Origin of the sequence: Vreelandella sp. F11 (assembly GCF_042466685.1) — a bacterium.
In the GTDB taxonomy this organism is placed as follows: Bacteria; Pseudomonadota; Gammaproteobacteria; order Pseudomonadales; family Halomonadaceae; genus Vreelandella.
Genome location: NZ_CP170448.1, coordinates 3,999,636 through 4,114,978 on the forward strand (window position 1 = coordinate 3,999,636; position 115,343 = coordinate 4,114,978).

103 protein-coding genes and 1 pseudogene (2 of these 104 cut by a window edge) are annotated in these 115,343 nt (G+C 56.2%); 59 read left to right on the forward strand and 45 right to left on the reverse strand.

Annotated elements, in window-relative coordinates; genetic code table 11:
- Positions 1 to 780, reverse strand: the start of a protein-coding gene (locus ACFIOZ_RS18320) for an IlvD/Edd family dehydratase (protein WP_386080240.1). It extends 1,023 nt beyond the left edge of the window; the window shows 780 of its 1,803 coding nt (coding positions 1-780); it begins with the start codon at positions 778 to 780; the stop codon falls past the left edge of the window.
- 294 nt (positions 781 to 1,074) lie between these two features.
- Here ACFIOZ_RS18320 and ACFIOZ_RS18325 point away from each other — a divergent pair, with 294 nt between their 5' ends.
- From ACFIOZ_RS18325 to ACFIOZ_RS18335, 3 genes are all read left to right on the forward strand, one after another.
- Entirely contained in the window at positions 1,075 to 2,151 is a 1,077-nt protein-coding gene (locus ACFIOZ_RS18325; RefSeq protein ID WP_386080241.1) for a TRAP transporter substrate-binding protein, read from the forward strand.
- A gap of 289 nt (positions 2,152 to 2,440) precedes the next feature.
- Entirely contained in the window at positions 2,441 to 3,190 is a 750-nt protein-coding gene (locus tag ACFIOZ_RS18330; RefSeq protein ID WP_386080243.1) for an SDR family oxidoreductase, read from the forward strand.
- A gap of 24 nt (positions 3,191 to 3,214) precedes the next feature.
- Positions 3,215 to 4,066 carry a fumarylacetoacetate hydrolase family protein gene (locus ACFIOZ_RS18335; protein ID WP_386080245.1) on the forward strand — a complete coding sequence of 284 codons (852 nt, stop codon included), beginning with the start codon at positions 3,215 to 3,217 and terminating at the stop codon, positions 4,064 to 4,066.
- Between the two features lie 172 nt (positions 4,067 to 4,238).
- On the opposite strand, the gene nanR is transcribed toward ACFIOZ_RS18335, so the two are convergent.
- The 8 genes from nanR to ACFIOZ_RS18375 all read right to left on the reverse strand — a co-directional run bounded on the left by nanR (position 4,239) and on the right by ACFIOZ_RS18375 (position 12,344).
- Entirely contained in the window at positions 4,239 to 4,958 is a 720-nt protein-coding gene (gene nanR / locus ACFIOZ_RS18340) for a transcriptional regulator NanR (RefSeq protein ID WP_035580639.1), read from the reverse strand.
- Between the two features lie 75 nt (positions 4,959 to 5,033).
- The gene (locus ACFIOZ_RS18345; protein WP_386080247.1) at positions 5,034 to 6,110 is read right to left on the reverse strand and encodes an Ldh family oxidoreductase; all 1,077 of its coding nucleotides are present in this window, start codon (positions 6,108 to 6,110) and stop codon (positions 5,034 to 5,036) included.
- A 46-nt stretch (positions 6,111 to 6,156) separates the two neighbouring features.
- Complete coding sequence (locus ACFIOZ_RS18350) at positions 6,157 to 7,536, reverse strand: TRAP transporter large permease (RefSeq protein ID WP_386080248.1); 1,380 nt, start codon at positions 7,534 to 7,536, stop codon at positions 6,157 to 6,159.
- A gap of 41 nt (positions 7,537 to 7,577) precedes the next feature.
- A complete protein-coding gene (locus ACFIOZ_RS18355) occupies positions 7,578 to 8,120 on the reverse strand; it encodes a TRAP transporter small permease (RefSeq protein WP_386080250.1) in 543 nt (180 codons plus the stop codon).
- Positions 8,121 to 8,176: 56 nt separating this feature from the next.
- Positions 8,177 to 9,178 (reverse strand): sialic acid TRAP transporter substrate-binding protein SiaP, encoded by a 1,002-nt coding sequence (locus ACFIOZ_RS18360; protein WP_386080251.1) that lies wholly within the window; start codon positions 9,176 to 9,178, stop codon positions 8,177 to 8,179.
- Between the two features lie 198 nt (positions 9,179 to 9,376).
- Positions 9,377 to 10,567, reverse strand: coding sequence for a four-carbon acid sugar kinase family protein (locus ACFIOZ_RS18365; protein ID WP_386080253.1), 1,191 nt, complete (start codon positions 10,565 to 10,567; stop codon positions 9,377 to 9,379).
- A complete protein-coding gene (gene pdxA, locus ACFIOZ_RS18370) occupies positions 10,564 to 11,583 on the reverse strand; it encodes a 4-hydroxythreonine-4-phosphate dehydrogenase PdxA (protein ID WP_386080255.1) in 1,020 nt (339 codons plus the stop codon). Before pdxA ends, ACFIOZ_RS18365 begins: the two co-directional genes overlap by 4 nt.
- On the reverse strand, positions 11,580 to 12,344 hold the full coding sequence (locus ACFIOZ_RS18375) for an SDR family NAD(P)-dependent oxidoreductase (RefSeq protein WP_386080256.1): 765 nt from the start codon (positions 12,342 to 12,344) through the stop codon (positions 11,580 to 11,582). Before ACFIOZ_RS18375 ends, pdxA begins: the two co-directional genes overlap by 4 nt.
- Before the next feature lie 260 nt (positions 12,345 to 12,604).
- Between ACFIOZ_RS18375 and ACFIOZ_RS18380 the strand changes: the two genes are divergently transcribed.
- From ACFIOZ_RS18380 to ACFIOZ_RS18390, 3 genes are read left to right on the forward strand one after another with little or no spacing between them, the layout of a single operon-like run.
- Positions 12,605 to 13,768, forward strand: coding sequence for a fumarylacetoacetate hydrolase family protein (locus ACFIOZ_RS18380; RefSeq protein ID WP_386080258.1), 1,164 nt, complete (start codon positions 12,605 to 12,607; stop codon positions 13,766 to 13,768).
- 52 nt (positions 13,769 to 13,820) lie between these two features.
- The gene (locus ACFIOZ_RS18385; protein WP_386080259.1) at positions 13,821 to 15,122 is read left to right on the forward strand and encodes an L-fuconate dehydratase; all 1,302 of its coding nucleotides are present in this window, start codon (positions 13,821 to 13,823) and stop codon (positions 15,120 to 15,122) included.
- A complete protein-coding gene (locus tag ACFIOZ_RS18390; protein WP_386080261.1) occupies positions 15,122 to 16,549 on the forward strand; it encodes an FAD-binding oxidoreductase in 1,428 nt (475 codons plus the stop codon). Before ACFIOZ_RS18385 ends, ACFIOZ_RS18390 begins: the two co-directional genes overlap by 1 nt.
- Positions 16,550 to 16,607: 58 nt before the next feature.
- On the opposite strand, the gene ACFIOZ_RS18395 is transcribed toward ACFIOZ_RS18390, so the two are convergent.
- The 4 genes from ACFIOZ_RS18395 to ACFIOZ_RS18410 form a co-directional block, all read right to left on the reverse strand.
- Positions 16,608 to 17,903, reverse strand: coding sequence for a TRAP transporter large permease (locus ACFIOZ_RS18395; protein ID WP_386080262.1), 1,296 nt, complete (start codon positions 17,901 to 17,903; stop codon positions 16,608 to 16,610).
- Complete coding sequence (locus ACFIOZ_RS18400) at positions 17,900 to 18,442, reverse strand: TRAP transporter small permease (RefSeq protein WP_386080264.1); 543 nt, start codon at positions 18,440 to 18,442, stop codon at positions 17,900 to 17,902. Before ACFIOZ_RS18400 ends, ACFIOZ_RS18395 begins: the two co-directional genes overlap by 4 nt.
- 105 nt (positions 18,443 to 18,547) lie before the next feature.
- The gene (locus tag ACFIOZ_RS18405; protein ID WP_386080266.1) at positions 18,548 to 19,528 is read right to left on the reverse strand and encodes a TRAP transporter substrate-binding protein; all 981 of its coding nucleotides are present in this window, start codon (positions 19,526 to 19,528) and stop codon (positions 18,548 to 18,550) included.
- 121 nt (positions 19,529 to 19,649) lie between these two features.
- On the reverse strand, positions 19,650 to 20,558 hold the full coding sequence (locus tag ACFIOZ_RS18410) for a LysR family transcriptional regulator (RefSeq protein WP_386080267.1): 909 nt from the start codon (positions 20,556 to 20,558) through the stop codon (positions 19,650 to 19,652).
- 149 nt (positions 20,559 to 20,707) lie between these two features.
- Here ACFIOZ_RS18410 and ACFIOZ_RS18415 point away from each other — a divergent pair, with 149 nt between their 5' ends.
- The 5 genes from ACFIOZ_RS18415 to ACFIOZ_RS18435 all read left to right on the forward strand — a co-directional run bounded on the left by ACFIOZ_RS18415 (position 20,708) and on the right by ACFIOZ_RS18435 (position 25,009).
- Complete coding sequence (locus ACFIOZ_RS18415) at positions 20,708 to 21,913, forward strand: CaiB/BaiF CoA transferase family protein (RefSeq protein ID WP_386080269.1); 1,206 nt, start codon at positions 20,708 to 20,710, stop codon at positions 21,911 to 21,913.
- Positions 21,914 to 21,923: 10 nt separating this feature from the next.
- A complete protein-coding gene (locus tag ACFIOZ_RS18420; RefSeq protein ID WP_386080270.1) occupies positions 21,924 to 22,868 on the forward strand; it encodes a hydroxymethylglutaryl-CoA lyase in 945 nt (314 codons plus the stop codon).
- Between the two features lie 173 nt (positions 22,869 to 23,041).
- Positions 23,042 to 23,527, forward strand: coding sequence for a PAAR domain-containing protein (locus ACFIOZ_RS18425; RefSeq protein ID WP_386080272.1), 486 nt, complete (start codon positions 23,042 to 23,044; stop codon positions 23,525 to 23,527).
- A 1-nt stretch (position 23,528) separates the two neighbouring features.
- Positions 23,529 to 24,410 (forward strand): polymorphic toxin type 44 domain-containing protein, encoded by an 882-nt coding sequence (locus ACFIOZ_RS18430; protein ID WP_386080273.1) that lies wholly within the window; start codon positions 23,529 to 23,531, stop codon positions 24,408 to 24,410.
- On the forward strand, positions 24,410 to 25,009 hold the full coding sequence (locus ACFIOZ_RS18435) for a hypothetical protein (protein WP_386080275.1): 600 nt from the start codon (positions 24,410 to 24,412) through the stop codon (positions 25,007 to 25,009). The genes ACFIOZ_RS18430 and ACFIOZ_RS18435 overlap by 1 nt, the downstream gene beginning before the upstream one ends.
- 161 nt (positions 25,010 to 25,170) lie before the next feature.
- Here the strand turns inward: ACFIOZ_RS18435 and ACFIOZ_RS18440 are convergent, their stop codons facing one another.
- The 4 genes from ACFIOZ_RS18440 to speB all read right to left on the reverse strand — a co-directional run bounded on the left by ACFIOZ_RS18440 (position 25,171) and on the right by speB (position 30,700).
- Positions 25,171 to 26,631 (reverse strand): aldehyde dehydrogenase family protein, encoded by a 1,461-nt coding sequence (locus ACFIOZ_RS18440; protein WP_386080277.1) that lies wholly within the window; start codon positions 26,629 to 26,631, stop codon positions 25,171 to 25,173.
- Positions 26,632 to 26,640: 9 nt separating this feature from the next.
- Positions 26,641 to 28,251 (reverse strand): 5-guanidino-2-oxopentanoate decarboxylase, encoded by a 1,611-nt coding sequence (locus tag ACFIOZ_RS18445; RefSeq protein ID WP_386080279.1) that lies wholly within the window; start codon positions 28,249 to 28,251, stop codon positions 26,641 to 26,643.
- A 10-nt stretch (positions 28,252 to 28,261) separates the two neighbouring features.
- Positions 28,262 to 29,644: a YjiH family protein gene (locus tag ACFIOZ_RS18450; protein WP_386080281.1), complete on the reverse strand. Its 1,383-nt coding sequence runs from the start codon at positions 29,642 to 29,644 to the stop codon at positions 28,262 to 28,264.
- A 105-nt stretch (positions 29,645 to 29,749) separates the two neighbouring features.
- Positions 29,750 to 30,700 (reverse strand): agmatinase, encoded by a 951-nt coding sequence (speB, locus tag ACFIOZ_RS18455; RefSeq protein WP_386080283.1) that lies wholly within the window; start codon positions 30,698 to 30,700, stop codon positions 29,750 to 29,752.
- Between the two features lie 256 nt (positions 30,701 to 30,956).
- On the opposite strand from speB, the gene ACFIOZ_RS18460 reads away from it, so the two are divergent.
- The 8 genes and pseudogenes from ACFIOZ_RS18460 (at position 30,957) to recQ (ending at position 40,009) form a co-directional block, all read left to right on the forward strand.
- On the forward strand, positions 30,957 to 32,387 hold the full coding sequence (locus ACFIOZ_RS18460) for a sigma-54 interaction domain-containing protein (RefSeq protein ID WP_386080285.1): 1,431 nt from the start codon (positions 30,957 to 30,959) through the stop codon (positions 32,385 to 32,387).
- 169 nt (positions 32,388 to 32,556) lie between these two features.
- Positions 32,557 to 33,318, forward strand: a complete 762-nt coding sequence (locus ACFIOZ_RS18465) for a Bro-N domain-containing protein (RefSeq protein WP_386080287.1) — start codon at positions 32,557 to 32,559, stop codon at positions 33,316 to 33,318.
- Positions 33,297 to 33,455, forward strand: a pseudogene (locus tag ACFIOZ_RS18470) (TyrR/PhhR family helix-turn-helix DNA-binding protein); the annotation flags it as partial. The gene ACFIOZ_RS18465 and the pseudogene ACFIOZ_RS18470, both read left to right, overlap by 22 nt.
- 113 nt (positions 33,456 to 33,568) lie before the next feature.
- Positions 33,569 to 34,699 carry an ABC transporter ATP-binding protein gene (locus ACFIOZ_RS18475; protein WP_386080289.1) on the forward strand — a complete coding sequence of 377 codons (1,131 nt, stop codon included), beginning with the start codon at positions 33,569 to 33,571 and terminating at the stop codon, positions 34,697 to 34,699.
- A 45-nt stretch (positions 34,700 to 34,744) separates the two neighbouring features.
- On the forward strand, positions 34,745 to 36,025 hold the full coding sequence (locus tag ACFIOZ_RS18480) for an ABC transporter substrate-binding protein (RefSeq protein ID WP_386080291.1): 1,281 nt from the start codon (positions 34,745 to 34,747) through the stop codon (positions 36,023 to 36,025).
- 63 nt (positions 36,026 to 36,088) lie between these two features.
- The gene (locus ACFIOZ_RS18485) at positions 36,089 to 36,973 is read left to right on the forward strand and encodes a carbohydrate ABC transporter permease (protein ID WP_386080293.1); all 885 of its coding nucleotides are present in this window, start codon (positions 36,089 to 36,091) and stop codon (positions 36,971 to 36,973) included.
- Positions 36,970 to 37,812, forward strand: coding sequence for a carbohydrate ABC transporter permease (locus ACFIOZ_RS18490; protein ID WP_386080294.1), 843 nt, complete (start codon positions 36,970 to 36,972; stop codon positions 37,810 to 37,812). The genes ACFIOZ_RS18485 and ACFIOZ_RS18490 overlap by 4 nt, the downstream gene beginning before the upstream one ends.
- 64 nt (positions 37,813 to 37,876) lie before the next feature.
- Positions 37,877 to 40,009 (forward strand): DNA helicase RecQ, encoded by a 2,133-nt coding sequence (gene recQ / locus ACFIOZ_RS18495; protein ID WP_386080296.1) that lies wholly within the window; start codon positions 37,877 to 37,879, stop codon positions 40,007 to 40,009.
- Here the strand turns inward: recQ and mtnA are convergent.
- Complete coding sequence (mtnA, locus tag ACFIOZ_RS18500) at positions 40,006 to 41,025, reverse strand: S-methyl-5-thioribose-1-phosphate isomerase (RefSeq protein WP_386080298.1); 1,020 nt, start codon at positions 41,023 to 41,025, stop codon at positions 40,006 to 40,008. The two genes, recQ and mtnA, sit on opposite strands and share 4 nt — an antisense overlap.
- A gap of 102 nt (positions 41,026 to 41,127) precedes the next feature.
- Here mtnA and mtnB point away from each other — a divergent pair, with 102 nt between their 5' ends.
- From mtnB to ACFIOZ_RS18515, 3 genes are read left to right on the forward strand one after another with little or no spacing between them, the layout of a single operon-like run.
- Entirely contained in the window at positions 41,128 to 41,715 is a 588-nt protein-coding gene (gene mtnB / locus ACFIOZ_RS18505) for a methylthioribulose 1-phosphate dehydratase (protein WP_386080300.1), read from the forward strand.
- Positions 41,716 to 41,731: 16 nt separating this feature from the next.
- Positions 41,732 to 42,418, forward strand: coding sequence for an acireductone synthase (gene mtnC, locus ACFIOZ_RS18510; RefSeq protein ID WP_386080302.1), 687 nt, complete (start codon positions 41,732 to 41,734; stop codon positions 42,416 to 42,418).
- An 11-nt stretch (positions 42,419 to 42,429) separates the two neighbouring features.
- On the forward strand, positions 42,430 to 42,978 hold the full coding sequence (locus tag ACFIOZ_RS18515) for a 1,2-dihydroxy-3-keto-5-methylthiopentene dioxygenase (RefSeq protein WP_386080304.1): 549 nt from the start codon (positions 42,430 to 42,432) through the stop codon (positions 42,976 to 42,978).
- A gap of 344 nt (positions 42,979 to 43,322) precedes the next feature.
- Here ACFIOZ_RS18515 and mtnK read toward each other — a convergent pair whose 3' ends face one another.
- Together mtnK and ACFIOZ_RS18525 are read right to left on the reverse strand one after the other, a co-directional pair.
- The gene (gene mtnK / locus ACFIOZ_RS18520) at positions 43,323 to 44,585 is read right to left on the reverse strand and encodes an S-methyl-5-thioribose kinase (RefSeq protein WP_386080305.1); all 1,263 of its coding nucleotides are present in this window, start codon (positions 44,583 to 44,585) and stop codon (positions 43,323 to 43,325) included.
- Between the two features lie 40 nt (positions 44,586 to 44,625).
- The gene (locus ACFIOZ_RS18525; protein ID WP_386080307.1) at positions 44,626 to 45,873 is read right to left on the reverse strand and encodes a diguanylate cyclase; all 1,248 of its coding nucleotides are present in this window, start codon (positions 45,871 to 45,873) and stop codon (positions 44,626 to 44,628) included.
- A 256-nt stretch (positions 45,874 to 46,129) separates the two neighbouring features.
- Between ACFIOZ_RS18525 and ACFIOZ_RS18530 the strand changes: the two genes are divergently transcribed.
- Positions 46,130 to 46,414 (forward strand): YrhK family protein, encoded by a 285-nt coding sequence (locus tag ACFIOZ_RS18530; protein WP_386080308.1) that lies wholly within the window; start codon positions 46,130 to 46,132, stop codon positions 46,412 to 46,414.
- 10 nt (positions 46,415 to 46,424) lie between these two features.
- On the opposite strand, the gene ACFIOZ_RS18535 is transcribed toward ACFIOZ_RS18530, so the two are convergent.
- Together ACFIOZ_RS18535 and ACFIOZ_RS18540 are read right to left on the reverse strand one after the other, a co-directional pair.
- Positions 46,425 to 46,691, reverse strand: a complete 267-nt coding sequence (locus ACFIOZ_RS18535; RefSeq protein WP_386080310.1) for a DksA/TraR family C4-type zinc finger protein — start codon at positions 46,689 to 46,691, stop codon at positions 46,425 to 46,427.
- A gap of 64 nt (positions 46,692 to 46,755) precedes the next feature.
- Positions 46,756 to 47,508 (reverse strand): DeoR/GlpR family DNA-binding transcription regulator, encoded by a 753-nt coding sequence (locus tag ACFIOZ_RS18540; RefSeq protein ID WP_386080312.1) that lies wholly within the window; start codon positions 47,506 to 47,508, stop codon positions 46,756 to 46,758.
- Between the two features lie 134 nt (positions 47,509 to 47,642).
- Here ACFIOZ_RS18540 and ACFIOZ_RS18545 point away from each other — a divergent pair, with 134 nt between their 5' ends.
- From ACFIOZ_RS18545 to ACFIOZ_RS18565, 5 genes are read left to right on the forward strand one after another with little or no spacing between them, the layout of a single operon-like run.
- Positions 47,643 to 48,647 (forward strand): ABC transporter substrate-binding protein, encoded by a 1,005-nt coding sequence (locus ACFIOZ_RS18545; protein WP_386080314.1) that lies wholly within the window; start codon positions 47,643 to 47,645, stop codon positions 48,645 to 48,647.
- 2 nt (positions 48,648 to 48,649) lie between these two features.
- Positions 48,650 to 50,377, forward strand: coding sequence for an ABC transporter permease (locus ACFIOZ_RS18550; RefSeq protein ID WP_386080315.1), 1,728 nt, complete (start codon positions 48,650 to 48,652; stop codon positions 50,375 to 50,377).
- The gene (locus tag ACFIOZ_RS18555; protein ID WP_386080316.1) at positions 50,365 to 51,471 is read left to right on the forward strand and encodes an ABC transporter ATP-binding protein; all 1,107 of its coding nucleotides are present in this window, start codon (positions 50,365 to 50,367) and stop codon (positions 51,469 to 51,471) included. The genes ACFIOZ_RS18550 and ACFIOZ_RS18555 overlap by 13 nt, the downstream gene beginning before the upstream one ends.
- Positions 51,468 to 52,535 carry an MBL fold metallo-hydrolase gene (locus ACFIOZ_RS18560; protein ID WP_386080317.1) on the forward strand — a complete coding sequence of 356 codons (1,068 nt, stop codon included), beginning with the start codon at positions 51,468 to 51,470 and terminating at the stop codon, positions 52,533 to 52,535. The genes ACFIOZ_RS18555 and ACFIOZ_RS18560 overlap by 4 nt, the downstream gene beginning before the upstream one ends.
- A 10-nt stretch (positions 52,536 to 52,545) precedes the next feature.
- Complete coding sequence (locus tag ACFIOZ_RS18565) at positions 52,546 to 52,992, forward strand: HAD family acid phosphatase (RefSeq protein ID WP_386080318.1); 447 nt, start codon at positions 52,546 to 52,548, stop codon at positions 52,990 to 52,992.
- Here ACFIOZ_RS18565 and ACFIOZ_RS18570 read toward each other — a convergent pair.
- From ACFIOZ_RS18570 to ACFIOZ_RS18580, 3 genes are all read right to left on the reverse strand, one after another.
- A complete protein-coding gene (locus ACFIOZ_RS18570; RefSeq protein ID WP_386080319.1) occupies positions 52,989 to 54,152 on the reverse strand; it encodes an MFS transporter in 1,164 nt (387 codons plus the stop codon). The genes ACFIOZ_RS18565 and ACFIOZ_RS18570 overlap by 4 nt on opposite strands.
- Positions 54,143 to 55,147, reverse strand: a complete 1,005-nt coding sequence (locus ACFIOZ_RS18575; protein WP_386080320.1) for a GlxA family transcriptional regulator — start codon at positions 55,145 to 55,147, stop codon at positions 54,143 to 54,145. Before ACFIOZ_RS18575 ends, ACFIOZ_RS18570 begins: the two co-directional genes overlap by 10 nt.
- A gap of 141 nt (positions 55,148 to 55,288) precedes the next feature.
- On the reverse strand, positions 55,289 to 55,972 hold the full coding sequence (locus ACFIOZ_RS18580) for a GntR family transcriptional regulator (protein ID WP_386080321.1): 684 nt from the start codon (positions 55,970 to 55,972) through the stop codon (positions 55,289 to 55,291).
- Positions 55,973 to 56,127: 155 nt separating this feature from the next.
- Here ACFIOZ_RS18580 and dctP point away from each other — a divergent pair, with 155 nt between their 5' ends.
- The 19 genes from dctP to ACFIOZ_RS18675 all read left to right on the forward strand — a co-directional run bounded on the left by dctP (position 56,128) and on the right by ACFIOZ_RS18675 (position 76,369).
- Positions 56,128 to 57,123: a TRAP transporter substrate-binding protein DctP gene (gene dctP / locus ACFIOZ_RS18585; protein ID WP_386080322.1), complete on the forward strand. Its 996-nt coding sequence runs from the start codon at positions 56,128 to 56,130 to the stop codon at positions 57,121 to 57,123.
- Between the two features lie 102 nt (positions 57,124 to 57,225).
- Positions 57,226 to 57,747 (forward strand): TRAP transporter small permease subunit, encoded by a 522-nt coding sequence (locus ACFIOZ_RS18590; RefSeq protein ID WP_386080324.1) that lies wholly within the window; start codon positions 57,226 to 57,228, stop codon positions 57,745 to 57,747.
- Positions 57,748 to 57,749: 2 nt separating this feature from the next.
- Complete coding sequence (locus ACFIOZ_RS18595) at positions 57,750 to 59,084, forward strand: TRAP transporter large permease (protein ID WP_088701857.1); 1,335 nt, start codon at positions 57,750 to 57,752, stop codon at positions 59,082 to 59,084.
- Between the two features lie 11 nt (positions 59,085 to 59,095).
- Positions 59,096 to 60,463 carry a malonyl-CoA decarboxylase gene (locus ACFIOZ_RS18600; RefSeq protein ID WP_386080326.1) on the forward strand — a complete coding sequence of 456 codons (1,368 nt, stop codon included), beginning with the start codon at positions 59,096 to 59,098 and terminating at the stop codon, positions 60,461 to 60,463.
- Positions 60,460 to 61,983: a malonate--CoA ligase gene (locus tag ACFIOZ_RS18605; protein WP_386080328.1), complete on the forward strand. Its 1,524-nt coding sequence runs from the start codon at positions 60,460 to 60,462 to the stop codon at positions 61,981 to 61,983. The genes ACFIOZ_RS18600 and ACFIOZ_RS18605 overlap by 4 nt, the downstream gene beginning before the upstream one ends.
- A gap of 135 nt (positions 61,984 to 62,118) precedes the next feature.
- The gene (locus tag ACFIOZ_RS18610; protein ID WP_386080329.1) at positions 62,119 to 62,577 is read left to right on the forward strand and encodes a DUF2170 family protein; all 459 of its coding nucleotides are present in this window, start codon (positions 62,119 to 62,121) and stop codon (positions 62,575 to 62,577) included.
- Positions 62,578 to 62,644: 67 nt separating this feature from the next.
- Positions 62,645 to 63,340, forward strand: coding sequence for a PspA/IM30 family protein (locus ACFIOZ_RS18615; RefSeq protein ID WP_386080331.1), 696 nt, complete (start codon positions 62,645 to 62,647; stop codon positions 63,338 to 63,340).
- 45 nt (positions 63,341 to 63,385) lie between these two features.
- A complete protein-coding gene (locus ACFIOZ_RS18620) occupies positions 63,386 to 64,108 on the forward strand; it encodes a DUF2491 family protein (protein ID WP_386080333.1) in 723 nt (240 codons plus the stop codon).
- Positions 64,109 to 64,173: 65 nt separating this feature from the next.
- Entirely contained in the window at positions 64,174 to 64,587 is a 414-nt protein-coding gene (locus ACFIOZ_RS18625) for a DUF350 domain-containing protein (RefSeq protein WP_308335751.1), read from the forward strand.
- A 26-nt stretch (positions 64,588 to 64,613) separates the two neighbouring features.
- Positions 64,614 to 65,237, forward strand: coding sequence for a DUF1190 domain-containing protein (locus ACFIOZ_RS18630; protein ID WP_386080335.1), 624 nt, complete (start codon positions 64,614 to 64,616; stop codon positions 65,235 to 65,237).
- A 19-nt stretch (positions 65,238 to 65,256) separates the two neighbouring features.
- Entirely contained in the window at positions 65,257 to 66,423 is a 1,167-nt protein-coding gene (locus tag ACFIOZ_RS18635; RefSeq protein ID WP_386080337.1) for a glutathionylspermidine synthase family protein, read from the forward strand.
- Positions 66,424 to 66,588: 165 nt separating this feature from the next.
- Positions 66,589 to 68,631 (forward strand): methyl-accepting chemotaxis protein, encoded by a 2,043-nt coding sequence (locus ACFIOZ_RS18640; RefSeq protein ID WP_386080338.1) that lies wholly within the window; start codon positions 66,589 to 66,591, stop codon positions 68,629 to 68,631.
- A gap of 12 nt (positions 68,632 to 68,643) precedes the next feature.
- A complete protein-coding gene (cheB, locus tag ACFIOZ_RS18645; protein ID WP_386080340.1) occupies positions 68,644 to 69,711 on the forward strand; it encodes a chemotaxis-specific protein-glutamate methyltransferase CheB in 1,068 nt (355 codons plus the stop codon).
- Positions 69,708 to 71,120 carry a CheR family methyltransferase gene (locus ACFIOZ_RS18650; protein WP_386080342.1) on the forward strand — a complete coding sequence of 471 codons (1,413 nt, stop codon included), beginning with the start codon at positions 69,708 to 69,710 and terminating at the stop codon, positions 71,118 to 71,120. Before cheB ends, ACFIOZ_RS18650 begins: the two co-directional genes overlap by 4 nt.
- Before the next feature lies 1 nt (position 71,121).
- Positions 71,122 to 73,236 carry a hybrid sensor histidine kinase/response regulator gene (locus tag ACFIOZ_RS18655; RefSeq protein ID WP_386080344.1) on the forward strand — a complete coding sequence of 705 codons (2,115 nt, stop codon included), beginning with the start codon at positions 71,122 to 71,124 and terminating at the stop codon, positions 73,234 to 73,236.
- Between the two features lie 54 nt (positions 73,237 to 73,290).
- Positions 73,291 to 73,653 carry a response regulator gene (locus tag ACFIOZ_RS18660; RefSeq protein ID WP_386080346.1) on the forward strand — a complete coding sequence of 121 codons (363 nt, stop codon included), beginning with the start codon at positions 73,291 to 73,293 and terminating at the stop codon, positions 73,651 to 73,653.
- A 74-nt stretch (positions 73,654 to 73,727) separates the two neighbouring features.
- A complete protein-coding gene (locus ACFIOZ_RS18665) occupies positions 73,728 to 75,407 on the forward strand; it encodes a diguanylate cyclase (protein ID WP_386080348.1) in 1,680 nt (559 codons plus the stop codon).
- Positions 75,397 to 75,957, forward strand: coding sequence for a chemotaxis protein CheW (locus tag ACFIOZ_RS18670; protein WP_386080350.1), 561 nt, complete (start codon positions 75,397 to 75,399; stop codon positions 75,955 to 75,957). Before ACFIOZ_RS18665 ends, ACFIOZ_RS18670 begins: the two co-directional genes overlap by 11 nt.
- A gap of 1 nt (position 75,958) precedes the next feature.
- Positions 75,959 to 76,369, forward strand: a complete 411-nt coding sequence (locus ACFIOZ_RS18675; protein WP_386080352.1) for a hypothetical protein — start codon at positions 75,959 to 75,961, stop codon at positions 76,367 to 76,369.
- Positions 76,370 to 76,388: 19 nt separating this feature from the next.
- On the opposite strand, the gene glp (ACFIOZ_RS18680) is transcribed toward ACFIOZ_RS18675, so the two are convergent.
- From glp (ACFIOZ_RS18680) to ACFIOZ_RS18730, 11 genes are all read right to left on the reverse strand, one after another.
- The gene (gene glp / locus ACFIOZ_RS18680; protein WP_386080354.1) at positions 76,389 to 77,594 is read right to left on the reverse strand and encodes a gephyrin-like molybdotransferase Glp; all 1,206 of its coding nucleotides are present in this window, start codon (positions 77,592 to 77,594) and stop codon (positions 76,389 to 76,391) included.
- Positions 77,587 to 78,108: a molybdenum cofactor biosynthesis protein B gene (gene moaB / locus ACFIOZ_RS18685; RefSeq protein ID WP_035580813.1), complete on the reverse strand. Its 522-nt coding sequence runs from the start codon at positions 78,106 to 78,108 to the stop codon at positions 77,587 to 77,589. The genes glp (ACFIOZ_RS18680) and moaB overlap by 8 nt, the downstream gene beginning before the upstream one ends.
- A gap of 5 nt (positions 78,109 to 78,113) precedes the next feature.
- Entirely contained in the window at positions 78,114 to 78,446 is a 333-nt protein-coding gene (locus tag ACFIOZ_RS18690) for a DUF1244 domain-containing protein (protein WP_022521834.1), read from the reverse strand.
- Between the two features lie 103 nt (positions 78,447 to 78,549).
- Positions 78,550 to 79,650 carry a formate dehydrogenase subunit gamma gene (locus ACFIOZ_RS18695; protein WP_386080356.1) on the reverse strand — a complete coding sequence of 367 codons (1,101 nt, stop codon included), beginning with the start codon at positions 79,648 to 79,650 and terminating at the stop codon, positions 78,550 to 78,552.
- A gap of 11 nt (positions 79,651 to 79,661) precedes the next feature.
- On the reverse strand, positions 79,662 to 80,276 hold the full coding sequence (gene fdh3B, locus ACFIOZ_RS18700; protein WP_007112726.1) for a formate dehydrogenase FDH3 subunit beta: 615 nt from the start codon (positions 80,274 to 80,276) through the stop codon (positions 79,662 to 79,664).
- Between the two features lie 76 nt (positions 80,277 to 80,352).
- Positions 80,353 to 83,205 carry a molybdopterin-dependent oxidoreductase gene (locus tag ACFIOZ_RS18705; RefSeq protein ID WP_386080358.1) on the reverse strand — a complete coding sequence of 951 codons (2,853 nt, stop codon included), beginning with the start codon at positions 83,203 to 83,205 and terminating at the stop codon, positions 80,353 to 80,355.
- A gap of 24 nt (positions 83,206 to 83,229) precedes the next feature.
- The gene (locus ACFIOZ_RS18710) at positions 83,230 to 83,430 is read right to left on the reverse strand and encodes a twin-arginine translocation signal domain-containing protein (RefSeq protein ID WP_022521831.1); all 201 of its coding nucleotides are present in this window, start codon (positions 83,428 to 83,430) and stop codon (positions 83,230 to 83,232) included.
- Between the two features lie 84 nt (positions 83,431 to 83,514).
- Entirely contained in the window at positions 83,515 to 84,129 is a 615-nt protein-coding gene (locus ACFIOZ_RS18715; protein WP_386080361.1) for a TorD/DmsD family molecular chaperone, read from the reverse strand.
- Positions 84,130 to 84,133: 4 nt separating this feature from the next.
- Positions 84,134 to 85,861, reverse strand: a complete 1,728-nt coding sequence (locus ACFIOZ_RS18720) for a 4Fe-4S dicluster domain-containing protein (protein WP_386080362.1) — start codon at positions 85,859 to 85,861, stop codon at positions 84,134 to 84,136.
- 200 nt (positions 85,862 to 86,061) lie between these two features.
- A complete protein-coding gene (locus ACFIOZ_RS18725; protein WP_386080364.1) occupies positions 86,062 to 86,688 on the reverse strand; it encodes a DUF3306 domain-containing protein in 627 nt (208 codons plus the stop codon).
- Positions 86,685 to 87,125 carry a DUF3305 domain-containing protein gene (locus ACFIOZ_RS18730; protein WP_226246892.1) on the reverse strand — a complete coding sequence of 147 codons (441 nt, stop codon included), beginning with the start codon at positions 87,123 to 87,125 and terminating at the stop codon, positions 86,685 to 86,687. The genes ACFIOZ_RS18725 and ACFIOZ_RS18730 overlap by 4 nt, the downstream gene beginning before the upstream one ends.
- A 117-nt stretch (positions 87,126 to 87,242) precedes the next feature.
- On the opposite strand from ACFIOZ_RS18730, the gene ACFIOZ_RS18735 reads away from it, so the two are divergent.
- From ACFIOZ_RS18735 to ACFIOZ_RS18755, 5 genes are read left to right on the forward strand one after another with little or no spacing between them, the layout of a single operon-like run.
- Positions 87,243 to 88,130 (forward strand): formate dehydrogenase accessory sulfurtransferase FdhD, encoded by an 888-nt coding sequence (locus tag ACFIOZ_RS18735; protein ID WP_386080366.1) that lies wholly within the window; start codon positions 87,243 to 87,245, stop codon positions 88,128 to 88,130.
- Positions 88,127 to 88,750, forward strand: a complete 624-nt coding sequence (mobA, locus tag ACFIOZ_RS18740) for a molybdenum cofactor guanylyltransferase MobA (RefSeq protein WP_386080368.1) — start codon at positions 88,127 to 88,129, stop codon at positions 88,748 to 88,750. The genes ACFIOZ_RS18735 and mobA overlap by 4 nt, the downstream gene beginning before the upstream one ends.
- Positions 88,747 to 90,018, forward strand: a complete 1,272-nt coding sequence (glp, locus tag ACFIOZ_RS18745) for a gephyrin-like molybdotransferase Glp (protein ID WP_386080370.1) — start codon at positions 88,747 to 88,749, stop codon at positions 90,016 to 90,018. Before mobA ends, glp (ACFIOZ_RS18745) begins: the two co-directional genes overlap by 4 nt.
- The gene (gene moaA, locus ACFIOZ_RS18750) at positions 90,015 to 91,067 is read left to right on the forward strand and encodes a GTP 3',8-cyclase MoaA (RefSeq protein ID WP_386080371.1); all 1,053 of its coding nucleotides are present in this window, start codon (positions 90,015 to 90,017) and stop codon (positions 91,065 to 91,067) included. The genes glp (ACFIOZ_RS18745) and moaA overlap by 4 nt, the downstream gene beginning before the upstream one ends.
- A gap of 3 nt (positions 91,068 to 91,070) precedes the next feature.
- Entirely contained in the window at positions 91,071 to 92,087 is a 1,017-nt protein-coding gene (locus tag ACFIOZ_RS18755) for a CobW family GTP-binding protein (protein ID WP_386080373.1), read from the forward strand.
- Here the strand turns inward: ACFIOZ_RS18755 and ACFIOZ_RS18760 are convergent.
- Positions 92,084 to 94,792 (reverse strand): EAL domain-containing protein, encoded by a 2,709-nt coding sequence (locus tag ACFIOZ_RS18760; RefSeq protein WP_386080375.1) that lies wholly within the window; start codon positions 94,790 to 94,792, stop codon positions 92,084 to 92,086. The genes ACFIOZ_RS18755 and ACFIOZ_RS18760 overlap by 4 nt on opposite strands.
- A 203-nt stretch (positions 94,793 to 94,995) precedes the next feature.
- Between ACFIOZ_RS18760 and ACFIOZ_RS18765 the strand changes: the two genes are divergently transcribed.
- On the forward strand, positions 94,996 to 95,898 hold the full coding sequence (locus ACFIOZ_RS18765) for a LysR family transcriptional regulator (protein ID WP_386080377.1): 903 nt from the start codon (positions 94,996 to 94,998) through the stop codon (positions 95,896 to 95,898).
- Positions 95,899 to 95,934: 36 nt separating this feature from the next.
- Here ACFIOZ_RS18765 and ACFIOZ_RS18770 read toward each other — a convergent pair whose 3' ends face one another.
- Positions 95,935 to 97,452, reverse strand: coding sequence for an NCS1 family nucleobase:cation symporter-1 (locus ACFIOZ_RS18770; RefSeq protein WP_386080379.1), 1,518 nt, complete (start codon positions 97,450 to 97,452; stop codon positions 95,935 to 95,937).
- 618 nt (positions 97,453 to 98,070) lie between these two features.
- On the opposite strand from ACFIOZ_RS18770, the gene ACFIOZ_RS18775 reads away from it, so the two are divergent.
- The 5 genes from ACFIOZ_RS18775 (at position 98,071) to ACFIOZ_RS18795 (ending at position 104,217) form a co-directional block, all read left to right on the forward strand.
- Positions 98,071 to 98,937, forward strand: coding sequence for a nitrilase-related carbon-nitrogen hydrolase (locus tag ACFIOZ_RS18775; protein ID WP_386080380.1), 867 nt, complete (start codon positions 98,071 to 98,073; stop codon positions 98,935 to 98,937).
- A 34-nt stretch (positions 98,938 to 98,971) separates the two neighbouring features.
- Positions 98,972 to 100,411, forward strand: coding sequence for a dihydropyrimidinase (gene hydA, locus ACFIOZ_RS18780; RefSeq protein WP_386080382.1), 1,440 nt, complete (start codon positions 98,972 to 98,974; stop codon positions 100,409 to 100,411).
- 48 nt (positions 100,412 to 100,459) lie between these two features.
- The gene (locus tag ACFIOZ_RS18785) at positions 100,460 to 101,839 is read left to right on the forward strand and encodes an NAD(P)-dependent oxidoreductase (protein WP_386080384.1); all 1,380 of its coding nucleotides are present in this window, start codon (positions 100,460 to 100,462) and stop codon (positions 101,837 to 101,839) included.
- Positions 101,836 to 103,170: an NAD-dependent dihydropyrimidine dehydrogenase subunit PreA gene (preA, locus tag ACFIOZ_RS18790; protein ID WP_386080386.1), complete on the forward strand. Its 1,335-nt coding sequence runs from the start codon at positions 101,836 to 101,838 to the stop codon at positions 103,168 to 103,170. Before ACFIOZ_RS18785 ends, preA begins: the two co-directional genes overlap by 4 nt.
- A 165-nt stretch (positions 103,171 to 103,335) precedes the next feature.
- Entirely contained in the window at positions 103,336 to 104,217 is an 882-nt protein-coding gene (locus tag ACFIOZ_RS18795) for an ABC transporter substrate-binding protein (RefSeq protein ID WP_386080388.1), read from the forward strand.
- Positions 104,218 to 104,317: 100 nt separating this feature from the next.
- Here ACFIOZ_RS18795 and ACFIOZ_RS18800 read toward each other — a convergent pair whose 3' ends face one another.
- The 4 genes from ACFIOZ_RS18800 to ACFIOZ_RS18815 form a co-directional block, all read right to left on the reverse strand.
- Positions 104,318 to 106,012: a methyl-accepting chemotaxis protein gene (locus ACFIOZ_RS18800; protein ID WP_386080389.1), complete on the reverse strand. Its 1,695-nt coding sequence runs from the start codon at positions 106,010 to 106,012 to the stop codon at positions 104,318 to 104,320.
- A 343-nt stretch (positions 106,013 to 106,355) separates the two neighbouring features.
- Complete coding sequence (locus ACFIOZ_RS18805; RefSeq protein WP_386080390.1) at positions 106,356 to 108,071, reverse strand: methyl-accepting chemotaxis protein; 1,716 nt, start codon at positions 108,069 to 108,071, stop codon at positions 106,356 to 106,358.
- 236 nt (positions 108,072 to 108,307) lie between these two features.
- A complete protein-coding gene (locus ACFIOZ_RS18810; protein ID WP_386080392.1) occupies positions 108,308 to 111,355 on the reverse strand; it encodes an efflux RND transporter permease subunit in 3,048 nt (1,015 codons plus the stop codon).
- Between the two features lies 1 nt (position 111,356).
- Positions 111,357 to 112,451, reverse strand: coding sequence for an efflux RND transporter periplasmic adaptor subunit (locus tag ACFIOZ_RS18815; protein WP_386080393.1), 1,095 nt, complete (start codon positions 112,449 to 112,451; stop codon positions 111,357 to 111,359).
- Positions 112,452 to 112,628: 177 nt separating this feature from the next.
- Between ACFIOZ_RS18815 and ACFIOZ_RS18820 the strand changes: the two genes are divergently transcribed.
- The gene (locus tag ACFIOZ_RS18820) at positions 112,629 to 113,252 is read left to right on the forward strand and encodes a TetR family transcriptional regulator (protein ID WP_386080394.1); all 624 of its coding nucleotides are present in this window, start codon (positions 112,629 to 112,631) and stop codon (positions 113,250 to 113,252) included.
- Positions 113,253 to 113,350: 98 nt separating this feature from the next.
- Here ACFIOZ_RS18820 and ACFIOZ_RS18825 read toward each other — a convergent pair whose 3' ends face one another.
- The 3 genes in view from ACFIOZ_RS18825 to ACFIOZ_RS18835 are tightly spaced (at most 12 nt apart) and all read right to left on the reverse strand, a layout consistent with a single transcriptional unit that may run on beyond the window.
- On the reverse strand, positions 113,351 to 114,253 hold the full coding sequence (locus tag ACFIOZ_RS18825; RefSeq protein ID WP_386080396.1) for an amino acid ABC transporter substrate-binding protein: 903 nt from the start codon (positions 114,251 to 114,253) through the stop codon (positions 113,351 to 113,353).
- 12 nt (positions 114,254 to 114,265) lie between these two features.
- Positions 114,266 to 115,162 carry an amino acid ABC transporter substrate-binding protein gene (locus ACFIOZ_RS18830; RefSeq protein WP_386080398.1) on the reverse strand — a complete coding sequence of 299 codons (897 nt, stop codon included), beginning with the start codon at positions 115,160 to 115,162 and terminating at the stop codon, positions 114,266 to 114,268.
- A gap of 10 nt (positions 115,163 to 115,172) precedes the next feature.
- Positions 115,173 to 115,343, reverse strand: the 3' end of a protein-coding gene (locus ACFIOZ_RS18835) for a diguanylate cyclase domain-containing protein (protein ID WP_386080399.1). 1,272 nt of this gene lie beyond the right edge of the window; the window shows 171 of its 1,443 coding nt (coding positions 1,273-1,443); the start codon falls outside the window, past its right edge — the gene reads right to left on this strand; the stop codon is at positions 115,173 to 115,175.

A 115,343-nucleotide genomic window follows, 5' to 3' on the forward strand; every position in this document is an offset into this window, starting at 1 on the left:
ATCCAGCGGGCGCAGGTCTTCCCAAACCATATCGACAATCCGCGTGCCGGTATCGTAGGCCACCATGGCGCGCTCTTTATAGGGGGCGGGAATCACCGCCGACCCCGGCAGGCTCATGCCCAGCACTTCCGCCATGGAGTTCATGGTGGAAGCGGTGCCCATGGTGTTGCAGTGGCCAATCGAGGGGGCCGAGTCGCTAGCGCGAGAGAGGAACTCCGCGTAGTCGATATCTCCCGCTGCCAGCCGCTTGCGAAGCTCCCAGATAATTGTCCCCGAGCCGACCCGCTCAGCGCCCCGCCAGCCGTTGAGCATTGGCCCGCCGGAGAGCACAATCGCCGGAATATTCACCGTTGCCGCCGCCATCAGCGCCGCAGGGGTGGTTTTATCACAACCGGTGGTCAATACGACGCCATCTAACGGGTAGCCGTGCAGCACTTCGACGATGCCTAAGTAGGCAAGATTACGATCCAGCGCGGCGGTGGGGCGCCGTACGTTCTCGTGAATAGGGTGCATGGGGAATTCAAACGGTACCCCGCCCGCCGCACGAATGCCGTCTTTCACCCGTTTAACCAGGTCAATATGGTGGCGGTTACATGGCGTTAGATCTGAACCTGACTGACAGATACCAATAATTGGCTTGCCACTGGTCAGTTCATCCAAAGTAATACCGTAATTCAGGTAGCGCTCAATGCACAGCGCCGTGGTGCCGGGGTGGTCTGGGTTATCGAACCAGTAGCGTGAACGCAACTGCTCAGGAGTTATTCGCTGAAAATTGGCCATGGTGCCACTCCACGCCTAGAGTAAGGTTGTAAGAGTAAAAGAGAGATTGGTCACGACGGTACGCTTTCTTCGCTCTAACGTCGATACATACAAAAGTATATGTTGAACATATAGGAAAAACGTTAGACATTCACCTTGGCGGTTTGCGGTACGGCATCCTCTAAGAGTGAGTGCTGCTACACACAACAATAGCTTACCCACAACAACAACAGTAACCACGCTGCAGTTCGCTGCTAAGATACCCTTTGCATACCTTTGCATAGCGACCTGCTGCATCCCAGGAGAGTGACGACTATGCACCATCTTTGGAAACGCACCTTACTATTGACCGGCGCCACGCTGCTCAGCTCAGGCATCGCTTACGGGCAAACGCCCGACCTTTCCGACCCGCCTGAAATCGAAGGCGAGACGGTGGGCGATCATGGCAGCGTTACACTGCGCATGGGGCTTGGCTTAGCGGAAAGCTCGCCTCAGTACATCTCCAGCCAGTACTTCGCGGATATTCTTGACCAGCGCAGTGAAGGCCGTATTACCGTCAACATCTTCCCCAACAGCCAGCTTGGCGACGACGTGCAGATGATGGAGATGCTGCAGACCGGGACGCTGGATATGACTTACCCGTCGTCTTCTCCCGCCACCGGCTATGTTGAAGAGTTAGCGGTTTTCGACCTCCCCTTCCTACTACCTACCCGAGAGGCGGCTGTCGAGGCCATGCGTAGCGATGCTGCCCAGGAGATGCTCGACGCCTTCGATGGCACCGGTCTGAAAGCCCTGGCATTCTCTGAAAACGGCTTCCGCCAGCTCTCCAATAGCGCTCGGGAAGTCTCTTCTCCAGAAGATGTGGCAGGCCTAGACGTTCGTGGCCTGTCGATTCGCACCATGGAGAACCCGGTGCACCTGGCGATTTGGGAAGCCCTGGGCGCCAATCCGACCCCCATGGCCTTTGGTGAACTCTTCTCCGCCATGGAACAGGGCGTTGTTGATGGCCAGGAGAACCCCTGGAGCACCATTCTGACCTCCAATTTCCATGAAGTGCAGGACTACGGCTCAGAAACCCGCCATGTCTACACCCCTTTCATCAAGATGATCTCGCAGCGTACCTGGGATCGCCTCGACCCCGAGTATCAGGAGCTGATTCAGGACGCCGCGCTGCAGGCAGCGGATTACGAAATCCAGCTTTCCAGCGAGTACGACGACTGGGCGCGGGATCAACTTGAAGAGCGCGGCATGCAAATTACCCGTCTTGATGACGAGCAGATTGCCGCTTTCCAGGAAGCCGTGCAGCCGGTTTACGAAGAGTGGGCGCCGCGCATTGGTGAAGACCTAGTGGCTGAGTTTCAGCGCATTGCTGAATCATCAATGACGGAGTAACCACCTTCAGCGTTGAGTCCTTTCCCTTCATTCACCGCTTAACAGAAAATACTCAAAAGCATTGACAGGGACAGCCACGGCTGTCCCTTTTGCGTTTCATTATGTCCCCCAGAATATTGGCAACTGTCAGCAACTAGGCCATACTTAGCCAAACATCATGCTAGCATCCTGTCATACCACATAACTGTTCATTATCAACCTAGCAACCAACAAGCGATCATCACCGGATCAATAGCAGTACCGGGTTAACAACCGTACTGAATCAATAACAATAGCACCGGGAACCGCCATGCGACTTAAAGACAAGACGGCACTGATCACTGCTGCAGGCCAAGGCATTGGCCGGGCCACAGCGCTGCACTTCGCCGCAGAGGGCGCTCAGGTCATTGCCACCGACATCAATACCCAAAGCCTCGACCAACTGGCCAACGTCAATGGCATCACCACGCGCCGACTCGACGTACTGGATGAGTCCGCCATCAAGGGGCTGGCCGCCGAGCTAGGCGCCATCGACATACTTTTTAACTGCGCCGGTTACGTGGCTAATGGCTCGCTGCTGGATGGCTGCGACGATGACTGGGAGCTCTCGCTATCACTGAACGTGATGGCGATGATGCGCATGATTCGCGCCTTTCTGCCTGCCATGCTCGATAGTGGCGGCGGCAGTATTATCAACATGGCCTCGGTGGCCTCTAGCCTCAAAGGAGTGCCCAACCGCTGCGCCTACGGCACCACCAAGGCCGCAGTACTCGGCCTGACCAAGTCGGTGGCCGCCGACTATATTGGCCAGGGAATTCGCTGCAACGCCATCTGCCCAGGCACAGTGGACTCGCCCTCGCTGCGCCAGCGCATTGGCGAACAAGCCAAGCGGCAGGGGCGAAAAGATGAGGATGTCTACGCCGAATTTATCGCCAGACAGCCTCAGGGACGTCTTGGCAGCCCGGAAGAAATTGCCGCCCTTGCCACCTACCTGGCCGCCGATGAGTCCGCCTATACCACCGGCACCGCCCAGATTATCGACGGTGGCTGGCTGATCTGATCATGTAAACCAAGGAACCGACCAATGAAACTATTACGCTTCGGCCCGTGCGGCCATGAAAAGCCCGGCCTGATGGATGACAATGGGGTAATCCGCGACCTGTCGGCTCATATCACCGACCTGTCCGGTGAATCTCTTGACCGCCGCATCCTCGAAGGGCTTGCTGCGCTGGATGCCGCCAGCCTGCCGGAGATACCCGCGGAGACGCGCATTGGCCCCTGCGTTGCGGGTGTGGGCAAGTTCATCTGTATTGGCCTGAATTACTCGGATCATGCCGCCGAAACCGGTGCGCAGGTTCCCCCGGAGCCGGTGATCTTCAATAAATGGACCAGCGCCATCTGCGGCCCGAATGACCAGGTGATCATTCCCCGCGATTCCGAGAAAACCGATTGGGAAGTAGAGCTTGGCGTGGTGATCGGCAAAGCCGGACGCTACATCGACGAATCCGATGCTATGCAGCACGTCGCTGGTTTTTGCGTGGTCAATGATGTTTCCGAACGCGCCTTTCAGCTCGAACGCAGCGGCACCTGGGACAAAGGCAAGGGCTGCGATACCTTCGGCCCCCTAGGCCCGTGGCTAGTCACCCCCGACGAGGTGGCAGACCCCCACCAGCTCGACATGTGGCTTGAGGTGGATGGCAAGCGCTACCAGGATGGCAACACCCGCACCATGGTCTATCAGATTCCTTTTCTGGTCAGCTACTTAAGCCGCTTTATGAGCCTACAGCCGGGCGATGTGATCTCCACCGGCACGCCGCCCGGTGTCGGTATGGGCCAACAGCCGCCGGTTTACCTAAAACCCGGCCAGCGCATGCGCCTGGGTATCCAAGGGCTCGGTGAGCAGCACCAGACCGTCGTAGCTGATCAGCAGCGCTGATTCAAAAGGCGGAGAAACCTCGCTAACCCACCACTGGGGCCTTGCCATGAGCCAGCCATTGCCAGTGACAGCGGCCAGTTGGACGTTACCGGCCGCGTGCGGTGTCGCTTGCTCAGTACGACTTTATTCCCTGGAAGCGAGGCGTGTCTCTCTAGCAGCAAAATACGCCGGATCAATCAGGCGCTAGGCGCTTCTTGAGCTGCATGTAGGTGCCATAGTGGCGGTCGAGGTGGCGTCGCATCGCCGCTTCGGCTGCATCGGGGTCACGCGACTCAATGGCCTCAATGATTTCGGTATGCGCGGCGGTGGCAGCTTTATCCTCGTCCTTTTGTTGCAACACCTGGGCACGTCGGTCGTCCAGCCATTCCGATAGCGCCAAATGCATGGCATCAAAAATGGGGTTGCGGCCAATGCTTGCCAGCACCCCATGGAAATCATTGTCAGAGCGTTTAAAGCGCGCCTCGTCCCCAATAGCATCGCGATTATCGGCCAACGCATCGCGCAATCTGGCCAAATCTTCCTCACTGGCATTACGCGCGGCATAGCGCGCCAATGAAATTTCAAACATAGCCCGCGCTTCTTGAAAGTATTGCTGGCCATCGGGCTTGGAAAGCAGTTGCCGGGTCACCCCGGAGAGCCTGGCCATCACCGCTTCGGCAGTGGGGCGAATCACCCTGGCACGGGTGCCGCTGTTGATGGCAATTAGCCCAAGTTGCTGAAGATGGAACAGCGCTTCGCGCACCGCTGGCCTGCCAACACCAAACTGCTCCATCAACTCCCTCTCTGAAGGCAGTTGATCATTTTCACTTAGCCGCCCTTCGAGGATCTCCGCCTCGAGCTGCTCAGCGACCTGTTCGGACAGCGTTTTTCGCTCGATCCGGTATCTGCTCATAGGCAGTCACCCCTGGTTAACCTGGAATTTTCCGCCATTTTACTGCATTTTTAGCCATTATCCTTCAAACCGGTTTTAACAGAGTTGAGTGAGCGGCGCTATTTGATACTGTTTAGCAATCTCGGCATAGGCTAACTGATTGGCGGAATCGAGCGGGATGCCTTCGGTATCGCGTTCGCTCTGGCAGCGCCATTCGCGATCACCCGGTGCTAGCACCTCTGCCCCCTCGGCGGCAGGCTGGGCACGAAGGTCGGCCAAGTACTCAGCTAACCCGCGCGCGAAAGTACCTTCGTCTACAAACGCATCGGGGTTCATGGCCAGGAAAAAATGCCCTACTCCACGCGGCGTGGCCATATCTGGCCCGCCCATGGGGAGCAGTTTAAAGCCGTGCTGCATACCCGATAGCATTGAGCTTAGGATTTCCACCATGCCGCCCAGCGCGGCGCCTTTAAAACCGAAGGCACTGCCGCCTAACGGCAGCAGAGCTGCCACCTCGCTGGGAACGCGGCTTACCTGCCCGTTGGCATCGGCGGCTACCTGATCCGGCAGTTCACGACCAATGGCGCCGTACTGCTGTACACGGTTCCAGGGTACCGCACTGGTGGCCATATCCAGCAGATACGGCGCCTCACCCGCCACGGGTGCTGCAAAGGCGATGGGGTTGGTGCCATGAAAAGGCTTGGCGCCCTCATGCAGCAGCACGAAGGGGTCGGAGTTACAAAACGCCATTCCCAGATAACCGCGTTCAGCCGCCGCTAAGGCATAGCAGCCCGCTGCACCAAAGTGAGAAGAGTTACCTACAGCGACAGCACCTATACCGACCTCTGCCGCCATTTCCATGGCGTGTTCCATCGCGGTATAACCCGCCAGGTGGCCTAGCCCATCGTCCGCGTCTAAAAACCCCGTTGCGGCCAAGCGCTGTTGAAATCGCATGTTAGGCGCCCCGTTGATACGCCCGCCTTTGAGCGCCTGCAAATAGTGGGGCAGCAGGCGCAAGCCGTGGCTGTCGGTGCCCATCCGCGAGGCTGTGACCAGGGCGCGGGTTACGGCCTCTGCCGATGCCTGATCAGCTCCCGCAGCCCCAAGTGCAGCTTGCATAAAGCGATGAAGGTCTTCGCGCGCAACGCGAAACTCTGGTGACGGATCAGTCATGGGCCACGTACTCCTGGTCTTAATATTAAACCGTTCTCGACACTGCTTAACGATAAATCAGTGTGGGTAGCCACATAGAGATCGCCGGAATAAAGGTGACCAAGAGTAGGCAGACTACCAAGGGGATAAGAAACGGCATGGTGCCGCGCATGCAGCGCTCAAAGCTGACATTGGAGACCCGAGAGAGCACGTAGAGCACCATGCCCACCGGCGGGGTCAGCAACCCTATCATCAGGTTGAGCACCATAATCACCCCAAAATGCACCGGGTCTACGCCTACGGCAACCGCCATCGGCAGCAAAACGGGCACTAAAATAGTGATCGCGGCGATGGTTTCCATAAAACAGCCAACGATAATCAGCACAATGTTTGCCATCATCAGCACCGCAAGCTTGCTGTCGGCAAAGGGGCCCATTAGGGCAATCACGTTCTGAGTGACCTGATTACTGGTGAGAATCCAGGCAAAGATCGACGCTGAAGAGACAATGAACAGAATGACGGCGGTGGTCTCGATGGTTTCCATGCTGACTTTCAAAAGCTTGCGCCAAGTCAGCGTGCGATAAACCACCACGCCCAGTAGCAGCGCGTAGAACACCGCGGCCACTGCCGCCTCGGTGGGTGTAAAAGCCCCACTAATAATACCGCCAACGATAATGACCGGCGTCATTAGCGATAAGAAAGCCCGCTTAAAGGTATGGCCTAGCACCCCCATCGAGAACACCGCATCGCGCTGATAGCCGCGCCGACGCGAGATAATAAAGATCATCAGCATCAGCATGGCGCCCATGAGCAGCCCAGGAACCAGCCCCGCTGCGAACAGCTGGCCCACCGAGGCGGAGGCCATCACGCCGTAAATCACCATCGGCAGACTAGGCGGAATGATTGGCCCGATAGTTGATGACGCGGCGGTAATGCCTACCGCAAACTCTTCATCATAACCGGCGTCTTTCATGGCTTTTACTTCGATCATGCCAAGGCCACCGGCATCCGCCACCGCCGCACCGGACATCCCAGAGAATACGATGCTGGCGCCAACATTAACGTGCCCAAGCCCGCCACGCATCCAACCCATTAACGCCTTGGCAAAATTGAAAATGCGCTCAGTAATCCCGCCGTTGTTCATCAAACTACCGGCAAAGATAAAAAAGGGAATCGCCAGCAGTGGAAAGCTGTCAATACCATTAATCATGCGGTGGGCAACCACAATATTGGGCACTTGTCCGGTGATCAGCACAAACATCAAGCAGGCGCCCGCCAGACTAATAGCGATGGGTACGCCGAGTACCAGCATGGTAAAGAGCGCGAAAAACAGAAACGCAAGATGGTAGCCCATCAGCGGCAAAATCACGCAACCAAGCACCGCAAGGGCCGCCAGCAGCGGCGACACGAGTGGCTTTTGCCAGCGCATCACAGTTAATCGAGACATAGCAGGCCTCTTAATAAAAATGGCGGAGTGAAAAGCACTCTTTAAACATCATCGTTACGGTGTTGATACTTGAGATAGAGCCGTTGAACGGTACGCACCGCCATCAATACAAACGCCCCACACACGGTGAAATAGATGATGCTTTTGGGCAGATCGATAGACACCATCAAACTATTGGTGCGCGATGCCAGCTGATAGGTCACCCACGCCATCGCTATATAGAAAGTAAGACTTAGAAGGTTTACTAGACGCTCCAGCAAAAGCGCTTGCCACGCAGGCATATAGTGGTAGAAGAACTCCACCATAATATGGCTGCCATTGCGGGCGGCCATGACACTGCCCATAAACCCCACCCCAATCAGCAGGTAGCGGGCGATCTCTTCTGTCCAGCCGATTGAGTCACCCATTACATAGCGGCTAAAGAACTGGGCGAATACCACTAAAATCAGCGCCCAGAACAGTATTAGGGTCGCCAAATCTTCAATCCGGTAATCACTCATCCTGAATGGGGTGTCATCAAAGGCGGATTCAAAATCGACCATTGGATCAACGACAGACGGGACGTCTTCGCGTGTGTCACTCATGGCACAACACTCCAAACACTCCGCTCAAAGGAGCGGAGTGTTATCAAAGGGTTGGATTATTGGCCGATAGCCTGGAGACGTTCGTAGGTTTCCTCATCCCAGGTGGCAGCATCGCCGTTATGAGCAGGCATAACCGCCTCACGGAAGAGCTCACGATCCACTTCATTGACCGTGTTACCCTGCTCCTCGAACCACGCCACCAGTTCTTCCTCGGATTTGAGAATATCCTGGGTGTTGTTCTCGGCGGCTTCCTGGAAAACCTCGCGGAATATCTCACGATCCTCTTCTGAAAGCTGGTTCCAGCGTGGCCCGCCCACAATAGTGATTAACGAGTCGGTAATATGACCGGTTAGGTTGATGTAGTCCTGAACCTCATGAAAGGCCTTGGCGCGAATGGTCGGCAGTGGGTTTTCCTGGGCATCCACCACGCCCTGCTGCAAGGCTAGGTAGACCTCATCAAAGGCGATGGGGGTGGGATTGGCGCCAACGGCTTCCGGCATCATCATGTACATCGGCGCGTTGGGCACGCGTATTTTCAGGCCCTCCATATCAGCAGGCTCGTTGACCGCCTCATTGGAAGTGACATGGCGCTCACCGTAATAGTTGAGCGCCATCGGTACGTTGCCGGTCTGATCCTGGTAGCCCTGGGCAATCTCTTGGAACAGGTCGCTGTCAGCAAAGGCCTGCCAGTGATCGAAATCACGGAACATATAGGCAGCACCCGCGATACCAATGGGCCCATAGGAGCGGCCAGCAAACTGGGTGCCGGTATAAATAACGTCCACGGTGCCCAGTTCAAGCCCTTCGTTAATATCCTCCTCTTTGCCTAACGAAGAGGCGGGGTGCACCTGCATGGTATAGCGACCGTCGGTACGCTCTTCGATCTCATCGGCGGCCCATAGCGCCCATTTGTGGAACGGCTCAGACGTTTCATAAACATGGGCAAAGCGGAGGTTTTCGGCAGCGTGAACGGCACCTGCAAAACCGATGCCTGCAGCGATCAGCGTGGCGGTTAGCAAGTGGGACATACGGGGATGTTGCGGGCTTTTATGGCTCATCGTGTACTCCTCATAACCATTAGATTTGTTGTTGGTTACTGTGATGTGCTGCTGTTTATTGTGATTTATTGGTTATTATTTAAGCGGTGGCCGCCAACGTAACCGATCATAGTGCTGTATACGTATCATACCACCAGCTTCAAACCTAGTTGGTCGCCTGCAATCGCGCAACTCTCCAGCTAAGGATTTTAGTAGTGCTTATGTAGATTCAAGCCTGGAACCGAGCTGATAGTGTAAACGCACCAATAGCGGCGGGTCGCCAAAGCCGCCCGCTTTAGTCATCACTCTGCGAGCAGGATCCCCATCCAAATAGCCCAGGGCTACGCCCGGCGACCACTCAGCCTCAACGACGATATAATGCACACCCTGCTGACTAAGCACCGCCATGGCGATATCACCGCCAGTTAAAAACAGCAGACTCTCATCTGCGTTCCGCGTTGAGATAATACTCGCTACCTGAACAGCCATTGCTTGCGCCACCTCACTCGCCGTGAGAGTGCCCTCCTTGCAGCCTGGTACTACCACGCAGACACGTAAATCATGGGTAGCCAAGGAGGCATCAACGGATCTTCTGCACGCTTTTATAACGACTAAGTCAGGCCACTGTTGACACAGCTGCTCAAGCTGTTCAGCAGCGCGAGGGCTTCTAGAGCCTACGGCGTAGAGCACCGCGGCAACGTTACTCAGCGCACGAAATTGCGCATCAGGAGGCCCAAAGCTGCGCTGAGCGATAGCCGTTGCCAGCCCCGCCGCTCCTATCATCACGCGGCTTTCGCCAGCAGCTATTAATTCGTTATAGAGGGCTGAGAGCTCTTCGTCGCTCTCGGTATCGACGATGCAGTCAGCACTTGGAAAGGGTGCTCCTCTCCCAGGCCGATGGTGCTTCAGCGGCACTCCATGAGCGGCAAAGGCCTGATCAATCGGGCCAACCTGCGGCGCCGATCGCGCATCCTGTTGGTAGGCAGTGTCTGCAAGAGGAATCCCATCTACCCACACCTGGGCATCACGCACAGTTCGCCCCTGCGCCGGCACCGCAGGCGCCAGCAGCAAAGGTAGGCTAAGCGCTTCTCTCACTGCCGTGCACTCTGCAATCACCTGCCCCCGCAGGGTTGAGTCGATTTTTTTAAACCACTGTTTTGGGGTGGCGCGCGTTAATAATCGAACTGCCTCTCTCACCCGAAGCGCCGCCTCCTCGGCCTTTAGATGACGGGATTCAGTGTTCACGGCGATTACGTCTGGCCACTGGCCTTGCCACGCTTCCAGCGTCGCCGCTAACGCCTCCAAACTAATCACCACGCGGGCATCACCACCCCGCGCGGCAAACGGTGCCGCGGTATCCAGTGCCCCGGATAGATCATCGGCAATAATCGCCAATCGGCAACCGCTCATGCCTTGGCGCCTCTGGCTAGCCGCCGGGCATAGGCAATCGCAGCCCCCATATTGGTGGCATCGGCTTTGCCCTGCCAGGCAATGTCGAAGGCGGTGCCGTGATCCACAGACGTGCGCTGAAGTGGCAAGCCGAGGCTGACATTGACCGTGGTATCAAAGGCGATCAGCTTGACGGGAATATGGCCCTGGTCGTGATACTGGGCGATGACCAAATCGAACTCGCCTTTCGACGCGCGGTAAAACACCGTATCCGCCGAGATCGGCCCGCTCACATCGAAACCGCGCTCGCGCAAGCGTTCCACCGCCGGGGCGATACAGCGGCTATCCTCGTCACCGAAAATCCCTCCTTCGCCGCAGTGCGGATTGAGCCCGGCCACGGCAATACGCGGCGCCTGCATACCTAGCGCTACCAAGTGCGCGTGCCCTGCCTCCACGGTGGCGATAATGCGCTCTGGGGTGACTCTATCGATCGCGTCGCGCAGCGATACGTGAGTGGAAACATGCAGGGTAGAGAGCGTCTCCGACGCCAGCAGCATAAACGACGAGGGCGCACCGGTCAGCGAGGCGAGCATACCGGTGTGGCCATCGTAATGGTGCCCCGCTTCGTGCAGCGCCGCCTTATTCAACGGGGCGGTGACAATCACTTGCGCACGCCCCGCCTGCACCAGCTCAACGGCTTTCTGAACGCAGCGAAACGCCATATCGCCTGCACCGGCGCTGATTTGACCATCGGGAATCTCTACCCCTGCGGGCACTTCGACCACCCCAACGGCCACACTGTCCTGACCGCTTTCTATCTGTTCCAACGGCACAAAGTCGAGCTCGACCCCGACGCTTGCTGCCGCACGATGATAAATAGCTGGGTCGCCGATCACCATGGCCATGGCTCGTTCAGCGGCGGACATCGTACTCAACGCACGGCAAATGATCTCCGGGCCGATGCCAGCGGGGTCACCCATGGTGATGGCAATTTCATAACACTGCTTTGATGCATAATCGGCAGTTAATGTGTTCATGGCATTAGCTGCCCGCCGTTGACCTCAATAATCTGGCCGTTGACATAGCCACTCAGCGTGTCGGTGCCAAGAAACACATAGGCACCCACGCACTCTTCTGCCGTGCCCAAGCGCCCCATGGGAATCGAAGCCCGAGCAGCGGCTAAATGCGCCTCACTGGAGTGGCGGTCATGAAAGTCAGTTGCAATCGTGCCGGGTGCCACGGCATTAACGCGGATATTGTCGCCCGCTAGTTCCTTGGCCATATTGCGGGTTATCGTACTTACAAACCCCTTGGCAGAGGCGTATAACCCGGCACCACCCCCGCCACCGTTGCGCGCGGCAATCGACGTGGTGTGAATAATATTCCCGCCCCCTGCGCGGCGAAAATGCGGCAGCGCTGCGCGGCTGGCCATGATCACCGAGCGCACATTAAGATCCATGACCCGGTCATATTGGTCATCGTCCATCTCATCCAAGCCAACACGGCCCATCATGTCCCCCGCGTTATTGATCAACAGATCCAAACCGCCTAACCGCTCGGCAGCATCGTCAACAAGCTTTTGGGTTTCACTGGTGTGACTGACATCCGCTTTAAGGGTAAAGGCGTTGCCGCCTGCATCACGAATAGCCTGCGCCACCGCTTCGGCGGGCGCTTCACTGCTGTGATAGTGCACCGCCACGTGGGCCCCTAGCGCGCCCAACTGCTTAGCCACGGCGGCGCCGATTCCGCGGCTAGCCCCGGTAATCAATACTCGCTTGCCTTTCCACTCGTCTAACATGAAATTCTCCTTAATGCTTTTTTGCTTTTATTGTTGAACGCCGTGCTCGGTGAAGTCGCCGTCATCTAGACAGATTTACCTATCGACCCGAAATAGAGCGGTGCGCTAGAGTAAGGCATGAACTGGCATACCTGTCATACAACACGATATCCATAACAGGATAGGCGATGGCGCACCAACCGCCAGTCGTGCACCATTTTTAAAGACTCACTTATGACTGTTCCATTATCACTGTTCCATGATTACTACAGGAGGCACGCATGAACCCACTTTCCGTTACTGACGCCGTTCCCAATGACCTGGATAACGCGCTGCTGGTTGGCCGTGTATGGCTGGATAGCCCGCATGCTGGCCCCGCACTGGTTACCGTGCACGATGGCCAAGTCATCGACATCACCGAGTTTGGCCCGACCATGGCCGACCTGCTTGAACGCGACGACCTTCTAGAGGTAGTCAAACGCGCTGAAGGTAAGCCGCTGGGCAGTTTGGAAACACTCTTGGCTAATTCCCAGGCGTCTCCGGCGCAAGCGCCCTACCTGCTCGCCCCTTGCGATGTGCAGGCGGTTAAAGCATGCGGCGTCACTTTTGCGGTCAGCCTGATGGAGCGCGTGATTGAGGAGCAAGCGGGTGGCGATCCCGCCCGTGCTGACGAGTTGCGTGACGACTTGCAGGCACTGATCGGCAGCGATCTTTCCAAGATTGCACCGGGTTCTGAAGAAGCGATGGCGCTTAAAAAAGCACTACAGGCCCGCGGCGGCTGGTCGCAATATATGGAAGTTGGTATCGGCCCCGACGCGGAGGTATTTACCAAAGCCCAGCCGCTCTCCTCGGTAGGTTTTGGAACCCCGGTGGGCTTACACCCGTCTTCGCAGTGGAATAACCCCGAGCCGGAAATTGTCCTGGCAGTCGATAGCCGTGGTCAGGTGCGTGGCGCGACCCTAGGTAACGACGTCAACCTGCGCGACGTTGAGGGGCGCAGCGCGCTGTTGCTCGGCAAGGCGAAAGACAACAACGCATCCTGCTCTATTGGCCCCTTCATTCGTCTCTTTGATGACCACTTCGATATCGACAGCGTGCGCAACTGTCAGGTATCGCTGCGTATAGAGGGTGAAGACGACGACTTTCTGCTTCAGGGCGAGAGCGATATGCGCGAAATCAGCCGCGACCCGCTGGATCTGGTCAGCCAAACCATCGGCGACCACCACCAATACCCGGACGGCTTTATGCTGTTCCTCGGCACTATGTTCTCGCCGATTCAGGATCGCGACGGTAAAGGCCAAGGTTTCACTCATCATATGAATGACCGCGTCACTATCGCCACCCCGGCCCTGGGCGCCCTGGTCAATAAGGTAAGCAGGAGCGATCAGTTGCCGCCCTGGACCTACGGTATTCGCGAGCTGATGCGCCACTTGGCACGCCGTTAATACTCCTCTTATCAATCAATACGCCACCCGCCTCAACGCCAAGGAGAGCACAATGACAACCATTACTCGCGTCGAGATTCAGGATATTCGTTTCCCTACTTCGCGCTCGCTGGATGGCTCAGATGCCATGAACGCCGCGCCGGACTACTCCGCCGCCTACGTTATCCTGCACACCGATGACGGTAGCCCTGAGGGGCACGGCCTGACCTTTACCATTGGTCGCGGCAACGAGATTGTCGTCACCGCCTTGCAGTCGCTGTCACCGCTGATTGAAGGGCGAACGCTTGCCTCAATTACTGACAATATGGGTACCTTCTGGCGGGAAATTACCGGCGACAGCCAATTACGTTGGATTGGCCCGGATAAAGGCGCGATCCATCTAGCCACCGCCGCCATCGTCAATGCCGTGTGGGATATGTGGGCGAAAAAAGAGGGCAAACCGGTCTGGAAGCTGCTGGTGGATCTGACGCCCGAACAGCTGGTGCGCTGTCTCGACTTCCGCTTTGTCACCGATGCGTTAACGCCCGAAGAAGCGATCTGTTTGCTGCGTCGCCAATCCTCCGGCAAAGCAGCCCGGGAAACCGAAATGCGCCGCGATGGCTACCCCGCCTACACCACCTCCGCAGGCTGGCTGGGCTACAGCGACGATAAAGTGCGCAGCCTGGCCCGGGAAGCGCTGGCGGAAGGCTGGACACACTTTAAACAGAAAATTGGCGGTGATCTCGAAGAGGACGCCCGCCGCGCGGCGCTGCTCCGCGATGAGATCGGCTGGGACAATGTGCTAATGATGGACGCCAACCAGGTATGGGAAGTCGACGAAACGGTCACCAAAATGCGCCGTCTGGCGGAATTCGATCCGCTATGGATCGAAGAACCCACCAGCCCTGACGATATTCTCGGCCACGCCGAGATACGTCATCGCGTCGCGCCTATCGGCGTTGCCACCGGCGAGCACTGCCATAACAAAGTGATGTTTAAGCAGTTCTTCCAGGCCGATGCCATCGACTATTGTCAGCTCGATGCGGCACGCCTGGGTGGACTCAACGAAGTTATTTTAGTGGTGCTTATGGCCGCAAAATTCGGCGTACCGATCTGCCCTCACGGCGGTGGCGTTGGGCTTTGCGAATACACCCAGCATATCTCACTGTTCGACTACATCGCAGTATCCGGCAGCCTTGAGGGCCGTGTGCTTGAGTATGTGGATCACCTTCACGAGCACTTTATCGACCCGGTGGTCATCAACCGTGGCCGCTATCAGGTGCCCGAGGCGCCGGGTTACAGCATTGCCATGCATACTGATTCCCAAGCAAAGCACCGCTTTCCGGAAGGTGCGGCCTGGCAGGAAGAGAGTTAATGATCGACACCACCACCTTTTTAGATGAACTCACCAGCCTGCTCGGCGAACGCGGTCTGCTGCGCGAGCCGGAGGCCATGGCCCGCTACGTCAGCGACTGGGCGGGCGATACATTAGGCATGCCGCTGGCGGTGGCCCGCCCGGCCAGTACCTTGGACGTCGCCGAAGTCGTTAAGCGCTGCTATGAGCAAGGCGTCGCCATGACGCCCCAGGGTGGCCATAGCGGTTTGGTGGCAGGCGCTTTGCCCGCCGCAAACGGCCAGGAACTGGTGATCAGCTTGGAGCGCTTAAACAGCGTGCGCGCGATTGACCCGGTTAACTTCACCATCACGGTAGACGCGGGCTGTATTCTTGAGAACGTGAAGTTGGCGGCGTTTGATCATGACTGCGACTTTCCGCTCTCCCTAGGCGCCCAAGGCAGCTGTCAAATCGGCGGCAATATTGCCACCAACGCGGGAGGGCTTAACGTACTGCGCTACGGCATGATGCGCGAGCTGGTGCTGGGGCTTGAAGTGGTGCTGCCCGATGGGCGCGTCTGGGAGAGCCTGAACGCGTTGCATAAGGACAACCGCGGCTACGACCTTCAACAGCTGTTCCTAGGCAGCGAAGGCACCCTGGGTATCGTCACTGGCGCGGTACTCAAACTCTCACCGCGCCCTACCCAGAACCGAACCGCACTGCTTGGCCTGCCTTCCGTTCAGGCGGTGATTGATCTTTACGGTTTGGCGCGCCGCGACTGCTGCGATCTGTTGACCGCTTTTGAGCTGATTCCCCGCCGCTGCATCGAGCTTGCTATTGAGGCCACACCTGAGCTGCGCGACCCGATGGAGAGCGCCTACCCCTGGTACGTGCTGATGGAAGTCGCGGCCACGGGGCCAGTAGATTTAGGCTCGATGTTGGAACAGCTGCTGGAAACCGGCATGGCGCGCGAGCTAGTACTGGATGGCGCGCTGGCCTCCAGCAACACCCAGTCCGCCCAGCTGTGGCAGTTCCGCGAAAGTATGCTGGAAGGCCAGCGGCGACGCGGAGAGCATCTGCGTACCGATATCTCGGTGCCTATCTCGGCGATACCCGACTTCGTTACCCGTGCGAGCGAGGTCGTCATGGCCGCCTCCCCCGATTGCGAGATCATTGCCTACGGCCATGTGGGCGACGGCAATCTGCACTTCAATATCCTGCCGCCCGTATCACTGGCGGACAGCGACAAGAGAGCGCATTTGCATGACCTGGAGGAGCGGCTATTTGACGTGCTTGACGACTTCTGCGGCAGCATCAGCGCCGAGCACGGCATTGGCCGCACCAAGCAAGCGCCTTACTTAGCGCGGCTATCGCCACTTGAGCGGGAGTTGATCAGCGGTGTTAAAGCGTTATTTGACCCTAAAGGGCTGATGAACCCAGGGAGGGTTTTGCCTGCAGAGGAGCAATAACAACGCCCACTTTCCCCGCGGAAAAGCCCCTCGGGGCTTTCTACCAGTTACGCCTTAATCAATACCCCATGATACCCGGCAACCAGGTCGCCAATCCCGGCACAGCGATTAGTAACAAAATGGTGGCAATAATCGGCAGTAAGAACGGCATGATCGCCGTAACGACCTGACCGTAGCGCAACCGGGTAATGCCCACCATTAAAAACAGCACGGTGCCGAAGGGCGGCGTAATCACCCCCACCGAGAGTGTAATCACCATCACGATACCAAAGTGAACGGGGTCTAACCCGGCACTGAGTGCTGCGGGCACCACAATCGGGGTGAAAATCAGGATGCTTTCGATCACCGACATAAAGCAGCCGATCAGCAGAAAGAACAGCGCGAAGCAGAGCAGCAGGGCAAACGTTGGCATATCGATGCTGGCGACTTGGCCTGCCAAGGCTTGAGGAATTCCCATACGCACCAGTATCCAGCCATAAAAGCTGGAAACCGCAATAATCAGCAGGATCACCGCGCTAAACATCAGGGTGCGACGGAAGGCACTGTAGAGATCTCGCCAGTTCAAATCCCGATAGATCAAACCACCCAGAATAACCGCGTAAAGCGACGCAATCGCACCGGCTTCCGTCGGCGTGAAAAAGCCGCCCCAAATGCCACCGACAATAATCGCCGGCATCATCAACGGCAGAATGGCACGCTTACCAGTGCGGGCCACTTCACAGGCATCAAAGGGGGTTGGCTTTGGCATTACCACCTTGCCAGTGGCACCGAGCAGCACGGTCATGCCCATTAGCAGCAGCGCCATCAAAACACCCGGCAGCAGCCCCGCCATAAACAGCCCGCCAATACTTACATTGGCCAGCCAGCCATAGACGACTAGTGCGATGCTGGGCGGCAGAATCGGCCCGATAACGCTGGAGGCGGCGGTAATGCCGGTAGAGTAATCCAGTGCATAGCCACGCTCTTTCATGGCCTTGATTTCGATGCTACCCAGCCCGGCAGCGTCGGCCACGGCAGTGCCTGACATGGTGGCAAAGATAGAGCTGGCGACCACGTTAGCGTGGCCCAGGCCCCCCTTGGTAAAGCCCACCAAGGCGGTGGCAAAGTCAAAGATCCGCGTAGTGGTGGAGCCGATATTCATAATATTGGCGGCCAGAATAAACAGCGGAATCGCCAGCAGCGTAAAATTATTGAGCGTTTGCACCATACGTAGCGGCAAAAGCTCGACAGGCAAACCGCCAGTCCCGGTAAATACCAAGGCGATAAACGAGGTGACGCCAATAGCGACGACCACCGGCAAGCCAATCGCCATTAGCACTAAGAGGCCACCGACAAAAATCAGAAGTTCGGTCATGGCTGAGAGGCCTCCTCTTTATGGGGTGCGTCCAACCACGCTACTGGGCCACGCAAGCATTGCCACAGAGCAATCAGCGCCATGCCCGCAAAGCTGAAGAAAACACCGTAGTAGAGGTAACTAAAACTGATGCTTAACGAGACCGTTTTATTATTGGCACTCATATCTGACATGATCCACGAGCCCCAGGCAGCGAGCAGAAGAAAACCGCAAGAAATCAGCGCAGCGAGCCGATATTGGATATTTTTACCCAGCCCTGAGAGCTTGTGGCTAAACAGGTCTACCACCAGATGCTCGCTGCGCACCCACGCCGATAATGAGCCAAAACCAATTGCGTAAATCGCCAGCATTGACGACACTTCTTCAGTCCAGGGCATACCTAGCCCCAGTAGGTCACGGGCAATCACGGCCGCTACGATCAACAGCAGAATAGCCGCTATAAGCGCCACGCCCACCCCGTCGCAAAGACGAGTAACGCCGCGCAGCGTATAGAAAGCAATTCGATCCAGACCCTTATCGGGCGCTACCGCGTCTTCCACAGGAAAACTCCTTAGCTAACGTCTTTTTGGTCGTCTATGAGGACTTATTTGACTTGTAAAACAACGACGGCCCAATGGGCCGCCGTGATTTCTGTCCAGCGCGTGTTACTCGCTGTCGTTACCCAGCGCGTCTTCACGTACACCGTCGGCCATGTCAGCCATGACACGATCGATGGCCGGTAACGCCGCTTCGCGGAAAGGCGTCACATCCGGCTCAATGACGGTCATCCCTTCATCCTGAAGTGCTTCTAGATAGAACTCGTCAAGTTCACGCTCTTGCTCTGAACCGTATTGACGAGCTATGTCGATCGCCTCTTCAATCAATGCCTGATCATCAGCTTCTAAGCCATCCCACCAGCGCGAACTGGCCACCCAGCTCCACGGAAACTGTACGTGGCTGGTCATAATCAGGTAGTCCTGTACTTCCCATAGGCGACGGGTGTAGGGGGAGGAGAGCGAGTTCTCATGGCCATCTACCTGACCGGTCTGCATGGCGAGATAAATCTCTGGCGCAGGCACGTTCACTACCTGAGCGCCGATCTCTTCCCACACTTCCAGCCATACCGGCAGCGAAGGCAGGCGCAGGCGAAAACCTTCCAGATCCTCCGGTGTGTGAATCTCCTTATTCGCCGTCATATGGCGGGGGCCACGGTGCTGCAAACCAAAATATTTCAGGCCGCCCTGGCTTTCTGCTTTCTCCACCAGCGCTTGGCCGGAAGGGCTCTCCATATAGGCGTCTACTTCATCCCAGGTGGTGAACACAAAGGGAACCGTAATGGCGTCGTATTCAGGCGCGTACTGCTGGCGCCAGTTACCACCGGTAATGGAGAGCTGGGTTTGGCCCAGGTTCAACAGTTCCAACACGGCGTTCTCACCGCCCAGAGAACCGGCTAAAAAAGGACGCACTTCAAAGCGGCCTGGTGCCTGCTCCTCTAAATATTCAGCAAAGCGTTCAACGGCGGCGCTTTCCGAACCGCCTTCGCTCATAGTGTTGTTGACTTGAATTTCGATGGGGTTAGCCAAGACGAACGGCGCCGTCGTTAGCATGCCTAGGGTCGCCAGCGTGGCAAGTAGTTGTTTCCGCATGGGAGGACTCTCTACGGTTGTCGTTATTGGGTGTGATGCTGGTTTGATCTTGAAACAAGCTGCCCAGTGTCTCAAATCGACGTTCGAGAAGGCTGGCTTCGTCAAATACGATGGCTTGGCTTTAGAGTATGCTCCCATTCCGACGATGTTGAGTGAGGTGGTCGACTAAATGCCGAGCTGTAACCGGAAGCGTGGCGTAACGGCGCATGCCAATGACCAACTCCCGCTGAGCCCATGGGTCGCTGAGCGGAATGCTTTTGAGCTGCAAATCCCCCAGATCACGGTAGATGGTCTGCTCGGGAAGTACCCCCACGCCCATGCCATGGTGAATCATGCGGCAAATAGCGTCGAAGCTGCGTACCTGAATGCGCATATGCAGCGCTTTGCCGGCCAGGTTGGCCTGTTCATTCAATAGCGATTGCAGCGAAGCGTCCTGCTGTAAGCCAATAAAATCAAACGCCAGCGCTTCGTTAAAGGCGATGCTTTCACGCTCAGCCAAAGGATGATCAATGGGCGTCATGAGGACTAACCGATCATGCCGATAGGAGAGCTGCTGCAGGTCGGGAGCCGCCACATGCCCGGCGAAAATACCAATGTCGGTTAGCCCATCGCGAACCGCGGCAATGATTTCACTGCTAACCCGCTCCTGTAGATCAATTTTAATTTCCGGATAGAGGCGTGAAAAAGCGCTGAGATCCTGAGGTAGAAAGGCAATAATTGCCGAGGTATTGGAGTGAATGCGCACATGGCCGCGCACGCCCTCACCATATTCGCTAAGCTCTGCGTTAAGACGTTCAATGTTATCCATAATACGCCGAGCATGATGCAGAAATGCTTGGCCTGCGGGGGTCAACTCCACGCCTCGAGGGCGACGATAGAGCAGCGTTGTACCCACCAGCGCTTCCAGGTCGCTAATACGTTTGCTCACCGCGGCAAGCGCCAAATGTTCGCGCTCGGCAGCCGCCGTCAGACGCCCCTCATCCGCCACGGAGATAAACAGTTTAAGGGTGACGAAATCGAAGCGGCGCATGTAACGGACTCCTTTAAAGCAGGCTCACTATGGTAGCCCACACCTTCGCCAGCCACGAACCCTTTGTTACCCATTGCCTAATTGTCCCCTCTAGTAAGCTCAAGCATGCTGGCAACATAGTGATAATCCAATGATAAGAGAGAGCCTTAATGAATGCTTCCGAAGCGCGCCAGCTTCCGCTAAAGGGCTTAAAAGTTCTAGAGCTTGGCCAACTGATTGCGGGGCCATTCGCCACCAAGCTGCTGGGCGAATTCGGTGCCGACGTGATTAAAATTGAGCCGCCAGGCACCGGCGACCCACTTCGCAAATGGCGAATGATAGAGGATGGCACCTCGCTGTGGTGGCATGTGCAAACCCGCAACAAGCGCTCTGTGGCGCTGGATTTACGTAGCGAAGAGGGCCAAGACCTGGTGCGCAAGCTCGCCGCCGAGGCCGACGTGGTGGTGGAGAACTTCCGCCCCGGTACGCTGGATGACTGGGGGCTTGGCTGGGAAGCGCTCTCCACACTCAATCCACGACTGATCATGGTGCATATTTCCGGCTACGGGCAAACCGGGCCTTACCGCGACAAGCCCGGCTTTGGGGTGATTGGCGAAGCCATGGGAGGGCTGCGTTACCTCACCGGCCAGCCGGGAGAGCCTTCGGTACGCGTGGGGGTGAGCATCGGCGACTCGCTTTCCGCACTTTACGCCGTCATCGGTACACTACTCGCTCTTCAGGAGCGCAACCGCAGCGGCCTGGGCCAAGAGATCGACGTGGCGCTGTATGAGTCGGTATTTGCCATGATGGAGAGCCTGCTGCCGGAGTTCGATGCCAGCGGCCAGGTGCGCGAACCCAGCGGCAGCGCCCTGCCCGGCATTACCCCTTCCAACGCCTATCGCTGCCAGGATGGCGATTACGTGCTAATTGCCGGTAACGGCGACAGCATCTTCAAGCGCTTAATGGGCGTGATTGGTCGTGATGATCTCGCCAACGACCCGGCACTGGCTCACAACGATGGGCGCAGCCAGCAAGCAGAGATGATTGATGCGGCGATTCAGGCCTGGACGGAAGATCGCCCTAGGGATGCCATTCTGCAGGCCCTGGATGAAGCCCGCGTTCCTGCAGGCTATCCCTACACTGCAGAAGATATCGCCCATGACCCCCACTACTTAGCCCGCGAGATGATCCAAACCTTTACCCGCCCCAACGGCAAACCGCTCAAAGTCCCCGGCGTGCTGCCTAAGCTTAGCGCTACCCCCGGGCGACTTGGCGACGGCGGCCCGGCGCTTGGCCAGCATACCGACGATGTGTTGGACGAGCTGGGCATTGACCACGAAACTCGCGCCAAACTACGCCAAGCGGGCATTATTTAGGGAGTTAGTTATGAACCAGTTATCACCATGCCCCGCCAAGATAGAGATCAACGAAGTTGCTCCCCGGGACGGCCTGCAGATTGAGGCGCGCTTTGTGCCGACGGAAGAGAAAATCCGCTGGATAGACGCACTCTCCACCACAGGCCTACGGCGAATCGAAGCAACTTCGTTCACTTCACCGAAAGCGATTCCCAACCTGCGCGATGCTGCTGAAGTGGTGACCGGCATCCAGCGTCGAGAAGGGGTCGATATCACGGTGCTGGTACCCAACGTAAAAGGCACCGAGCGGGCGCTTGCCTGCCAAGTGGATGAAATCAATCTGGTGATGTCAGCCAGCAACAGCCATGGGCTGGCCAACCTGCGCATGACGCCGGAACAATCCCTAGAGCAGTTTGCGGCGATCTTGGAGGTCAGCAAAGGCAGCGACGTGTTTATCAACGCCTCGCTCTCTACCGCCTTTGGCTGCCCCTTCGAAGGCGAGATACCCGAAACGCGGGTAGTAGAGCTTGTTGAAAAGCTTATTGCCCTTGGCATTCAGGGCATCACACTCTGCGACACCACCGGCATGGCCAACCCTGCCCAGGTCAAACACCTATGTGAAGCCGTGCTTGAACGCTGGCCTGGAACACCATTTACCCTGCACTTCCACAACACCCGCGGCATGGGCTTAGCCAATGCACTAGCGGCGTGGCAGGCGGGCATCACCCGCTTTGATACTTCATTAGGTGGGCTGGGCGGCTGCCCCTTCGCCCCCGGCGCCAGCGGCAATGTGTGCACCGAAGATTTAGTGCATATGTTTGAAGCCATGGGCGTGGATACCGGCGTCGACTTGGACGCACTACTGGAGATCGCCGCCACCCTCCCCGACCTTATCGGCCACGATGTGCCGGGGCAGGTAGTCAAAGCCGGGAAATCGACCCGGCGTTATGCGATGCCAGCACAACAAGCAACGTAATTATCATCTCGGTTGCTTCAAACGAACTCACATTTACGAAGCCTCAGTTTTATTAACATCATTATTTACTGCACAAGGCCATCCTGATATCTTGAATGACAATCAGTTCAATTAACTGGCAAGCAGTTAAGCCAGCTTCTTTCTATCGGTTTAATTAGGACGATTATACCGCCATGGAACAAGCCAAACTGAGCGATCAGGTTGCCTGCCCCTGTAACGGAGGCCCTCACCGCATTGTTAGTGCGGCTTCGGCCACCTTTGTTGACGGTCTGCCCGTCGCACGTGTTGGTGACCGCAGCTCCTGCGGTGCCACTATCGTCACCGGCCTTGATTGGTACCCCATTGAAGGCGCCGCTGCGGCTATTCACGGTAGTAAAACCTCCTGCGGCGGGGTCGTTATTGCGGCCTCCACAGCTATCACCGGCCAACCAAGGGGAGGCACAAACGCTTCATCACCTCCTGCTATTCAACCGCCGCGCTACAACCGTCGCGTAGTGTTTCGCGACGAATACGGCGCTCCTCTTGCTCATGAACCTTATCAGCTTGTGTTAGAAGGTGGCGATACCAAAGAGGGGCAGACCAACGCCGAGGGTGAAGCCGAACTGATGGATTCAGACCTTGCCGCCAAGATGGTCGATATTCTGATTAGGAATAAATGAAATGGCCGAGTGGCAACGTATAGCGCAGACAGTCACCACCCCAGCAACGCTGGATGATCCTTTTATCGTCACTGTGCCTTGCTTACATAAAGACCAAGCACCTGAGATCGCTGAGTGGATAGTTGAGGAAATTCAGACCAACGTAGAATCCGAAGACGGCCAGCGCATAAAACGGCAGAATGCCTACAGCGCTCAAGAGGCAATGGCTCGCTGGCAACGGGAAGCCGAGACTCTAAACAGTGTTCAGCGTCTTGCCCGAAACATGGCAAGGCCGAATTTTATGCAAACCGAACGGCATGCCCGCCGGGCTGCACTCATTAGCTGGGCTCAGTTAGTAAGACCGAACGGAGTATGGGATCACAAACAATATTTTGACCCAACGGTGGATCCTGAGCGGGGAAGAAAGTTTGCAACCTTAGGGATAACGACTAGACGACACCACCATAAATACAAAGGTTACGAGTATTATTACGATATTTGGTCCAATATTCACTATGGTTACGTTGGCCGTTACATCGGCTTTTCCGAAGACGCTTTATTAGATGGCGCTGGCTTAGCGCAGCGTATCGACGATTTTATAAAACCTAGCAGATCGCCAATTGATCGCAGCGATCTCAATGGTGAGGGCCAACGGCGCTTTGATGATGTCACAGATCATCTTTCTGTTCGCCTAGGCATCTCATTGTTCGAGCGTTTTGCCCCGCAAGAGTTAACGGGCCCTCTGTTGATGAATGAGATTGCTCAGGTCGATTACCCTATTGTAGAAGAATCTAAAATACCCCATACATGCCAAGGGGTTAGGAACCGTTGTAGGCGACCTGCCAACAGAAACGATGAAAGATGCGTAGTTGAATTACAAAATAGCCCAAGAGCAGGCCGATAATGCCAATCTATCGACGTAAAGCCGTCATCATACCGCTTGTGATTATTGTCAGTTTACTCGCATGGTGGAGTTATTTTTGGGTGATAGAAAACTATCGGCCTAGCCTGAAACAAACCCAAGCCTTTACCGAAATTACCGATCAGGCCCAAACCTTTATGCTACAAAACAACTTAAGTGGCATAGAGATAAGCAACGGAGCAGTGTGGCCAGAGTCACTGCGAAGCGAACCCTTCATCGATCGACTTACCGCCGATATAGCTCGCGTGAATAAGGGTATAGAGCATGTATTATTTTTATACAAATGCGACGATAAATGCTATTTCACTGCCTATTTTTATTTTGACCTACAAGATGAGTTTGTACCTGGGCCTTACCGCTACATTCAGTACAACCCCGACGGCCACCTACAAGAGATAGTAAGCCCAGAATATCGTCAAAATAGATTAACAGAACATATGCAACTTAATCCGATGGGCTGGTCTGAGGAGTTCGTTCCCTCTATCTCTGAAGCCATTAAAGAAAGGGTTAGTAGTGGATATTTCTTTTGTGAGCCTTTGGAGCAGGAGCACTGGCATTTTTGTCGGGGCGAGTATGATTAATATTTGTTATTGAGATGTTACGCCATGACTTCAATGAGGATTTATGAATCTTCTAACTTTCCCGACCTCATCGGACGTGCCGGGGCAGGTGGTAAAAGCCGGGAAATCGACCCGGCGTTATGCGATGCCACAAGTTCATGCCTAAAGCTCACGTCTAATCGTTAGGCAGGCCCAATCACATGCTTTACTTCCAGATAAGCACTTAGCCCCCACGGGCCCAATTCACGCCCAATACCGCTACGCTTGAAGCCTCCCCAGCCGGTTTCTGGTAGCACTAACTGCTCGCTGTTGTACCAGATGCTGCCCGCCTTCAGTTGGCGCCCAATGCGCTTGGCTCGCTCTGGATCGCCGCTGATTACCGTTGCCGCCAGACCATAGGCGCTATCGTTGGCGAGTTTAATAGCTTCCGCTTCGCTTGCCACGCTGCGCCCACACAGCACTGGGCCAAAAATCTCTTCCTGCCATAAGCGGCTCTCTACTGGCACATCACGGTAAAGCGTGGGCGCTAGAAAGTAGCCCTTCTCTGGCAGCGTGCGGTGTCGCTTGTCGCGCACTGCTGTTAGTCCTTCCTGTTGGGCAATATCCAAATAGCGCTGTACCGCGTCGCGCTGTTTAGCGCTGGTCAGTGGCCCTAAGTCAGTGCCTTCTGCAAGCGGGTCGCCCAGCGCCAGCGCATCCATACGTTCGGCAAGTGCCGCATAGAGCGCTTCCGCTACACTTTCGTGCACTAGCAACCGTGAAGTCGCTGAGCAGATTTGCCCAGCGTTGAAGTAGATACCGGCCATTACCCAGTCGGCGGCCTGGGCGGGGTCGGCGTCTTCCATCACCAAAATCGGGGATTTACCGCCGAGTTCCAATGACACGCTGGCCGTTCGGGCGGCAGCCGCTTGCATGACCGTTTCGCCAACGCGATTACTGCCCGTGAAGGAGATTTTATCTACGCCGGGATGATTGGTCAGCGGCGCACCGATACCTTCTCCATCACCATTAAGCAGATTCAGCACGCCAGGGGGCAGGTTAATCTCTAGGGCTATCTCGGCCAGCACCAGCTCGGGGAGCGGCGTCACTTCCGACGGTTTGAGCACGGCAGTACAGCCTGCCGCCAAGGCGGGCGCCAGTTTCCAGGCACTGGTCACCAGCGGGAAATTCCAAGGCGCAATCAACCCTACCACGCCGACAGGGTCGTGATAGGTACGTGCCTCAACGCCCTCCATCTCCACGCTGACCAGCTCGCCCTGCCGGGCATCCAGCGCCCTGGCCTGGCCGGCGTAGTAGCGATAGCAGGCAATCGCATCGTCTAGATCGATCTCCGCCTCTGCCAGTGGCTTACCGTTATTGGTCGCCGAAAGCGTGATAATCGAATCCCGGCGAGCGTCCAGTGCATCGGCAAACCCATCGAGATATTTAGCCCGTGCGGTTCCGCCCAGTGCTTGCCAAGCGGGCTGCGCCTGCTGGGCGGCTTTTACCGCGGCATCGACATCTGCAGCGTCGCCCGCAGTGACCTGAGCAATACGCTCTTCGCTATAGGGATTCATCACATCAAGTAGGCGGATCCCCGATGAGGCGACCCACTGGTTGTTGATAAACTGCTTGTTAATTAACTGCTCGCTGAGTGACTGCATGGAAATATCCTAGTCAGAAAATGCGCACGCCCGCTGCCACGCAGCGGCGTCAATTTCGATCAGTAACGGCCCGTTAATTTCGCGGTTGGCGAGCGCTTTAGCCAACTCGGCGGGACTTTCTACCAGCATGCCGGGGCAGCCAAAGCCTTCGGCCAGGGTGAGGAAATTAGGCGCTTGAATATCCACGCCTAAACGCGCCACGCCGTTAGCATCCATATAGCGGCGAATCTCTTCGTAACCGGCGTTGTGCCAAAGCACGATGACGATTGGCAGACGCTCTTCGACAGCCGTTGCAAGCTCGGAGAGGGTAAACATCACGCCGCCATCGCCTACCAAGGCCACCACCGGAAGATCAGGGCGACTCAACTGAGCACCCAGCGCCGCGGGCAGCCCATAACCCAAGGTGCCGTAGCCCGTTGAGGCATTGAAGTACCGCCGTGGCGCGGGTTGGCTGACCAGATGATTCCCGGCATACACCGGCGCGGTAGAATCACCCACCAAAATCGCCTCGGGCAGGTATTCAGCCAGGGTGTTGTAGAGCGGCACAAAGTCACTAAAAGCAGGATCGTTTTGCAGATTTAGCGCGTTCAAGGCGTTAGCCGTTCGCTCAACGCCGTTACGTTGCATTGTGTCTGGGAAGTGAGCTAACAGAAGTGCAAGGCTTCGCCCGGCATCGCCCACCAGCCCCAACGTCGTACGCTGATTGCGCATTAACTGTTCAGGGTCAAGATCAATCCGGATCAGCGTGCCATTAAGATGAAAACCACCGTCAAACACGACGTCGTAGTCTGTCTCGCCCAGCTCGGTACCTACTGCCAAAATCACATCGGCGTTGGCTGCCAACTCGCGAACGGCGGGTAGCGCCGCGTTAGCACCCAAATCCAGCGGGTGGTCGCGACCTAGCAGCCCTTTGGCGTTTATGGTGGTGACCGTGGGAGCATCAAGTTTTTCTACCAATGCCTTTGCGGCCTCTGGCGCTGAAACACAGCCGCCACCTAATAGCACTAAAGGCTGCTGCGCAGCACGTAACAAACGTGCTGCCTCAGCAAGCCCTTCTGGATCAGGCGCTGCCCGGTAAAGCGTTGGCGCATGCCAGCTAATCGGCACCTTGACCTGCGCATTAAACAGGTCGATGGGGATTTCGATATGCACCGGGCCTGGCCGTGACCCGTTGAAGATAGCAAAAGCGCGGGCCAGCAACTCGGGCAAGGTGTTGGCGTCCAGCAGCGTGTGGCTAAAGCGCGCCACACCGCTGATCATCTGCTGCTGGCTGGGCATTTCGTGCAGTCGTCCTTGGCCCAAACCCAGCGTATCGCGGCGGTTTACGCTGGAGATCACCAGCATGGGGATCGAGTCCGCCAGGGCTTGGCCCATGGCGGTGGCGATATTGGTCATCCCCGGGCCGGTGATAATCAGGCAAACACCCGGCTGGCCGCTGGCGCGGGCATAGCCGTCGGCCATAAACCCCGCGCCCTGCTCATGGCGTGGAGTGACGTGCTGCACTTCGCTGCCTTCCAGCCCGCGATAAAGCTCTACCGTGTGCACGCCGGGAATACCGAACAGCGCGCGTACGCCATAGGTATCACGTAGCAATTTAATCAGTAATTCAGCGCAGGTCATCACAGCCCCCTTAGAAGAAAAACGTATGGGCCATAAAGGCGATGATCGGCAGCGTAATCGCGGTGCGCAGTAAGAACACTACCGCCAGCTCCCAGAACTTGATAGGAATCTTCGACTTGAGTAGCAGCGCACCGATTTCTGACATATACACCAGCTGCGTCATGGAGAGGCAGGCAATCACAAAGCGGGTCAGCTCGCTTTCAATGTTGGTCGCCAGCACCGCCGGTAAAAACATATCGGCAAAGCCCACCAGCGTCGCTGGTGCGGCCGCTTGTGCCTCAGGGATACGCAGTAGTTCCAGCACCGGCACCATGGGGTAGGAAAGCCAGGTAAATAGCGGGGTAAACTCGGCTAAAATCAGCGCCACGGTACCAATCGCAAACACCAGCGGCAGTAGTGTCAGGAAAATATCAATCACGTTGAGTAGCGCTAGACGGGCTAACTTCCGCGGCCCTGGCGCACTCCCTGCACGGCGTGTCGCTTGCAACAGGCTATAGCGGAACAGGCCTACATTTTCGCTACGCTCTTCGCTCAACTGACACCCGACCGGCTCATAGTAGTCGTTGGATTTACGTGACAGCGGCGGAATCCGCGACACAATTACCGCAGCGATCAAACCCGATACCACCACCGTGAAGTAGAACTGCACAAATAGGTGGTTAATCTCGACAAAGTTAGTCACTAACAGGCTGAAAGCGATAGAGGCGACTGAAAAGTTGGTCGCGATCACCGAGGCTTCGCGGCCGTTGTAGTAGCCCTGCTCGTACTGCTGGGCGGTGATCAGCACACCAACGGTGCCCGAGCCCATCCATGAGGCGGTGGCATCAATGGCGCTGCGTCCCGGCAGATTAAAGATAAACCGAAACGGCTTGCGCACCATGGTGCCGATAAACTCCATAAAGCCGAATTCAACCAAAAACGGTAGCAGTAGCGCTGCAAAAAAGAAGAACGTCAGCAGCACTGGCGCCAAGTCATTGAGCATCACCTCACCGGTAAACGAGGCGGTGACGAACTCAGGGCCAAACTGAAAAAAGGTCATGATGACGAAAATGGCGCCTAACACACGCATGGCTACCCAAATCGCGCCTACATCGAACATATCTTGAAAGGGGCCGCTTTGTGCCCAGGAGGGTTTCGCTAACTTGACGTATAGCGTCACCACCACCGAGAGGCAAAGAATCACCACTGCAATCGCGGGTAACGCGGATCCCAGCAGTGTTTGCAAGCCATCGGCCATCATCCCCATGCCGATATTGATAGAGTCCCCGACCTGGAAGGGCACCAAGAACAGCAATACACCAATGATGGAAGGGAAGAGAAATTTTAGTAAATGCGCGGGAGGTATCGGTGCCGACGGGATCGGCTGTTCCGACTTAACGTTGCTATACGACATAGGGTTCACCCATTGGAAGTGATTATTGGAGGTGGACTGGCGGCGTGGTTAGGTCAGTACTGTTTTATTTAGTCGCTATTTCTTTGATAGCTCTTTTGGTCAGCATCACTCGCTGTGTTTAACACCTGGCAGTACGCAGAGCATTTCATACAGCAGCGTGGCACCCATTAGTGCAGTGTTACCACTGGGGTCATAAGGCGGAGATACTTCGACCAGATCACAGCCGACAATATTTAAGCCTGCAGCGCCGCGTACAATTTCCAGCCCTTGACTAGAGGTCAATCCACCCATCTCCACCGTACCGGTACCAGGGGCAACAGAAGGATCCAGGCCGTCGATATCGAAACTGATGTACACCGGGATATCGCCCATCTGTTCGCGAACTTGCTCCATCAGCGGTGCCAGCGAGCGGTACCAGCACTCTTCAGCAGGCACAACACGGAAGCCCTGATCACGACACCAGTCAAAGTCTTCTGCCGCATAGCCGGTTCCGCGCAAGCCAATTTGCACGACTTTGCCATGGGCTAATAAGCCCTCCTCCTGAGCACGACGAAACGGCGTACCATGTGCAATTGGCTCGCCGAACATATGCTCGTTAACATCGGCGTGGGCATCGATATGGATCAGCCCCACCGGGCCGTGCTTTTTGGCCATGGCGCGAAGGATGGGCAGTGTGAGCGTATGTTCACCGCCCAGGGTCAGCGGAATACAGTTATGTTTCAGCACGTCATCGTAGAAGGCGGTAATGATGTCGACGCTTTTCGGCAGATGGAAGGTATTGATGGGTACATCGCCAATATCGGCCACCTGCAGGCTTTCAAAGGGCGCGGCGCGCGTCGCCATGTTGTAAGGACGCAGCATGCGCGACTCATCGCGGATCTGGCGTGGCCCGAGCCGTGTACCTGGGCGGTTTGAAGTGCCAATATCCATGGGAATGCCTATAAATGCCGCATCCAAACCCTCGGCCGTCTCCTGCGTAGGCAGACGCATCATGGTGGCGGGGCCTGCAAAGCGCGGCATGGTATTGCCACCCAAGGGCTGATTAAACTCCGACATAGTTCTCTCCTAGACGTTATTTGAACCTAGACGTTATTTGAAATTATTGAATCGCAATGCGAGCGCGGCTTGCCTATCAATAGACATTGCACAGAGCGTGCCAAGTCGTCACAACCGCCAGGAAAGGCACTTTGCTAGCCATTTGATGCAAAAATGCATTAAATTGACGACCTAGCAATTCAATACTGCATCGATAATTCAAAAATGGTTCGATTAGCAGGCTAATGCCGCGGGTGCATCAGATGAGTGAATTCGAGTGAGTGAAATAGACAAACGCGTGCTGCAGACCATTGTGGCAACCGCAAACGACCACTTCTTTATCGTCAGTGGCGATGGGCAGATAGTGGACATCAGCCCTGGCGCCGAAGCGGTTTACGGGGTATCCAGAGAAGAGCTGCTCTCCAGCAGTGTGCAGCAACTGCAAGCGGCCGGAGTACTCAAGCCCTCCATCACCATGGAAGTGATGCGCACCCGCAGGCCCGCACAGCTTATGCAGGTAACCGGAACAGGCCGCCGGGTGATTGCTGAAGCCTACCCGGTGTTCGTCGACGGCAAGCTGGAGCGCATTATCAGCCGCTCCCGGGATTTAACTGACTTGCAGTTACTGCAGGACGAATATGCCCTACTGCAAAAACGCTTTAGCGAACACTTAAAGCGCAGCCAGGCAGCCCCAGATGCGGAGGAGCAAGCGCTAGATGATGCTCTGGACAATTTGCAGGTACGCAGCAGCGTGATGCGCGAAATCGCGCTGCTGCTTAAGCGCGTAGCCCCTTCAGATGCCAATGTGTTGATGCTGGGTGAGTCTGGCGTGGGTAAAACCGCTTTTGCCAAACAGCTACATCGCTGGAGCCAGCGCTGCGATGGCCCGTTTATTGACGTTAACTGTGCGGCGATACCCGAGAATCTGTTTGAGTCCGAGATGTTTGGCTACCAGCCCGGTGCCTTTAGCGGTGCCGCGCGGCAGGGAAAAGCTGGCCTGTTAGAGCAGGCCGAGGGCGGTACGCTGTTTCTGGATGAAATAGGCGAGCTGCCGCTGCTAATGCAAACCAAACTGCTCAAGGTGATTCAGGACGGTAGTTTGACCCGGCTAGGTGACACTCGCTCACGCAAAGTCAATTTTCGCTTGGTCGTGGCGACCAACCAGGATTTGGGCAAGCAAGTAGAGGCCGGACTTTTCCGTCTGGATCTTTACTACCGCCTCAATGTGATCCCGGTCACCCTGCCGCCGCTGCGTGACCGCCGGGAGGATATCCCCGATCTGGTTGAAGCGTGTTTAAACCGGCTCAACCAGCGCTATGGGCGGCAAAAAATACTTGATACCCGCGTTTGGTCGACCTTGATGGGCAGCGAATGGCCAGGTAACGTCCGCGAGCTGGAAAATTGGCTAGAAAGAGCCTGGCTTTCCAGCCCCACCGATCAAATCGAGGAGCCCACCGCACTCTCTCACGCCGAACAGCACCGCGCCAGTTTGCCGAGCGCCTCGCCAGCAAAGCCGATAACAGCACTCGAACCTCAGGAAACCCTCAAGCAGTACCTAGCGCGGCTGGAGCGTGAAACCCTTGAAGAGCTTTGCAACACACTTCCCAGCACCTACGCCATTGCCGAACGACTGGGCATCAGCCAATCCAGCGTGGTGCGCAGGCTTCAGCGCTATGGTTTGAGTACTATTACAACGTCAACTAGATAGGTAAGCCTTCGCAACTCAAATATTAGCGCTTTGCTCAAATTAGCGGAGAAGAGGACGCAGTGGATCCTAGATAAAACCGTATGCTTTTCAACCTACACACATTGAGGTACGTTTACTTAAGAACAAACCACTCTCGGTCATAGCGAAGCTTATACACAGGATAATATTAATGTCAGAGACTAGCCTAATCTTGGCATATCCAGAAAGCGGCCATCAAATCAGAACCATACACAATGGTAATGAAGTGATGTTCTGTCTGGCTGATGTTGTGAAGTTTCTTGCCGATCAAAATACCCAGCTAGCCTATGGAGGAAGAGGTGAAGGACTAGCAGGGCTGACGAGAGCAATTATTAACGCTCTAGACCCCGACGAATGCCACTCAATTGAAGGCAGCAAAAACCAACAAGACGCTCAATATATTACGCAGCCCGGATTATTCCGGATAATTCTTCGGGACAGCAGCCCCGCCTGTAAAAATTTTCAACGCTGGGTTTTTCATGAAGTACTGCCTTCCATTCAGAAACATGGAACTTACCCTCCCCCAATCTCAACTGAGTCGTCTGATGTTCGAAAGGCGGTAATGCTTCTTCTTGACGAAATTGATGAACGAGAAAGGCTTGAGAGAGAAACCAAGCAAAGATTTGAAAAGAACGAAAGGCGCCTTGATGAGTTAAGTGAAATAATCTCAACTCATTCTTTACCTGATATTAACCATGTTTACAGAACAGTTGATGACTTCTGCCAATCAAACAATATCAATTTGTTACATGAGCATATGATTTTTGGATGGTGCCTAAAAATTTGCATGGAAAAGGGGCAGAAATCTTACCAAACTCACGAAGATGGTCAAAAGATAACTAAGTTCCCTGAGCCAGTAATTTCAGAAGCCTGGACATTAGTTCAAAAACAGAAACCCTCAAGCAATACCTAGCGCGGCTGAAGCGGGAAACGCTTGAGGCGCTGTGCACCACTCATCCCAGCACCTACGCCATTGCCGAGCGGCTGGGCATCAGCCAATCCAGCGTGGTGCGCAGGCTTCAGCGCTATGGCATTAAGGTCGCCAAGTGATTCTCTGCTTGACACAACGGCTGTCATCAACCATCCATGTAAGTGTCATGAAACGGCAACACCTTCAACACAAGCTGAACCAATAACAACCAACAGCCGGTGATGTGTGTGCTATGTCAAACCAATCGCGAATACGCTTAGAGGGCGTCACTAAACGTTGGGGCGCCTCTGCGGCTGTCGATGGTATCTCGTTTGATGTGACCCCAGGGCAGTTTGTCATTCTGCTGGGCCCTTCAGGCTGCGGTAAATCCACCACGCTTCGCATGATTGCAGGCTTGGAAGAAGCCAGCGACGGCCAAATTCATATTGGCGAACGCGACGTCACGCGGCTGCCGCCCGGCGACCGTGGGCTGAGCATGGTGTTTCAGTCCTACGCGCTGTTTCCGCATTTGAGTGTGGCTGACAATATCGTGTTTGGCCTGCGCAGCCGCAAGGTACCCAAAGCCGAGCAGCGCGAGCGGCTAGCCAAAGTGGCCGAACTGGTTGATTTAACCGATTACCTAGATCGCAAACCTGCCCAGCTTTCCGGCGGCCAACGCCAGCGGGTTGCTTTGGCGCGCTCGGTTATTTCCGAACACCCTATCTGCCTGATGGATGAACCGCTATCCAACCTGGACGCCCGGCTGCGCAGCGACATGCGCCGGGAAATCAAAGCGCTGCAAAGCCGCCTGAATATGACGGTGATTTACGTCACCCACGACCAGGTGGAAGCCATGAGCATGGGCGATCGTGTGATTCTGATGCAGCACGGCAAAATCGTGCAGGACGGTACGCCCGACGAACTTTATAACCGTCCCGCCAGCGCCTTCGCCGCCAGTTTTATTGGTAGTCCTGCGATGAATCTATTGCCATTGGTGGCCGGTGAGAATGGCGCTGTCATTGAAGGCGAGCCAAGCACACCCGTAGCCCCATTTGAGGCCGCCGGGGGACACCTGGGCGTGCGCCCAGAAGACATTGAGTTACGGCCAGCAGCGTCGCCCGGCGTACCCGCCAAGGTATTAAGTGAAGAGTACTTGGGGGCAGATACCATTGCCTATGTTGAGGTGGGCTCCCATACCCTGAGGGTTCGCCTAAGCGGCAAACCGCTATTGAGCGGTCAGCCATGCAGCCTCTATTGGACGTCCAAGAACATACACCTTTTCGATGCTAACGGCCTACGGCGCGATGACATGCCACTAAGTGATTTCGCTCCGCCAATCCCCAGCATTCCTCGTCCACCGGCGGTGGGCTCTTTCCAACACTGATCGCTTTTCAACCTTGATTCAGTCCTGACACTTGTGGAGTCTCTTATGCGTACGCGGATACCTTTTGCAATGACCGCCCTGGCAGCGGGCTTGCTAAGCGCCGCCCAGGTAAACGCGGATAGCGTCGATCTGACCATGTACTATCCGGTCTCGGTGGGCGGTGCACTCACCGATGTCGTTGATAATCTGGTGGAGGAGTTTGAAAGCGAACACCCCGATATCAATGTAGAAGCGATCTACGCCGGTAACTACGACGACACCCGCGTGCGCGCCATGTCGGCGATGGAAGCCGGTGATACGCCTCAGCTGTCGGTCATGTTCTCAATCGACCTTTACGAACTGATTGAGCAGAACGCTATTGTCGCCTTTGACGACCTGGTCGAAACCGATGAAGAGCGCGAATGGCTCGATGGCTTCTACCCAGGGCTGATGGAAAATGGCCAACTGGATGGCAAAACCTACGGCATCCCCTTCCAGCGCTCCACCATCGTACTGTTCTGGAACAAGGACGCCTTTGAAGCCGCTGGCCTAGACCCCGAAACACCCCCGGAAAACTGGGAAGAGATGGCCGAGATGGCGGCGACCGTGCGCGAAGCCTCCAATGGCGAGCAGTGGGGCGTTATGGTGCCGTCGACTGGCTACCCCTACTGGATGTTCCAAGCCTTTGCCTTTCAGAACGGCCACCGGCTAATGAGTGAAGATGGCACCGAGGTCTACTTCGACGACCCCGCAGCGGTTGAAGCGCTGGAGTACTGGGTGTCACTGGCCACCGAGCACGATGCCATGCCCGACGGCACCATCGAGTGGGGCACCCTGCGCCAGAACTTCCTTGAAGAGTCCACGGCGATGATGTGGCACACCACGGGCAACCTGACCGCCGTACGCAACGAAGCCAATTTTGATTTTGGCGTGGCTATGCTGCCGATGAAAACCCAGCGCGGCAGCCCTACCGGCGGCGGCAACTTCTACATTTTTGAAGATACGACGGAAGAAGAGCAGCGTGCGGCGATGACCTTTATTCGCTGGATGACCGCTCCCGAGCGAGCCGCTGCCTGGTCGATTGAGACCGGCTACATGGGCGTTAGCCCCGCCGCCTACGAAACCGACGCGCTACAAGGCTATGTGGAAGAATTCCCACCCGCCGCGGTTGCCCGCGACCAGCTTGAACACGGCACGGCGGAGCTTTCCACCTATCAGGGTGGCCGCATTCGCCGCGCTTTGGATAACGCCGTGCAAGCCGCACTAACCGGTCAAATGACGCCGCAAGAAGCACTTAGCCAGGCGCAGCAAGAAGCCGACAGCGTGTTGCGCCGCTACGCTCGCTAATTGTTAGCCATTTTACTGTACGCCGGGGCAGGCCCCGGCTTTTCCAACGTGCGGTACGCCTCTATGTCATTCACTAACCACCGCAAAATGCAGCTCTACGGCGCGCTTCTACTGCTCCCCGCTGCGCTGCTGCTGACGACGTTTGCTTATTTACCGACCGTGACAACGGTCATTAACAGCCTGTTTTTACCCGGCTTTCGCGGTGCTCCCACTGAATTCGTAGGCCTTGAAAATTATCAGGTGTTGTTCGACGACCCGACGTTTTGGACAGTAGCCCGTAACAACTTAATCTACGCCGTCGGTACGATTCCTACGTCTATCGCGCTGGCCTTGGGCATGGCACTGTTCGTCAACGGCAAGCTTCGCGGGCGGGGCTTTGTGCGCATGGCCTACTTTACGCCGACGATTCTACCCATGATTGCCGCGGCCAATATCTGGATGTTTTTCTACGCGCCGCAGATTGGCCTATTCAATAAACTGCTCGGCATGTTGGGCTTTTCCGGGGTGAACTGGCTGGGCGATCCAAACATTGCGTTAAGCTCGGTGATCGTGATGTCGGTATGGAAAGAAGCCGGCTTTTTTATGATTTTCTATCTGGCGGCGCTGCAAAGTATGCCACCCGAGCTAAAAGAGGCTGCCATTTTAGAAGGCACCGGTCGCTGGAGTTTCTTCTGGCGGGTCACCTTTCCGCTGCTGATGCCCACCACGCTCTTTGTGCTGATCAATGCGCTGATTAATTCGGTGCGCGTCGTCGATCACCTGTTTATTTTGACCAAGGGTGGGCCCAACAACGCCACCAACCTGCTGCTTTATTACGTCTACGAGAACGCCTTCTCGTTCTTTGACCGCACCACGGCGGCGACCATTACGGTGGTCATTCTGGTGGTACTGGCGGTAGTGGCCACGCTGAAGTTCACGATTTTAGACCGCAGGACGCACTATCAATGAACACCTCCACGACCACTGCGCCCCGCTCTCGTTACACCGCTATTCCGTCGCTTGAAACCGTGGCGGCATGGCTGCTGGCGATCATTTGGATTTTCCCGCTGCTGTACGCCTTTTGGGCGGCCTTCCATCCTAGCGAGTTTATGGTGAATTTTTCTCTATTCGCCCCGCTGACGCTGGAAAACTTCACTAACGCCTGGTCACAGGCCCCCTTTGCCCGCTACTACCTGAACACCTTTGCGCTGGTGACCGGGGTGGTGATCGGTCAGTTTATCGTCTGTACCCTGGCGGCATTTGCCTTTGCGCGCTTTCCGATTCCCGGCAAGAACGTTTTGTTTATGCTGGTGCTGATTCAGCTGTTTGTGTTTCCCGAAGTACTGATTGTGGAGAACTACCGCATTGCAAGCGAGCTGGGATTGATCAACACCATCACCGGGATTGGCCTGCCTTATGTCGCCAGTGCCCTGGGTATTTTTCTGCTGCGCCAAACGTTTAAAACCATCCCCCGTGAGCTTGAAGACGCCGCCCGAATAGAAGGCTGCAACTGGCTGGAAATTTTGTGGAAGGTTTACGTGCCGCTGGCTAAGCCTACCTATTTAGCTTATGGCCTGGTCTCGATCAGCCACCACTGGAATAACTTTATCTGGCCGCTAGTGGTCACCAACTCGGTAGAGAGCCGCCCGTTAACCGTAGGTCTGGGTGTTTTTTCCGCGCCCGAAACCGGCGTCAACTGGGCCACCGTTAGCGCCGCCACGCTGTTAAGTATCGCCCCACTGCTCATTGCCTTTTTGCTCTTCCAGCGCCAGTTCGTGCAGTCGTTTTTAAGGGCCGGGATTCGCTAGGCTGACGCCCTTCCCGTTTTTCGTGCACAATTCTTTCTTAAGCACACGACACGGGAGAGCATTGATGCACGGCGACACCCACCCGGAAGCCCTCAAGGTGCTGCAGGCGGTATTTGGCTACGACAGCTTTCGCGGCCCCCAGCAGGCGATCATCGAGCATGTAATGGCTGGGGGGGATGCGCTGGTACTGATGCCCACCGGCGGTGGCAAGTCGCTGTGCTATCAGATCCCGGCACTCTTGCGCGAAGGCACCGCGATTGTGGTATCGCCGCTGATCGCGCTGATGCAGGATCAGGTGGCGGCACTTCAGCAAAACGGGGTCAGGGCGGCCTACCTTAACTCCAGTCTTGATTACCATGAGGCGGTCGAAGTGGAAAACCGCCTGCGAGCGGGCGAGCTGGATCTTTTATATGTGGCGCCGGAACGGCTGGCCACGGCGCGTATGCAGGTGTTGCTGGAGCAGACCAAGATTGCGCTGTTCGCCATTGATGAAGCCCACTGTGTTTCCCAGTGGGGCCACGATTTTCGCCCCGAGTATCGCCAGCTCTCCCATCTGCATCAGCGCTTTCCCCAGGTGCCGCGCATTGCCCTAACCGCCACCGCCGATGTGCCCACCCGAGGCGATATCATGGAGCATCTGCAGCTCCAGGAGGCGGCGCTTTACAACAGCGGCTTTGACCGGCCCAACATCCGCTACCATATCGCCGAAAATCAGGGTAACGCCAAGGAACAGCTGCTGCGCTTTATCCGCGAGCACCACGACGGCGAGGCGGGTATCGTCTACTGCCTTTCCCGGCGCAAGGTGGAGGAGACCGCCGCCTGGCTGGAACGTCAGGGGCTAACCGCGCTGCCCTACCACGCCGGGCTGCCCCCCGAGCAGCGCCAGCACCACCAGACCCGTTTTCTGCGTGAGGATGGTGTGGTCGTGGTGGCCACCATCGCCTTTGGCATGGGCATCGACAAACCGGACGTGCGCTTTGTCGCCCACCTTAACCTGCCCAAGAGCATTGAAGCCTACTACCAGGAAACCGGCCGCGCCGGGCGCGATGGACTGCCCGCCGATGCCTGGATGGCCTACGGGCTTCAGGACGTGATCACGCTGCGTCAGATGCAGCAGGACTCCAGCGCTGCCGACCAGCAAAAGCGCATTGAGCAGCAGAAACTCGACGCCATGCTGGGGCTTTGCGAAATCATCAGCTGCCGCCGCCAGGCGCTGCTTCATTACTTTGGCGATCATCTGAATTCGCCCTGCGGCAATTGCGATAACTGCCTGACCCCGCCCGAGACCTGGGAGGCCACCGTGGCGGCGCAGAAGGCGCTGTCGTGCGTCTACCGCACCGAGCAGCGCTTCGGCGTGACCTATCTGGTGGATGTACTACTAGGTAAACATAACGAGCGGATCACCCGTTTTGGCCACGACCGCATAAGCACCTTCGGTATTGGCAAAGAACTCTCGGCTAACGAGTGGAAAGCGCTCTTTCGCCAGCTGATTGCCAGCGGCTATTTAAGTGTGGATATGGAGGGCCACGGCGGCATTCAGCTCACTGCCAACGCCAAGCCAGTGCTGCGCGGCGAACACACGCTTACCCTGCGCAAACCAAGCAAGACCAAGGCCACCCGTCGGGGCAGCAAAGCGGGCTCGACCACGCTGCCTCATGGGGAGCTATGGGAAGCCCTGCGCCAGCACCGTCGAGAGCTGGCCGCGGCCCAGGGCGTGCCTGCCTATGTGATCTTCCACGACGCTACCCTGGCCGAAATGGTCGAACAGAAACCCCAGAGTCTGGCGGCACTGGGCGCGATCTCGGGTATTGGTGCACGTAAGCTGGAAGATTACGGCGAGGGTTTTCTGGACGTTATCCTGGCGCATGGGGAAACCCATCACGATACCCCACTCGCGGGCAGTAGCGCCTTGGAGTCCGCAGCACTGCTGCGCCAGGGATTAACGCCAGAGGAAATCGCTCAGCAGCGCAACCTTGCAGCCAACACTGTTTACCGCCATTTGGGTGATGTGATTCAAAGTGGCGACCTGGCGCTTGAAGAGGTGGTCAACCTGGATCCCGCGACCTTAGAACAAATCCGCGCAACCTTTGCGCAATACCCAGATCAAGGGCTGAAAGTGGTGTTCGAAGCGCTGGAGGGGCGCATTGATTACCCTATTCTGCACTGTGTGCAGGCGTCCATGGCCGCAAAGGGTTAACTTCGCCCTAGAAAATGCTCGCCTCGATCAATGGCGGCGGCATCAAATACGCCGGTATCCAATACCCAAGCCGTCACGAGCTTGGCGGGAGTGACGTCAAAGGCCGGGTTCCATACCGGGGCGTTGTCGGGTGCCCAGGTAACCTCACCAAAGGCACCCGCAGCGCCGCGGATCTCGGCGGGGTCACGCTGTTCAATAGGAATCTCGGCACCAGTGGCACAAGCGGGATCAACCGTAGTGTAGGGAGCAACCACATAGAACGGCACCTGGTGGTAGTGAGCGATCACCGCCAGCATGTAAGTGCCCACCTTATTGGCGAAGTCGCCGTTGGCACATATACGGTCGGCGCCTACCATCACTTTATCTACCTTTCCCGCCGCCATCAGGCTGGCCGCCATGCTGTCGGCAATCAATTGGTAGGGAATGCCTAGGTCAGCCATTTCCCAGGCGGTTAAACGACCGCCTTGGAGCAGCGGGCGGGTTTCATCTACGTACACGTGCAGTTCAACGCCACGCTGCTTGGCCACTGCCAGCGCGCCAATAGCTGTGCCCACGCCTGCGGTGGCCAGTGCCCCGGTGTTGCAGTGAGTGAGCACGCGGTCACCCGTTTGCAACAAGTCAGCGCCCCGCTCGGCCATTTGCTGGCACAGCGCCCGGTCTTCGGCAAACAATGCGGCAGCACGTTCAGCCAGGGCACCGGCACCTTGACCAAAGCAGGCTTCCATGGCATCCAGGCAGTACATTAAGTTAACTGCCGTGGGGCGTGTGGCGCGTAAGCGATCACTTACCAACTGCCAATCACTTTCTGGATGGCGTGCAGCGTAGTGCGCCAGTACAAAGGCAGCGCTTAAGCCAATCAGCGGCGCGCCGCGAATCGCTAAGCTTTTAACCGCCACCTGCCAATCTTCTGGCGAGTCACAGCGCACCCACTGCTCCGCCTGGGGCAGTTGGGTTTGATCCAAATACTCAAGGTGGTCGGCATAGATCCGCAAACTGCGTGATTGAAGATGAGGCATCGATGGACTCCTTGAGCACTTGATCAGAACAGCTACACGGCTTATCAGCCGCGAAGCTTATCATATAGAATGGCTGCCACTAGAAGAGGCGATGCAGATCCTATGATGACGTTACAAACTGAACTGCTGGCGGCTATTTCCTGGGCGGCCCAGCAGGGCTGGACGCCCGCCACGGGTGGCAACTTTTCCGCCCGTACAGAGGATGGCTATCTTGTCACCGCTTCAGGGCGGGATAAAACCCGCATTCAGGGCGATGATCTCTTGCTCTGCAACCTGGATGGCAAGGTGCTTTCCGGCGATGGAAAACCTAGCGCGGAAAGCGACCTGCATGCTGCACTCTATCGCTTAGACGCATCGATTAACTGCGTGCTGCACACTCACACCGTGGCCAGCACGGTGCTGTCGCGGCGATTTCCTAAGGGCATAGAGCTCAACGGCTTTGAAATGCAAAAAGCCTTAGCGGGCAACGTGACCCACGAGGCTACCATCCATGTGCCGGTGGTGCCCAACTCCCAGGATATGGAAGAACTGGCCGAGCACGTACGCAGCGGCTGGCCAATGCCCTGGGGCTTTTTGGTTGCAGGCCACGGCATTTACGCCGTAGGTGATAGCATCGCCAGCTGTCGCCGCCACCTTGAAGCGATTGAGTTTTTACTCGCCTGTGTTCTTGAAGAGAGCCGATGGTCTTAAAAATGAGTAGTCTTAAATGAGCAATCCAACTGTTCGCGCCATTGTGACCGATATTGAAGGCACCACCACGGACATTAACTTCGTCCATAAGGTGCTGTTTCCTTACGCTCACCGTCAGTTGCCTGACTTTCTCCGCGCTAATGCAGATACCCCAGCCGTTGCCGAACAGATCAATGCTGTACGTCGTGAAATGGGCGAGCCTGATGCCTCGTTGGACGCCGTCATTGCCCAACTACTGCACTGGATCGAGACCGACCAAAAGGTTACGCCGCTAAAAGCCTTGCAGGGCATGATGTGGGCTGATGGTTACCAGCGCGGTGACTTTACAGGCCATTTGTATAGCGACGTGGCTCCCGCCCTGCGTCACTGGAAAGAGTCAGGTAAGGCACTGTACGTATACTCTTCTGGCTCTGTTCAGGCGCAAAAACTGCTATTCGGCTATAGCGATGAGGGCGACCTGACTCCGCTATTTAGCGGCTACTTTGATACTCATATCGGCCATAAGCGCGAAGCCACCGCCTATCAGCGCATTGTTGCTGAGCTTGACCTACCGGCGGATGCAGTGCTGTTCTTGTCTGATGTGGTTGAAGAGCTGGACGCCGCCAAGCAGGCGGGTATGCAAACGCTGCAGCTGGTGCGCGAAGGCACCCAGCCTGGAAACCCCCATGCTTGCGTTACTCGCTTTGATGAAATTGCGCTTTAGGAGACCCTACGATGTCGCAACTAAAAGTATTTGCTGATCAGAACCCGAACGATGCCCTGATCGACACCACCGACGGCGACCAGATTACCACTGAGCTAAACAAGGTGGGCGTGTTGTTTGAGCGCTGGGCAGCGCCAGGCGAAATTGCCGACGACGCCACCCAGGAAGATATTTTGGCGCTTTATCAAGACGACATCGACCGTGTCAAAGCCATGGGCGGCTATCAAACTGTCGATGTATTGCATATGGTGCCCACGCACCCAGACAAAGACGCCATGCGCCAAAAGTTCTTAAACGAGCATCGCCACCACGAAGATGAAGTACGTTTTTTCGTCAAAGGACAAGGACTGTTCTGCCTGCACATTGATGACAAGGTGTATCAGGTACTGTGTACCCGTAATGATCTGATCAGCGTACCCGCCAACACACCCCACTGGTTCGATATGGGCCCAGCGCCGGAATTTACTGCGTTACGTTTCTTCGACAACGTGGAAGGTTGGGTACCGCACTGGACTGAAAGCGATATCGCCGGGAAATTTGATCGCTTGGATCAGTTGTAAGCGGTGAGGCGTAAGGGGGGAATCGTAAGGGGTGAATCGCAAGGAGGAGCAAAGGTGGAAAGCAGTTGTAGCGCGGCGTAAGCGCCAGCGCCCCCGCGAAGCAGCGCGCTAGCGGTGCCAAAGGTGACGCCGAGGCCGGATCAGGCACGGAGGCATCATCCAGGCGGCTTGCGCCGCCGTCGCGGGTGCCTCATACGCTCGTTCCTCGCGAGATTCGTTACGCCGCGCTACGGGGCTTAGGCGATAGCTGAGTTGGGCTCTTTGTTGCGCGGCGTAAGCGTCAGCGCACCCGCGGAAGCAGCGCGCAGCGGTGCCGAAGGTTACGCCGAGCTATGGTTAAGCGCTTACAGCACCTCTTGCTGGTTATACATTCTGGCAAGATCCGTTAGAGCGGTAAGATCGCTATAAGTCTCCGGTTCCATAATCAGTGCTTGCCCCATCAGCACGTTGCGCGCTTCAAGCTTGGCGCGCAGGGCGGTGTCTTCGATCTCTTCGAAGTCGGCGTTGTGAGCAAGGGATAGCACCCGGCGGTGCATTTCAATCCCGCAGTAGGCCAGGGCATCCAGGCGGATCTCGTCAAGCAGTGCATCGCAGGCGTCATCGGCGCTATTGCCCTGCTCTTCAAATAGGGCTTTCGGAAACAGAATACCGGTACGTTCGGTTTGCCATAGGTGACGGAACTCGGCATCAAAGCTGCTAAAGCACGCCTCAATAACCTCCAAAACCCATGCCTGATACGACTCAAGCTCCTCTTCCGAGCGATGCGCTGGCTGGCTGAAGTAGGCCATCAGAAAGTTAGCGACTGCCATGCCTAGGTCAAACGCCATAGGGCCGTACTGAGAGAACTCAGGGTCGATCACCCGGACGTCAGTATCGGTGGCCATGATGGAACCAGAGTGCAGATCACCGTGCAGCATGGTTTCAGTGTTAGCGGTGAATTTCATCAACAGCCGCTGCACTTTGGCTTTTAACCGTGCATTGCGGCGTAGCTCATCCACCACTGGCGAAAGCTCCGGTGTGTGGTGATTCATTTCGGCGCCGTAATAGGGGTCGGTAAATACCAGCGATTCGGTAATAGCGGGAATCGCAACATTGCCGGAAAACAGCCCTACATCCGCCTTTTTCTCAGGGCTGCTCAGCGAAAGCTCCGAGCCACGGAACGCCGTACGGGCGCAGAATTGGCCAATGGTTTCGCCAAGCTGCTCAACGCGCTCTCCATCGATCAGCTTACGGCGCAGGATTCTGTGCGGGTAGAGGTACTCCATCACAATCAGCGCCTGGGGCTTGTCGAAGTAGTAGACTTCAGGGGCAATCCCCGGCGCTCGCTTGGCCTGTCGCACCAAGGCGTAGTACTCAAAGTGGGCGCGATAGATAGGTAGCGGCCAACTCTCTCCCACCATTCTCACATAGGGGAGTGCCTGTTTTACCACTACGCTGCCGTGGCTGCCGGAGACAATAAACACCAGATTGAGGTTGCCGTCACCCACCTCGCGAATTTCCCAACTGGCAGGTTCACCGCCCACTCGACTAGCCACTGCCTCAACACCACCAAGCCGCTGGGAAAGAGTGTCGACGGTGAGCGCGCGGTAATCTTGATCAATCTCCAAAAGTCATTCCTCACAAAACGTTTAAAGGCATGGTGAACGGCTACTGAGCTGATATACCTAATCCACCATTAGCGTTATCGCCGGAGAGTGAATCCTCTGAGTTAGCCACCCATATACGGTTGCGGCCTTGCCGCTTGGCTTCGTAAAGCGCTGCATCTGCTTGGGATAATAACTCGGTGGGGGCAAGGCCAACACCTGGCCAAAGTACCGCTACTCCGATACTCACCGTGACCACGCTCTCCGCCGAGGCACCGGGGTTAGGGATCTGCAAGCCTTCCACGCTGCGCCTGATCCGCTCCGCCGCTGGCTCTAAAGCATCAGGGGTTGCATTGACCATTAACACCACAAACTCTTCGCCGCCAAAGCGCACCACTAAGTCAGTATCGCGGCTGTTGGCCTGCATGGCCTTCGCTACCCGACGTAAACAGACATCGCCTTGGGGATGCCCATAATAGTCGTTGTACGCTTTGAAGTGGTCGATATCGATCACCATAAGTCCTAAGCAAAGCCCTTTGTCGGCGGCCTCTTGCCACCGGACGGGGAACACCGTATCGAACTGGCGTCGATTGGCCAGAGTGGTTAAAGAGTCGGTAACCGACATGCGAGTCAACTTTTTATTATCTTTTAAGTAGTAGCCTGCACGGAGCTTCTCTTTCAATACATGTAGGTAGGCGGTCCGCTCGCTACGCTCGAAGCGGTAGTTCGCGGCAAGACTAAATACTGCCACAGCCATAAGCGTGAATATAGCCAACCGTTTTGCTTCTGCTGGCATTGGCTCATATGGCAAGACAAAGGTCAGAATTATTAAAACACTTATTGCGGATGAACATACGGCGTAGCTAAAGCGCAGTGAATAAACAATGTTCCCCACCAGCAAAATAAGCCCAAAGGAGAAGACATCCAGATAAGAGTAAGGAGCGGTGGAACTCGCAAAAATCATACAAGAGATTACCGTAGCAACGATAACCGTACTCGCCATCAAAGTCTCCCGTAACGCTGGGGAGACGCCACGGTAGACCAACCAAAGAATAGGTAAGCCGAAAGGCAGCATCACCGCAACCCTTAACGTAAGCGCCGAAGTAAAAGTATCCGGTCGGAAGCTGTAGTCGTTAATCAAAAACAGGCAGTAGATGACTGCCGATATCAGCCCCGACACTACCATCTGGCGACTACGCTGGCGCTGAGTATCTGCTTCAAAGCGTGCTTCTACATCATCAGCAAAACGCAACCGCCAAGCGCCTTTCCCTAATCCATCTTCGACGGCTTTCAGCAACGCGTCATTGATCATTACTTGCCCTCAATGCCTCACCACACTATCAGGGATTTTATACAGCTCTAACAGCTACCAGAAACCAAGTACTCCATCCGCATACGACTATAGTGTGCCATAGTAACGTTTGGTTAAAATGAATACCGTTACTACTTTAAACGTAAAATATCATGCCCTTTAATTAATCAGTCATTAAAAAAAGACGCCGCCATGAAAGCGAGCGCCTTAATTTTGTTGATAATATGGTAGCGGCTACTGAACAAGGAGGTAAGCCATGCAGCGCGAGCAAGACCCCGCAACCCACGACTGGACATTTACCATTGGCCATCGCGAACTCGTTGTGCACCAGCGCTATGAGGTGCTTAGCATGATCAACGATTTCATGCTGGGCATCTGGTTTACGATCGGCAGTGTCTGCTTTTTTTACCAAGGTGCCGTACAAACCGTTGGCGTATGGTTATTTGTGGTTGGTAGCTTACAGCTATTAATTCGTCCGGCGATTCGTCTTCACCGCTTTGTCTATTTTAAGCAGCTACCTGACACCGACCACGACGCCTAGAAACCGGCGTTCAACGCAGTTGGCTATCTTTACTACCGCGACGGTTATAGCCACTGAAGGCCGACTGCTGTTTGTCCTGTTCACTTTGACAGATCACACAAAGCCGTACCCCCGGAATGGCCTTGCGGCGCGCTTCGGGAATCGGGTCGCCACACTCTTCGCAAACATCAAGACTCTCACCACGGGGCAACTGACTACGAGCTCGCTGCACCGCATCTTCTAACGTGCTCTCCATCTGCTCTTGCTCGGCGCCATCTTTTGCCCATCCGCCTGCCATGGTTGTTTCCCTCGCTATACCAGTCATAATCTCTAAGCATAGCAGCAACCAGTCAAGCGAACCTTTACCCCAAAAACCGTACGCCTTGGGCAGCCAGTGGGCTGCGTAGTCTGTCAGGCAGCGGCACATCGGTGACCACGGCATCATAATCCCCTAGTTGGCCTGCAGCGCAGCGCAGTGGCAGGTCGAACTTGGTTTTATCCAGTACCAACACTCGATAACCGGCATGGGCCAACAACGCCTCACGGGCCATGACTTCGTCGTCGTTGTAGTCATAAAGCTGGCCATGGCTATCCATTCCCCCCACCGACACAATGCCCACATCGGCACGGTAGCGTTGAAAAAACCGCCAGGCATCGCCGCCGATCACGTCCTGGTCACGACGACGAACGCGCCCTCCCGCGACCACTAACTCACACTTCAGCTGGCACAGCTTAATCAGCGCATGCAGGTTATTGGTCATGATATGCAAGCCCTGCTTCCCACTCAGCGCATCGGCCAACTGCTCAACCGTAGTTCCCGTGCCTAGAAATAGCGCCTGATGATCCTGCACCAAGCTCGCTGCCCGAGCCGCAATCTGCCGTTTACCCGCCACGTTGACGATCTGACGCTGGTCGTAGCCGATATTCTCCTGCTCGGGAAAGGGCAGCACCTCACCTTGGCGGCGCAGCACCAAGCCCTTATCAGCTAGGTGGCGAATATCCCCACGCAGGGTCTGCACAGACACCCCAAAATCAGTTGCCAGACTGTCTACCGACTGGCGCCCATGTGAGTGGATTCGCTGTAACAGCTGTTGTCGACGTTCGAACTGGCGCATAGCCCCTCTCAGCACAACGAAAGCAAAAAGTACGGCAAACGAAAGCCACAAAATGTTGAACGAAAGCATAGTGTCACTTTGTTGTAAGCAGATGACAGTAACTTAGGTGGGGTTCACTCACTGGAGATTTACCCATGTTGAAGCGCTCCCTGTCATCTATCCCGGTATCTGCCCTTACTGCGGCCATTGCGGTAGCCAGTTTTTCCCTTTCCGCTCAGGTAGCGGCCAACGAAACGCTGACCCTCTACACCAGCCAGCCCAATAGCGATGCCCAGCAGACCGTGGATGCCTTTGAAGCGGCCTATCCCGATATTGAAGTGGAGTGGGTACGCGACGGTACGACACGCTTAATGACCCGGCTACGTTCGGAGCTTTCGGCAGGCGTTAGCAACCCCGATGTGCTGCTGATTGCCGACAGCATGACGATGGAGTCGCTCAAACAAGAAGGTCACCTGCAGGCCTACTTAAGCGATGAGCGTAATAGCTATGACGCCGAGCTGTATGACCCAGAAGGCTACTACTACGGCACCAAGCTGATCACTACCGGGATTGTCTATAACACCGGCGCCGAGCATCAGCCGCAGAGCTGGCAAGACCTGCTGGGGCCTGACTATGAAGGCATGGTCACGATGCCAAGTCCGCTTTACTCCGGCGCAGCGCTGATCCATATGGCGGCGATGAGTGCCCACCCTGATCTTGGCTTGGAATATTACGAGGCGCTCCACGAAAACCACACCGAAGCCCAGGGTGGGAACGGCGGCGTTTTTAACGCCGTAGCAGCTGGCACCAAGCCCTACGGCATCGTGGTGGACTTTCTGCCAATTCGTGAAGCTGCCAAAGGCTCGCCGGTCGAATTCGTATTTCCTGAAGAGGGCGTGAGCGCGGTGACCGAACCGGTCGCTATTATGCAGGGCGCAGAGAATGTCGATGCCGCTCAGAAATTTGTTAATTTCGTGCTTTCCCAGCAGGGCCAGGAGCTGGTCAGCCAGCAGGGTTATCTGCCTGCCCATAACGACGTTGCCCCACCGGAAGGCTTCCCCGAGCGCGCTAGCATTCACTTGATGCCAGTTGATACCGAGCAGGCACTGACTCAGGAAGCCGAGCTTAAACAGCGCTTTAGCGATCTATTCGGCGGGTAACCATGACGCCCGCTCTCGACTATGACAATAACGGCAGCGACAACAAGTACGGCAGCCAGCACCGCTGGCTGCTTTCAAGCCTGCTGATCGCCATTGTGCTGCTCAGCCTAGCGCCCAGCCTGCGCCTGCTGATTGAGGCGTTGAGCGACCTTGCCCAGGGCCGCCAATCGCCGCTGTGGCAGGTGCTCAACAGCGCCAGCACTTGGCGAGCACTCTGGCATAGCCTTTATACCTCGGGGCTTGGCATGCTGATCGCCCTGGTGCTGGGCAGCCTATTCGCCTTTGCCATCACGCTCACCAATATTCGTGGCAAAGCGTGGCTGGTGTTCTGCTTTATGCTGCCGATGATGATTCCGCCCCAGGTCACCGCCTTGAGCTGGCTGCAGCTCTTTGGCCCGGCCAGCCCGCTGCTGAAGAGTATTGGCATGGCACCGCCACTAGGCAGCCCGCAACTGCTCTACTCCGCTGAAGGTATCGCTTTACTGCTGGGCATCCAGAGCGCACCACTGGTGTTTCTGACGCTGCGCACCAGCCTGCTTTCACTCCCCCGAGAGCTTATAGAGGCCGCCCGCATTAGCGGCGCCAAACAGACCCAGGTATGGGGTCACATTATTCTCCCCGTGACCCGTAGCGGCTTGATCGCCGGGGGCGCGATGGCGTTTATCTCGAGTCTTGGCAACTTCGGCATTCCCGCCATGCTGGGCATTCCCGCTGGCTATTACGTGCTGCCCACGCTGATCTATCAACGTATGGCCAACTTCGGCACCGGTGTGCTGGCAGAGATGGCTGCGCTCTCCTTGCTGATTGGGTTGCTGGCGCTGGCCGGGGTGGCGCTGCAGCAGCAGTTGATGAACCGCAGCCGCTTTGGGCTGGGTGGCCACAGTGGCCGCTGTCACGACTTTACCCTAGGCCGTTGGCGCTCGCTGGTGACCGCCACGCTAGTCGGGATCTTACTGATTATTCTGGTCGCGCCCCTGCTCGCCCTGGTGATCAGTTCGCTGGTGCCCGCCATGGGCGTGCCGTTAAACGCCGAGACCGCCACCCTAAACGCTTATGCCGAAGTAGTGGGTCGCCAAGGGGCAACATGGCGTGCGGTTAACAACAGCCTGTGGCTGGCGGGCAGCGCAGCCGTGGCGCTCATGCTGCTGAGCCTGCCATTGGCTTACCGGCTACAGCGCTTACCGGAGCGCTGGCGGGGCGTGGTTCTTAGCGCTATCGAGATCCCGTATGCACTGCCCGGCGTGGTGTTGGCGATTGCCTGCATCCTGCTCTTTGTTCGCCCGCTGCCGATTATCAATGTGGCGCTCTACGGCACCCTGGGGCTGATTTTTATCGCTTACCTGGCGCGCTTTCTGGTGGTCTGCGTCAAGCCTGTCGCGGCCAGCTTGGCGCAGCTGGATCCTTCTCTTGAAGAGGCGGCACAGCTCGCGGGTGCAGGCCCCTGGCGGCGCCTGGGCAGCATTATCTTACCCCTAGTAGCACCCGCCCTGTTCGCAGGTGGTCTGCTGGTATTTCTACTCGCGGTTAACGAACTCACCGTGTCAGCGCTGCTATGGAGCGCCGGTAACGAAACCCTCGGCGTACTGATTTTCAACCTCGACGAAGGCGGCGAAAGCGTACTGGCCTCTGCGGTATCAGTGCTGGTGGTGGTCATGGTCGCCTCGCTGATGCTGACGCTCAGTTTACTGGCACCGCGATTACCCAAAGGAGTCATTCCATGGCAGAGCTAGGCACATCCGAGCTAGGTATATCAGAGTTAAGCACAGCTGGGCTAACAATTGACCGTGTTACCAAACGCTTTGGCGAGCAGACGGCCGTTGAGGCGCTGTCGCTGACGATCAATCCAGGTGAGTTTGTCGCCCTGCTCGGCCCCAGCGGCTGTGGCAAAACCACCATGCTGCGCATGTTGGCGGGGTTTGAGACGGTCAACAACGGTACGATTCAATTAGCCAATCGAACCCTGGCAAGCGCTGATACCCATATGCCCCCTGAGCAGCGCAATATGGCCATGGTGTTCCAGTCCTACGCGCTATGGCCGCATATGAGCGTGGCGGACAACGTGGGCTACCCGGTCAAACTGCGCGGCCTGCGCGGGGCGGCGTATCACCAAAAGGTTAATCAGGCCCTGGCCCTGGTGGAGCTTGATGCCTACGCTGACCGCATGCCCCAGGCGCTCAGCGGTGGTCAGCGCCAGCGCGTCGCCTTGGCACGTTGTTTGGTGAGCGATCCCTCGGTGGTGCTGCTGGATGAACCGCTGGCCAACCTTGACCGTCACCTGCGCGCCACCATGGAGCACAGTTTCCGCGATTTTCATCGGCGTACCGGCGCCACCTTGGTTTACGTCACCCACGACCAAACCGAAGCCATGGCGCTAGCGGATAAAATCGCCGTGATGAAAGCGGGTAAGCTGGTTCAGTGGGGCGCCCCCGAAACGCTTTATCGGCAGCCGCGAACCGCCTGGGTAGCGGGTTTTATCGGCCAGGGCAGCCAATTAAAGGTCGCCGCCGGTCACCCTGGGAAGTGCCTTGAGGGCGCTACCCTGATGCGCGGTCTCAACGCCATCGCGTCCGAGCGCACCCAAAGCGTGCTGGTGCGCCCTGAGCATATCCAGATCAGCGCAGCACCCGCATCCTCCGCAGCTCCCACTGATAACCAGCTTGCCGCCCTGGTGGAGAGCGTGATTTTCCGCGGCGAGCGCTATGAGCTAACGCTGCGCCTGCCCAGCGGTGAAACGCTGTTGGCCTACCATCACAGCGCGCCTGCACTGGGCAGCCAGGTTGCCGTCAGTCTTCACCAGGGCTGGTGTCTGGAGCCCGACCAATGAGTGTCACTATCGAGATTCTCAGTGGTTTAGGCGCCAAAGGGCCTGCTGCGATAGTGGTAGAAGCCCAGGGAAAACGCCTACTGCTGGATGCAGGCGGTGCACTCCACCCGGATGACACCATGACTTGGGCGAACAACCTGGATGTGGATGCCGTACTGATTAGCCACGACCATATTGACCATATCGGCGGCGTGGCCGAACTGGCGGAGGACGTGCCACTGTACTGCACACCGCTGGTGGCCAAGGCACTGCCTCCCAACCGCGCTTGGCACCCCCTGCCCGAGCGCGGCGCGCTAGAGGTGGAAGGCATCACCGTCACGACCGGCCAGGCGGGGCACTCCCTAGGCGGTGTGTGGCTACATTTAGCGGTGGGAGGCGGCATTTTCTATAGCGGCGACGCCTGTTTTGAATCACGCCTTTTTCCGTTTGATACGCCACCACCAGCACGTATTGCGCTGCTGGATGCCTCCTACGGCAGCTACGACCAGCCCCAAGCGTATTGTGTTCAGGCTATTAGTGAACGCCTTGATCAGCCGCTGGCGTTTCCGGTGCCGGAGACCGGTCGCGCCCTGGAAATGGCACTCTGGCTGGCGGAAGAGGCGGATCGGCGACAGTTAACACTCGCTATCGACCCGGTGATTCGCGACAACCTGGCCGCGCTCTTGGCTCTGCCTGCAACACTGCGTCGGCCTGGGCTCGACCACTCGATTCGCTTGCTGTTAGCACGGCAAAACGCTTGCCCGCCAACCCTTCAGTTGATGTGTGACCGCAACGATACCCCGGCACAGTGGTCCAATCACCAACTGCTCCACACCGGTTATCTAACCCCTGATCGCCGCGCCCAGTTAGCCGCGGGTGAAATAAGCTGGCAGCGCTGGAATGTACACCTGCGTGCCTCACATCTGGTGGCGCTTGCCGATCAGCTAGGCGCCACCCAAGTGGTGCCGCTATTTACCCGCTTTAGCGATAACGAATTAAACGCCTGGCAGGGGCTACTAGGCGATCGTCTCTGCACTGCCCAGCGTTTCTCTACTCATTCACGTTTAGTCACCTTTCCTGTTTAGGGAGTTTTGCATGTCCGCAGTCATTGTCGATGTTGACGGTACCTTAGCCGAGTTTCACCCTCACCAAGTCAGCGACTGGGTGCTGGGCAGCCAAAAACAGTGGGAACCCTTCTTTGCCCATATGGCCGAAGCGCCGGTGATCGAAGCAGTGGCCAAACTGGTTAAGATTCTGAAGGCTCAAGGCCAGCAGATCGTGATTTGCAGCGGCCGTCCGGATAGCCACCGTGGGCACACCCAGCGCTGGTTAGAGCGCCACACCATCCCCTTTGATGCCATGTACCTGCGCCCTGAAGGCGATGATCATGTGGATGATGAAGAGGTAAAAGCCGCACTGCTCAAGCAAATGCGCAGCGACGGCTTTGCACCTTGGCTGGTGCTGGACGACCGTGACGCCGTGGTCGCCCAGTGGCGCGCACTCGGGCTTACTTGCCTGCAGTGCGCGCCAGGGGATTTTTAAGCGCTTGCCGGTCTGGCTCGCTGCTGCCACACCAGCACTATCAAGGGCACCAGTGCGACGGGGATCAGCAGTAGGTTAAGCGTCGCCCATCCTAAACCGCTGACCAAGGGGCCGGCGAGCAATGCAGTGATAGCGGCGGTGCCAAAGACTAAAAACTCGTTGGCGGCCTGGGTGCGCGCTTTATCCACTGGGCGGTAGCTCTCGGTGAGCAGCCCTGTGGCAGGCAGAAAGGTAAAGTTCCAACCCAAGCCCAACAGAATCAACGCCACGTTGAAGCCGGCTAAACCGATACCCCACTGGGCGACCAAAGCACTTGCTACCAACAGCAGGCAGCCTGCCACAATGACCTGCTTGGCGCCGAAACGGGTGGCCAAATGGCCGGTAAAGAACGAAGGTAAAAACATCGCCACCACATGCCACTGAATGGTCATGGAAACGTGGTTAAAGTGGTGCCCAGCCCCCGCCATGGCAAGCGGCGTGGCGGTCATGGCCAGGTTCATCACGCCGTACCCGACCATCGCCGCGCTCACCGCCACAATAAATCCAGGCTGGCGGAGTATCTTACCCAGAGGCAGTGCGCTGCCTTCGCCGTGGGTACGGGATGCAGGCGGTAGCCGTGTCAGCATCAGCACCACTAGCGCCAGTGCGTAGATCACGGCTAACCCCATAAAGCTGCCCAGAAATGGCACCTCCCCCAACTCACGACTCACCCTAGACAACCACGGCCCGGCGAACGCTGCTAGCACACCGCCCCCCATTACCAAGCCAATCGCCCGGTCGCGCAGCTGCGCGGGAGCAGCCTCCACCGCGGCAAAGCGATAGAGCTGGCCAAACCCAATGCCGATACCAATCAACCAGGTGGCCAGCAGAAATAGCCCAAAATGCTCACCGATCAGCGCCTGTACGGCCGTCAGTGCGCCCACCAATCCGACGATATTGCCCAGCACAAAGCCACGTTTACGCCCCAGCCTGGCCATGATTAACGAGGCAGGTATGGTGGCACACATCAACCCCAGCCACTGGGTGGCCACCGGCGCGGTTGACCATGACGCGCTAGGAGCCAAAGAGGCCCCGATTAGCGGTGACACTGCGATCAGCAAGACGTTGCCGGTGACCAGCAACGCTTGGCAAAGTGATAGCAGGGTGACGGTTAAAGGCATGAGAGACGCTCCTGAAGTGGATCAGTGTGGGAAGACGCAAAGCGTTGGCGATAGACCGAGGGCGATACGCCGTAATAGCGCTGAAACTGGCGGCGCAGTTGCTCCGCCCCACCCAGCCGCCAGCGTTGTGCCAGGCGCTCAAGGGAGAGCTGTTCGCGACCGTTGAGCAGCGCCAGACGCGCTTGCTCAAGGCGTAGTTGGGTGAGGTAAGCGCCGGGGGTGGTATTTAAGTAGCGTCTAAATAGCCGGGTTAAATGGCGTGGAGAGACCGCCATCATATCCGCCATACTCTCAATCCCATGCTCCACACTGGGATCGGCGTGCAGTTGATCCAGCAAGCGGCGCAGTGGCCCCGCCTCTTGTTGGTGCCGCAGTATCTCGCTGAACTGGGACTGTCCACCTGGTCGCTGTAAAAATACCACTAGCTCACGGGCCACTCGACCGGCTAGATCAGCACCGTGATCCGCCTCTACCAGCGAAAGCGCCAAATCGATGCCCGCCGTGACACCGGCGCTGGTGTAGCGACCACTGCTTTCGACATAGAGCGCATCGGGCTCAACGCTTAATGCGGGGTACTCATCCGCCAGTTGAGGCGCATGGCGCCAGTGGGTGGTAACACGGCAGCCATCCAGCAACCCTGTAGCGGCTAACAAAAATGCCCCGGAGCAGATTGACCCAAGCCGCCGCACCGCTGGGGCGACGTCACAAAGCGCCTGTTTCACAGCGGCTATGTCACGCTGCTGCATCACGCCACTGCCCCCCGCCACCAAAAGCGTATCCAGGGGCAGTAAATTAGCCAGTTGATGGTAGGTGTGCGTAGCGTGCACGGCTAAGCCGCCATTGGTGGCAACCGGGCCAACGGCATCGGCGACCAGAGTCAGCTGGTAGAGCGGCTGGGGGCTTAGCGCATTGGCGCTGGCAAACACCTGCCAGGGGCCGCTGACATCCAGCAGTTGGCAGTTGGGATAGGCAAATAGAGCAACATGGCGAGTCACAGTCTCTCTCCGCTAAGGGGGAATCGAAGCATTAGAGAGAGTGTCAGCGCTGCGGCTTATGTCGGCAAGGACGATTACCCCACTGATACGGACATACCGATAAATTCGCTGTCCGATCAATTCACTTTATAGGGGCCGGAATTAGCCCGTTTTTTCTAGCGGTGCCTCCATGCGGCGTACACTGGAAACGAAGTCGCTAAAGCGCTCACCTTGAATCAACACATGATCGCTTAGGGCTTGCTGCGCCGCGATGGAATCACCCTGTTCAATGGCTTCCACAATGGTTTGGTGCTCGCTGAGGGAGTTATTTACCCGCTGACGCACCTGGAGTTGCAGGCGCCGATAAGGCTTTAAACGTTGTTTAAGTTGGCGCGCTTCGCTGGCCAAAAAAGTGTTGTGGCTAGCGGTGTAGATACAGTCGTGAAACCCTTCATTTTCGTAGTAGTACTCGTCGCTATCACCGGCCAGCGCCGCCGCTTCGCAGCGCTGGTGGGCTTCTTTTAATGCGGCCAGTTCCTGCTCGGTGATCCGCCGTGCCGCCAGACGGCCACACATGCCTTCAAGTTCCGCCATTACCTCGAACATCTCGATCAGTTGATCAATGCCCACTTTCGCAACGAAGGTGCCCTTCTTAGGCGAAACGGTCACCAAGCCACTGGCGACCAGTTGCTGAAAGGCTTCGCGCACCGGGGTACGCGAGACCTCAAACTCACGACCCAAGGCTTCTGGATCCAGCCGCTCTCCCGGTAAACGGCGGCCATTGATGATGTCATCCTCAAGAGAATCTCTTAAACGCTGAGCATTGGATCGCTTTGTGCCCGTCATGTTTTACCTCCGTGGATCGCGGCCCATCTTAGCCGTTTAATACTGTCATATAGTTGACATTAGCATACGTAGCGCCTATTGATATATATATCAGCCTAGCTGATAAACATATAAAGCTCATCCAAACACACAACAACAACTGTTGGAGACGCCACATGCAACGCTATTTGATCTCTACTGCCGCCGCCCTTGGTCTCGCCATTGCGGCTTCCCACGCTTCCGCCGATACCGTGCTGCGCGCGTCCCACCAATTTCCTGGAGGCCAGGGCGATGTTCGCGATGAAATGGTACAAATGATGGCCCGCCACGTGGCCGAAGCGGATGTGGGACTGACCATCGAAGTCTATCCCGGCCAATCGCTGTTCAAAGCGCGTGAACAGTGGGGCGCCCTGGCCCGAGGGCGCCTGGATATCACCTCGCTACCGCTGGACTATGCCAGCGGTCGGCACCCCGAGTTCTCTGCTACGCTGATGCCTGGCTTAGTACGCAACCAGGCGCATGCGCAGCGCCTAAACGACTCCGAATACATGGAGATGATCAAAGCGGTGATTCTGGACGGTGGCGCTCGGGTGCTCTCAGATGCGTGGCTGTCCGGTGGTTTCGCCTCTAGCGAGCGCTGCATTACCTCCCCCGATACTGTAGAGGGTCAGAACCTGCGTGCTGCTGGGCCCGCCTTTGAAGAGATGCTGGAAGCCGCCGGAGCTTCGATCGCATCAATGCCCTCCTCTGAGGTTTACACCGCCATGCAAACCGGTGTACTGGACGCCGCCAATACATCGTCTATGTCGTTTATCTCCTTCCGCCTCTACGAGCAGGTCGAGTGTCTGACCGAACCGGGCGACTTCGCACTGTGGTTCATGTACGAGCCGATTCTGATCTCCGAGCAGGTATGGCAGGGGCTTAACGAAGAGCAGCAAGCGGCGCTGATGGAAGCCGGTGAAGCGGCAGAAGCGTTTTTTGCTGAAGAGGCCGCTGCCATCGATCAGGAGATGGTCGATCTTTACGAGGAGAACGGCGTCGAGGTCGTCAGCATGAGCGAAGAGGACTACAACGCCTGGCTTGAGATTGCCCGGGAGACTTCCTACAAAAACTTTGCCGAGAACGTTCCCAACGGCCAAGCCATTATCGATGCGGCGCTGGCCGTCGAGTAAGCAACCGCTAATTGCCTAACGGCTCGGCCACTCCAACCGGGGTGGTCGCCTTCTACTGATGCTTGCTTAGCTTGGCGAGATAACCGGCTTGACGAGGGAAATATGGCACCTGTAACGACTCACAATGCCCTGGCACGCGGGGGGATCATTGGCAGCTACATTCGCGTCATGGATAAGCTCTCGCGACTTTCCGCCTATTTGGCCTGCGCCATGTTTATCGCTGGCGTGTTAGTGATCTGCCAGATGGTCTTTATTCGCTACTTACTCGGAATGAGCACCAGTTGGCAGACCGAATTCACCATATTTTCGGTAACGGCGGCAATGTTAATGGGCAGCCCCTATGTGCTGATGACCGGTGGCCATGTTGCCATCACTATTGTTCCCGATGCGCTGGGCGGCATTTCCCGCACCATCATGCGTTTGATCGCTTCGCTGTTTGGGTTGGGTTTTTGTGCTGCCCTGGCATACGCCAGTTGGGTGTATGTCTTTGAGGCGCTCCACGGCGGGTGGACTACGGGTTCCGTCTGGAATCCACCGCTGTGGCCCGCCCTGCTGCCCATGGCCGTCGGCGCCACCCTGCTGTCGCTGCAGTATGTGGCTGAAATTCTGCGTGGGGAGAGCTAAGCATGGATCCCATTACCTTAGGCATTATTGTCGCCATCGCGCTGATTGCGCTGATGGCTATTGGCACCCCTATCGCTTTTGCCCTAGGCGGTGTATCGCTGCTGGCACTGATCTATGACCGTGGCCTATCCGAGCTCACCTACTTCGGGGAAACCTTTTTTGACCGCATCGCCGAGTTTGGTTTTGTCGCCATTCCGATGTTTATTCTGATGGGCGCCGCGGTGGCCTCCTCCCCCACCGGGCGCGACCTGTATCGCTCGCTGGATCTCTGGATGGGCAAGCTGCCCGGCGGCTTGGCGGTTTCCAATATCGGCGCTTGCTCTATCTTTGCTGCGCTCTCGGGTTCGTCCCCCGCCACTTGTGCAGCGATTGGCAAAATGGGCATACCCGAAATGCGTATGCGCGGCTATCCGGATGGCGTAGCGGCGGGCTGTATTGCCGCGGGTGGCACCCTGGGCATTCTGATTCCGCCCTCGGTCACCATGATTATCTATGGCATCTCCACCGAAACCTCTATTGGTCGACTGTTTATTGCCGGGGTAGTGCCAGGCTTTATGCTCGCGGGCCTGTTTATGATCTGGACGATGATCGCCTGCAAGCTGGCCGGTGGCTATAACAACCCGATGGCGGAGTCCGTCGAACGACTCAAACAGAACGTTAAACAGAATGTTGATACCAACCTGAAAGCGCTCGTCCGTGTTCTGCCTTTCCTGGGCGTGGTCGCGGGCATCCTGTTTGCCCTTTATGGCGGGGTGGCAACACCTTCAGAGGCGGCGGGCGTGGGTGCATTCCTCTGTCTGGCGCTGGCTATTCTGATCTACCGTATGTGGCAGTTGGGACCGATCAAACTGATTATGCGCGACTCGTTGCGGGAAAGCGTGATGATCATGCTGGTGATCGCCACCGCCGAAGTGTTCGCCTATGCACTCTCCTCCATGTTTATTACCCAAACCGTGGCCGCCGCGATTGCTGATCTGGAGATCAACCGATGGGCACTGATGGGGGTGATTAATCTCTTCCTGCTAGTGGCGGGTTTCTTCCTGCCGCCCGTGGCCGTGATCGTGATGACCGCGCCGATTCTGCTACCCATTATTCTGGCGGCTAACTTCGACCCTTACTGGTTTGCGGTGATTTTGACTATCAACCTTGAGATTGGCCTGATTACGCCGCCGGTGGGCCTCAACCTGTTCATTATTAAAGGCATCGCGCCGGATATTTCGCTGCGCGACATTCTGATGGGAAGCTTGCCCTACGCGCTGTGCATGGTGCTGGGTATCTTGCTGCTGTGTCTCTTCCCGGGCATCGCGCTCTGGCTACCTAACTTGATCATGGGTTAAGGAGTTCGATCATGAATATGCTGTTTTTGCAGGAGCTGTTCAACAATATCACCCAGCGTGATGCGCTGTTGCGGCGCCGCCATCCCGAAACCTTAATGCCCGACCATGGGCAGTTGATTAACGCCTGCCACAAGCTGCTGGAAAGCGATGGCGAAGCCTCCAGCATTGCGCTGGCAAGCCGCGCCCTGGCGATTTACCAACGCCTTTCGGCGGCTGAGAAGAGCCACTTCTTTGCCCGCCTGACGGCTGACTTTGCAGCCGAGCCCGGCCCCATTGACGCGGCTTATCTGGCGTATCAAGAGGTTCGCGACAACCAATCGCTACAGCGCCTGTTTGAAGCCTGCGAGCCACGCAGGCAGGAGCTTTTCCGGCGTTTAAACCTGGCCAGCGACGGCACCTATGAGCTGGTTAAAATGCGTGAAGACCTGCTGGCGTTGCTGCGTGAACAGCCCGAGCTGGCGGCCATTGATGACGATTTCGCCCATCTGTTCGGCTCCTGGTTCAACCGCGGATTTTTGATGCTCAAGCGCATTGACTGGAACACGCCCGCGTCGATTTTAGAGAAGATCATCCGCTACGAAGCGGTGCATGAAATTCAGGATTGGGACGACCTGCGTCGGCGGCTGGATGCCCGTGATCGGCGCTGCTTTGCCTTTTTCCACCCGGCGATTGGCGACGAACCACTGATCTTTGTGGAGGTGGCCCTGCATAAGGGTCTGCCAAGCCGTATTCAGCCCATCCTTTCTGGCGAAAGCAGCTATAGCAAAAAAGGTATCGACGACCCCGAAGATGCCGATACAGCGGCGTTCTTTGGTATCAGCAACTGCCAGACCGGCCTGCGCGGTATCTCCTTCGGTAATTTTTTGATCAAGCAGGTAGTGCAAGAACTCTCTCAGGAACTGCCGCAGCTTAAATACTTCGTCACCCTCTCGCCGGTGCCTGGTTTTGCCCAGTGGCTTCAGGGGCAGCGTGATGATGAGCAGCTTCCCGCGTCACTGCGTAAGCCACTCAAAGGGCTTGAAACACCGGGCTGGCATCAGGACAAACCCCGCGAAGAGGAGCTCAAAGCCATTATTCGTCCGCTGGCCGCGCGCTATCTGGTCGAAGAGAAGAACCGCCACGGCCTGCCACTCAACCCGGTGGCTCGCTTTCACCTCGGCAACGGCGCCGAACTACACCGTATTAACTGGTTGGGCGATATCTCCGAGAAGGGCCTTAAACAAGCCGCCGGGCTGATGGTCAACTACCTCTATGTGCTGGACGATATCGAGCGCAATCACGAAAACTATACCGCCAAGGCAACCGTTGCTTGCTCAAATGAGGTGCGTGACCTCGCCAAACGCGCCCGCAAGCTGGCCAAAGGAGAGACCACCAAATGAGCCACAACCTATTTGAAACCTTTGCTGCCAAAATGCGCGAACGCGCAGAGGCCGATTTTATTACCACCCGCGACGGCCGCCGCTATCGCTACGCCGATGCGCTAACCATCAGTGCGCAGCTTGCCGGTGCACTAACCCAGCTAGGCGTTAAGCAAGGCGACCGCGTTGCCGTGCAGGTGGACAAAAGCCCTGAAGCCATTTTGCTTTACCTGGCCTGCCTGCGAATCGGCGGCGTCTATCTGCCCTTAAATACCGGCTACACCGGCGATGAGATACGCTACTTTTTAAACGACGCAGAGCCCGCGCTGTTTGTTTGCCGCCCTAAATTGCTAGATGAGGCCCAGGCGCTTGCTGCTGAGACCGGCTGCCCGGCGGTGGCCACCCTGGGCAGCGCCGCGGATGGCAGCCTGATGGAAACCGCCCAAGCGGCAACCCCACGAGAAGATATCGTCGCGCTTGGCGAGCGTGACCTGGCTGCGATCCTTTACACCTCGGGCACCACCGGGCGCTCCAAAGGCGCCATGCTGACGCACAAAAACCTAGCCTCTAACGCCGACACCCTGGCCAAAGCGTGGCACTTCAGCGCTGATGATCGGTTGATCCATGCACTGCCGATCTTCCACACCCACGGCCTGTTCGTCGCCTGCAATGTCACCCTGATGGCGGGCGCCAGCATGCTCTTCCTGCCTAAGTTCGATGCCGATGTGATTTTTGACGAGCTGCCCCGTGGCAGCGTGATGATGGGCGTTCCCACTTTCTATACCCGTCTGGTGCAGGACGAACGACTGACCCCAGAAGCTACCGCCAATATGCGGCTGTTCGTTTCCGGCTCTGCCCCGCTTACCGCCGAAACCCACGAGGCATTTGAAGCCAAAACGGGCCATGCGATTCTTGAGCGCTACGGTATGACCGAAACCAATATGAACCTCTCCAACCCCTATGAGGGGGCACGGCGGGCAGGCACCGTGGGTATGCCACTACCCGGCGTGGAGATGCGTATTACCGACCGAGAAACTGGCGCTGAGGTGCCACGCGGTGAGATTGGCATGCTGCAGATTCGCGGCCCAAATGTGTTTATCGGCTACTGGCAAATGCCTGAAAAAACCCGTGAGGAGCTGTTAGACGACGGCTTTTTCATTACCGGCGATCTCGCCCTGGTAGACGACCAGGGCTACGTGCATATCGTCGGTCGTGACAAAGACCTGGTGATTTCCGGCGGCTACAACGTCTACCCCAAAGAGGTGGAGCAGGTGATCGACGAGCTTGATCAAGTGGCCGAATCCGCCGTGATCGGCCTCCCCCACCCTGATTTTGGTGAAGGCGTTACCGCCGTTGTCGTGCGCCAACCAGGCGTCACACTTGAAGAGGCTAAAGTGATTAATCATTTAGATGGCCGCTTGGCTAAGTACAAGCAGCCCAAGCGGGTCTTCTTTGTCGATGAACTGCCGCGCAATACGATGGGCAAAGTACAGAAAAATGAACTGCGCAAGCGGTTCAACGACACTTACCGAACCTCCTAACTATCCAAGGTGCAAGCACAATTCTGCCAAGTTTTACTGCCCCGCAGCATACGGGGCATTTTTTTGCGAAAAGGAACCATTTGCTCTACGAAATGTTAAGGTAAGAACACTTAACAAACGATGGAGCAGATTGCCTTGACTACGCCTACCGTTAACAACGGCATCACCGCCACCGAGCTATATGAGTTAGTCAGTCAGCCAGCGCACAACAGCGCTGGAGATGCGCCCCTTGAGTGGCCTGAGGGCACTATCAGCCTGGATGAGACGAATCAGACCCTGATCTGGGAGCTTAACGATTACGGCAACTTGCCGATTACCCTCTCGCGCAGCGAAAATGAGTGGGTCGCCATGGCGCCTATCGTTGCCGTGGAGAGCGTTAAAAACACCACAGAGCTCAACGAAGTACTGCTGCGTCAGGGCATTGCGCTACCGCTGGCCTCCGTGGGCATTGTCGAGATCGATGGTCACGACTTCTATGTAGCTTACGGGCAACTGTTTGGCGACTCGAAACTTGAGTCAATTTGCGCCGAGCTGCACGCCACGGCCAGTGCGGCCATGGATGTCGCCGAACTGATTCAGAGCCATTTCGCCTAACGTTAGTTAAATGGTCAATGCCACCTGTTATGTGGCACTTTACAGTCTTTTTTAAGAGAAATTTCTTATGTTAAGCAAAATCATGACAGCCCTGCGTGGCAAAGCGAATGAAACCGGTCAAGCAGTGGTGGACTCCCAGGCGCTACGCATTTTAGACCAGGAAATTCGCGACTCAGAGACTCACTTAAGTCAGTCTAAAACTGAACTTACCCGCCTGATGGGCCAGCGCCAGTTGAACAGTAATAAAGCCGACACGCTGGAAAGTAAAATTGCCGAGCTGGAAAAAAGCGCTGAGGCCGCGCTGGATAAAGGCGAAGAAGCGCTGGCGGTGGAAGTCGCTGAGCGCATGGTGGCGCTACAGGATGACCTGGAAGCGGAGCGCGCCATTATTAGTGAGTACGACGCTAGCATTGAGAAACTGCGCGGTGCTATTCGCGGCACAGACAACCAGCTCCGCCAGCTCAAACAGCAGGTGAGCGTCGTGAAAGCGACTGAGTCGGCGCAGAAAGCCCAATCCGCCGTGGCCGCTCGCCACTCAGGTCAGAACAGCGCCATGAGCAGCGCCATGGAATCCCTGGAGCGCATTAAAGAGCGCCAGCAGCTTAATTCAGCGCAAATGCAGGCGGCTGACGATATGGCGGCAGAAGAGAGCGGTAGCTCGCTTGAAGCCCGCCTGAAAGCAGCCGGCGTAGGTGGCCAGAATCGCAAAGCAGACGACGTGTTAGCGCGCCTGAAAGCGAAGAAAAACGCCGCACAGGAATAAGCGTTAAGAGCAAGTCAGCGTTTAACTTTATTAGGGAGCCAGGCCATGTTTAACACCCTCAAGGCACTTTTTCGCGCTACCACGGAAAAGCCGCCCGAGCCCAATACAGGCCGTCCGGTAGCTGCGGGCCTGCCTATGGGCATCAGCCAGGAAGACCTTGAGGGCCTACGCCTGGATGGGCGCGTCAATATCAAGCTGATTGGCCTGCGCGCCCACTCCGACGCGCTGTTTCGCTGGGACGACGACGCCTACCACCATATTGCTGCCGTGGGGCATGTCGATCTGGGCCAAGGGGCGCAATTGGTGCGTTTCTATCTGGATAACGACACTTGGCTGCAGGCCAATATCGAGCATGGTCAGGTGCTTGAATATAAGCTGTTCGACTTTTACCGTGTCGCCCATCTCTCGGATGCAGAGTTTGATAAGTTGATCAACGGTGACGCCAAACTGCCCGACAGCATCGGCGCGCAGACCGTAACGCTGACCTCGACCAGTGACGAGGCGCGCAGCTGCACCTACCAGCGGGTATGGGGTAACGGAGACAGTCTGTGGTCACCGCCCGTCGTTTTTGAAGAGCAGGTAATGACCACCGAGAGCGTGGCTACCCGGCAAGTGACTCATCACGCGATGCTTTACGAGCGCACCATCGAAGGCGCCGAGCGCATGGAGTACTTGCTGCTGAGCGCTGAAAACGATGGCGAAGGCAGCTTTATGGTGGTGAACAACGTAGGGGTGGACGTAGCCTCCGTTGATATCGACGCAATGTAATCTGTCAGCTGTTTTTAACGCTAACTTAAGAGCTAACTTAAGAGCTATACAAGGAAACTGCCACCATGGTGAATTATCTTTACGGCCTGCCGTCATTTCTTGCTTATCTAGTGACGGCGATCCTACTGCTTGCCGCCTTTATGTACTGCTACAGCCGTATTACCCCACACCACGAGTGGACACTGATTCGTGAAGGTAACGCGGCCGCGGCCTCCGCCTACGGCGGCTCTATTTTAGGCTTTACTATTCCGCTATATAGCGCGATGGCCCACTCGATCAACTTTATCGATTTTGTGCTCTGGGGCGTAGTGGCCTTTATCGTCCAGTTGGCAACCTTCTTCGCCGTTAAGCTGTTTCTGCGTAAACAGGGTGAAAGCCTCTCTCAGCACATCACCGAAGGCCACCAGGCCTACGGCATTTTGATGGCCAGCGTGGCCGTGGCAGTCGGCTTACTCAACGCCGCTTCGATGACTTGGTAACGACGACGTGGTAAAGGAGAGCCTGTATGTCTAAACACGATCACACCCCACATTTGCCACGCCGCAAGCGTAGCGGGCGCTTGTCACTGGCGATGATGGGCGCTAGTGCCTTTGGCCTTACCGCCTGTGGTCAGCCACCCCAGGAAGAGCAAATCACCGATATAGAGTTCGACCAGCCGCGCAGCTTTCAAAGCGTTGAGGATTGCGTTGCAGAGAATGTCTATACCCGCAGCGCCTGTGAAGACGCCTATGAAGCATCTCTGAAAGAGGTGCCGCGCTATAGCACGCTTGAAGAGTGTGAAGCTGAGAATGGTGAAGGCGCGTGTACTGCCCCTACCGATGAGCAGTCCCAAGCCGCAACCGGAAGCACCGGCGGCAGCTGGTTTATGCCCGCTATGATGGGCTATATGGTCGGCAGCATGATGTCCAATACCAACCGTGGCCGCTCCTTTGAACGGGTGTACCAGGAGCCGGTGTATCGCAACCGTCAAAACCAGGGCAACTGGAACACGGCCTCTAACCAGGCGACTCAGCGCGTCACCCAGCGTAACGATGCCATGCGTAGCTCAGTGGTTCAGAACCGCCAAGCCACATCTCAGCGCAGCGGTTTTGGGTCACGCTCCTCTGCACGAGGTGGCTGGGGCTCTTAAGCCGCCAGCAAAGGTTACTATGCTGCGTATCGATATCCCTGAACGAAGCAACTGGAAAGCCCTCGCCCACGAGCTGGGCTTCCATTTTCATACCATCGACGGGGAGCCCTACTGGAAAGAGGACGCCTACTACCAGTTCACCCTAGAGCAGGTAGAGCGGGATATCGAAGCGCCTACCGAAGAAGTGCATGAGATGTGCATGGAGTTGGTTGATAAGATCTGCCACTCCAATGCACTGATGCAGCGCCTGGCTTTGCCAGAGCATATGTGGGACAGCATCCATAATTCGTGGAAGTCAGGCCAACCGCACCTCTACGGGCGGATGGATTTTGCCTACTCTGGCGACGGCCCGGCGAAACTACTAGAGCTCAACTACGATACCCCCACTTCGCTATATGAAGCGGGCTTTTTTCAGTGGGTATGGCTTGAACAGGCCATCGCCCAGGGCATCCTGCCCCGCCATGCGGATCAGTACAATTCGATACAGGAGCGCCTGATCAATGCCATGGCGCACCTTGGCGACCGCATTGACGCCCGTACGCTCTATTTCTCCTGCATTAAAGATAACGCCGAAGAGCGTGCCACCGTGCACTACTTGCAGGATGTAGCGGTGCAAGCGGGTCTCAAGGCACCGTTTATCTATATGGAAGATATTGGCATCCATCCCGGGGCGGAACACTTTGTTGATCTGGATAACCATGCTATCCATGCGCTGTTCAAGCTCTACCCCTGGGAAGAGATGGCCGACGACGCCTTCGGCGAGGTTATCCCGCAGCTAAACACCCACTGGTTTGAGCCCCCCTGGAAAGCAGTGCTATCGAACAAGGGTATTCTACCCCTGTTATGGGAGCACTTTGAGGGCCACCCCAATCTACTACCGGCATTTTTCGAGAATACCAGTAGCCCACCGCTGCCAGCGGGCTGGGTGCGTAAACCGTTCTTCTCCCGGGAAGGCAGCAACGTGGAGCTGATTACCCCAGCCGGTCAGCGCGAAGCGGTGGACGGCCCCTACACCGACAGCCCCTGGATTCGCCAGGCGTATCACCCTATGCCGCGTTTTGGTAACAACCATGCGCTAATCGGCAGTTGGGTGGTGGGCGACCGTGCCTGCGGCATGGGCATTCGCGAAGACGTTGGCCGCATTACCAAAGACTCCTCCTGCTTCGTACCCCACGCGATCGTGTAAACGCAAGTACCCAAAAACGCTTATCCAGGCTGGACAGCCCTCACAAAAAGAGCTGAAATCATTGCCACTACCCTAAGTAGAGTGGTAAGTATCACTCCACTTCTCACCCTGAGCGCTTTTGAGCAGCGTCGCTAGGGCCACGTTTACTTTGGAGCAACGGCGAACATGATAGCGCGCTGGAAATCCCTACCTTTACGGCTTCGGCTATTTCTCTCCTTTGGGATCGTCTTAGCACTGGCAATGCTCCTGGCGCTCTATCTTCAAGCGCGCTCCAACAGCCAGGCGCGGCTGGATAACCTGCTTAATCAAGAGCTACCGGCACAGGTCGAAGGGCTGGCCGCGCATATAAACCTGAACCTCAGCCAGGATCTCGCCATTTCCGAAAGCCTGGCCAATAGCTACTTTATTGAGCAGTGGGTTCGCGACGGTCTGCCCGAAGAGCGACAAAACGATATCGCCAGCTATTTAGCTCGCCTTATGGCGCAATTAGACACCGAGCTACTGTTTATTGCCGCCCAATATCAGGGGCGGGGTTACTATTTCCAACTGCGCAACGGTGAATTTCTTCAGCGAACAATCCAACCGCCCGGCAGCGAAGACGACTGGTACTACAATTTTACTGACAGCGGCAACGCTTACGAGCTGAATTTAGATAGCGACACCTTCTCTCCCGATGATGCTTTTGTTTATGTCAATTACCGCAGCTCGGTCAATGCCGCCAATGGTCGACCGCTGGTAGTGGCTGGCGCAGGACTGGATCTTTCCCAAATGGCCAGCTTGATTGATGACTTTCGCTTAGGTGACACCGGTCACGCTTCGCTGCTAAGCGCTGAGGGAGATCTACTTGTGCGCAGCGGCGAAGCTAACCGTAGTGGTGAATCAGCCCCTATTGATGAGACAACGGCAGAGCCCTTACCCGAGCAGACATCGCAGAGCCTGTTGCGTGACGAACAGCTACAGGTACAAGAGATTGAGCGCGACGGCCAGACTCTGTTGATTAGTACGCGCTGGCTACCCGAGCTGCAGCGCTACCTGATGGTCGAAGTCGATAAAGAGGCGTACCTGGCGTCTACCCGTGAGCGCTTCCTGGAGTCCAGCGGTATCGGTCTGCTTATTCTTCTCGCCGGCCTACTGGTGCTTTACCCGCTTACCGGCAGCCTCATCCGCCCGCTGGTTGATTTCCAGCGCCAGCTAAAAGACATTACCTACAGCCTGGATCTTTCACGTCGGGTCAGCACCGACGACAAAGCCGAGCTTGGCGACCTGGCCAATCAAACCAACGAACTCCTCGAGCGGCTCTCCCGCGCTATTGCGGCGGTGGCTAGAAACGCTCAGGCACTCACCCAAGTTGCCGACCGGCTGGGAAAAACCGCTGGTCTTTCGGGCGTGCAAGGTAGCGATATTGACCATGAAGCGAGCCAAACCATGGCCGCAGCGGTCGAAGAGATGGCCTCTTCGGTAGCTGAGATCACTTCCACCATGGAAGAACTCTCGACCTCGTCCACCCAAATCGCCGACCACTCCCAGTCGGTGGTCGACGTGGCAAATCAAACGCTGGAGCGCAGCCGTAAAGGCAGTGCGGCCATGCAGTTGCTACAGTCAAAAATGCAGGACATCCGTAGCGACAGCGAGCAGAGCCTGACCGAGATCATGACACTGGGTGCAAAATCCAAACAGATCAATAAGGTAATGGAACTGATCAACACGCTGGCCGCTCAGACCAAACTGATTGCGTTCAATGCGGCTTTGGAAGCCTCTAGCGCAGGGGAGTCAGGTCGGCGTTTTTCGGTTGTCGCCAGCGAGATACGTCGTTTGGCTGATAGCGTGACCGACTCTACCCAAGAGATTGAGGCGCATACCGATGATATCCAGACGGCGATTAATCGCTTAGTAGTGGCCTCTGAAAAAGGCGCCTCCTCAATCGAGCAGGGCGTAGAAGCAAGCATAAGCACGGCTCAGGATCTGGAAGCGCTGCTTAAGGCAGCGAGTCAAACCAGCAGCGCGGCCCAGCAGATATCGCTCTCCACACAGCAGCAAAAAACGGCCAGTGGCCAGGTGGTGATGGCGCTGCGCGATATCGATACGGCCAGCTCACGTAACGCACACTCGGTGCGCAGCATTACTGACATCAGCCAGGACATGATCCATATGTCGGCTGAGCTTAACGCGCTGGTGCAGGAGTTCACCCTAACAAATAAAGATCGCTGATAAGGATACCGGATGAGTGTAATTCGGGTAGTCATTGCCGACGACAGCCAAGTAGCCCGCGACGTGCTACGCGATATCCTCAGCCGGGACGATGATATTGAGATCGTGGGTGAAGCCACCAATGGACGCGAAGCGGTGGAGCTAGCCAAGCGCCTTGCGCCGCAGCTGATCACCATGGATCTCAACATGCCAGTGATGGACGGTTTGTCCGCTATCGAAGAGATCATGTACAGCAAAGGGGTGCCCATCCTGGTGGTCAGCGACCGCTCTGATGCGCAAACGGCCTATCAAGCCCTAGAGGTGGGCGCGTTGGAAGTAATGCCTAAACCCACGTTAGAGGGGGCAGACGCCGAACGCCTTGTGGAGCGTGTACGCTTATTAGCCGGTGTCGCGGTGATCACTCGCCTACGCCGACGTGTCACCACGTCCCCCCCAGTCATCCCCTTGCCTCCCCTGCCCACCGCGCCAAAGGGAGTGCCGCGAGACTTTCAGTACGTCGTCGCCATTGCCTGCTCCACCGGTGGCCCACAAGCCTTAGTGCGCCTGCTGCGAACGCTACCTGCCGCTTTTCCAGCGCCAATTGTGATCGCCCAGCATATCAGCCATGGGTTTATTGATGGCATGGCACAATGGCTGGCATCGTTGTGTGCCATGCCGGTCAGTGTGGGGCAGGAGGGCGAGCAGTTGCGCCCTGGGCACATTTACTTATCACCTTCCGAGCGTGATTTATGCGTGTCTCCACGCCACCGTTTCCAACTTAAGCCTAGCCCAGAGACGTCCCTCTACCACCCCAGTTGCGATGTACTGCTGCAGAGTGTTGCGGAGGTCTATGGTCATGATGCAATTGGCATTATTTTAACCGGCATGGGCCGCGATGGCGTTAATGGCATGCGGGCTATCTATCAGGCAGGCGGCACCACGTTCGCGCAAGATGAAGCCAGCTCGGTTATTTACGGCATGAATCAGGAAGCCGTTAATGCCGGCGTCATTCAGTATGAATTGCCCCTTGATAGCCTTCCGGATCGGCTACTGCGCGATGTTCGCGGCTACTTGGATAGCCGACCGGAACCGCTGGCATGAGCGACTTTGCCCCCTTTAAAGCGCTGGTGCATCAGCGCTGCGGTTTACACCTGGAGGGCTTGGCAGAAGCCCGGCTATTCCGGGCAGTCGCCAGCTTACAAGCATCAACGGGGCTCACCGACACCACTGCGCTTCTTAAACAGCTAACCAGCGATCCCGCGCTATTCGATCGGTTTGTTAGCCAGTTAACGGTGAATGAAACCTATTTTTGCCGCGAGCCGGAGGCTCTGAACTGGCTGGTTAGCACCTATTTACCCGAACGCCTAGCGACCCAGAAGCCCCCTCTATCCATCTTCAGCGCAGGCTGCTCATCCGGCGAAGAGCCCTATAGCCTGGCGATGATGCTGTTTGAGCGCTTTGGAGAGCAGGCCAAAACGCTATTTACGCTTACCGGCGGTGACCTGGATCATCAAATTCTGGCTAAGGCACGCCATGCAGTGTATGGAGGCATGGCATTTCGCGCTCTATCACCGGCCTTTAAAGAGCGGTATTTCAGCCCTTATCAGGGCCGCTATAAGCTTCACGAATCACTGCGCCAATGGGTCACCTTTCGACCGTTTAACCTTTTAAACGCCAATGAAAACAGTCCCGGCGGCCCTTTTGACGTGATTCTGTTTCGCAATGTCTCCATCTACTTTGATAAGCAGACGCGACACCATATTCATCAGCAGCTAAGCCAATTGCTAGCCCCGAACGGTATTTTACTCTGCGGTGTCACCGAAACCCTGGGTAACGATCTCGGCGTATTTGAACTGGTCGAAGCCCAGGGCATCTTTTACTTTCGCCGGGCAGAGCAACCCGCAGCCGTGCCAACAGATCACTCTCACGTCGTCGCGCTGTGCGCCACGCCAGATGACAATAGTGAAGGTGATAGCGCGAGCAAAGAGCTAGCCAGTAGTACTGATTTAGCGACCAATGCGCCATCTGAGCAAGCGATGCAAAACACACAAACCGACAGCATCATACAACAGCTGCAAACCGCCCATCGCTTGCTCAATCAAAATGCCTTTGACGACGCCGCTAAGTTGCTAGCAGCGCTGCTTAAACAACAGCCGTGGTCGATCGATGCGCTGGTTCTCGCGGGGTTAGTGGCCCGCTGGCAGCAGTTGCCCCAATTAGCCTACGACTACTTCAAGCGGGCCACTTACGTCGCTCCAGAGTGCTGGCCCGCGCACTTCTACTTAGCTGAACTTTATCGCCAGGGCGAACTGAGCGACGAGCCATCACAGCGCAGGCAGCGCTATGCCGCGGTCGTTCGTTTGCTAACCTCCACACCCACCTCTGCTGGAGGGCTAGAGACGATCACCTCACCGTTACCACCAGGCGATGCGCGTTTTCTAGCCGAACGTTATTTAGAGGCGGCGAACCTCACGTTGGCATCGACCAGCACTACCCAGGGAGTGGATTAATATGGCGCTGGATATTCGCCGCTTTATACAGCGCTTTGTGGAAGAAGCGGCCGACCACCTTCCCCGGCTGCGCGAAGGCGTTAGCGCGCTGGAGCAGGGTCACGCTGATCGCGAACAGGTCAATGAGCTGTTTCGCGCAGCACATACGCTGAAGGGCTCATCTCGGATGCTTAAGCTGGTGCCCATTACCGCCCTGGCACATAGCACCGAAGAGCTGCTCAGCGCCCTGCGCGACGGCACCTTAACCGCAACGCCAGTGGTGACCAGTCTGCTCAACCAGGCGGTTGATGGGCTGGCAGATTTGATCAGCCGGTTAGCGGAAGGGGCGACGGGTGATGACTTGCCCGCGGCTGACGAGGCACTGTGTAGTGCCCTTGAAAATGCTGCCCACGGTCAGGCTATCACCCCGCCCAGCCCGCCAACGACACTTGCGCCCTTCTCTGCCTCCTCGATGCCCCCCTCCTCCGCTGCGCTGGTGACCGAGAGCGAACTACGCCTTAGCGATACTGTGCGGGTTCGCTTGGATCGCCTGGACGATGTTATTCGCTTGATGGGAGAGGTGCTTTCCGGCCACCACCACTTACATGCATTAGTCGACCAAGCACGTGAGCTAAGTACCACACTCCCTGCCGAGCAGCAGGCGCCCTTTCACGCCTTTCACCGGGAGCTGAAAGAGAGCGTTTTAAGCCATGACTCGCTGATGAGCGACCTACACGATCGGGCGCTGCAAATGCGCATGCTGCCGCTCAGCGTCGTGTTTGATCCCCTCGCGCATATGTCCCGAGAGCTGGCCCAGTCACTCGGCAAACAGGTCGACTGCCGCGTGCGAGGCAGCGAAATAGAGCTTGATCGTCAGATGATTGATCGCCTGTCGGATCCACTCATTCACCTGCTGCGTAACGCCCTGGATCACGGTTTAGAGTCACTCGCCGAGCGACAGGCAGCGGGCAAACCTCCCCGCGGGCAACTGATGATTGAAGCGTGGCAGGACGCTGATTGGGTGGTGGTTGAAATGCGTGATGATGGCGCGGGGATCGCACTGGACGTGGTGCGCCAAAAAGCGCTCGCCAAACAACTGATCAGCGAAGAGCAGCTCAATGCACTAAGCGAACAGGAGACGCTGGAGCTTATATTCCTGCCCGGTTTCTCTACCAAGAGCATGATTACCGACTTCTCTGGGCGGGGCGTGGGTATGGACGTGGTCAAGCGCTCCGTGGTAGATGAGCTAAACGGCGACCTGCAGCTAGCCAGCGAACGCGGCAACGGTACCCGCTTTACCCTGCGCCTGCCGCTTTCGCTGGCGATGATGCGGGTGCTGCTGGTCAGCGTCGGCGGCGTCAACTTGGGAGTAACCGCGCCTTACGTATCTGAGCTGGTAGAGTGTTCATCACACTCCTTCATTGATGCCGCCGGGCAGCGCACGCTAGTTTTACGCAACGAATTTGTACCGGTAGTATCGCTTGCCCAGCTACTCGGGCTTCCCGTGACGACTTCCATGACGAATAAAACCCTACTGTTGGTCGTCCATCAGCGGCACCAGAAGCTCGCCCTGATTATTGATTCATTGATTGATGAGCGTGATATGGTCATCAAGCCACTCCCCGTGCATCTACGTTATCTACCCTTGGTCTCGGGTATGGTTTCAATGGGCCGCAATGCGCTGGTAAGCCTGCTACATGTGCCCGCCTTACTGGAAGCCACCCGGCACACTGCCCAGCGTCCAAGCCATGAGCACACTTCTCCCACGCTCGCGAAGCGCATTTTGGTCGTCGACGACTCACTGAATACCCGTGAAATAGAAAAAGATGTGCTCGAAGCGTGGGGCTACCACGTCACGCTGGCCGAAAATGGCCGCGATGGGTTAGCCAAAGCGCTGGCGGAGCCGTTTGATGCGGTACTAACCGACGTTGAAATGCCGGTGATGGATGGCTTTGCGCTGACTACCCGACTGCGCGAAAATGAAGTTTATCGTTACCGGCCGATTATCATTATTACCTCGCGGGAAAAAGAGGCTGATCGGCGGCGCGGGATTGAAGTCGGTGCCGACGCCTATATCGTCAAAGGTAGTTTTGACCAAAACAATTTAGTAGAGACGCTCCAGGCCCTACTGGGCTAATGGCAAGCGTTACTGCTACCCCTATAAATGCCACAACAACCATGAGGTCATGGAATGCATATCCTGGTCGTAGACGACGATCCGCTTGCCGGGGAAATGACGGCGGCACTGCTTGAGTCTCAGGGCCATCACACCTTGCTGGCCAATGACGCGATGGAGGCCGTCGAGCAGTTAGACGCGCATAGCGATATCCAACTGATCGTCAGCGATATGCACATGCCCCTTGTCAGCGGATTAGCGCTGTTAGAGATGTTGCGCGAACAAGATAATCACCTGCCGTTTATTTTACTCACCGGCGACACCCCAGATGCAACGCTAGAACAGACACCAGGCTTAAACGCCAGTTTACGTAAAGATGCCGAACTGGCTTGGAACCTTGAGGCTGCGGTGAGACAGACACTGGCACTCAAAGGCTAAGCAACGCTCGATGCGATGAAAGGGATTAATCATGGAATGGATCGCCGCTTTCGATCACTTACGTAGGTAGTTTGATGTCTAAGCCCGCCCCTACGCTACACGATAAGCTCAATCAGCTACGTGAGCGTTTTATTGAGCAGCTTCCGTCCCGCTTAGCGCAAACCGCCGAGCTGTGGCAGCAGAGCCGTACAACGAGCGAAGAGCAGGCGCGACTCGCGCCGGAGTTGCACCGCTTCTTTCATAGCTTGAAAGGCACCGGGAGGTCGCTGGGGTTTGAGCGGCTTGCCCTGCTAGCGGATCAAGCGGAGGAGGCGCTCACTACCGTCCCCACCCGTGACGATATCGATACGTTTATTAGCCAACTGCTGCGCCAGTTGGGACGCGAACAGCAGCACCTGCGCTCCCATCACGGCCAACAGCAGGCGCTGGCGGCCGTCAACAGCTTCGAACTTACCAGTCAAATGGAGCCGCTGCGCAATCAGCGCCAGCGGTTAATTTACCTGTGCGACGATGAGCCAGAGCAGGTCGATCAATTGATCCATCACTTACGCTGCTTCGGTCATGACGTTGTTCAGTTTATCGATACTGAAACATTTTTTAACGCCGTGCTCACTCGTCGCCCGGACGCGGTGATCATGGATGTGCAGTTCCCCCAGGGCCAGACAGCAGGAACTGAAACCCTGACCAGCTTGAACAAACTCACCGGCCAACCACTTCCCGCCATCGTTCTGTCGGCCCACAGCGACTTTCATTCGCGCCTGAGTGCCGTTCGTGCAGGCTGCGGTGGTTACTTCACCAAGCCGGTGAAACCGCTGGATCTGATGTTAGCCGTGGATGAACTCACTGCACCAGCGGAGGAAGAGCCGTTGAAGGTGTTGGTGGTGGATGATGAGCCCGAAGCGGCTGCCTACCACGCCTTGCTGCTTGAAGAGAGCGGTATGAGTGTTCACCAAGTGCATCATCCCGCCGATGCGCTCACGGCAATGGAGCGTTTTAGCCCCGATTTAGTGCTGGTCGATGTCTATATGCCGGTGTGTTCGGGGGAAGAGCTGGCGACGATTATTCGTCAACAGCCAGAATACCTGGGGCTACCGATTATCTATCTCTCCAGTGAAACCGACAGCCAAAAGCAGATTACCGCCATGTCTGCAGGCGTTGAAGCTTTTCTTACCAAACCCGTGCAGCCCGAAGAGCTCGTCTCTGCTGTGCGTCTGCGCGCCGAGCGCCTGCGTCTGCTGCGCTCATTGATGACCCGCGATAGCATGACCGGGCTGTATAACCATAGCACCACCACCGAGCTGATCAATAAAACCCTCGCCCAGGCCCACCGTGATAATAGCCAGCACGCCATGGTGATGATCGATATCGATCACTTTAAAGAGGTTAACGACACCCACGGCCACTTGGCGGGCGATCAGGTGATTATTACCTTGGCGAGGCTATTAAAAAGCCGCCTGCGGTTATCTGATATTATTGGCCGCTACGGCGGTGAAGAGTTTGTTGTGCTGCTGAAAGGCATCAGCGCAGAGAAAGCCGCTGCATTAATCGACAGCCTGCGTGAGGATTTTGCGCTGGTTGATTTTCACGCCGGTGACGTTCGCTTTCGCTGTACTTTCAGTGCAGGCATCAGCCGCTTCCCCGCGCAGCTCTCTACCGAGTCGCTGCGTTTAAGCGCTGACCAAGCGCTCTACCGGGCTAAACACCAAGGGCGCAATCAGATAGTGATATCAACGGAGCTAGCCGATGAGCGCTGAATATCCACGTGACGGCGAAGCGAATGACCGGCCGTTCACCACCCAGACCCTGGAGGAGGCGTTAGCGGCAAGTGACGACCTCGAGACCGTGGTGGATGTTGATGAGCCCACCCAGCAGTTAGTGCTCTTTCGGCTCAATGACCAGCAGTTTGCGCTACCCGGCAGCGCGGTGAGTGAAATTTTACCCAGCGATCAGCCCGTCTATTATGTCCCTGGGCTGCCCACCTCTACCGAGGGCGTGCTGCACCTGCGGGGCAAAATTGAGTCCGTTGTTAGCTTGCATCAACTGCTCGGTTTACCCAAGCAGGAAGGCACCCCCCAGGGTATGATTTTATTAGTCCGTGCGGCGGGGATGACGAGTGGCGTACGTATTGAGCAACTTGACGATGTCTGTGAGGTTGCCCAAAGTATGCTGCAAGCGCCTCCTGAAACGCTTCATCCCGCGCTGCGCCCTTATGTCAGTGCACTATGGCAGATAGATGAGCGCCATGCGCTTGCCCTGCTTGACCCAGAGGCACTGTTCGATGCCTACCAACAGGGGCTGGGCTAAAGTGCTCCAACAGAGAGACCATAATGAGCAGCCCAAGGTCGCCTTGGTGCTGTTTGGCGTAGGGCCTTACCGAGCGGCCCTGGAAGCATGCCATGTGCTTGCCATGACCGATCATCCCACGACAACGCTCACTGCCAATGCTCAAACACTGCTCTACGAAAGCAGCGACCACGCCTCCCCGCCTAGTCGCTGGCTCACCCTGCGCGACGCACAAGCAACCACTAGTGAGAAAAACAGCACTTGGCAACTCGGCGTCAGCGGTGACATTATGCTTCAGCAACTGTCGGCCAATACGCTCTACCCGCTACCTAAACTGCTGCTTTCTCGCCGTTTTTCAACGGCGCTATGCGGCTTAACCTTCGACCAGCAGCAGCTAGTACTGCTACTCGATGCCCGCAAGCTTAATCCTTAGCTTTCTCATGCCCCCACGCTTAGCCAGCCAACCATAAACAGCGGATGTTATCGCCCACCGTGACGTCGCTATTGGCCGGAATCACTGCAAAAGCATCGGCGTTAATACAGGATGAAAGCACGCCGGAATTCTGGTCATCAAAGGCCGTCGCCGTTATGCCGTTAGGCGTGAACTGAAGCGTTACACGCATATAGTGCTCACGCGGGCCGGTAGAGGTAGCAAACCCAGCTTGCGCGGTCACCGCTGGCAGTGATGTTAGCGCCGGACAGCCCAGCATGGTGCCCAGCAAGGGGCGCACAAATAGCCATGCACCAACAAACCCCGAGACCGGATTGCCTGGCAGACCGATAAACCGTGCCTGACTGCCATCATCGCGCGGCAAACGACCCAGTGCTAGCGGCTTACCAGGACGGATCGCCAGCTTCCACATATCGAGCTGACCAATCGCTTCCAGCGCGGCCTTGACATGATCCTCTTCGCCGACGCTGACACCGCCAGTGGTCACCACCAAGTCTGCCTCAGCAGCAGCGGCCGTTAACAGTGCCACGGTGCGGGTGTAATCATCCGGTACGCTAACGGTACTCACCACTTCCGCGCCAAAGTTCTCTAACAGGCGCCTAAGCATCGGTCGGTTTGAGTTGTACAGCTGCCCAGGCTTGAGCGGGGTGCCCGGATCGATAATCTCATCGCCCGTCGAGAGCAGCGCTACCCGGGGCCGACGGCGCACACTCACATAGGTAACACCTTGACCTGCCAAGTGGCCAAGAGCCGCCGCTTCGAGCCGCTCACCGGCATTTAACAACACAGAGCCGCTTTTCACATCACGCCCCTGGCGACGAACGTTATCACCCGCTGGAATATCCGCAGGCATTAGCGCACGCTCACCATCGATCTCTACACGCTCCTGCATCACCACGCAGTCGGCGCCAGCGGGAATCTCCCCGCCGGTAAAAATACGCGCACAACTGCCTGGCGCAAGCGCTTCAGCCTGGGTACCAGCAGCAATGCGTTGACTTACCGGCAGCCACTGCCCGGCATCGGAGGCACGCAAAACGTAGCCGTCCATGGCGCTATTATCGAACGGCGGCACGTCCAACTGCGCGGTGACGGCCTCGGCCAACACACGCCCCCCGGCCACTTCCAGTGGAACACACTCTGTATCGAGGGCGCTGACGTCTGCCAGTAGCGCTTCAAGCGCGGCGGATATCGGCTGCAAATCAGCCATGCTGCCCCCGGCCTGGGATAACCAGGTTGGCGAAGTTGCAGGGTTTGTGACGGCTATCCAACTGCTCGGCCAGAATGCCGTCCCACCCGGTGCGGCAGGCGCCGGTTGAGCCGGGCAGGCAGAACACTACCGTGGCGTTTGCTAAGCCGCCGAGGCAGCGGCTCTGAATGGTCGAGCTGCCAATTTCCTCACCGCTGAGCTGGCGAAAGCGTTCACCAAAGCCTTCAATACGCTTATCCAACAGCACCGAGATGGCTTCCGGCGTGGAGTCGCGGCCAGTAAAGCCGGTGCCGCCGGTGGTGATCACTACCTGTACTTCCGTATCGGCGATCCAGTTGGCGACCACCGCACGAATGCGGTAGACATCGTCAGGCACTATGCGCTTTTCAACGAGAGTATGACCGGCGCTGGTTAGCCGCTCGACCAACGCCTGACCGCTGCGATCCGTCTCTTCCGTGCGGGTATCAGAGACAGTGAGGACGGCTATGTTGAGGGGCACCATTGGCTCACTCATCGACATCACCCTTGTTTGGCTGCTTTCTTTTTGGCGTGATGCGCTTCCCAAGCGGCCATCTGCTCCGGCGTGGCGGGGGGCTGGTAAAGCTCTTTCCATTCGCTGTAAGGCATACCGTAAACGTACTCACGCGCCTCTTCGTAGCTGAGGCTTTCATCCCGCGCTTCAGCGGCGCTAACCAGCCATTTCGATAAGCAGTTGCGGCAGAAGTCCGCCAGAATCATCAGATCGATATTCTGGACATCTTTGTTATCGTCCAGATGCTGTAGCAAACGCCGAAACGCGGCGGCTTCAAGCTCGGTGCGCGTGGTTGGGTCTAACTCATCAAACGCTGACATAACCGTTCCTCTCATACATGGCTTGGGTTATTGAATAACTTAAGGTGAAGCATAACAAAAGACACCGCCTAAAGGCGGTGTCTTAGCGACCATTAAGTGCTTATTAACTGGTGCGCGTTGCCGACGGTTCACTGCTGCCGCCAGACGACTTACGAGCGGCCACCTCTTCTTCCGTTAGCGTTTGGTCTTTGACCTCTTCGTACCAAAGATTGTGGTGCTCTTTGGCCCAGGTCTCATCCACATAGCCCGTGGTCATACCCTCTAGCGCACCTTCAGTACCCAGTGTGCCGATATAGATATGCCCGAGGGAAACCGCCGTAAGCCCCAAGGCCCCCACAGCGTGAATAATATTGGCCCACTGCATGGTGTCACGGCTCTGGTCAAAATTGGGGAAGTCGAGCACAAAACCGCTGGCGACCACGAGGATGCCCACCGTCGCTAACAGCCAGTACCAGGCTTTTTCGCCACCGTTGGCAAAGCCTGCATCCACATGCTTTTTGCCAATCATACCGCCGCCTTTCTTAAACCAGACGAGATCGTGTTTCTTGGGAATATTGTCTTTGATCAAGCTGACCAGCAGGATCACTAACAGAATGCCAAAGATCGGCCCCAGGTAGTTATGCAGCACTTTTGTCGCCGCAATCATCCATGCCCAAACCCCATCACCAAACAGGGGACGGAACACGAACTTACCGAACAGCAGCGTCATTCCAGTCAGCGCCAGCACAATAAAGAGCGTCGCTACCGTCCAGTGCAGCGCGCGCTTCATGAGCGTCCAACGCAAAAGCAGGCGACCCGTGCGCGGTTGCTCAAGCTCCTTACGCCCGACAATGAAGTAGAACAGCGCGATCAGCGCCGCCATGCCAAATACCGCAATCAAGCCAAAGGGTGATACCCAGCGGTTGCGAATCTGCCGCCAGGTTTCACCACTTGAATTGATCAGGCTGTAGTTACTGTCAGCGCGTGAATCGCGGTAGTTGGGCCCGGTTTCTCCACTGCGCACCTGGCGCCACTGGTCGGCGGTAATGCCGGGGGCAGCAGTGGTCATCTCACGGTCAGGATCCGCTTGGGCAACGGCCACTTGCGTGAAGCCGAGGCTGAGCACCAGAGCAAGCGTCACCAACATAAAGCGCCAAATGCTCAGGGCGAGCCCTTTACCTGAGTGCGGCGCCCTGCCGGGCGCCTGTGCAGTCAACAGGTTCATGACACGCCTCCTTACCCTTTATGGGCAGCATCATAGGCTAGGTTGTCGGCACTGGCCTGAGGGTTATTGGACCAGGCGCCATCTTTGTGGCCGCGATGGACAACGCGCTGGCGGAAGATATCAGCCACGTCTTGGGCATCACCGGCCAGCAGTGCTTTGGTCGAGCACATCTCAGCACAGAGCGGTAGTTTCCCTTCAGCAATGCGATTGGAGCCGTACTTCTGGTACTCCTCTTCTTTGCTTTCGGCCGGGCCGCCCGCGCAGAAGGTGCATTTGTCCATCTTGCCACGTTCACCAAAGGCATCCTGTTGGGGAAACTGCGGGGCGCCAAACGGACAGGCGTAGAGGCAGTAGCCACAGCCGATGCAGAGATCCTTATCGTGCAGCACAATACCGTCATCGGTTTTGTAGAAGCAGTCAGTCGGGCAAACCGCCATACAGGGTGCGTCGTCACAGTGCATACAGGCCACTGAGATAGACATTTCGCTGGCTTCACCGTCGTTGAGCGTGACCACGCGGCGGCGCTGAATGCCCCACTCAACATCGTTGGCATTTTTACACGCGGTGACGCAGCCGTTGCATTCGATGCAGCGCTCGGCGTCACACATAAATTTCATTTGAGCCATGGTGTTCTCCTCATGCCGGTGCGGGATGGCTCCCGCACCGTCGTGCTGTCAGGTCGGTCGCGACTTTTTTCTAAGCTTACGCCCGCTCAATGCGGCAAATGGTGCACTTGGTCTCTTGCATCAGTGTCACCGGGTCGTAACCATAAGTGGTCGCGGTATTGGCCGCCTCACCAATGATGTACGGATCCGACCCATCCGGGTAACGGTCGCGCAGGCTCTCGCCCTGGAACATGCCGCCAAAGTGGAACGGCATAAACGCCACGTTACGGTCAACACGTGGAGTGACCAGCGCTTTGACTTTGACACGGCCACCTTCAGCGCCTTCCACCCAGACATCGTCGCCATCTTTGATACTCAGGTCGTTGGCGTCCGCCGGGTTGATCTCGACAAACATCTCCTGCTGAAGCTCGGCGAGCCACGACATGGAGCGCGTCTCTTCACCGCCGCCTTCATACTCCACCAGTCGCCCAGAGGTGAGAATGATTGGATACTCACCGCTGTTGTCGCGATCCTGAATGGTTTTGTACATGGTCGGCAGACGCATGATGGAGTCGAAGTCGTCCCAAGTAGGGAAGCGTTCAACCAAATCGCGCCGCGTGGTGTAGAGTGGCTCACGGTGCTTCGGCACCTGGTCGGGGAAAGTCCAAACCACGGCGCGTGCCTTGGCGTTGCCGTAGGGCGCACAGCCATGCTCAATGGTGACACGCTGGATACCGCCCGAGAGGTCGGTTTTCCAGTTTTTGCCTTCCGCCGCCTGCTTCTCTTCGGCGGTCAGGTCGTCCCACCAGCCGAGATCTTTAAGCAACTGGTCGTTGAACTCCGGATAGCCGTCGTCGATATCACCACCCACCGGCGCTGAACCTTCCGCCAGAAGGTTGACGCCGTCACGCTCGATACCGAAGCGGGCACGGAAGCCCATGCCGCCTTCCATCACCGGCACGCTGGTGTCGTAAAGATTAGGCGAGCCCGGGTGATTAAACTCAGGCGTGCCCCAGCAGGGCCACGGCAAGCCGTAGTAGTCACCATCCGCCGGGCCACCCTCTGCACGCAGGTTCTCGAAGCTGAACGTGTGCCAGTTTTTCTGGTGCTCTTTGAGGCGCTCGGGGCTTTGCCCGGTGTAACCTACCGTCCACATACCGCTGTTGATTTCGCGCAGAATATCGTCGATGAGCGGCTCGTCACCGTTCATCTGATAGTTCTTAACCAGCTCATTACCGAAGCCCAGCTTACGGGCAAACAGGTACATGATTTCGTGGTCGGGCTTGGACTCAAACAGCGGCTCAATCACGCGGTCACGCCACTGAATCGAACGGTTAGTCGCGGTAACACTGCCTGTGGTTTCGAACTGGGTGGCCGCTGGCAGCAGATAGACGCCATCGCTGCGGTCGTGCATCACTGAAGCAACGGTGGGATAAGGGTCAACGATGACCATCATCTCTAGCTTCTGCATGGCTTTTTGCATCTCGACGCCGCGGGTCTGGGAGTTAACCGCATGGCCCCAGTAGAACATTGCTTTCAGCGCGGTACGCTGGGAGATGTTCTCGTCCTCCTCAAGCACGCCATCGACCCAGCGCGACACCGTAATACCGGCGGTGTACATCGGCTTACCATCGGCATACTCGGTATCGTCATAGCGGCCTTTAAGCCACTCATAGTCGAGATCCCACACCTGCGCCCAGTGCTGCCAGGCGCCTTCCGCCAAGCCGTAGTAACCCGGCAAAGAGTCACAGCCAAGGCCAAGGTCAGTTGCGCCCTGTACGTTATCGTGGCCGCGCAGGATATTAGCGCCGCCGCCCGCCACACCGATATTCCCCAGCGCCAGCTCAAGAATGCAGTAAGCGCGGGTATTGTTGTTACCGGTGGTGTGCTGGGTGCCGCCCATACACCAGACCACACAGCCAGGCCGGTTGTCGGAGAGGCGTTTGGCGACATCAAACATCTCGGCTTCGGGAACGCCGGTGACTTCCTCTACAACGCTGGGCGGGAAGTTGGCGACTTCAGCGCGCACTTCATCCATACCGTAAACGCGCTGATTGATGTACTCGTTGTCTTCCCAGCCATTTTCAAAAATGTGCCACAACAAGCCCCAAATATAGGCGACGTCCGAACCGGGACGCAGACGTACATATTTGTTGGCTTTGGCGGCAGTACGGGTAAAGCGCGGGTCGGCGACGATGATGTCGCAATTGTTGCGCTCTTTGGCGATCAGGATATGCTGCATCGCCACCGGGTGGGCTTCACTGGGGTTAGAGCCAATGAACAGAATCGCCTTGCTGTTATGCATATCGTTGAGCGAGTTGGTCATCGCTCCATAACCCCAGGTATTCGCCACGCCCGCCACGGTAGTGGAGTGGCAGATACGCGCCTGGTGGTCGGTATTGTTGGTGCCCCACAGCGAGGCGAGCTTACGCATTAAATACGCCTGCTCGTTGCTGAACTTCGCCGAGCCTAGCCAGTAAACGCTATCCGGGCCGTGCTCTTCGCGCAGCTCTAGCAGTTTGTCGCCGATCTCGTTAATGGCGTCATCCCAGCTCATGCGCTCCCACTCACCCGCGACTAGCTTCATCGGGTACTTGAGGCGCCGCGTGGAGTGACCGTGCTGGCGCAGCGAAGCGCCTTTCGCACAGTGCGCACCCCGATTGATAGGGTGATCAAAAGCAGGTTCCTGCTTAGTCCAAATGCCCTCTTGAACTTCGGCATACACGCCACAACCTACTGAACAGTGAGAGCAGATGGTGCGTTTGGTCTCGACCGGTGAGTCCAGCACGGGTGTTTTGTCGGCGGCTTCTGAGCGCTGCATCATCGGCGCACTCATAAAGCCAACGGCGGCCATTCCGCCAGTGGCTGCACCGCTGCGTTTGAGGAATTGGCGACGGGAAATACCCAGCCCGGAGGCCTTGGGGGTGTCTGTTTTGCGAGTTAAGCGCATGGCAAATCTCCTGGCATTCCGCCGTCAGTCACGCAGCGAGGCGTAATAAGCACGGACGTGATCAGTCTCACGGTAGTTAACCGTTGGTTTTTCGTTTTTCACCGGGGCAGTGTCAGCCTGTGCCAGAGTGACATGACCGACTGCCGCCGCGGCGCCAGCAGCGGCGGTTCCCAACCCAACGGTTTTCATAAACCGGCGGCGCTCAGCGTTGTGTGACGGTTGCATGGGTTTCTCCTCTTGCATGCTTTTTTTATGCGGGTCTTTTTATGCTGTTTTTGCTTTTTTGCTGTTTCTTTTATGCAGCCTGCGTTACGGCTCAACAATACGCACTGGCGTATAGCCCGCATCAACCCTCAAGCGAGCCTGTTCACTCTCCATAAAAGCGCCACCCAACTGCCCCAGCGCTGCATAGAAAGCGGTGTCTACCTGCCCCAGGTCGGCAAAACAACGGGCCGCCCAGGGGGCTAAATGTTGACTAAAGAAATAGCCCTGCTCCGAACTTTCGGCGTCAATCAGCATCGCCATCACTTCACACAGGGCGGCCAGATGATCTTCCGGGTCACGGGTATGCTCACTGCGCTCAAAACCGAGCACTTTAAGGTCTTGGCGCAGCGCCACCAGCGCCGCTTCCATTAATTCACCATTGCGGTACCAGGAGGCGTAGGGCACTACCTCGCCCTGGATCACCCCGACCAAATGGCGAAAGTGCGCTCGCTGCAACCGCTCAGCATCCGCTCCCTTGGCGGCGACTGCCAACGCCTGCCAGCACTCAGCTAGGCGACTGCCATCTTGCTCGATGGCCAGTTCAGCCAGCCAACTCAGCAGCTCTGGATCCGGTGCTTGGCGCAGCAGCGTGGCTAACAGCCGGTAGATATCGGCGCGTAGCGCATCGGCTTCTTTGAGCGTAGGCAGTGCATCCGTCATCGGCTTATACCTTCAGTTGCGCGTCAGGATCGCGAATCATGGTTTTCCAAACATCTTTAACCCGGCAGTCTTCGCACATTTCCAGCCGGATCATCGCATCACCGGCAAAGTAAGGGTGGTTAGCCAGTTTCTGTTTAATGGTCGCTACCGTGCTGACGGTGGCAAACGGCTTACCACAGCTAATGCACTCAAACGCCGCCTCTTCGTGACAGATGTGGCGCGTTTCGCGGGCACTGGATGCCAAAAAGCCAGGCATCAGGGTAATCGCATCTTCTGGGCAAGCCTGCTCGCACAAGCCGCACTGCACACACTCCGCTTCCAGGAAGCTCAGCGCGGGTGTTTTGCCACCCGACTTCAGCGCCGGGGTCGGGCAGTTGCTGACACAGGCGTGGCACAGTGTGCAGGCATCGCTATCGACCTGAATTGCACCATAGGCAGCGCCCACCGGCACTTCAGCCCGCTCGCCGCTGGGCTTGCCCAACTCGGCCAGGCGCGCCAGCACACGGTTCAAACGTGCACGCTTTTCTGGCTCAGGTAGGCTCAGCGGCGCCTCTGTCAATGGCGTGAGCGCCGGTAGCGCATCACGCCCTGCATCATCGGCAATCTCGATCAGCTTTACCCGGGCGCGATCATGGCCCAAGGCGCCCAACAACGCATGAGCTTGGGCAACCTGATCGGTCAAAAAAGCGCTCAAGCGGGCAGGCATATTGGGGTGAAGCTGGATACGCACTTCGGCGGCGCCAGCGGCTAGGGCGGTTAGCCACTGGTCATGCCCCGCTGCACCAAGCTCTTCTAGCGGCGCGTCAATGACATGGCCGGCGGGTACGACACCCGCGGCGCGCTCAGCGTCCTGTGAATCATGGGTAATAAAGCGCAGCACCGGCGCTTGGCCACCCGCTTCGCGGTAGGCGCCAAGCCACGCGGAGAGCGTATCCTGCTGGCGGCGGGTTTCGGGCAGGCGGAACTCGATAGCGCCGGTGGGGCAGGCGCTGGTGCAACTGCCGACGCCTTGGCAGAGAAACGGATCAATCTCGATATGCGACTCAACCCGCCCCTTGATGCTGGAGATGGCATCTGCCGGGCAGACGTCCAAACAGCGGGTGCAGCCAATATTGCCACTGGTGGAGTGGGCACATAAGTCGCTGTTGACCTGGAAGTAGCGCGGCTTGTCGAATTCGCCCACTAGCCCTACAAAATCGTCAAGGGTATCACTGCGTTGTTCAACGTTGTGCCACTGCATCACCACATAACCTGGCGGGGGTAACTCAACGGGTAGGCAAGGAGAGGTATTTAAATCCAGGATGAGATCGAACGCCTCTCGCTGAATCAACGCACGGGCAAGATCAAGCGGCTCATCACCACCAATTACCGCTTTGAACTTACCCAAATGGCCGCTAATGTGCAGCTTTTCGGCCTGGGCATTAGTTAGCGACTGAGTAGAGAGGATCTCGGTCGCAGCGAACAAGTCGCTATCATTAACCTCTTCGTCAACATCTACGCTGTTGGGCGCGGTGAAGAGCAGTGTCAAGGAAGCCAAACCACGCACTTGCAGAATACGTGCAGCTTGCCGTGTAGCGCGCTCACTGCCGAGCAGCAGCGCATGACCGCGGCTGTGATAGGTCACGTTGGCAGGCGTCAGGTTCGCGGGCCAAGAGATACGCTGGCGTACCGTCTCCCGAGCCTCGGCATTGCGCTGGTCGTCTAGGGACGCCAGTTGGATTCGTTGGTTCATGCGCTCTCACGGTCAGGTGAATAATTCTTATTATAATTTTGAGTTATATTATTTAACTATTGTGGCATAACAATGCGTTGACGCTAAGTTCAGCCTATGGCGAAATCCATAATTTGCCAACCTGATTACCGTCAACGCTGCCAACGCTGGGAAGCTCTTTAGCCACTAAACTGTTGATTTCTATAGACCTAACGTTGATCTCATGTTTTCGTCTTAGTACCAGATAAATAATCAGACTGGTCGTCTAGCGGCGAATTTTTTACAGTGTTGTCGCTGTCAGCGCAAGACACTGAAGACGCTTTCTCTAATGTAACTGCTTCCTCATGTGTCTGCTCGTCGGCTGTCAGCGCTTGTGGAGACTCGGGTTCGGCGTGCTCCAGTGACTTATCAACGACCTCTTCCACTTTATGTGTCCAACGGCGTAGTGTGCTGGCGAGCTCCGAGCTCATGGGCTTCAACAGTTTGTTGTAGTCAGCATCGTAGTCGTCCAGACCATCCCGAACGTTGTAGTTACCCGTGGCCCACAGCCGCTTCAGGGCCTGCCGGCGTAAAGGGCCGCTTACCCCAGGCGCCATAAAAGCGCTAAAGTCGCTGCCTGCTTCCAATGTCGTTGGGTCAGGCAAGGTGTGGTCGAGGCTGCCAGGCTCTGGTTCCCGTTCTGGCGCTTGCGGTGTGTCAGTTGCCTGTTGCGTCTGCTCGGTCTCGTTATAAGCCGCTGCACTCGACTCCGTGGCCGTTTCATCACTTGTGGGTGCGTCCGCGGGCGGCACGTCTTTTTGCGTTGGCACATTACGCTTCAGCCGCGACCAGCGCTCTAAACGACTCATTCTGGCTGCTCCTTGGTGGGCGTCTCTTTGCCGCGCCCCGCCCCTTTGCGTTTCTTCTTGCGCATTTCCAACGGTGCTTCACCGTGGCGCGCGAGATAGCTCTCAATCCAGACCTGAATCGCCATGGGCATTGGCGCTTCAAGCACCTGCTGTTCGCCATCCATCCATCCCGCCGCCACATCCTGGCTGGCGGTGATGGCATCAGGTTGTGGGGGTTGCCCGGTGAACCCAGCCCGCACAAATAGCCGTGGGGTGGCGGAGGTTAAGTTAAAGCGGTAGGCAGCACGCTCGGTCATCGACAGCTGTAGGTTAAGCACATGTTCGCCCTGATCAGACAGCGCAAGTTCAGCAATGCGCCACTGGGTTAGGCTAAAGCGTCCCACCTGCTTGGCTTCGGCAATCAAGGCAATACTGACTGGGCGTAGGTTATCACTCATAACATCAGACCTTTTGCCATAAACGGATAGCGCTTGAATAGGTAGACAAGTAAGCCTCCACGGCGCCATCATCGTCAACCCTGTCGTTTTGCGAGAACTGTTTTGCGAGGATTAGCCATGCCCGCCCTTGAGCCCGCTCTTCAGATAAGCCGAGCCCGCTTGCCTGCCACCACCGAGATCAGCATCGTTGATGAGTATGGCGATGCCCGCCAGCAGGCGATCGCCGCTGAAAGAGCGTTGACGGTCTACCTCAATAAACGTGAAATTGTCACGCTAATGACACTGGGCGACGATCCGGAAGCCTTAGTGGTGGGCTACCTGCGCAATCAGGGGCTACTGCGCGCAGCCAACGATTTACAGGCAGTGCAGGTCGACTGGGACGTCGAAGCGGCGGTGGTGATTACCCGCCATCTGCCCGAGGATCTGGAAGCTCGGCTAAGCACCCGCACGGTGACCACCGGCTGCGGCCAGGGCACGGTCTTTGGTAAACTGCTCGACCAAACCGCCCTCACGACACTGCCGGATACCCCGTTGGCACAATCCACGCTTTATCAACTGCTGCAAAATCTTAATGCCTATAATGAGACCTATCGCAGTGCGGGTGCAGTGCATGGCTGTGCGCTCTGCTATCAAACCGAGGTGCTTGATTTTGTTGAAGACGTCGGTCGGCATAACGCGGTGGATACTTTGGCGGGACGCCAATGGCTGCAGCAGGCAGACAGTGGCAATGCGGATATTTTCTACACTACCGGGCGGCTGACGTCTGAGATGGTGCTGAAAGTGGCCCAAATGGGTATTAGCGTGCTGGTATCGCGCTCGGGTGTCACCCAGAAAGGCGTTGAACTGGCCGAGCGTTTTGGGGTGATGCTGATTGCCCGCGCCAAAGGCCGTCACTTCCAGGCGATCAATACCCAAAACCGTTTAGCGCTGGACGCGATCCCGTCTCGGCCATCCCATGCCCGTTCTTCGCAAGAATATCGTTCCTCAACGAAGGCAAACTCATGATCCCCACTCACGACCTCACTGGCATGATTCTCGCTGGCGGCGAAGGGCGCCGAATGGGCGGCCGCGACAAGGGGCTCGAACCGTTTGCAGGCCTGCCGCTCGTCGGCCATGTGGTCAAGCGCCTTGAAGGCCAGGTGGCCGAGCTGGTGATTAACGCCAACCGCAATGCCGACGCCTACCGCTTTTTCGCTGATCGGGTCATTGCTGATGCTGAAGATGGCTTTAAAGGCCCGCTGATGGGTATCTATAGTGGCCTGCGCGCAGCAAAAACCCCCTGGCTGTTAGTGGCTCCCTGCGACTCCCCCGCCCTGCCCGATGATTTAGTCGCCCGCATGGTGGCAGGCATTGCCTCAGAGAACGGCGAGCATGACATCGCCGTGGCCTTTGATGGCGAACGGCTGCACCCGGTGGTTGCCCTGCTGCGCACGTCACTGGCCGATGACTTGGCCGAGACCCTTGCCGGGGGCGAGCGCAAAATTGACCGCTGGTACGCCCGCCACGACTGGTGCAAGGTCGATATGTCGGACTGCCCCGACGCCTTTGCCAATCTCAATACCGAAGAGGAGAAGCTGCGCCTGGAGAAGGTAGTCATGAGCTCTCCGAGCAAGGAGGTGAAATGACCCTCTCCTGCTTTGACCTGGGCGAACAGATGATTAGCGTGGACGAAGCGCGCCAAGCGCTCGCCACCCTGATTGAACGCCTGCTGGGCAGCGAAAGTATCTCTTTGGCGCAGGCCCACGGCCGCCGCTTGGCAGTAGCCGTTCAGGCCCCCATTAACGTGCCGCAAAACACCAATGCGGCCATGGATGGCGTGGCGCTAGCCTTGCCTATAAAAGGCGTTGGGGCCAAGCAAGCCCATTGGCCGCTGGCCGGTGAGGTGTTGGCCGGGCAGTGCCGCCGTGAGTTGGTGCCTGCCGGGCACTGTGTACGCATCACCACCGGCGCCCCCTTACCGCCGGGCACCGATACAGTGGTGATGAGTGAACAGTTGCGCGAATCGCTAGATGAGCAGCCAGCGCATGTGATCATTGAGTCGCCCGAACTTCTCAAACACGGCCAACACGTTCGCCAGGCCGGTGAAGATATAGCCATTGGTGACACGGCTCTGCCTGAGGGGGCACGGCTTGATGCGGCGTCTCTGGGGCTTTTAGCCTCCTTGGGTTATGCCGAAGTGACCGTTTGCCGTCGTCCCAAAGTAGCGATCTTCTCCACCGGCAACGAAGTCACTGCGCCTGGCGAGCCGTTACCCAAGGCAGGCATTTATGACGCCAACCGCTTTACGCTAATGGGCCTGCTAACCGAACAGGGAGCCGAGGTGATTGACCTGGGCATTCTGCCGGACGACTTAAGCGCGACAAAAGCGGCCCTGGAGAACGCCGCCCAGCAGAGCGATCTGGTGATCACCAGCGGCGGCGTATCGGTGGGCCAGGCGGATTTTACCCGCGAAGCATTAGAGCAACTGGGCCGCTTGGCCTTCTGGCGGGTAGCGCTGCGCCCTGGGCGACCTATGGTTTGCGGCTGGCTAGGTGCTACGCGCACACCGTTTGTTGGCTTACCCGGCAATCCGGTGGCGGTCATGGTAACCTTTCTACAGTTTGTAAAGCCGCTGCTGGATCAGTTGAATGGACAACCTGTATTGTTGCCCCATCGCTTTCATGCGATTGCCGATAACGCGTTAAAAAGCCGCTTCAAACGCACTGATTTTATACGTGGCATCTACCATACTGATGAGCAAGGGCAGCTACACGTGCGCAGCACCGGCGCCCAGGGTTCGGGCATTTTAACCTCGATGGTGGCTGCTAACTGTTTGATTGAGCTTGCCGATGACCAAAACGGCGCCCAACCAGGCGAGGTAGTCAGCATACAACCACTAACGGGATGGCTATGAGCGAGCAACGATCCGCGCAACAACAATCTGGCCAACAGCACCCCACCCAAGCACAAGCTGACCAGCAACTGATCGATGACTTTGGTCGGCGCATTAGCTATGTGCGTATCTCGGTCACCGATCGCTGCGATTTCCGCTGCGTGTACTGCATGAGCGAGGAGATGACCTTCCTGCCCCGCGCCCAGGTGCTCACACTGGAAGAGATCGCCATGGTCGCCCGTGCCTTTACCGAGCTAGGGGTCGAGAAGATTCGCCTGACCGGAGGCGAGCCGCTCGTTCGTCGCGGCATTGAGCAACTGGTCGATGAGATCGGCGCCATGCCAGGCCTTAACGACTTCACCATGACCACCAACGGCGCCAGCCTGCGCAAGCACGCCAAGCAGCTTTACGCCAGCGGCCTGCGGCGACTGAATATCAGCCTGGATTCCCTGGATGCGGAGCACTTTAAGCAGCTCACCCGCACCGGCGATTTAGCCAAAGTGATCGACGGCATCCACGCCGCCCAGGAAGCGGGTTTTAAGCGCATCAAGCTCAATGCAGTGATCTTGAAAGGCCGTAACGACGACGAAGTGATCGACCTGGTTACCTTTGCCCGTCAGGAAAATCTCGATATTAGCTTTATCGAAGAGATGCCGCTGGGCGATGTCTCCGACCACTCACGGGCGGAAACCTTTTATTCCAGCGATGATGTCCAGGCACTGATTGAGTCCCGCTATCCGCTGATTCCCACGACCGAAACGACTCCTGGGCCGTCCCGCTACTTCAAAATGGCGGATAGCGATAGCCGGGTTGGGTTTATTTCGCCCCATAGTCACAATTTTTGCGACACCTGCAACCGGGTACGCGTGACGGTTGAGGGTCGGTTGCTGCTCTGCCTAGGCAACGAGCACTCGGTAGATCTGCGCGCCGTGCTGCGCCGCCACCCAGGCAATATGCAGGTGCTGAAAGAGGCAATCATCAACGCCCTGCCGCTTAAGCCCGAGCGCCACCACTTCACCACAGATGGCGATGTGCAGGTAGTACGCTTTATGAATATGACGGGGGGCTAGACGTTGGCAGCGTCAGAACGGTTGGCAAAAGTGCCGGTGCATATCATTACCGGCTTTCTCGGCAGCGGCAAAACCACGCTTATCCACAGCCTGATAAAACAGAAGCCTGTGGATGAAAAGTGGGCCATCCTGGTTAACGAGTTTGGCCAGATCGGCATCGACCAAGCCATGTTCGACTCCCGTGACGATGTGGTCATCAAGGGCCTGCCCGGCGGCTGCCTCTGCTGCCAGCTCGCCTTTGTGCTGCAAGCGGCGCTCGTTAACCTACTGGCACGCAGCAAACCTGACCGGGTCATCATCGAGCCCTCTGGCCTTGGCCACCCGGCCGGTCTGCTGGATCTACTGCGTGGTGACGCTTTCCATGAGGTGGTTGAGGTGCGCGATATTATTGCCACCCTCGATCCACGCCGGTTAGATGACCCTCGCGCTCGGCAGCACGACACCTTTCGTGACCAGCTCGACATGGCCGACGCCGTGGCCCTCACCATGCTTGACCAGAGTACGCCCGAACAGCACAGCGCTGCCCACGCTTTCGTGGCTGAGCGCTGGCCGCCGCGCAAATGGGTACAGGAAGCCACGCTAGGCGAACTGCCCATGTCACTATTGATACAGAGCGGCAACGCCGAAGCAAGTGATATTAGCGTGCCTGCCAGCCATCAACAGTTAGCGGCAACACCCAGCCTGGAGGGCACATTTTTTGATTTTCCACCCCCGCCCGGCAAGCCCCAATATGAAACCGGCTCCTCGCTGGGTTACACCAGTACGGGGTTGCGTTGGCACCCAAGCGAGCGCTTCGACCTGGATCGCCTAGCCAACTGTTTGGGAGAACTGCCTCAGCAAGCGCGCATTAAAGGGGTGTTCCATACTGATAGCGGCTGGAAACGCCTTAATCGCGCTGACGGCGCGTTAAGCATCGAAACCAGCGCATGGCGGCAAGACTCCCGGCTGGAAGTCATCCTTCCCGATACTGCCCCCACTATCGATATAGAAACTCGGCTCTACTCGCTAACACTGGCTTAATCTTCAATAATCAATCTCTCAACGGCCGCAGCAGTGACCGGACGCCCAAAGAGATAGCCTTGATAAGCGTGGCAGTCATGGGCTAGTAGCCACGCCTGCTGCGCTTTCGTCTCTACGCCTTCTGCAATGACCTCAAGATTAAGACTCTCTGCCAGGGCAATGGTACTCTCGACAATCGCCGCATTGGCCTGACTTTCCAGCACCTGCTGCACAAAGGATTGGTCGATTTTAAGCTGATCAAGCGGCAGTTGCGCCAAATAAGCCAGTGACGAGTAGCCAGTGCCGAAATCATCCAGCGAGAAGCGCACACCGCGCTCTTTAAGGGCAAGCATTTTATCCCTCGCATCATCTCGCGCTTCCACAAACAGTGACTCTGTCACTTCCAGCTTTAACTGCTGAAGAGGCGCCTGGGTGCGCGCGAATACCCCCTCTACGCGGGCCAGAAAGTGCTCATCGCGAAACTGTAGTGGGCTAATATTAACCGAGATAGTCAATTTTCTTAGCCGGGGGTGCTGCGCCCAGCGCGCTAATTGGTAGCAGGCATCTTCCAATACCCATTCGCCCACATCGTTTATCAGCTCATTGCTTTCCAGCAGCGGAATAAAATCGCCTGGAGAAACCAGGCCCCGTTCAGGATGATTCCAGCGCAGCAGCGCCTCCACGCCGGTAATCCTGCCATGGTGATCCACCTGGGGTTGATAATAGAGCTGCCACTGCTGACTGGCCTGGGCTTGGCGCAGATCTGACTCTAACTTTACATGGGCCAGTAGCGCTGCCTGCATTGAAGGATCAAAAAAGCACACCCCATGGCGGCCGTTGCTCTTAGCCTGAAAGAGCGCCATATCCACCTGCTGCAGATAGTCATCAGCGCCGTACTCATTGCTCGCCATAATCGCAATACCAATACTCCCCGTTACCTTGATGCTCTCTTCGGCCAGGGTGATGGGCTCGTTAACGGCTGCCAGCAACTTATGCGCGATACGCTCTGCCAGCCGAGTGGTTTGAGCATAATTACTATCAACGCCCTCAATTAATACCGCAAATTCATCGCTCCCCAGTCGCGCTAAGGTATCGGTATCGCGCAACATCTTCCCAAGCCGCCTAGCAATGCTCTGTAGCACCTGGTCTCCTGCGTAGTGTCCCAGAGTGTCATTGATTTGCTTAAAGTTATCGATATCGATAAATAGTAGCGCGCCGCAACGCTGATGGCGCTGAAGCTCCTTAAGGGCAGTTCCCAGGCGATCCATAAACAGCCGCCGGTTGGCTAATCCGGTTAAGGTGTCATAAAACGCAAGCTGATGAATCTCCTGCTCAGCTGCTTTACGCTCGCTGATATCGCTCATGGTGGCCACGAAGTGAGTTAATGCGCCCTCAACGCTATGCACCGCGCTTATAGTTAGCCACTCGGGAAACAGTTCTCCATTTTTACGCTGATTCCATATCTCACCTTCCCAGTTACCGGTTGTGATGACACGCTTCCATAACCGACGGTAAAAGGCAGCGTTTTGTAGGCCTGAACTAAACATGCGGGGGTTGTTGCCCACTATCTCGGCTTCGCTATAGCCGGTAATGCGGCTAAAGGTCTCATTAACCTTGAGTATGGTGCCCCGTGAATCGGTGATTAGAATACCTAAGTGGGTTTGGAAGGCGGCAGCGGCGATTTGAGCCTCGGCACGGGCTTGTTCACGCTCTTCAATGCGCTGACGCAGTTGATCCGCCAATGCTAAACGGTTCAGGTAGTGGCGCACGCCCCAAGCGCCCAACAGGGCAATCACTGCCATTACCAGCGTCAAAATCACAGCACGTTGCCGCCAAGCAGACAGCAAGCCGTGAAGATCAACACCGACCACGGCCAGCATCGGGTACTCACCCACCCGGAGCATACGAAACAATCGCTTACGGCCATCGATAGGTGACTCAAAATTGATTGACCAAGTAGACTCACCACGAGCGAGCCACTCGGTCGTTTCTGGACTTTCAATTTGACTGCCAGTGGTAAATTTCGCCTCCGGTCTCGGGTAGCGGGCAATAAATTTTAGGCTGGGGTCGACCAGGGCAATGCTTTCACCGTCGTAGACACTCATCTGCTCCAGCGAGTCGGCAAATACTTCGGGCACAATGCTGGAGATCACCACGCCTGCAAACTCGCCGGTGGAGGTCTCCAATCGTCGGCCATGGTACAAATAGTAACGTTGGTCGCTGGCAGACCAGTAAAGCGGAGTAATCAGCTCCTCTTCCCCCGCGTGCTTAAAAGCATTAAAAAACACGGTATCGCTGATGTCAGTGTTTGGTTGTCGGTTACCGAGGCCACTAGCCAGCACGCGTCCATCAGAATCCAAAACAGCGATCTCATCCACCATGGGAATATAACGGGTCAAATTTTCTAACGAACGTTGAAGCGCCTGGGTGTTGTCTCTATCGGGCATCCCTTGCAGTACCAGCAACTCCTTAAGCCCAAACAGCGCTTGGCCGCTTTGTGCAAATACCCCTTTTGCCCACTCAGTAACCACGTTGGCGCGGGCGGTAATCCGCACCTCGGCGGCCTCAATTTCCTGCTTACGCTGTTCGCTTAGCAGCCAACTAAACAGCACCACCATAACGCACAGTGCTAACAGATATAGCGCAATCACATGGCGGCGCTGCTGGCGGTAAGTCTTGGTGGCTTTCAATACATCATCGTTTACATCATTGGAGGTAGCAGACATCGCGCAGAAGCCTTATACAGGTAACCCATCGGGACACCTGATACAGTGTAAAAAGTAACCACAGACCATACATAGCGCACGCTGACACGTCGCTTTGTCCGATAGTGCCGCGGCGCTTTTAGGATGTATATCAGTTTTTATCACCGTTAATACACTGAAAAGCGTGACGGTACGCGTTGATAGACAACTACCAGGGAATTGTTATGGCATCGCTAGGCCAAATGAGTGACTACGAGATACGGCTAATCCGTATTTTCAAGACAGTCGTTGAGTGTGGTGGCTTTACCGCGGCAGAAACCACGCTGGGCATTAGCCGCTCGGCGATTAGCCAACACATGAACGATTTAGAGGGCCGGCTGGGGTTTTCGCTCTGCCAGCGGGGGCGTGGCGGATTTAGTTTAACCGAGGAGGGTAAAGAGATTTATCAGGCAGGGTTAACGCTACTCACCGCGCTTGAAACGTTTAAAAGCGACGTTAATGCGCTGCATCAAACGATCAAAGGCGAGCTCAATATCGGCATTACTGACAACCTGGTGACGCTACCCGCCATGCATGTCACCAATGCATTAGCGGAACTTAGCGCGCCGGAGCATGAGGTAACACTGCATATTCATATGGAGCCTTCTGACGCGGTCATTCGTGGCGTCATGGATGGCCACTTGCACGTCGGCGTCGTGCCTGCGGTGAACCTGCCCACCAGTTTAGAATCACGGCACCTGTATGATGAGCCATCCTATCTTTACTGCGCGACAGGCCATCCGCTGTTTAATGCGCATGATGACATGCTCAGTGGTGAGGATATCGCCCAGCACGCAGCTATTTCACCCCGCTATCCGCTGCCGGTTGAGGCGCGCCAAGCGCATGATGTGCTCAGACTGCGTGCTTCGGCATCCGACCGAGAAGGCGCCGCTTTTTTGATTCTGACCGGGCGCTTTATCGGCTTTCTTCCTGAGCATGTCGCAGCACAGTGGGTGGCCGCGGGCAAAATGCGGGCGCTGCATACCGCCACCCAGCACTACCGCATCCCCTTTGTACTGATTACCCGCCATGATCGCCGCCCCAACCGTGTTGTTGATGCCTTCTTGCGTTTCATCAAGAGCAGCTAAGATAGAAAACCCGGCACGAAGCCGGGCCTAAACGGTTTAACGCTGCTCGGCTGCCTCATTGGCCATTACCGGCGCAGGCCCCACTTGAGGCGATGACACCAGCACTTGGCTGGCGACAAAATAAAAGATGGCCCCCAGCGCCGAGCCGGTGAACCAACCGTAGTCATAGAACCAGTTCATGGTGCCAGTTAACAGCGATAGTAAAGTAAGCGCCACCGGCACACCGAAGGCGATGAAACCGGCGATATTCACCGCAGGGTAGGCATGGCTATCCATGTACAGGCTCGGCACATCCAAACGCTGTTTTTTGATCAGAAAGTAATCTACCGCCATGATGCCTGCTATGGGGCCCAGCAGACTGGAGTAACCCAACAGCCAGTTGGAGTACATCTGCTCAAGAGAAACACCTGACGGAATAATGCCCGCTTTTTGTAGCAGGTCGTAGCCCATCAATAGCACGCCTACAGCCCCCGTTAAAAGTACGCCGCGGGTCTGGTTAATCAACTTAGGCGCAATGTTCTGGAAATCGTTGGTGGGAGAGACAATATTAGCGGCGGTATTCGTAGAGAGAGTTGCGATGATAATCAGCAGCATCGCTAGCACCACCCAAAAAGGACTGTCGATCATCCCAATCAAATTGACCGGATCCGCAATGGTTTGCCCTACCAGCGATTCAGATGCTGCGGTGAGTACTACACCAAGAGCTGCAAAGAAAAACATCGTCATCGGTAACCCAATCACCTGGCCGACGATCTGATCTTTTTGGCTTTTCGCAAAACGGCTAAAATCAGGGATATTCAACGATAGCGTCGCCCAAAACCCGACCATGGCGGTCAAGCCTGCAAAGAAGTATCCATATACCGAGGCCCCTTCAGGCCGCGACGGTGGCTGGGCCAATAGCTCGGTCATCGACATATGCGGCCATGCCCACACCATCAGTCCAATACCCACGGCAAGCAGCAGCGGCGCCGCCAGCGTCTCCAGCCATTTAATCGACTCTGCCCCACGAATCACCACATAGAGGTTCATCGCGCCGAAGACAAAAAAGCCGATCACTTCTCCGATGCCGCCAAGCGCAGCCCAAGCGGGAATCAATTCAGACAGCAGCAAGTGAATAGCCAGCCCGCCAAACATGGTTTGGATGCCAAACCAGCCACAGCCAACCAACGCTCGCACCAAGCAGGGTACGTTGGAGCCTAAAATACCGAACGATGAGCGCAGCACGACCGGGAAGGGAATACCGAACTTGGTTCCAGGAAAAGCGTTTAACGTAAGTGGTATCAACACGATCACGTTAGCCAAGAGAATGGCGAACAGCGCCTCCCCCACGCTCAGCCCAAAGTAGGCGGTTAATACCCCGCCGAGGGTGTAGGTGGGCACGCAGATCGACATGCCTACCCACAGCGCCGCAATATTCCACTTGCTCCAGGTTCGCTCGCTGGCCTGGGTCGGCGCAATATCCTCATTAAAGCGCGCGCTTTGGCGTACATCGTCCCCTACATCAAGCTCTATGAGTCCGCCTCGATCCACCATCTGAGAGGTTGTTTCGGTCATTTTTTATCTCCTCAGCATTGCGTTATTGCGCTGCCTAGCTCCCACGGTCAGTGGAGCTTTTCAAAAAGGCGCTTAGAAATCATGGCTTTTAGACACCACAGTTCTTAGAAACCAAAGCTCTTAAAAACCTTAGCTTTTAGAAAACAAGCAATAAGCGTGCCTACTTAAAAAAGCAGAGCAGTTAACTCATTGATTAAAAAAGCTGCCTTTCTGGACAACAATATTATTGTTAGCTTGTTATCTTTATATTTTCCCCACATCAAACGAAAACCAACTAAACAAAGCTAGATCAAAAAAAATATTTGCACCAACTTTAAACAACAAAAAACGAAATACAGCCTTAAAAAATGTATCAATCAATTGATTTTAAACGAATTAAAATACAACCCAAAACAGTGCAAAGGTTCACCAAAAAAGTGAACAGTGCCACATAGAACAATAAAAACAAGCAAACTCAAATAGTTAAATACAAATTAACAAATCTCCTCTAAACACTTGCTAAAACTACCCACCCAGCGCTACTTTCAACAAAAGCTGTCTATTTCGTCAGCTTTATAAAACTAGTTTCAAGAACACTACAAACATACTCCATATATCAACAATCAGAGGGAGCCTCTCATGCAGAAGATGAAAATCGGGTTGATTCAGATGGGCCTGAAAACCAGCACCGATCTTGAACCCGAAGCTATCCGCGACGCCATGAACGAGGCACATCTGCCAATGATTCAGCAAGCAGCTGATCAGGGCGTGCAGGTGCTTTGCTTCCAAGAAGTGTTTAACCAGCCCTACTTTTGCCCCAGCCAGGATGGCAAGTGGTATGCCGCCGCCGAGCGGGTACCGGAAGGCCCTACCTGCCTAATGATGCAGAAGCTCGCTGCTGAGCACCGTATGGTGATTATCGTACCGGTCTATGAAGAGACCGAGACCGGCATTTACTACAACACCGCCGCAGTGTTCGACGCCGACGGCAGCTACCTGGGCAAATACCACAAAACCCATATCCCTCAAGTGGCTGGTTTTTGGGAGAAATTCTTCTTTAAGCCGGGGCAATCCAACTGGCCGGTATTCGATACCGCCTACGGCAAAATCGGCGTGTATATCTGCTACGACCGCCACTTCCCAGAAGGCTGGCGGGCGCTGGCGCTCAACGGCGCCGAAGTAATTTTTAACCCTTCCGCCACTGTGGCCGGGCTTTCCCAATATCTTTGGGAGCTGGAGCAACCCGCCTCAGCCGCCGCCAACGGCTGCTTTATCGCTGCCATCAACCGCGTAGGCACCGAGGCACCGTGGAATATCGGCGATTTTTATGGCTCCAGCTACATCGTTAACCCTCGCGGCAAAATCGAAGCTCAGGCCAGCGAAACCGAGGACGAGCTGCTGGTTCACGAGATCGATTTGGACATGGTTCGCGAGGTGCGCAACAACTGGCAGTTCTTCCGCGATCGCCGCCCGGAAACCTATACCCGCCTTACAGACGGCGAATAATCCCGTTGACGAAACAAGCTAACAGGAGCGAACAATGAGCCTATTGATCAAGGGCGGCACGGTGGTCACCCATGCAGATACTTATCGCGCTGACGTACTGTGCATCGACGGTAAAATCCACGCTATCGGCATCGACCTAGAGATCCCCGAGGGCTGCGAGATTGTCGATGCCAGCGACCAACTGGTAATGCCCGGCGGTATCGACCCGCATACACATATGCAGATGCCCTTTATGGGCGCGGTGGCCAGTGAAGATTTCTACACCGGCACTGCCGCCGCCATGGCAGGTGGCACTACGACGATTATCGATTTCGTCATCCCCAGCCCAGGCCAGTCATTGCTGGAAGCCTTTGAGACCTGGCAGGGCTGGGCGGAAAAAGCCGCCACCGACTTCGCCTTCCATGTCGCCATCACCTGGTGGGACGAAAGCGTTAAAGAAGAAATGGGCACCCTGGTACGCGATCACGGCGTTAACAGCTTTAAGCACTTTATGGCCTACAAAGGCGCCATCATGGCCACCGATGACATTCTGGTGGAGAGCTTCTCACGCTGCCTGGAGCTGGGCGCGGTGCCCACCGTTCACGCTGAAAACGGCGAGCTGGTCTACCACATGCAGCAAAAACTGCTTGCTCAGGGCATTACCGGGCCGGAAGCGCACCCGCTCTCCCGTCCGCCCCAGGTGGAAGGCGAGGCGGCCAGCCGTGCCATTCGTATTGCGACTACTCTCGGCGCGCCGGTGTATTTGGTACACGTTTCGACCAAAGACGCGGTGGATGAAATCGCCTACGCCCGCCAGCAGGGACACCCGGTGTTTGGCGAGTGCTTGGCGGGACATTTGGTGATTGATGATAGCGTTTATCAGCACCCCGATTGGGCTACCGCGGCAGCTCACGTAATGAGCCCCCCCTTCCGCCCCAAAGGCCATCAAGAGGCGCTGTGGCAGGGCCTGCAGTCCGGCAACTTGCAGACCACCGCCACCGACCACTGCTGCTTCTGTGAAGAGCAAAAAGCCGCCGGTAAAGATGACTTTACCAAGATCCCCAACGGCACCGCCGGGGTGGAAGACCGCCTAGCGGTGATCTGGGACGAAGGCGTCAACACCGGCAAGCTCTCGGCCCAGGAGTTTGTCGCCGTAACCTCCACCAACACCGCCAAGATTTTTAATCTCTATCCGCGCAAGGGTGCGATTCAGGTCGGTTCCGATGCCGATATCGTGGTCTGGGATCCCAACGGCACCCGAACGATTTCCGCCAAAACCCACCATCAAAACGTCGACTTTAATATCTTCGAGGGCAAAACGGTGCGCGGTATCGCCCGCCACACCATTAGCCAGGGCAAGTGGGTATGGCGCGACGGTGACCTACGCGCCGAGCGCGGAGCAGGCCGTTATTTAGAGCGCCCCGCCTACCCCGGGGTGTTCGAGTTGCTCGCCAAGCGTGCCGAGCTTAATGCCCCAGTCGCCGTTAAACGATAACCGGCGCTTAATAACTGTTGTTTCTATAAGAACAGTGGAGGCTCTACCGTGACTAGCCAATTGAACCATCTACCCAGCGCAAAAGAGGTCGGCACATACGACCCAGCAACGCTGGCAAGCAACTTTAGCGATCTTCATCCACCGTTAACCCAGCGTCAGGCGATCATCGAAAGCCAGCGCTGCCTTTACTGCTATGACGCGCCCTGCGTCGAAGCCTGCCCATCGGATATTGATATTCCGAGCTTTATTCGCCAGATCAGCGAGAACAACATCAACGGCGCGGCGGAAACCATTCTGGAGGCCAATATCCTTGGCGGCAGTTGCGCCCGGGTGTGCCCCACCGAGATTCTCTGCGAACGCAGCTGCGTGCGTAATCACGATGCCGAGTGCCAGCCGGTGCTGATTGGCCTGTTACAGCGCCACTCCACCGATAATATGCAGTTCGATAGCCACCCCTTTAAGCGTGCCGCGAGCAGTGGCCGACATATCGCCGTGGTCGGCGCCGGGCCTGCAGGGCTCTCCTGCGCTCATCGGTTGGCGATGTTAGGCCACCAGGTAACCATTTTTGAAGCGGAACAAAAGCCCGGCGGGCTCAACGAGTATGGCATTGCTCGCTACAAGATGACCGACGACTTTGCTCGCAAGGAAGTGGAATTCTTGCTTGAGATCGGCGGCATCGACATTCAGTACGAGCAGCGTCTTGGCGACAATCTTGAACTCGCTACCCTGCACAAGCAGTACGACAGCGTATTCCTCGGTTTGGGGCTAGGTACCAGCCGCGCGTTGGGGCTAACAGGCGAAGATGCGCCGGGTCTTATGCCCGCTGTGGATTACATCAAAACCCTGCGCCAAGCTGATGATCTGGGCAGGCTAACCGTCGCCAAACGCTGCATTGTGATTGGTGCAGGCAACACCGCCATTGATATGGCCACCCAAATGGCGCGCTTAGGAGCCACCGACGTCACGTTGGTCTACCGCCGTGGCGTTGAGGCCATGTCGGCTACCGACCACGAGCAGGAGATCGCCAAGGCTAACGGTGTACGCATGGTCACCTGGGCGCAACCTGACGAGATTCTGCTGGATGCGCAAGGGCGAGTGGCAGGAATGCGCTTTTCCAAGACGTCAGATCAAGCAGGGCGATTAACGCCCACGGGGGAAACCTTTGAGATCGCCGCCGACGCCATTTTCACCGCCATCGGCCAGGGCTTCGCAGGCGCAAGCCTAAGCGATGCCACCGCCGCTGAGCTCGCCCGCGACGGCGAACGCATTCACGTTGATGAGATGTTCCAAACCTCACTGCCCAATGTGTACGCTGGCGGCGACTGCGTCAAACCCGGCCAGGATCTCACCGTACAAGCCGTGCAACACGGCAAGCTGGCGGCCCACGCCATTCACCAAGCGCTCGCCGCCAAGCAGGAGGCCGCATGAACACCACACCTCTCTCTTTCCCAGGTAAGAAAAACAGCGGCGATAGCGTGGTCAACGGCGTTGATCTGTCTGTAAATTTCGCCGGTATCAAAGCCCCCAATCCGTTCTGGCTCGCCTCTGCCCCACCCACCGATAAAGCCTATAACGTGGTACGCGCCTATGAGGCGGGCTGGGGCGGCGTGGTATGGAAAACCCTTGGCGAAGAGCCAGCGGCCGTTAACGTCTCCTCACGTTACTCTGCCCACTACGGCAAGAACCGCGAGGTGATTGGCTTTAATAATATTGAGCTGATTACCGACCGTTCCCTGGAGATCAATCTTAAAGAGATCACCCAGGTGAAAAAAGATTGGCCCGACCGCGCGCTGATCGTCTCCATTATGGTGCCCTGCAACGAGGAAGCCTGGGCCTATATTCTGCCGCTGGTAGAAGCTACCGGGGCAGATGGCATTGAGCTCAACCTAGGCTGCCCCCACGGCATGCCGGAGCGCGGCATGGGGGCAGCGGTGGGCCAAAACCCTGACCTTATCGAAAAAGTCACCTACTGGTGTAAGAAGCACTACTCCAAGCCCGTGATTGTAAAACTCACCCCTAACATTACCGATATTCGCGTCGGCGCCCAGGCAGCGCTGCGGGGTGGCGCCGATGCCGTATCGCTGATCAACACTATCAACTCGATCACCAGTATCGACCTGGACAATATGGTCGCCAAACCCACTGTGGGCCATCAAAGCACCCACGGCGGCTACTGTGGCAGCGCCGTTAAGCCTATTGCCATGAATATGGTGGCGGAAATTGCTCGCGACCCGGCAACGCCGACGCTGCCCATTTCAGGTATTGGCGGCATCTCCACCTGGCGGGATGCGGCGGAGTTTATTGCCCTCGGTTCAGGCAGCGTGCAGGTATGCACCGCGGCAATGCTCAATGGTTTTCGCATTGTGGAAGAGATGAAAGATGGCCTCTCCCGCTGGATGGCGGAGAAGGGCTACGACTCCATTGAGGCGTTTTCCCGTAAGGCGATACCGCAAACCACCGACTGGAAACACCTGGATATCAACTTCAAGACCATCGCCAAGATCGACCAGGATCTGTGCATTGAGTGCGGCCGCTGCTATATCGCCTGCGAGGATACTTCCCACCAGTCGATTGCCAAACTCACCGAGCAGGACGGCGCGCGCCGCTATGAGGTAATTGAAGAGGAGTGCGTGGGCTGCAACCTGTGCCAGATCACCTGCCCGGTAGAGAACTGCATCACCATGGTGCCTCAAGAGACTGGCCAACCTTTCCTAGCCTGGGATAACGACCCGCGTAATCCATTCCGGGTTGCCTCTTAAACGTCATTTTAAACAATCTCTCACAGTAGCTCCGCCCTCAGTCAATGAGGGCGGTCGCGTTCTGCGCAACATGCTGTTCCATGATCAAATAGCGACAAGAGGCAACTTCCTTGAGAAAATGAGAAAATGTCGCATATAGAATATTTTCTCATAAAAGGAAGCCCAATGAAGCACGCTACTATCAACACAACCGCTATTACAACCCTCACCGCAACGCTACTTCTGGCCAGCGCGGCCGCGAGCGCCGACCAGCGTATCGCCACCTTCGATTTAGGCAGCTTGGATACATTAGATGCATTAGGTTTAAGCGAGCAGGTAGTGGGCGTGCCCAAATCCAGCCTGCCGGACTATCTGGAACAGTACTCAGCAGAAACCTATACCGATATCGGCGGCCTTCGCTCGCCGGATATGGAAGCCCTAAGCGAAAGCGAGCCTAGTGTGATTCTCTACACCGGCCGCCAGGGCGACTGGGAAGAAGAGCTCGGCGATATTGCCCCTTTGCTAAACACTAGCCTGCAAGGCGACGATTACCTTGTCGCTTTTGACGCTAATGTGCGCGAACTAGCCAGTCAGACTGGCGCAGAAGCTGAAGCGGAAGAAGCGCTTGAAATCCTACATAACGCCATAGAAACTCAGCGCGAAGCCTTGAGTAACGCTCCCAGCACCCTGGTAGTGACGCATAACGGTGGCAACCTGATGTTAAACCATCACCCGGTGGTGCATGATGTACTGGGTATAGCGGCACTGGAAATGCCTGATAGCGTGGCATCAGAAACCCGCGGGACTCGTACTTTCACACCGCTGTCCGCTGAAGCCATTGCTGAAATTGATCCAGAAATTGTCCTGGTTATTGACCGCAGTGCCGCGATCGGCGATGAACCCGCTGATGCCGATGCGTTAACCCAAACCCTTTCAAACGCCGGTGCGGAAAATGCTCAGGTCGTTATACTAACGCCTGCGCTCTGGTACCTCTCTGGCGGTGGCCTGCAGAGCCTGGCGCTTCAGGTTGAAGAGGTTAATGCGGCACTAAGCCCGTCAATTAACTAGGCGCTCGCTAAACCATTACCCCCTCCTGAAGAGGGGGTAATGCTGCCTAAGTATCGGGTAATATAAGTATCGAGAAATCTAAGCGGTGGAACACGTTAGCTTAGAAAGCTTCCCAATCATCTTCAGCACTCGCCGTGGTTTTGCTACTGGCTTGGCTACGAGTCGCTGGCCGCATAAGCGCTGGCGACTTTTGTTGGGGGGCAGCTAACGGGGCATGCTGCGTCCGGCTCTCTCCTTCCGATAAACGGAAGGCTGAGACAACGCTTTCAAGCCGTGCCGCCTGCTCTTCCAGTGAGCTTGCTGCAGAAGAGGCCTCTTGCACCAGGGCTGCGTTCTGCTGGGTTACTTCATCCATCTGGGCGACCGCCTGGTTGACCTGCTCAATACCCGAGCTCTGCTCCTGAGAGGCCGCAGAGATTTCATCCATGATATCGGTCACACGACGCACCGAAGCAACCACCTCACGCATGGTTTCCCCAGCGCTTTCGACTAATGCTGAGCCCTCTTTTACCTGGGTTGATGACGCCTCAATCAGTGCTTTGATCTCTTTCGCGGCATCCGCACTGCGGCTCGCCAGGTTACGCACTTCGCTGGCCACCACGGCAAAGCCACGCCCTTGTTCACCTGCCCGCGCTGCTTCCACCGAGGCATTCAGCGCCAGGATATTGGTTTGGAAGGCGATAGAGTCAATAACGGTAATAATATCCGTCACTTTTTGTGAGCTGCTCGAGATGCCGTGCATAGTGGTGATCACCTGCTCAACCACTTCACCGCCGTTAGTTGCCGTGCTTGAGGCATCGTTTGCTAACTGGCTAGCCTGACGGGCGTTATCGGCATTCTGCTTAACGGTAGCGGTTAACTGCTCCATACTAGCAGCGGTCTCTTGTAACGAGGCAGCCTGCTGCTCGGTACGCGACGATAGATCCGCATTGCCACTGGCAATTTCACGCGCGCCGATATGGATAGAGCCACTGCTATCGCGCACTTCTGACACCGTCTTGGCTAAGCCACTCTGCATATGCTGCATGGCGATAAACAGCTTACCAATCTCATTACGGCCACGATCACTAACTTTCCCTGAAAGATCATTTTGGGCAATACGTTCAAAGTGGGTTACCGCCTCATTTAACGGTTTTACAATTGAGCTGACCATGGCAATGCGAACAAATAAAACCGTTAACGCTGCAATTAAGAGTACAGCGATATCAATGTAAGTGATGAGTTGCATATCGTTTTCATAACCGGTAACCAATTGGTCACCGCGCTCAACCAAGAATTCATTGAAAGCTATGCTCGCGTCCATAAACTGCTGATTCAAAGCACTAGTTCGTGCTTGTGCAGTGCGAAAACCAGCCTCATCACCTGCTTCTAACGCTTCGCCCTGAGGGATCAGTCCTTGCTGCATAAGGTTATTAAAGGAAGTAATCACCGCTTCAGCCAACTCGGCCTGAGTAGCACGTGGGTCGTATGACTCAAAAGTTGCAAAGAACTCCTGGGCAGCCGTTTGAAACGTAGTCGCTTGGGCTAAGTAATCACTCGCTACACCAGTATTGCCTTCGTGTTCCGCGTCTAAACTATTCAAATAAAATAGCTGCGTATAGGCAACCGACCGCTGGGTACGGTTGAGAGGCAGCATTTGATGCATTGTAATGTTATCTAGCTCCTCAAGGGAGTCTCCCCCCTTTTTCCCAGACTGATGACTGAGAAAAGAAATTATTAGTATTAACACTGAAAAAATAGTGAGCATGAGAGTCAAACTCATCTTCACTGAGATATTACTAAGCAGTCGGTTCATAGATGGATAACCTCGATTTCGAAGCGACCACGCTTCGATTTTGCTTTAAGTTAAGGGAGGGAGCTCATCTAACCCTAAGTTAAAAGGAGTAATCAGCTACCTTTTGGATGAGCTGATATTACAACCCCCACTCAACCTAAAACATTGAGTTCATACTTTTTAACAATTGAACTGTTTTCACGCTAACTACTTTCTATACAAATTAATGACTTATAAAGATTCGCGCGGATGATTTCTCATCCGCGCGCTAGGTTTTACTTTAAGTCTATTCAGCGTTTGTTGCGCAGCAACGGTAGTTGCATTGCTAAATGATTGAGCTATTAAAACTAATCGAGACTCAGGCTTAAAAAGACTCCCACTCCTGGTCGACGCTGCTCATTTGCTGGCTACGTGGCGCAGGCCGCAGTAGGGCAGGCTGTTGTTGTGATGAGTGTTGTGACGAGCGCTGCGAAGCACCCTGTAAAGAGCGCTGTGGTGAGGTTAAAGGCGCATGCTGCGTGCGGCTCTCGCCTTCTGCTAAACGAAAAGCCGAGACAACGCTTTCAAGCCGCGCCGCCTGCTCTTCCAACGAGCTTGCCGCTGAGGAAGCCTGCTGAACCAGCGCCGCGTTCTGCTGGGTCACCTCATCCATCTGGGCGACCGCCTGATTGACCTGCTCAATACCCGAGCTCTGCTCCTGGGATGCCGCGGAAATTTCATCCATGATATCCGTCACGCGGCGCACCGAAGCGACCACCTCACGCATGGTTTCCCCAGCGCTCTCGACTAATGCCGAGCCCTCTTTTACTTGGCTGGACGACGCTTCGATCAATGCTTTGATCTCTTTCGCGGCATCCGCACTGCGGCTCGCCAGGTTTCGCACTTCGCTGGCTACGACGGCAAAGCCACGCCCTTGTTCACCTGCCCGCGCTGCTTCCACGGAGGCATTCAGCGCCAGGATATTGGTTTGGAAAGCGATAGAGTCGATAACGGTAATAATATCCGCCACTTTTTGCGAACTACCATTAATACCGTGCATGGTGGTAATGACTTTTTCAACCACTTCACCACCGTTGCTGGCCGTGCTTGAGGCATCGTTTGCCAACTGGCTGGCCTGACGGGCGTTATCGGCATTCTGCTTAACGGTGGCGGTTAACTGCTCCATGCTGGCGGCCGTCTCCTGCAGAGAAGACGCCTGCTGTTCAGTGCGCGATGATAGATCCGCGTTGCCACTGGCAATTTCACGCGCCCCGATATGGATAGAGCCGCTGCTATCGCGCACTTCCGAGACCGTTTTGACTAAACCGCTCTGCATATGCTGCATGGCGCTGAACAGTTTGCCTATCTCGTTACAGCCGCGTTCTCTAATCCGGTGCGACAGGTCGTTTTGCGCAATACGCTCAAAATGCGCGACCGCTTCGTTTAGCGGTTTGACAATCGCTCCCACCATGGCAATGCGAACAAATAGCACGATTAACGCGGCAATTATAAGTACCGCAATATCAATATAAGTGAGGAGCTGCATGTCACTTTCATAATCGTCCACCATTATCCTATTTTGTGCAGCCATGTAATCGTTATAGGCCGTTCCCGCCTCTATGAATTGCTGATTTAACTCGCTGGCCGTCTCCCTTGCATTGCGAAACTGCTCCTCATCACCAGCTGACAACGCTGCTTCTTGGGGCATCAACCCCTGTTCCGTCAAGCTCTGAAAACTGGCCAGCAAGGTTTCCACCAGGGGCGTCTGAATAGCGATGGATTCAAATCTGGAAAAGTATGCCTGAGCTGACTGCTGCATACTCTGGGCTTCAGTCAGATAATCACGCGCTGCGCGCGTATCACCTTCATAAGCCGCGACATAGCTATTTACGTAAAAAAGCTGTGCATTCGCAATGGAAAGCTGCCCCCGATTAACTGACCGCATTTGGTCTGCTGCACGGTCAACCTCGTTAAGCGACGAACTACCCTCTACGCCTGCTCGATAACCGAGAAAGGCAATAATGATTATCAGCAGTGAAAAAATGACCAAAACAAGCGTTAAGCTCATTTTAATCGAAACATTGTTAAGAATGCGATTCATTTGCGGGACTGCTCCAGGGGGTTAGATTAGTTATTGGTAATTCATGTAATCTAGCTAGAGACATTCCAGCGATTTTAGACTAAATCAAATTAACCGTTTGATTCCTATTTAAAACTTTATCTTTATCGGCTAATAGACCTTCAACTTTAGTCTAATTAAAACTCAACCATTTCACCGCCGTGACTTCGCTAAGCCACGGCGGTTAGGTGGGGGAAAAAGCAATCCAGTGTAGGGTGTTATTTATCCGGGTGTATGCGTATCCGGTAGAGCACGCAGTAAACTACCGGCAGTACTACCAGGGTTAACAGCGTGGCTACGCCGAGGCCACCGATCAACGCCACCGCCATACTGGCAAAGAAGGCATCACTGATCAGCGGAATCATCCCCAGCATGGTGGTTAGCGCAGCCATAGCGACCGGGCGAACCCGGCTGACGGCTGCTCGCACCACCGCGTGGTAGCGGTCTTGGTGTAGCGGCAACTGAACGTTGATCTCCTCCACCAGCACGATGGCATTTTTAATCACCATACCGATCAAACTTAGCGTGCCTAGCAGCGCCATAAAGGAGAAGGGCAACCCGGTAAGCAACAGCGCCCCCACTACGCCAATAATCGTCAGCGGTACCAGCGACCAGATTGCCAGCGGCTGGCGGAAGTTATTGAATAGCACCACGGTGAGAATAAACATCATCACGATACCCAGGGGCAGCGAGGCAAATAGCCCACTCTGCGCTTCGCCTGCGGTCTCGTACTCACCGCCCCACTCCAGCCGATAGCCCGCGGGTAGATCTAACGCTTCCACCCTTGGGCGAATCTCGGCCAATACGCTGGCGGCGGTCACCCCGCTTAACGGGTCAGGCTCGCCGTACACCGCCAGCATGCGTTCACGATTGCGGCGCATAATAAGAGGATCCGCTACCTGGGTGGTGATAGTGCGGATCACTTGATCGGCCGTAATGTAACGGCCTTGCTCTTCACTCCATACGTTCAACGAGCCTAAATTGTCTACGTCGTGGCGCTGTTCGGGGATCGCCCGAGCCACTATCGGAATCAGGTCGCTGCCATCGCGGTAAACCCCCACCTGGCTGCCGCTAGTGCTGAGAGCAAGGGTGCTGGCCAGATCTTCACGTGAGACACCCAGTCTGCGCGCGGTATCCTCAAGAAACACAGGCTCAATCGCCTGCACGCGGTTACGCCAGCTGGTGCGCACGCTGGTCATATTCGGCGTATCGCGGAACATGGCTTCAACCTGATCACCTAACTGACGTAGCACTGCCGGGTCACTGCCGTAGAAACGTGCTTCTAGCTTGGCTTTGGGGGCGGGCCCCACTTCCAGTGGGGCGATTTTATAGTCGATATCGCTATGATCGTGCTTAAGCACCTGCTCGACGTCGGCCATGCGGTCGTGCTGAATCGCCTTATCATCGGTTTCGACAATCAACTGTGCATAGCTTGCGTAGCGGTCTTCCGGTGAGTAGGTGAGCGTGAAGCGCTGCGCCCCACCGCCTACGGTAGTCGTCAGGTGGCGAATGCCGTCCATCTCCATCACGCGCTCTTCCAGCTCGCTAACGCGGCGCTGGGTTTCGAGAATATCAGTGCCTTCCGGCGTGCGGTAATCGACAAAAAAGATAGGCGTATTGGAGGCTGGGAAAAAGGCATTTTTAACCGAACCAAAGCCAATCACGGCACCCGCCAATACGGCCATCATCAGTACCAAGGTTAGCCAGCGCCAGCGAATACCGATGATAATCACACGACCTACAAAACGGTAAACCACGCCTTTGTAGGGATCCTCCTGACCATCGCCGGGGGCAACGTTGCGGAAAAACAGCTTGAAGTAGAAGGGTGTTAACGTCAGCGCCGTGATCCAGCTCAGCAGCAGTGAGTAGAGCAGCACGAAGAATAGCGAGCCTATGAACTCACCGGTGGTGTCGGGCGATAAACCGATGGGCGCAAAGGCGGCAATCGCGATCAGCGTGGCCGCCAGCAGGGGCCAAGCGTTTTGGCGAATCACTTGGTGCGCTGAATCACGAATAGTGTTGCCGCGCTTTAGCCCCACCAACATGCCTTCGGTGACCACAATGGCGTTATCCACCAGCATCCCGAGGGCGATAATCAGTGCCCCCAGCGAGATTTTCTCCAGCTGCAGCCCGTGAAAGCGCATCAACATAAAGGTGCCGATAATGGTGATCAGCAGAATAAAGCCCATTAACAGCCCGCTGCGCCATCCCATAAACAGCATCAGCACCACGATGACGATGGCCACCGCCTGGATCAAGCTGACCAGGAAACCGGATACCGCGTCATCGACCACCTGGGGCTGGTTGTAAACGACGTTTAGCTCCATGCCCAGCGGCGTGCGGCTTTGCAGTTCATCCAAACTCTGCTCTAGCCGTTCTCCCACCTCGACCACATTGACGCCGCTTTCAAACGAGACGCCCAGGGAGATCGCCGGCCTGCCCATATCGCGGTAAAGCTGCTGGGGCTGCTCCGCTAGCTCACGGCTCACATCGGCAATATCGCTCAGCCGCACCAGCTCGCCGTCCCCCTCGCTGACAATCAGCGCGCGCAGATCTTCAATATTCGCGGCACTCCCCGTGGGCGTGATACGAAAACGGCGGCCATCCTGTTTAAGATGCCCTGAGTCTGCCACGGCATTTTGGGTCTCAAGCAGTTGCTGCAGACGAGCAAGCGGAATATTAAGCGCACGAAGACGTTCGCGATCAACTTCGATATAGATGCGCTCTTCGTGCTCACCGCTTAATGACACTTTCGCAACGCCCTTCACAAGCGCAAGTTCGCGCTTGAGAAAATCAGCGTGGTCAGCCAAATCCGGCATGCTATACCCATCGCCGGTCAGGTTGACCATAAAGCCAAATACATCGCCAAAGTCGTCGTTTACGCGGGATTGACTCGCCCCCGGCGGGAGCGCAGCTTGGGCATCCTGTACTTTACGGCGCAGCGAGTCCCACAGTTGCTGAAGCTCTTCATTTTGTACCGTGCTTTCAAGCTCGACGGTAATCTGCGAGAGGCCATCAGAGCTTACCGAACTAACACGCTTAATCGATGACATCTCCTGGATTGACTCTTCCAGGGTCGAGGTGACTTCCTGTTCGACCTCTTCAGGCGTCGCTCCGGGATACTGCGTGGTGATCAACGCATTGCGAATGGTAAATTCGGGGAACTCCAGTTGCCCCATGCCTAAAAACGATAGCGCGCCGCCCGCCAGCAGCACCACCGTCATTAAATAGCTGGCCGCGCGGTGGCGTAGGAAGTAGTCGACCATATTAAAGCCCCTGCTCCTTTTCCCACGGCGTCACCTGGGTGTCCGCGGTTAAACGGTGGGCACCAGCGGCCACGATGCGATCCCCCGCTGCCAACTCTCCGCTGACTTCAAGGCCGTTTGAGGTTAATTGACCAACCTCCACCGTCACTGCTTCAACGTTTTCCGGCTCGACGAACCGCCATACCTGGGCCTGGTCGGGATCATCACCAGCATAGCTCACCGCCTCCGCGGGCAGGTGCCACAGCGGGGTGCTAGTGTCGGTTTGCAGCGAACTCAAGTCCAAGCGCACGTTGGCGCTCATGCCATCCAACAGGGTGATATCGTCCGGCTGGGGAAGCGTAAGGGTGACTTCATACGCCAAGCTCTGCGCGCTGGCTTGGGTGGTGTAAGAGGCAAGCTGGGCGAGATAGGGCTTGTCACTATTGCCAAAGCGCACTTCGAACGCCAGCGCATCACCGAAGGGCGTTCCATTGCTGCGTGGTATACGCTGCACGATCTGCTCGGGCAGATGAAACACCACGTCTAGCTGCCCTGGCTGCTGGATCACCGCGACAGTTTCCTGAACTTGGACTATCTGGCGATTATCCACAGGCACTTGGGCAATCACACCATCGTAAGGGGCGCGTAGTTTTGTATGCTCGACCTGCTCTTGGGCCTGCTCAAAGGTGGCTCGGGCGGCTCGCCACTCACTCTCCGACTCATCAAACTGGGATTGACTGACCGCCCCGCGCTGCAGGGTATAGCGCATGCGCTCCAGCGTTGCCTCGGCTAACTGCAATCGCGAGCGGGCGCTGTCCAGTTCGCTTTGCGCATTACGACCATCAATCCGCGCGATCACCTCGCCCTCGCTCACCTGTTGGCCGGGGCTGACATTGAGTTCCAGCAGCTCCCCTGCCATCCGAAAGGACAAATTGCTGCGCGTAGAGGCTTCCACCCGCGCCGGAAACTGCCGCAAGGCGGCGGTATTTGCCGACTGCAACGTCAGCAACTTGACGGGGCGCGTTGGCTCAGTTGACTGCGCCTGGGGTTGCTCGCAACCCGTTAGCACGAGCAGAGCCAGCAGGATGGGCAATGAACGGAGAAGAGTAACGGCCACGGGATGCTCCTTGGGGGTCTATACCGCTTTCCAAAACTGACGTAGAAAAACCGAAGTGGGGTATTATATATCTCACTGACATTCACGAATGTCAGTGAGATATATAATAATCACCAACTGGCGACTTTGCTATCCATCACTGCCAAAATAACGCTACTTTTATTAATAGGAGCCGCTATGTCCCGTCGTAAGGCCGACGCTGAACGTACCCGAGAAACCATTCTGGACGCGGCAGAGACCACCTTTCTAGCCCAAGGCGTTTCACGCACCACCTTGGCTCATATCGCCCAGGCAGCAGGCGTGACACGAGGGGCCATTTATTGGCACTTTGAAGATAAAGCAGCACTTTTTGATGCGCTGCTGGAGCGAGTGCGCGTTCCCCTTGACGAAATAGTGGGTGATGCCGTTCAACGGCTCGGAGATTCGCCGGTAGACTGCCTTCGCGCTATCGCCCAAGGTCTACTGGCAACCATTTGCTATAACATACCGCTGCAGCGGGCGGCGACGATTGTGCTGCACCGCTGTGAGAAGCTGGAAGAGGAACATCCTCGAATCTGCATGATCACGCGTCTTTCTGAGCATGTCGAACTGCAGATAGAGCAGTTGTTTGAAGAAGCCCGAATAGCTGGCGCCCTACGCAAAGGCATCACACCGGCTAGCGCCCGCCGCCAGCTTCATGGGTTTTTGATTGGAATCTGCTTTGACTGGCTACAAGACCCTGAGGAGTACTCCCTGCCCGATGACAGCGAGGGTATCGTCGAAACATTAATGCGTGGCTTATTTAACTCTCAAGCCGTATGAGCCTGGCGCCTATATTAACGTTCTGGCAAGTAAAGGTATTTAAATCTTACTTCTAAATTAATGAGTTATACTCTTTTAAGTTAGTGCTCTTAACACGCTTAATCTACAGTCATATCGCGAGGAGCGCTAAAGTGCTCAGCCAGTACGGTGCTCATCGGTACATTAAGCGTAATGTCTTTGCCAGGAATAGGTTGCTGAAACCATCGTTCGTAAAGCAGCGGCATTTCCGGACTGGTATAAATATGCTCAAGAGCCTTATTCACCTCAGTTGCAAAGGCGTCGTCGCCCAATCGCATTAAAAAACCGAGTGGCTCTGTCGACGTAATGGCTTCTTCGGAAAGCGCGTATGCGTCGGGGTGTTGGGACTCAGCAATCATTGTGCTCAGCAATATATCATCCATCGCGAAGGCCGCTACGCGCCCATCAGCGACTAAGTCAAACGCTTCCTGCAATGTCTCGACTGGCACGACCGACAAGTTCAGTTGCCGTTCTCGATTGACCTGGTTGATCTGACTGACATTGACGGTGCCCCTAGCAACGCTCACGCTTCGTCCGGCCAAGTCCTCCAAGGTGGTAAACCCATTCTCTTTCAGGGCCACATAATGTACCGAGACAAAGAAATGGCTGAGCGCAAACTGCGCGCTCTGCCGTCGCTCTTGGGTATTAGTACTGGCATTACACTCAATATCGATATCGCCGCTATTGAGCAGTTGCACCCGGTTACTGGGTGTACGATATACATAGGCGATCTCAAGAGAAGGCAGCCCCAGTTGCACTTGCAGTTGTTTCGCTAAGCGTTGACAGATATCGATAGAGTAACCGACGACGTTACCCTGATCATCTAAATAAGAGAATGGCGCCGTATCACCATAGCCAACCCTTAACACGCCGGTTGATTCTATGCGTTCAAGTGAATCAATAGGCGTCTCTGCCTGGGCTACCTCTCCACCAGACATCATTACCAGTAAACTACACCACCCAAGCAATAAACTTCGGCGCATAACACACCCCCTCTACTCTGTGTACTGCTCAGGGTTGGCGAAAATAGCAGCAAGCGCCGGCGCTAGAGGCAAATTCAATACCCGGTTGTCGGGAGGGAGCGGCTGTAAAAACCATTTTTCATACAGAGAGTGGATAGTGTCACTCTGATAAATGTTGCGCAGCTCCTTATTGACCAGCTCAACAAAAACAGGGTCATCAGGCGGCATCATTAATCCATAGGGCTCGGCACAACTCAGTGTTGCCTGAGAGATATGAAAGGCGGCAGGATCAGTGGCCGATGACACTAACCCTGCCAGCAGAATCTCATCCATCACAAACGCGGATGCCTGCCCTGAAGCTACCATATCAAAGGCTTCTTCATGATTACGACTGAGCATCACCGATATATTGAGCCCCTCGGTGCGATTAAGCTCGTTAAGCTGGGCAATATTGATAGTGCCCGTGGTTGATACCACGCTGCGCCCCGCCAGATCCTGCAGGCTGTCCATATGCTGTTCAGCGAGGGATACATAACGCGTTGCGGTCAGAAAATGAGGGTACGAAAAAGCGGCTTGGCGACGACGTTCAGGGGTATTGGTGGTTACCCCGCACTCGATATCCACATCGCCATTACGCACTAATATAAATCGATTGGCCGGCGTTACCGGCACATAAGTTACCTTGAGCTCATCTAGGCCCAATGTTTCCCCCAGGCCTTTGATCACGTTTAGGCACAGGTCAATCGCGTAGCCTGTCGGTTGGTCGTTGACCAGGTAGGAGAAGGGGACTTCGCTGGTGCGATGGCCAACAGCAATCTCGCCAGTCGAGGCAATACGCGACAAAGTCGGTGAAGAGGCTACCCGCTCATCACTAGCGGCGGCACAATGCCACATCGCACTACTCAGTAATACCGCTACTAGCCACTTCATAGGTTTACCTTTATTCGGTGATCCCAGAATCCATTGTCATCCCTGGCTCATAGAGCATATAGCGGTCGCGCCCTCTCGCCTTGGCCGCATAGAGCGCCAGATCTGCGTGACGTAGCAGGTCATGGCTATTGCGGCCATCCGCAGGCGCGGTAGCAATGCCAACACTCACACCAATGTTAAT

Bases quoted from the DNA above. Each gene is read 5' to 3' on its own strand.
- ACFIOZ_RS18325 (WP_386080241.1), top strand. From the start codon at position 1,075: ATGCACCATCTTTGGAAACGCACCTTACTATTGACCGGCGCCACGCTG.
- ACFIOZ_RS18330 (WP_386080243.1), top strand. From the start codon at position 2,441: ATGCGACTTAAAGACAAGACGGCACTGATCACTGCTGCAGGCCAAGGC.
- ACFIOZ_RS18335 (WP_386080245.1), top strand. From the start codon at position 3,215: ATGAAACTATTACGCTTCGGCCCGTGCGGCCATGAAAAGCCCGGCCTG.
- nanR (WP_035580639.1), bottom strand. From the start codon at position 4,958: ATGAGCAGATACCGGATCGAGCGAAAAACGCTGTCCGAACAGGTCGCT.
- ACFIOZ_RS18345 (WP_386080247.1), bottom strand. From the start codon at position 6,110: ATGACTGATCCGTCACCAGAGTTTCGCGTTGCGCGCGAAGACCTTCAT.
- ACFIOZ_RS18350 (WP_386080248.1), bottom strand. From the start codon at position 7,536: ATGTCTCGATTAACTGTGATGCGCTGGCAAAAGCCACTCGTGTCGCCG.
- ACFIOZ_RS18355 (WP_386080250.1), bottom strand. From the start codon at position 8,120: ATGAGTGACACACGCGAAGACGTCCCGTCTGTCGTTGATCCAATGGTC.
- ACFIOZ_RS18360 (WP_386080251.1), bottom strand. From the start codon at position 9,178: ATGAGCCATAAAAGCCCGCAACATCCCCGTATGTCCCACTTGCTAACC.
- ACFIOZ_RS18365 (WP_386080253.1), bottom strand. From the start codon at position 10,567: ATGAGCGGTTGCCGATTGGCGATTATTGCCGATGATCTATCCGGGGCA.
- pdxA (WP_386080255.1), bottom strand. From the start codon at position 11,583: ATGAACACATTAACTGCCGATTATGCATCAAAGCAGTGTTATGAAATT.
- ACFIOZ_RS18375 (WP_386080256.1), bottom strand. From the start codon at position 12,344: ATGTTAGACGAGTGGAAAGGCAAGCGAGTATTGATTACCGGGGCTAGC.
- ACFIOZ_RS18380 (WP_386080258.1), top strand. From the start codon at position 12,605: ATGAACCCACTTTCCGTTACTGACGCCGTTCCCAATGACCTGGATAAC.
- ACFIOZ_RS18385 (WP_386080259.1), top strand. From the start codon at position 13,821: ATGACAACCATTACTCGCGTCGAGATTCAGGATATTCGTTTCCCTACT.
- ACFIOZ_RS18390 (WP_386080261.1), top strand. From the start codon at position 15,122: ATGATCGACACCACCACCTTTTTAGATGAACTCACCAGCCTGCTCGGC.
- ACFIOZ_RS18395 (WP_386080262.1), bottom strand. From the start codon at position 17,903: ATGACCGAACTTCTGATTTTTGTCGGTGGCCTCTTAGTGCTAATGGCG.
- ACFIOZ_RS18405 (WP_386080266.1), bottom strand. From the start codon at position 19,528: ATGCGGAAACAACTACTTGCCACGCTGGCGACCCTAGGCATGCTAACG.
- ACFIOZ_RS18410 (WP_386080267.1), bottom strand. From the start codon at position 20,558: ATGCGCCGCTTCGATTTCGTCACCCTTAAACTGTTTATCTCCGTGGCG.
- ACFIOZ_RS18415 (WP_386080269.1), top strand. From the start codon at position 20,708: ATGAATGCTTCCGAAGCGCGCCAGCTTCCGCTAAAGGGCTTAAAAGTT.
- ACFIOZ_RS18420 (WP_386080270.1), top strand. From the start codon at position 21,924: ATGAACCAGTTATCACCATGCCCCGCCAAGATAGAGATCAACGAAGTT.
- ACFIOZ_RS18425 (WP_386080272.1), top strand. From the start codon at position 23,042: ATGGAACAAGCCAAACTGAGCGATCAGGTTGCCTGCCCCTGTAACGGA.
- ACFIOZ_RS18430 (WP_386080273.1), top strand. From the start codon at position 23,529: ATGGCCGAGTGGCAACGTATAGCGCAGACAGTCACCACCCCAGCAACG.
- ACFIOZ_RS18435 (WP_386080275.1), top strand. From the start codon at position 24,410: ATGCCAATCTATCGACGTAAAGCCGTCATCATACCGCTTGTGATTATT.
- ACFIOZ_RS18440 (WP_386080277.1), bottom strand. From the start codon at position 26,631: ATGCAGTCACTCAGCGAGCAGTTAATTAACAAGCAGTTTATCAACAAC.
- ACFIOZ_RS18445 (WP_386080279.1), bottom strand. From the start codon at position 28,251: ATGACCTGCGCTGAATTACTGATTAAATTGCTACGTGATACCTATGGC.
- ACFIOZ_RS18450 (WP_386080281.1), bottom strand. From the start codon at position 29,644: ATGTCGTATAGCAACGTTAAGTCGGAACAGCCGATCCCGTCGGCACCG.
- speB (WP_386080283.1), bottom strand. From the start codon at position 30,700: ATGTCGGAGTTTAATCAGCCCTTGGGTGGCAATACCATGCCGCGCTTT.
- ACFIOZ_RS18465 (WP_386080287.1), top strand. From the start codon at position 32,557: ATGTCAGAGACTAGCCTAATCTTGGCATATCCAGAAAGCGGCCATCAA.
- ACFIOZ_RS18475 (WP_386080289.1), top strand. From the start codon at position 33,569: ATGTCAAACCAATCGCGAATACGCTTAGAGGGCGTCACTAAACGTTGG.
- ACFIOZ_RS18480 (WP_386080291.1), top strand. From the start codon at position 34,745: ATGCGTACGCGGATACCTTTTGCAATGACCGCCCTGGCAGCGGGCTTG.
- ACFIOZ_RS18485 (WP_386080293.1), top strand. From the start codon at position 36,089: ATGTCATTCACTAACCACCGCAAAATGCAGCTCTACGGCGCGCTTCTA.
- ACFIOZ_RS18490 (WP_386080294.1), top strand. From the start codon at position 36,970: ATGAACACCTCCACGACCACTGCGCCCCGCTCTCGTTACACCGCTATT.
- recQ (WP_386080296.1), top strand. From the start codon at position 37,877: ATGCACGGCGACACCCACCCGGAAGCCCTCAAGGTGCTGCAGGCGGTA.
- mtnA (WP_386080298.1), bottom strand. From the start codon at position 41,025: ATGCCTCATCTTCAATCACGCAGTTTGCGGATCTATGCCGACCACCTT.
- mtnB (WP_386080300.1), top strand. From the start codon at position 41,128: ATGATGACGTTACAAACTGAACTGCTGGCGGCTATTTCCTGGGCGGCC.
- mtnC (WP_386080302.1), top strand. From the start codon at position 41,732: ATGAGCAATCCAACTGTTCGCGCCATTGTGACCGATATTGAAGGCACC.
- ACFIOZ_RS18515 (WP_386080304.1), top strand. From the start codon at position 42,430: ATGTCGCAACTAAAAGTATTTGCTGATCAGAACCCGAACGATGCCCTG.
- ACFIOZ_RS18525 (WP_386080307.1), bottom strand. From the start codon at position 45,873: ATGATCAATGACGCGTTGCTGAAAGCCGTCGAAGATGGATTAGGGAAA.
- ACFIOZ_RS18530 (WP_386080308.1), top strand. From the start codon at position 46,130: ATGCAGCGCGAGCAAGACCCCGCAACCCACGACTGGACATTTACCATT.
- ACFIOZ_RS18535 (WP_386080310.1), bottom strand. From the start codon at position 46,691: ATGGCAGGCGGATGGGCAAAAGATGGCGCCGAGCAAGAGCAGATGGAG.
- ACFIOZ_RS18540 (WP_386080312.1), bottom strand. From the start codon at position 47,508: ATGCGCCAGTTCGAACGTCGACAACAGCTGTTACAGCGAATCCACTCA.
- ACFIOZ_RS18545 (WP_386080314.1), top strand. From the start codon at position 47,643: ATGTTGAAGCGCTCCCTGTCATCTATCCCGGTATCTGCCCTTACTGCG.
- ACFIOZ_RS18550 (WP_386080315.1), top strand. From the start codon at position 48,650: ATGACGCCCGCTCTCGACTATGACAATAACGGCAGCGACAACAAGTAC.
- ACFIOZ_RS18555 (WP_386080316.1), top strand. From the start codon at position 50,365: ATGGCAGAGCTAGGCACATCCGAGCTAGGTATATCAGAGTTAAGCACA.
- ACFIOZ_RS18560 (WP_386080317.1), top strand. From the start codon at position 51,468: ATGAGTGTCACTATCGAGATTCTCAGTGGTTTAGGCGCCAAAGGGCCT.
- ACFIOZ_RS18565 (WP_386080318.1), top strand. From the start codon at position 52,546: ATGTCCGCAGTCATTGTCGATGTTGACGGTACCTTAGCCGAGTTTCAC.
- ACFIOZ_RS18570 (WP_386080319.1), bottom strand. From the start codon at position 54,152: ATGCCTTTAACCGTCACCCTGCTATCACTTTGCCAAGCGTTGCTGGTC.
- ACFIOZ_RS18580 (WP_386080321.1), bottom strand. From the start codon at position 55,972: ATGACGGGCACAAAGCGATCCAATGCTCAGCGTTTAAGAGATTCTCTT.
- dctP (WP_386080322.1), top strand. From the start codon at position 56,128: ATGCAACGCTATTTGATCTCTACTGCCGCCGCCCTTGGTCTCGCCATT.
- ACFIOZ_RS18590 (WP_386080324.1), top strand. From the start codon at position 57,226: ATGGCACCTGTAACGACTCACAATGCCCTGGCACGCGGGGGGATCATT.
- ACFIOZ_RS18595 (WP_088701857.1), top strand. From the start codon at position 57,750: ATGGATCCCATTACCTTAGGCATTATTGTCGCCATCGCGCTGATTGCG.
- ACFIOZ_RS18600 (WP_386080326.1), top strand. From the start codon at position 59,096: ATGAATATGCTGTTTTTGCAGGAGCTGTTCAACAATATCACCCAGCGT.
- ACFIOZ_RS18605 (WP_386080328.1), top strand. From the start codon at position 60,460: ATGAGCCACAACCTATTTGAAACCTTTGCTGCCAAAATGCGCGAACGC.
- ACFIOZ_RS18615 (WP_386080331.1), top strand. From the start codon at position 62,645: ATGTTAAGCAAAATCATGACAGCCCTGCGTGGCAAAGCGAATGAAACC.
- ACFIOZ_RS18620 (WP_386080333.1), top strand. From the start codon at position 63,386: ATGTTTAACACCCTCAAGGCACTTTTTCGCGCTACCACGGAAAAGCCG.
- ACFIOZ_RS18625 (WP_308335751.1), top strand. From the start codon at position 64,174: ATGGTGAATTATCTTTACGGCCTGCCGTCATTTCTTGCTTATCTAGTG.
- ACFIOZ_RS18630 (WP_386080335.1), top strand. From the start codon at position 64,614: ATGTCTAAACACGATCACACCCCACATTTGCCACGCCGCAAGCGTAGC.
- ACFIOZ_RS18635 (WP_386080337.1), top strand. From the start codon at position 65,257: ATGCTGCGTATCGATATCCCTGAACGAAGCAACTGGAAAGCCCTCGCC.
- ACFIOZ_RS18640 (WP_386080338.1), top strand. From the start codon at position 66,589: ATGATAGCGCGCTGGAAATCCCTACCTTTACGGCTTCGGCTATTTCTC.
- cheB (WP_386080340.1), top strand. From the start codon at position 68,644: ATGAGTGTAATTCGGGTAGTCATTGCCGACGACAGCCAAGTAGCCCGC.
- ACFIOZ_RS18650 (WP_386080342.1), top strand. From the start codon at position 69,708: ATGAGCGACTTTGCCCCCTTTAAAGCGCTGGTGCATCAGCGCTGCGGT.
- ACFIOZ_RS18655 (WP_386080344.1), top strand. From the start codon at position 71,122: ATGGCGCTGGATATTCGCCGCTTTATACAGCGCTTTGTGGAAGAAGCG.
- ACFIOZ_RS18660 (WP_386080346.1), top strand. From the start codon at position 73,291: ATGCATATCCTGGTCGTAGACGACGATCCGCTTGCCGGGGAAATGACG.
- ACFIOZ_RS18665 (WP_386080348.1), top strand. From the start codon at position 73,728: ATGTCTAAGCCCGCCCCTACGCTACACGATAAGCTCAATCAGCTACGT.
- ACFIOZ_RS18670 (WP_386080350.1), top strand. From the start codon at position 75,397: ATGAGCGCTGAATATCCACGTGACGGCGAAGCGAATGACCGGCCGTTC.
- glp (WP_386080354.1), bottom strand. From the start codon at position 77,594: ATGGCTGATTTGCAGCCGATATCCGCCGCGCTTGAAGCGCTACTGGCA.
- moaB (WP_035580813.1), bottom strand. From the start codon at position 78,108: ATGAGTGAGCCAATGGTGCCCCTCAACATAGCCGTCCTCACTGTCTCT.
- ACFIOZ_RS18690 (WP_022521834.1), bottom strand. From the start codon at position 78,446: ATGTCAGCGTTTGATGAGTTAGACCCAACCACGCGCACCGAGCTTGAA.
- ACFIOZ_RS18695 (WP_386080356.1), bottom strand. From the start codon at position 79,650: ATGAACCTGTTGACTGCACAGGCGCCCGGCAGGGCGCCGCACTCAGGT.
- fdh3B (WP_007112726.1), bottom strand. From the start codon at position 80,276: ATGGCTCAAATGAAATTTATGTGTGACGCCGAGCGCTGCATCGAATGC.
- ACFIOZ_RS18705 (WP_386080358.1), bottom strand. From the start codon at position 83,205: ATGCGCTTAACTCGCAAAACAGACACCCCCAAGGCCTCCGGGCTGGGT.
- ACFIOZ_RS18710 (WP_022521831.1), bottom strand. From the start codon at position 83,430: ATGCAACCGTCACACAACGCTGAGCGCCGCCGGTTTATGAAAACCGTT.
- ACFIOZ_RS18715 (WP_386080361.1), bottom strand. From the start codon at position 84,129: ATGACGGATGCACTGCCTACGCTCAAAGAAGCCGATGCGCTACGCGCC.
- ACFIOZ_RS18720 (WP_386080362.1), bottom strand. From the start codon at position 85,861: ATGAACCAACGAATCCAACTGGCGTCCCTAGACGACCAGCGCAATGCC.
- ACFIOZ_RS18725 (WP_386080364.1), bottom strand. From the start codon at position 86,688: ATGAGTCGTTTAGAGCGCTGGTCGCGGCTGAAGCGTAATGTGCCAACG.
- ACFIOZ_RS18730 (WP_226246892.1), bottom strand. From the start codon at position 87,125: ATGAGTGATAACCTACGCCCAGTCAGTATTGCCTTGATTGCCGAAGCC.
- ACFIOZ_RS18735 (WP_386080366.1), top strand. From the start codon at position 87,243: ATGCCCGCCCTTGAGCCCGCTCTTCAGATAAGCCGAGCCCGCTTGCCT.
- mobA (WP_386080368.1), top strand. From the start codon at position 88,127: ATGATCCCCACTCACGACCTCACTGGCATGATTCTCGCTGGCGGCGAA.
- glp (WP_386080370.1), top strand. From the start codon at position 88,747: ATGACCCTCTCCTGCTTTGACCTGGGCGAACAGATGATTAGCGTGGAC.
- moaA (WP_386080371.1), top strand. From the start codon at position 90,015: ATGAGCGAGCAACGATCCGCGCAACAACAATCTGGCCAACAGCACCCC.
- ACFIOZ_RS18760 (WP_386080375.1), bottom strand. From the start codon at position 94,792: ATGTCTGCTACCTCCAATGATGTAAACGATGATGTATTGAAAGCCACC.
- ACFIOZ_RS18765 (WP_386080377.1), top strand. From the start codon at position 94,996: ATGGCATCGCTAGGCCAAATGAGTGACTACGAGATACGGCTAATCCGT.
- ACFIOZ_RS18770 (WP_386080379.1), bottom strand. From the start codon at position 97,452: ATGACCGAAACAACCTCTCAGATGGTGGATCGAGGCGGACTCATAGAG.
- ACFIOZ_RS18775 (WP_386080380.1), top strand. From the start codon at position 98,071: ATGCAGAAGATGAAAATCGGGTTGATTCAGATGGGCCTGAAAACCAGC.
- hydA (WP_386080382.1), top strand. From the start codon at position 98,972: ATGAGCCTATTGATCAAGGGCGGCACGGTGGTCACCCATGCAGATACT.
- preA (WP_386080386.1), top strand. From the start codon at position 101,836: ATGAACACCACACCTCTCTCTTTCCCAGGTAAGAAAAACAGCGGCGAT.
- ACFIOZ_RS18795 (WP_386080388.1), top strand. From the start codon at position 103,336: ATGAAGCACGCTACTATCAACACAACCGCTATTACAACCCTCACCGCA.
- ACFIOZ_RS18800 (WP_386080389.1), bottom strand. From the start codon at position 106,012: ATGAACCGACTGCTTAGTAATATCTCAGTGAAGATGAGTTTGACTCTC.
- ACFIOZ_RS18805 (WP_386080390.1), bottom strand. From the start codon at position 108,071: ATGAATCGCATTCTTAACAATGTTTCGATTAAAATGAGCTTAACGCTT.
- ACFIOZ_RS18810 (WP_386080392.1), bottom strand. From the start codon at position 111,355: ATGGTCGACTACTTCCTACGCCACCGCGCGGCCAGCTATTTAATGACG.
- ACFIOZ_RS18820 (WP_386080394.1), top strand. From the start codon at position 112,629: ATGTCCCGTCGTAAGGCCGACGCTGAACGTACCCGAGAAACCATTCTG.
- ACFIOZ_RS18825 (WP_386080396.1), bottom strand. From the start codon at position 114,253: ATGCGCCGAAGTTTATTGCTTGGGTGGTGTAGTTTACTGGTAATGATG.
- ACFIOZ_RS18830 (WP_386080398.1), bottom strand. From the start codon at position 115,162: ATGAAGTGGCTAGTAGCGGTATTACTGAGTAGTGCGATGTGGCATTGT.